The following is a 115,343-nucleotide window of genomic DNA, read 5'->3' as shown; positions in this document are numbered from 1 at the left end:
ACTTCGTGGACTGTGATGGGATGGGGCGCTTTTTCGACTAACACAAGAGCTTCATCAGGAGAGACCATTCCTTCTTTCAGCACACGCAAATAAAAACCGGTATATCCCGTTTGCTGCACTTCCTTTACAAGCTTCATGTTTCCATGCTTAAGAGAGAGCTTCACACATGGCTGTCTTGGCTGGCTGACCTCAACTAGCGCATCCCCAAGCTGAAATACATCTCCAATACGAACTTCTGTCTCTACAAGCTGATGCACGGTCACGTTTTCACCGAAGGCTGCCTCCTGTAACGGCACCCCTAAAAATTGCTCAAAATAAGTATAGTGATCATATGGAAAGACGCAAACGGCTTTATCATCACCTCCGTGATGGACCAAATCACCTTGTCCATCTCCATCAAAATTGAGCTTACTCAAATAAACAGGCTCGTGAATACGCTTTTTGTTGATGGCTGTTTTGATTTCTTTTCCATTCACATAGGTGGTGATAGGTTGTCCTACTTGAATTCCTTCGATGTCGTACCTTGTCTGCCCCACTCTCGCCATCTCCTTTGATTGTCTGATTGCTTTTATTTTACATGGTTTGACAGTCAAATCATAGTCGGTACGTGAAGGAACGAGACAGGTTATGGTACGATGAGAAAAAAGGAGAGATGACATTGGTTCATTATCACGCTATTGTAAAAGGACGAGTTCAAGGAGTCGGTTTTCGTTATTTTGTTCAAGGAGAAGCCGTCAATCGAGGGATAAAAGGCTGGGTACGCAACACAGATGAGGGTCACGTGGAGTTAAAAGTAGAAGGAGAGCAGCAGGAGGTGTTTGACTTTTTAGAGACCGTCCGTAAAGGTAGTCCTTTTTCAAAAGTCACACATTTGGACATGGAGCCGCTCACCAAGTTCGCCCATTATCAAGACTTTCGGATTAAAGGATAGTTGATGTGTATCCTTTATTTCACAACAGTAAATGGGTTTGCAACATAATAACCAATCAAGGTTGTACGTGAAGCATCTTTGTAGAGACTCACATGAACATCATAGTTGACTGATCCACTGTTAGGAAGTAATAAACGAGTAGGTGCTGCGAAAGCGTTTTGTCCAGAGATAGACCCTTCGTGTGTAAAGACTGGTGTCACTGGGAAAGTAAGTTTTCGAATAGCAGCTGTATAATAAAGTGTTTCATTTGTTATTGCTGTCATGTTGACGTTGACCTGAGGATGAAGCGAAGTATAAGTTGAACGATCGGTTGTCACCTTTAAATCGATGTCATTCTGAACCATTGCTCCAGTCGTTGCTTTAGCTCTTTCATCACCTAGTGGTAGAAATCCGTTGAAACTGAATACAGCCAAAAATATGAGCAACGTCATTTTTTTCATCTCTATTCCCCCTTTTTGATTTCACCGCCATTAAACCATCATTTTCCAAATCAAACAACATTCCAAAGACTCATTTCATACAAAAAAACCTAGCTTTTCGCTAGGCTCTTTCCGTCCCGTGGTAGGGTTTTTCCTGATAAAAATAATTCGGTTTCACGATCGTATTGTCATAGTGACGATGGAAGATATGCGTAGCAGCTGGTGATACTGGCGGAATCAGCCATGTCCAATCACCAGTCAGCTTACGATCAGCTTTTTCTTCCTGTTTTTCAAACTGCTTGAACTGATGGGCTGCTGTATGATGATCCACAATGGTCACCCCTGCTTCCCTGTAAGAATGGAGAACCGCGACATTCAATTCGACAATGGCTTTGTCTTTCCAAAGTGACGAATTTTTTGTTGTATCGAGCCCTAAAATAGAAGCGACTTTTTTCAACATATTGTAGCGGTTTTCGTCAGCTAGATTACGTGCGCCAATTTCTGTTCCCATATACCATCCATTAAACGGTGCCGCATTGTAATGAATGCCGCCAATTTCTAATTTCATATCAGCAATAATCGGAACAGCATACCATTTCAGTCCTAAATCACCGAACCCATCATATTCAGGATGAGTGATCTCTACCTCTTGAACGATTTCTTTCGGAAGATCATACAAAACCGGCGGCTGATCTTTTAGCTGAAACATAAGTGGCAGAAGGTCAAAATGCGTGCCTTCGCCTTTCCAGCCATGCGCTTCACACAACTTGGTTAATTCAAGTGATGCCTCGTCCCCAATGATGCCATATTCCGACTCATATCCCGCATAACGAACGAGCTGATGATTATAAATAACGACTTCCTTCCGTCCCTTGTTCTCTGGTGGGAAGATGGTAATGGACGGTTTGATTTTACCCCCATTTGTCGCATACTCAATATGATGAAAGAGTGCCTCTTTCACCTCATCTTCTGTTGTCACGTGCCGGCAGTCATGCACATGCAGTGTTGACCAAAACAAGCGCCCAATGCACCGGTTGCTGTTGCGCCATGCCATTTTTGCCCCGTGAGCTAATTCTTCCTGCGTATGAGTATACATGCCGTCAGACTCAATTTCTTGTTTTATTTCATGCAGACGTGCTGCTTTTTCTTCATTTGACTTGCCTAATTCTTCATAGCATACAGAAATAAAAGCTTCTGCTTCATTCCACAACGCTTCTTGGTTACTCAAACATACTCGCCTCACTTTAATACGAATATATCCATTGTAGCGGTTTCTATTGATAAATTCACTTGTTTCAAACCATTTTTTATCATATCGTGCGACGATTGTCCTTAGACAATGGATGAATCAATGACTTCAAGGGTCTTTTGGAGCCAGCGAACATACCCTTTTTCCCTTTCAATTGCTCTTGTCAGCACTAAATAATGCCCGAATTGTGTTGAATGCAGTGATTGGGCAGATGGATCTTCTTCTGTTAAAACGTTCAGTTTCTGTTCAAGCACCTCTACTTTCTTTGTTCGCTCCAGCAGCTGATGTGAGAAGAGACCGGCCGCTTCTTTTTGATCCATAGACGAGATAAAGAACGTTTTTAACATAAATTCATCTTTTGTTGTGTCTGGAATCGGGCCTTTTTCCCTTAACCATTCATGCAGTTCTCTTTTTCCTGCATCAGTGATTTGATAAACCTTCTTCTCTAGCTTCTTTCCTTGTATGTGAATATCAAATTCAATAAAACCCTCTTCTGTTAGCCGCTTTAATTCAGGGTATATTTGACTATGCTTCGCACTCCAAAACTGTCCAAGGGAATCTTCAAAGTGTTTCTTCATATCGTATCCCGTCAGCTCACGCTGATCTAGTAAGCCAAGAATGGCATATTTCAGTACTCTCATGACATGCCTCCAACGCATATTCTTTGACAATAGTATACCATACACCCTAAAATAAACATGTAAATCATGACATGTTTGAAACAACATCATTTTAATTGAAAGAAGGAATAAACATGGATCAATTCGTTGGACTTCATATGATTTATACGTATGAAAATGGCTGGGAATATGAGATTTACATTAAAAACGATCACACCATTGATTACCGCATTCATAGCGGAATGGTTGGAGGCCGCTGGGTTCGTGATCAAGAAGTGAATATTGTGAAGCTGACAAAAGGGGTATACAAAGTTTCCTGGACGGAACCGACTGGGACAGACGTGTCTTTAAACTTTATGCCTGAGGAGAAACGCATGCATGGGGTCATTTTCTTCCCAAAATGGGTGCATGAACGTCCAGATATCACCGTTTGCTATCAAAATGACTATATCGACCTCATGAAAGAATCCCGTGAAAAATATGAAACCTATCCGAAATATGTCGTACCAGAATTCGCAGACATTACGTACATCCACCATGCTGGGGTAAACGATGAAACGATTATCGCAGAAGCACCGTATGAAGGCATGACCGATGAGATCAGAGCTGGACGAAAATAGAAAAAGCGGCACGCACTGTGCCGCTTCTAGATGGTTGACAAAGGACTAAAATGAACTTGATTTTAGTCCTTTTTATTTCATACCTAACGTCTTTTGAGATAACAAGAATCGGTAAACTGGTAGTTCATCGCCTACTTTTGATGCAATAAAACCCGATGACATATAACTGTCTTTTGATTCTGGTTCAAGGGCAAGTGACAACAAATTGGTCTCTGGCTGTGCAGTCACATATACCTTTGTTCCTTTTGGCAGCTGACGTTTCTTTTCAACGAGTCTCGTTTCAACCTGAATATCTGTTTTGCTTGTTTCCACTCGTTTTGTTACCTGATAGGCTTGTACAGGTACTTTCATGCCAACAGGAAGTGTCACACTTTTTAACCCTAAAGTTCTGAGCTTTCTATCTACTCCTTCATGTCCTGGGAGAATAAGATAAGCTGTCGGCCGTTCTCTTGTTAAGACAGGAACCGCATCACTTGCACTATGAAAACGTACCGGGACATTGGTGGTTTGTCCTTTCTCAATATCCACCATTTCAAGTGAATCGTTCACAGGCGCCTTGAAAGCATCTTGAATGACCACTTGATCATCATCGTTTGATTGAAGACCTTTTTTCACAAGTTTCAGCCGCTCCGTCACCATTTGCTGCTTCACCTGCTTAGCATGCTTCACCGTTGTCTCAATGATTTTTTCATGAGTGGTGACTTGTGCTGCCACGCGCCGGGTAAAGTCCTCTCTGCCAATTCCAATCCCCCTACTTTCTACAAGAAATGAAATAGCTGGTGAAAGCGCTAGGGCATTTCGGCCAATTCGTGCATCAGTTCCGCCTTCATAAAGATCGATTTTTCCGTCCTTCCCTCTTGTGTTTGTATAATATAAATCGTTGGAAAATCCCTTATTCGTCAATGTTTCACGCACTCCGTTGACGTACAATTCATTTGACGTGAAACGAATGCTTTCAGGAATGTTCAAATTCTTACCGGATAATATCAGCAAATCGTGATACTTGAGAGCACCTGATGCACCGATGTCTTCAAACTGCTTTTGACCGACATCATATTCATGGGCATCGATGACGACCTCGGGCGCATAGCGATTAAATTCTTGATGAAGGGCTGTCAGCTCTGGAGATTCTAATGTCATGTGGTCACGGTTGCCATCCATTCCGTTTGCAAGCCTGCGGTCAAATGCATAAGAACCATCTGGATTGATTCTTGGAACAATGATGACGTTGACATGGCTCAGGATACGCTCTCCTTCATCACCTGCTAGTCGTTTGGCGATGACAAGGGCAGATTCACCGGAGGCTGGTTCATTTCCGTGTATTTGTGCTTGAAGCCAGATCGTTGGCTTTTTTGACAGTGGAGAGATGTGACGATCCTTTGTAAAATAGAGGGCTGGAATAGACCTTCCTTCAATGGATGTTCCAATCTGTTTCTGCGTGGCGTAAGGACTTTTACTGACAATGTCACGTAAAAAATCTTGAAGCTCTTCTTGTGTGGTAAATGCTTCTCCTTTTTTCTGAAAGGCAGGGGTATCAAACGTTTCGTCAGGCTCAGGATACAGTTTTTGAACCGAGGCTGGCTGCTCATAGCTTTTTCCATAATAAGTGGTCTCTGCATTCGCTGAAGCTGGGGTCACCATCGACAAACTTCCTGCCATGAGGCATACAGCAGCAAAAAGAATGGTACTTTTCTGTTTGGACATGCTATCCTCTCCCTTCGTTGATTTGCATTATAAAGAAAAAAACAGCAAAAGTGTCAGCATTTTTCAAAAATATATCTTTTGGAGGAATCATGCATGTCTTTATATAGGGCAAATGAATGGATGTTGCCCTGCAATAGGACCTAAAAAAGAGTGCCTGCATGAGCAGCAGACACTCTTCTCATTACCAGATCGAAATGGCCCCAATGAGAACCGCCATCACTGTCATGGCGACGACTGCAAGAACCGCCCATTTCATGCCAAATTTCTGATGCTGATCTAGTGATACCCCAACGAGTCCCACAAGTAAATGAGTCGATGGAACAAGTGGGCTTAACATATGAATCGGCTGACCAATGATAGATGCTCTCGCAATCTCAATTTTATCGACACCGTATGCTGCCGCTGTTTCTGATAGGATCGGCAGTACCCCATAAAAGTATGCATCATTCGGCATAAAGAAAGTGAAGATCCCGCTTGTTAGCGCGACAATGACTGGAATAAACCCGCCAAGCTGCTCTGGAATAGCCGAAACAATCGAAATCGCCATTTCATCAACCATTTTCGTCCCAGTTAAGATGCCTGTAAAAACACCTGCCGCAAAAATCATCGAAGCAATCGCTAAGACGTTGGTTGAGTGAGCCGCAATCCGCTCACGCTGCTGTTCAAGGTTCGGATAGTTCACGATAATGGCAACACAGAAGGCAAGAACAAACAGAACCGTTAAGCTTACTTTTCCAGACACAAGCAAGAGAACCAAAAGCAAAGTCAGTGTCAGGTTAAACCACCAAAGTTTCGGTCGCTTAATATCATCTTGCAGTGCCGCTGCCATTTCATTTGCATGAATCGGCTGTTCGAGCTCAATAACACCAAGACGTTTTCTTTCAGACTTCCCAAGAAAGTATGCCACCACAATCATGCTCAAAACCCCTGCACCAATGACTGGAATCATCGGGCCAAATAAAAGTGATGGATCAACGCCAAGTGCACTTGCCGCTCTAGGTGTTGCCCCTCCCCATGGAATCGTATTCATAATCCCCATGCCGACTCCGGCGATACCCGCTAAAATAATCGGACGAATGCCAAGCAGTGTAAATAACGGAAGCATGGCTGTTGTTGTAATCATGTACGTTGTGGTTCCATCACCGTCAAGTGCGACAAGCATCGTCAGGACGGCTGTTCCGACAACAATTTTTAATGGATCGCCTTTGACGATCTTTAAAATTTTCGCCACCATTGGATCGAATAAACCTGCATCAATCATAATCCCGAAGTACAAAATGGCAAACATGATCATGACCGCCGTTGGTGCAACTTGCTGTACACCTTTGACAATCATGTCTGAAATTTCTGTAAAATGAAAACCTGCAATAAGAGCAAATGCAATCGGTGTTAATACCAATGCCGTTAAAACAGACATACGTTTCGTCATAATTAAAACCATAAATACAATCATCATAAGAAATCCTAAGATCGCTAACATTTCGTTCACCCCTTATGTTGTATACGCTTTCATTAAATGTTGGTATCCCATTTCCAACCCTTTCTGTCATGATATCTGACGCCTGAATTGAAGTAAATATTATGAATTTTAATTCTTTTTTGGTCGATAAATGCTTTTTGTTCATTTTGTGCAATTGTTGTTGTTTGTTGGTTCCATGAAAAAAAGCGGTCTCATTTGACCGCTTGCTCTCCTTGTATAAATTGCTCATAACGCCTTAATTGATCTTCCATAAAGACCTTTGCTTCTTTACTATTCATATAACGGCCTGTCCAGCCTTTTTGTTTTAACTGCTTTTTCCATGACTTCGTTTGCGTCATTTTTTGAAGAAGCTGATCCCATGCTCGAATGTCGTGCTGATTCATTTGCTTTGGTCCCATCACACCACGCCAATGAGAGAAGATGAGCGGAATCCCTTGTTCTTTCCAAGTGGGCACGTCTTTGAATCCTTCTAAACGCTGATTCGTTGTGGTTGCAACGAGCTTCAACCTTTTCTTTTCATAATCATGGCGAACTTCTGTAATGGTTGTAGTCGCCGCATCTACCTCATGGTCAATGAGTGCTTGAAATAAATCATCTGCACTGTCAAATTTTAAAAACTGAATGCGGTACGGATCTATCCCTGCCATTTCGGCAGCCCGTGCGAATGAGATTTGATCATCATTTCCAAAGTCCGGGGCAAACCCAATTTTTAAGGAATCCGGTTTCTTTTTTAGTGCGTGTAATAGCTCCTTTCCATTTGAGAAAGGAGAATCAACTGGCACTGCGACTACCTGCCACTCTTCCGCAAGAATAGCGAGCGGGGTAACATCATTCATGGTCACGTTACTGCTGCCCAGCAAATTACGGCTTAATAATAAGCTTGAATTTAAACTGATATAATTGGCATCTCGCTCCATCATATAGGTCCATCCTTTATCAACCGTTCCGCCTCTTTGATAAAGAATATGCACAGGCTCTTCCACTAGCTTTTCTTGTTCTAGTACGGTTTTCATCACTTGAGCCGTTTGGTCAAATCCGCCATCAGGTACACCTGATACCACAATATATAATGGGCTGTGCTCCAGGAAAGAATCTTTTGCTGTTTTTTCATTAAAGGTGAGCGTTGTACAAAGACAGACCAAAATGAGTAAGAGTATTCCTTTTTTCATTTTTATGACTCCGTTTGTTTTTTGGCGGGATAATATTTTCGTTCTGGTCTACCAATGATTCCATACGCCAGCTCTGCCCGGCATTCTCCCGTTGTCACAAGATACTCTACGTATCGTCTTGCTGTTGTACGTGATGCGCCCATTTTTTCTCCGAGTTCTTCCGCTGTAATTCCGTTCATCTCTGCTGCCATGAATGTTTTCACTTTGTCCAAAGTCAGTGAATTAATGCCTGTTGGCAAGTCTCGCTCATCCTTTTGCTGCGATTCTTCCTGTATTTGACCAAAAAACAGATCAATCATCGTTTGATTGACTTCCTCTTTTGAATTGATTAACTCTCTTTTCTCTTTATATTCGGTTAACACCTGCGTGAATTTTTGGGCGGTCACTGGTTTGATTAAATAATGAACCACTCCATAATGCAGGGCGTCTCTTAACAGCATCGTTTCCGTTGCAGCCGTGATAATGATCACATCCACTTCAGGATGGCGCTCTCTTAACAGCGGCAAAAGGTTCGTGCCGAGCTCATCAGGCATGTAGACATCAAGTAAAATGAGATCCACTTGTTCTTTTTGAAGTGCCTCCCACAGATCCTTTGCACTCTTTGCCTTGCCGGCAACTTGAAAGCCTTGTACCTTTTGTATATAAGATTCATGAATCGCAGCGATTCGAAAATCGTCCTCCGCAATGAGTACCTTGATCACAACCTATTCCCCCTTTGTGCCTTTCGGTATGTAAACAGTGAAGATGGCACCGCCTTTTTTTTGGTTCGCAACTTCAATCCAGCCCCCAAGTTCATCTAGCACTTCTTTGACATTGGCAAGTCCATAACCTCGCCCTTCTCCCTTTGATGAATGTCCTCTTGTGAAAAGTTGTGAAATGGCTCCTTCATCTACACCGTCCCCTGAATCAGATACCTCTATGATAATATCAAATCCAATATCTGTGATGAACAAGCTGACTTCTCTTGTCTCCTTATTCAATACAGCCTCAAACGCATTATCTACGAGATTGCCAATGATGGTAATAAAGTGAGATAAACTCAAATGGGCTGGGAGCGGCTCCAATGAACTATTTTCATCAATGTGAAAATGGACCTTTTTCTCAGATGCCTTTCCTAACTTCCCAAGTAAAATGGCTTGTATCTTCGGAGAGCGAATTTGCTTCATGAGTAAATCATGCTGGCGATTTTGAAGTGTATACTCTTCTTTAATTAACTCAATGGCTTCATCCACTTGTTTCAACTCAAGCAAGCCTAAAATAGCGTACAGCTTATTCGAAAATTCGTGTGTTTGTGCTCTAAGGTCTTCTGAATATTGACTGACCTCTGTCAATGTATCCAGCAGCTTTGTCAGCTCGGTTTTCTCCCTGAAGCTCACAATTCCTCCAAATACTCGATTGTCCTGCACCACTTTTTTGACATTTAGCACGAAGGTTTTATCATTGACGACTGATTCTATGTTAGGTTCAATCGTCTCTACCTTTAGATAGGAAAGAAGATTGGCATTTGGCAACACTTGATCAATATGAAGAGGCAGCGTTGAAGAGACGCGTAGCATCTGTTCAGCTGACGTATTCATCATCGTAATGGCACCTTTACGGTCAAATGCAATGATTCCCTCTTTAATCGCATGCAGCATCGCTTCTCTTTCTCGATATAATGAAGCAATTTCATGCGGTTCAAGCCCTAATATATCTTTTCGAATACTCCTTGTTAAAAAAATGGCTCCAAATACCCCAGGCAAGAGCACAAGAAGGGCAATATAACTTAATTTGAATAGTTGATGGGCTGTCGCTTGGTCGATATCTCTTTTTAAGAATTCGACACTGACTGTCCCAATAATTTCTTCATGACTGCCTGTTTCTTTCATAATCGGGGCACTGCCTCTGACAACGGTTTCACCATCAGAATCACCCGTCGATATGGAGGTGCCTCCAAAAAGCAGTGTACTTCTTCCTTCCGACACACTGATGGTTTTCCCTACATCCTCATGGTTCGTATGAAAAAGAACCTTTCCTTTTTGATTGGTGATGAAAATGGCATGTGCTCTTACTTGCTCCTTCATTTGTTCAAGCACAGCCTGTTCTTCATTTTGCGAATCTCCCGTGGCCACCGATGTTTTAATAGGCGGCATATAAGATATCGTTCTAGCAGTTTGCACCGCCAGCTGTTCAGCTTGGCTCTGCCTTTCTGATGTCTGCAAAAAACCAAAACAAATGGTCAATAAGGCAATAACAACAAGTAAAAGACCAATAATTAACCCCAAAATTTTTGTTTGTAAAGTGACTTTCCTTTTGCCCATCCTCACCGCCACAACCCCTAATTCAGTAGATTCACCCGAATAGACTCTAAGAAAATCATATCATTTTTTCTCATGAAGTTAAGAGAAAATTCACACAGACAAAAAAGGATGACTCAGTATTGAGTCATCCCTGTGTGCCTATTACGTGATGGATAAACCAGCACTTGCATAGCCTGCTACAGTATTCACTAAGGAAAGACCAGTAGCTGTTGCAGAGAATACGACAAGCAATCTTGTTTGCGGTGTGACTGGTACACTTAAACCAGTAGCGATACCGTTTGAAATAGCCCCTATCGTTAAAATACCGGTTAACGCCGGTGCCAATGTAACGCTCGCTACTTGAGTGAAGCTGTTATCTGGTGTTGGTGAAGCAAACAGACTAGCCGTCACAGTAATATTTGTGCCAACTATAGAAAGGGCTGCTGTCGTACTAAAATAGCCCGCAAATGACGTAATGGTTCCTGCTCTCGGAACGGAGAACGCCATGTTTAACAATGTTCCTGCGGCTCCGGTTAAATCAATGATTCCACCTACGATACTGACACCAGTGGCTGAGTTACCGAATCCTACCAAGCTAGATGTCCCGACCAAACCGCCAGCGATGGTTGTTAAAGCGACAGGTAAACCTGATGCAAATGGGATAATCGCACTCGATCCTGTTGCTCCTGTGGCTCCCGTTGCACCGGTTGCGCCCGTGGCTCCGGTTCCTGTAGCCCCTGTTGCACCCGTATCTCCTGTGACTCCTGTGGCGCCTGTGACTCCGGTTGCTCCTGTTGGACCTGTATCTCCGGTGGCTCCGGTTGGTCCCGTGGCGCCTGTCACACCTGCGGCTGCCAATAACGTATAATCTGGAGACGTATCTGGTGTGCCGGTTGGTGGTGCTGTATTTACGACATAAGTTCCTCCTTCATATGTCACCACTTGACCTACTGTATAGGTTGGAGCTGTTGCTGGGTCAAATGCCAAAATACCAGCTAACCCTACTCCGGTTGCTCCGGTATCTCCCGTTGCACCCGTGGCTCCGGTTACTCCGGTCGCTCCCGTATCTCCCGTTGCACCCGTGGCTCCGGTTACTCCGGTCGCTCCCGTATCTCCCGTTGCACCTGTAGCTCCGGTTACTCCAGTCGCTCCCGTTACACCTGTGGCTCCGGTTACTCCGGTCGCTCCCGTTACACCTGTGGCTCCGGTTACTCCGGTCGCTCCCGTATCTCCCGTTACACCTGTGGCTCCGGTTACTCCGGTCGCTCCCGTATCTCCCGTATCTCCCGTTACACCTGTGGCTCCGGTTACTCCAGTCGCTCCCGTATCTCCCGTTGCACCTGTGGCTCCGGTTACTCCAGTCGCTCCCGTATCTCCCGTTGCACCCGTGGCTCCGGTTACTCCGGTCGCTCCCGTATCTCCCGTTACACCTGTGGCTCCGGTTACTCCGGTCGCTCCTGTATCTCCCGTGGCGCCTGTCACACCTGCGGCTGCCAATAACGTATAATCTGGAGACGTATCTGGTGTGCCAGTTGGTGGCGCTGTATTTACGATATAAGTTCCACCTTCATATGTCACCACTTGACCTACTGGATAGGTTGGAGCTGTTGCTGGGTCAAATGCCAAAATACCAGCTAACCCTACTCCGGTTGCCCCGGTATCTCCCGTTACACCTGTGGCTCCGGTTACTCCAGTCGCTCCCGTATCTCCCGTTACTCCTGTGGCTCCGGTTACTCCGGTCGCTCCCGTATCTCCCGTTGCACCGGTCGCTCCGATTGCTCCTGTCGCTCCTGTATCTCCCGTTGCACCCGTGGCTCCTGTTCCTGTTGCCCCTGTGGCACCCGTATCTCCTGTGGCTCCGGTCGCTCCAGTAGCACCTGTATCTCCAGTAGCGCCGGTCGCTCCTGTTCCTGTTGCCCCTGTGGCACCCGTATCTCCTGTGGCTCCGGTCGCTCCGGTTGCGCCTGTATCTCCAGTAGCGCCAGTCGCTCCTGTTCCTGTTGCTCCTGTGGCACCCGTATCTCCTGTGGCTCCGGTCGCTCCAGTTGCGCCTGTATCTCCTGTTGCTCCTGTTCCTGTTGCTCCGGTTGCACCCGTATCTCCTGTCGCACCCGCAGCGGCTAGAAGCGTATAATCTGGTGATGTATCCGGTGTACCCGTTGGTGATGCTGTGTTTGCAAGATACGTTCCACCTTCATATGTCACTACTTGACCCAATGGATATCCTGGTGCCGCTGCCGCATCAAAAGGAACGACTCCAGTTAGACCTACACCAGTGGCTCCTGTTGCACCCGTCGGACCTGGATCTCCGGTGACACCTGTTGGTCCTGTACCTGTTGCGCCCGCAGCTGCTAAAAGCGTATAATCCGGCGATGTATCAGGCGTACCTGTTGGTGGTGCTGAATTTACCACATACGTACTGCCATCATATGTCACCACTTGACCTACTGGATACGCCGGGGCTACCGCTGGATCAAATGCTACAATCCCTGTTAACCCAACGCCTGTTGGGCCTTGTGGACCTGCCGGGCCGGCTGGACCCGCTGGGCCTACTGGACCCACTGGACCCGCCGGACCTGCTGGGCCTCTCCTTCCTCTTCCCCCTGGCGGTCCTTGAATGACACACACACAAGGATCTTTTCCACAGCATGGATTTTTTACTGGTTTCCTTGGTTTGTCTGATTTACCTTTCTTACAACTATCACATTCCCAGCCATCATCCTTATACGCATCATACCAGCTTCCTTTTTGGTAGTGGTCTGTCGAATGAGTTGGGTATATCTTTCCGCATTGTCTACATTTTCTCATAGAATCACCCCCATCCATCGTATTCATCATGATCGATAAAGGTGTATGTACAATTTTATTTTTATCAAAAAATTTGAAAGGTCTTGCACTCTGCGTGCAAGGACCTCTCTCCATCGTTAAAATGTCATCGTCATTTTTAAATCTTTTCCTACCATACTATATTCAATATCCGCTGGACGGATCGCCTTTTTTAGTTTTTTCACACCTTCTCCTTCAAAAAAAGTAGGTGCATCTTTCCCTCCGATTAATAAAGGTGCCATATAGATAACAGCTTCGTTCACAAGTGATGCTTTTAAAAATGACGCACTCACACTGCCCCCTGCCTCTACAAGCACTGACATCACAGAGCGCTTCTTCAACAGGTGTAACACATCCTGAAGATCTGTCCGGTGTTCTCCGCTTGTGACAAATACTTGATGACCTTTTTGTATCAACTGTTGATACTTTTGATGATCATAATCTTGTGATGTACAAATTATGGTTTCTGCCCTATGATCTGTTAAGCATTTGGCATGAAGCGGTATCCTTAATGTTGAATCTAAAATGACACGAATGGGCTGATGGTTGAATGAATCCTTTACAATTAAGCCGGCATCATCTTGAATAATCGTTTCCACTCCTGTCAGCACCGCATCTACTTCTTGACGTAAGCGCTGCACTTCTGTTCTCGCTTCTATTCCAGTGATCCATTTGCTTTCTTGCTCAGCCGTGGCAATTTTCCCATCTATCGAAATAGCTGATTTTAAGATGACATAAGGAAGGTTTGTTTGCATCAAATGAAAAAAAGGAGCATTTAAACGATCTGCTTCGTGTTTACATATACCTTGCTCCACTTCAATTCCAGCCTTTTTCAAAAAGGCAATTCCTTTTCCTGCAACAACCGGATTCGGATCTTGAGTGGCAATCAACACTTTCTTCACACCACTGCTAATGATCGCTTCGGTGCAAGGGCCTGTTTTTCCGTGATGTGTACAAGGTTCGAGTGTCACATACATGTCAGCTCCCTTCGCCTTTTCTCCTGCCATTTGTAGAGCATGAATTTCAGCATGAGGCTCGCCAGCCTTCATGTGCGCACCAATCCCAACAATCTCACCGCTCTGAACAATCACTGCACCAACAAGCGGATTGGGTGAGGTTTGTCCTTTCATCGCCTTCGCGTTGGCAATCGCCAGCTTCATATAAAAAACATCGTCTTTCATCTCGGGCTCCTTTCTTCTCTCAAGGGAAAGAACTCCTTCAGAAAATGAAGGAGTTCTATTCTCATGTGCTATACTTTCTCAAGCCGTTTCTTTTCAGATCGATCATAGTAAGGCAAGGAATAAAACAGTTTATATGATGCTCGTTGTTTACAAAAACAGCATTTGCGACATTCATATTTATTAATGAGGAGCACATGCGGACAATTGAGTACAGTCAGACCTTTTTTCATATGTTCCTTGCAAACACTTATCATGAGAATCCCCCGCTTACATTCTTTTTCTTAATGAGAGATTACTTCTTTCGGAAATTGTTCAAATAAGCGCAGTACTTCCGTATGTGTGCCATCTTCTCGAATATGATAAATACCACCGTCATATGAGCTTGCATACACATCATTTCCTAGTTGTCTAATGGCACTAATACCATTCTTAGCAATTCGAATCGGACCTGTATTGACATCTAGCTCTGGATTCCATACCACAATATATCCCCAATAGTCTCCGCTCACAATATAGCCAGAGTCTGTCACAGTGATGGATTTAATGGAATATTGATGCTCGTTGTGCTGATTTAAAATTCTGCCTGTATGCAAATCAAACAATCGGACGTTTTTATCACGGCTGACAATGGCAATACGATCTCTTTTGCTATCAATAAATACATCATTTAACAGCTCTGTCGCCCCGATATATTCTGCTGTTAAGGACAAACTCTTTTTATCGAGAAGACAGATGGTTCCTTCAACTGCCGCTGTGATGATATGATCTCCTTCTACCTTTAATGCTTTGACCGCGCAATCATGTGCTTTAGAACGGCCGATTTCCTTTAAGTGTTCTGTCGAAATGACATGCACATAACCGCCATAAGTGCCGATATAAAATTGACGATCCTCCTCATGGAAATACACACTATTGACAGGACCTGTGTTGAGATCAAAAGAGACCATTTGCTGCAATGACTCGTGTACAATATGCACCTGACTCGCATGATCGCCCCATGCATAATAGCTTCCATCCCGTGCAACAGCCACTCCATTTGTGAGAACACCTGTTGACTTTGCGATTTCGATTCCATTCTTTCTGAATTTTCCGTCATCTGATGCAGTGATAATATCACCCGCTTCAGTCAACGCAATATCATTAATAGAAGGTGTCGCCAATTCCTGCTCATCAGAGATCACTTTTCCTTCTTGAATTGACCATTCACAATACGTTTTCCCAAAGCTGGCTCCTAAAATGGCTTGCTCGTCTTCTGTCCAAACAAGCGAGCGCTCCCATTGATATTTATGAGGCAGCAACGTATCAATTAATTCACCGGTTTCATAATTCCACAGCTTAATTAAATGGTCATAACCCGCTGTAAGCAAGTAGTTACCGCTCGGCGAAAAATTCACACGCTTCACACCTTGTAAATGAGCTTTAATGATTTTTTTCTCCTGTAATGTAGCGGCATCATAAATGATAACTGTGCCATCATCTCTGCCAAGGGCGAATACTTCTTTTTGATTGCTGCCGCTGATGGTATCCAGCTCATAATCAAACGGGCCAATTTCACCTACAATTTCTCCTGTTTCATAGAGCCATACTAGGACATAGCCATCGTCACCAGTTGTATAAGCTTTATCCTCATGAATCCATACAGCTAATACATCCTTGCTATGTCCATGAAATTCTCTTAAAATGGCTCCCGTTTCAATATCCCAAACTAAGCATCTTCTGTCTCTGGACACCGATACAAGAAGCGTATCCTGCTTTGCAAATGCGACAGCTTCCACGTCATCCGCATGACCATATAGCGTACGAATTCTTGTATGTGTGCCAGTATCATATAATTGAATGGTATAGTCTGACGATGCACTCGCTAAATACGTTCCATTTTCCGAAAGGGATAAAGAGTTGATGATATGCTCGTGACTGCCAATGAATGTTCCTTCTCCCGTGGCACGGTCCCATTTATAAATACAGCGATCATAGCCACCTGTGTAGACAATTTGGTCATGCTGAGTTGATAAAACGGATGTAATCGGTCCTCTATGCATGGTTTTACACTCCCACCTTTATATGTTGTTTTTGACGAGTAACTACACGAAAACCAGTAAATCGAAAAACAGGGTCTGGGTGTTTCCCGTGTCTTCTTGCGACTCTGCATAAATCTCCGCCTCTTGCGAAGGAGCCGCCTTTTAAAATGTAGTAATTACTGCCTAGTGTCTCGGTTAAATCATCTACAACCTCAATTCCACCTTCATATATGTGATACTTGGTGTTGACCCATTCTTCGACATTGCCACCCATATCATATAGTCCAAATAGAGATCTTCCTTTTTCGTAATGACGGACAGGTGTCGTTTTTTCAATATTTGATTCGTGCGTATTACAGTAAGAGGGATCAAACTCATCTCCCCAAGGATATTGATGTCTCGTATTGCCCCGGGCAGCATATTCCCATTCTTCCTCAGTAGGGATCGATACCTCATATCCAAGCTTCCCGCTCAGCCACTGACAAAATGAGAAAGCTTCCTCGATGTCCATGCCCCAAGCTGGATGGTCTTTTCCCCCGCCAAGCTCTAGGTTCGTCAAGCTCTCTGGATAAGGCTTTCCTGTCTCGTCGCAATAGCTTTGATACCATTCATTGGTGACGACCGTATCTGAGATGAAAAATTCGCTCATATACGGCTGATAAGATGGAAATTCTTTGTACAGCCATTTTTGAAATTTTTTCTCACGGCCATAGGCTGGATTCAGAAGTTTGTCCTTCCAAAATTCTGATGCCTTTTTCATATCTTCTTCATTACTTCCAATCGTCGCATAGCCGCTTGGGATTTGAATCCAATTGATATCAGGTTTCACGCTTTTCTCCCGCCTTCTTTAAATAAACTCATCTACTGATTAATTAATTTCTTCTCATCGACCATATGCCCTGATGCTGCTTTTGCCTTTAAATACGCCTCATTATAGAGAGAGGCTTCTACCGTATGATCAAACCGTAAAACCGGAAGACCGTAAGCAGCAATGGAATCGACTTTATCTGGATTATTGGTTAAAAGATGCAATGGTTTCCCTTTGTTTAAATAGTGCAAGACAGCCGCTGCTTCCTCGTAATGCCGATCATCATCTCCGCATCCGATCAACCTGTTCGCCTCAAATGTATCCAGTTTCATTTCCTGTAATTTATACGTGAAGGCTTTGGCCATTAGCCCAATAGAGCGCCCTTCTTGATTGGCCATATACACAAGCATGCCTTTTCCGTAATCGGTGATTTTTTTTAGCGATGATGCAAGCTGTGGACCGCAATCACATTTCAGTGACCCAAACACATCCCCTGTTTGGCAGACACTATGAATTCGCACAAGCGGCGGCACTTCATTTTCAAAGTCGCCAAAAAGGAGACAAGAGGAAAATGTTTGCTGCTCGGTACTCATTTGTACAATAGACTCAACCGTTGGCGTTGTATCAGCTTCTACAGACGCAAAGGCATACCATGTAAACTGCACTTCTTCATGTTCAATAGAGATCGGCAGGTTCACTGGCCCCACGAGCAAATAGTGTTTTTCTTGAAATGTAAAATGATGAATCATTGATTGTAGTTCAGCTACAAACTTGTTCATTTGTCTCCCCCTATTCATCACTGCACCCCATTGAACTCTCTCAGCGCAGTGATGGCGTGATGAATATGTGTATGCACTCCCTTTGCACCCTGAGCACCGGTTCCAGCTAGAATCATGGCTCAGGAGAAATTTCCTGACATACTGGCTGAATAGATGTGCGATGCCAATCATCCATCAGTACCTTTCATAAAGACTCTTTTTAGACTGTCACTTGTCCAGTACAAAGGAGCAGAAATCGAGCTTCATACGCTGTATTCTCTGTAAGAGAGCAACACCATTGGATGATTCTTGAATGGAAACTGACATGCTCTTTCTCTAAGAGAATATCTCTGCTAGCTTCGAGCTGCTTTCTCCTTTACTAGAAGCTCTGGTCCTTCAAATGCACGTCATCCGGTAGTGCCCTTTGATTGGATGAATAGTCCGTACTTCAGTTCAGCTACATTGATTGAAGCATGACACCCGCCTAGGTATGCACCAAGAACCATCACATCAAACATCGCGTTTATCCTCCTTTGCACTAGATTTTGACAGCAATGACATGATGCTGGCTGATCCCAGCCTTCGCTTGTAATGGTGTAATCGAAACGAGCTCAAGTCCTGATGTACAAATCTTTTCTCCAAGCTGAGTATCTGAGAATGAAAAATGGAAGCGTCCATCTTCTCCGATTAAGCCTGTTTTCCACTCTTCTCCCCATACAACAAGGGAAAACACACCACCTTCATGAAGCAGCGAGGAAATCTGCTTTAAGTATCGTTCGTGGTCATCAGGGTGCTGATGGTGAAAGCAGCCATGATCTAAAATCAGATCAAACGTCAGCTCGCGCCCTTGATCCATTGACCAGGACATAAAATCTTGATGATAAAAATGGACAGGAACCTCTTTTCTCTTCTTTAATCCTTCCCATTCCTCATGCTCATAAAGATCGATGCCGGTATATGCCGACAGTCCTTGTAAATGTTCAAGAGCCCTGCCGTTCCCGCAGCCGATATCCAGCACAGAAGCAAGTGCATCCTTTTCCCTGGAACGCCATGCCTTCAGAGACATCACAGCAGCGTCTGTTAATGATGGATCAGTAGACCACATATCTGTTCTTTGCTCATAGTGTTCTTGAAAAGCCATGCGCATTTTCTCTAAATACAACCCGCTGTCTTCATGATACAAAGCCTTTTTCATCACGTGACCTCCTTCAATTCACAATCACCTTTCCTAATAAAGGTGGTTTTCAAGCAAAAAGCCTTATGATAAAATGAAAGATGGATTTTTTAGGAAATCTATTTTCTGAAAAAGGAGAGAAGCATCCCACATGTCACTCTTCTTTTTCAGCACTCATCTTCACATACAACCACAGCCATTCAACTGTTACAGCGCCTCAGTTTGTTATACATTTTCTTCATATGGATTCACCTCCTTAACAGCGCTAAGAAAGCGCTTTCTTTATGATGATCCTCTGAATACCTTGAACAATATCATTGAGAAATAGGCATAGTAGAAAGACGAATCTACCATTCTAAGCTATCTTTCATCTATTCTTTTTTGTCTAATAGATATTTCTTCAGTATCGCTCTGCCTCAGAAGCGCTCTCCCTTAGGTCTTAATGCATCATCATTTACCGAATTGATCCTGAAATCCACCCATCAAAAATTTAACAACTAATTCCATAATAACTTGATTAAGCCAAATATATTGTTTTTAGATTATTTTGTCAACAAATTATTTCCTAAACATTAGAATGATTTTCTAATTGAAAATACAGGTATATTTCGTGGTTTTTTGACCTTAAAACACTTATTTCTACACAAAAATACAACTTAAACCAATAGAACTAAGAAATTTATCTACTAAATTACACAAGATTTTTATTTCATTTTGAAATAAAAATAAAGATATCATAATTATTTCCCGAATGGTTTTTTGTGATATTTTCACTACTTTTTTCATTTTTTTGACGGTATCCTTTGCTATTTCTATATTTTCAATTAGACATTTTACTGTTTATCCCAATTTTTCAACCTGTCTTATTATAGTGAAAAAGACAGATGGTAGATTTTAATTATCGCAGTATGAAAAAAAGCCCCTTACAAAAGTAAGAGGCTTTCAGCGTGTAGACAAACCCTCGCATTCTTTGTCAGTCCTGCGTGCTGGTGCTCACGAATATCAAATTCGCTCCGCGCCAGTACTCGTCCTTCCTAGACTGCAAAGGTTTTCTATCACGCTGAAAAGAAGACAAAGGACTAAAATCAAGTTCATTTTAGCCCTTTGTCAAAAATCTGAAAAAAGCCCCTTACAAAAGTAAGAGGCTTTTTACGATGGCGTTTATGCCCAATTTTTCACTTTTTCATGGTCAGTCACAAAGAGAAGAACTTTTCCTTCGTCTAAATGTTCTTCAAATGTCTCAGCTTCTTCTTTTGAGAAACCAATTTCGTGAATCTTATTGCGGAGTTCATCTCCCTTTTTGCTAAAGATGTTTCCAACCGCATGCTTGAGTCCAACTTCTTTTGGACCTATCGTATTGGCATCTGCGTTGCTTGCAATACGCTCAGTTCGATCATCGTCATGGGACAGAACATAAATGTCCTCTCTTGCAACACCGAGTTGTTTTAATTGCTCCACATCTCTTTGAAGTGTTTCATCATTTGAATACTCTCTTACAACAGGTTTCATTTATTATTCCTCCTTTAACGTCTTACGAATCTTTTACCCGTCACTTTTGTCATTAAACCTTCCTCCAGCACATCCATTTTTACTCTGTGAACTTAGTGCGTCTATGGACTTATTTTTGACAAAAAGACTGTGAATATGACTAAATTTTCTGAAAAATTGTATTCATTCCTTGTCATTTGTTGTACAATTCTTATACTGGAGGCTAGAAATGGGGTGGAGCTGATGTATTATTTTTCAGCTGAGCAGCAGTTTAATGCATGGGTTGTCAGTGATTTGGTGAAACAGCTTTTTCAAAAATGGAATCCTGAAGAATCAAAAGCAAAGCCGCTTACTTTGTTTGCTGAACAGCACTTTCACATCTGCATCGATTATCTCTTTTCTATTATTATTAACATTGGAGATATCGAGTCAATCGAACAAGATCCACAAGACCTGTTGTCCTCATATTTAAATATCCTTTTTCCTTTTGTGACGCACGATATGATGAAAGCCTCCATGCAAAATGCAAATGAATATTTGTTAAAAGAACGTGATGCGGATGAGTATCAACTGTTTGGTTGTCTCCCGCCGCTCCTTTCTGTCTCTCTTCAAAAAAAGTAGTCCCCTTCTTTTAGATGGTGGCTACTTTTTTGTATGTGCTTGGAAAAGACCGTATGTTTTGAACGAAAAGAAGCATCATGTTAATGTAAATCTAGGTTGCAAGTGAAAGGGAGGATTTGACATGAGTCAACAAAAACAAATTCAATTAGCAAAACGTCCAAAAGGGTTACCTACTAAAGATGTTTTTCATTTTGAAACAGTTGATATACCAACGCCGCAAGATGGCGAAGTCTTGATTCAAACGAAATATGTGTCTGTAGATCCTTACATGAGAGGACGAATGCAAGATACAAAATCCTATACACCTCCGTTTAAACTCAATGAAGTGATCCAGGGTGGTGTGGTCGGAGAAGTCATCGAGTCCAAATCTCCTCAATTTGAGAAAGGTGATTTTGTACTTGGATTCCTTGGCTGGCAAGAATATTCTACTGCCAAAGCAGAGTCTCTGACAAAAATTGATCCATCCATTGCGCCGTTATCTTATTACTTAGGGATTTTGGGCATGCCAGGACAAACCGCCTATTTTGGACTTCTTGCGATTGGTCAGCCAAAAGAAGGCGAAACGGTTGTCATTTCTGGAGCCGCAGGTGCCGTTGGTTCTGTTGTCGGACAGATTGCTAAAATCAAAGGTGCCCACGTCGTTGGAATTGCCGGATCTGATGATAAACTGGCTTATTTAAAAGAACTGGGCTTTGATGAAACCATTAATTATAAAACAACAAATGATTTAGATGACGCCATTGCAAAAGCCTGTCCAAACGGTGTCGATGTGTATTTTGACAATGTGGGCGGCGACATCTCTGATGCTGTAATGAATCATTTGAACCGTTTTGCACGTATTCCAGTCTGCGGCGCCATTTCTTCTTATAACATTAGTGCAAGCGAAGACATTGGCCCTCGTGTGCAAACAAAACTCATAAAAACAAGTGCATTGATGCAGGGCTTCATTGTTGCCAACTACTCTGATCGTTTTGAAGAGGCGGCAAAAGATCTCGCACAATGGGTAAAAGAAGACAAACTCACATATAAAGAAACAATCATTGAAGGCTTTGACAACATTCCAGATGCATTCCTTGGACTATTCAAAGGGGAAAATGTCGGAAAACAACTTGTCAAAATTTCATAACAAAAAAGGACCCTGCCAATTTATGGAGGGTCCTTTTATTATGCCTGCTTGGGCGCAAGGTGCAGCTGGCCTTGCTTATACACAATTTCTTCAAGCGAAAGATTCAGCTTTTTCGCCATTTTTTTCAGCATTGATTGCTCTTGAGGTGTGACAAGACTGATGACTGCGCCTTCTTTTCCTGCGCGTCCGGTTCTGCCTGAACGGTGGATGTAGCCCTCTTCATTTGGCATATCTGCATGAATCACATATGGCAGATCATCAATATCGATTCCTCTTGCTGCAATATCTGTTGCAAGGAGGAGCGGGAATTCACGCTGTTCAAACGCCTTTAAGATGACAGCACGCTCTGCTTTTTTCGCTTCACTGTGAAGCACACCAAGGTCGACATGGTGATACGCTAATTTTTCTGCATAAATGCTCAAATTCGTAATATCTCGCACAAACACAAGCGCCTGCATGTCCTCAAGCCGTGATAGCTTTTGCAGCAGTTTCACTTTGTCACGCTGATCACATAACAGATAATAGTGACCCACTTTCTGCGCTTCTTCCTCGCTTCTAGCAATTTTCAATACTTCTGGTTCAGATGTCATTTCTTTGATCAGCTGAACGGTTTCTTCTTTCAATGTTGCAGAAAAACAAAGGATTTGTCTTTCTTTTAATGTGGACTTAATGATCCCTTGGATCGTTTTCATATGCTCTGGCACAAGAAGCTGATCTGCTTCGTCTAATACAATCGTTTTGACTTCGTGCATTTTCAGTTTCTTGATTTTGATTAACTCTTGTACGCGACCCGGTGTCGCCACCACGATATTCGGGTGTTTTTTTAGCTTTTCCTGCTGCTTCTTGATATTTGCCCCGCCTATTAAGGAAATAGCTTTGATGTCTGAACCTTGTTTGAACTCTTGCACGACATCAAAAATTTGCATCACAAGCTCTCTTGAAGGTGCCAAGATTAAGACTTGCGGGTGTTTGATACTCACATCAATTTTATTTAAAAGCGGCAGAACATACGCAAGGGTCTTCCCTGTTCCAGTCGGTGATTCTGCGATCACATCGCGTTTTTCCGTAATCCACTCTGCTGTTTGTTCTTGTATCGCTGTTGGCTTCTCAAAGCCAGCCGCTTCAAAGTTCTTTTGAATAAATGGCTTTGCTTCTTTCAAAAATGCCCAATTTTCCGTCATGTTGATCTCCTTTATCCTCATTCAATCTATCCTTTAGTATCTCAAAATCAGCTTTGAAACGCAATTTTTCTTTTGATGCTTTTATCGAGCCGGACAGTTCGATATAATCATGAGAGGCACTAGCCGTTTTGAATCTATTTGAGGTGTAAAAAATGATATTATCTGTTAAAGATTTAAGTCATGGCTTTGGCGACAGAGCCATTTTCCACGAAGTCTCCTTCCGGTTATTAAAAGGCGAGCATGTCGGCTTGATCGGCGCCAACGGTGAAGGAAAGTCAACGTTTATGAATATTATTACTGGCAAGCTTGAGCCAGATGCAGGAAAGGTCGAATGGGCAAAAAATGTCCGTGTCGGCTACCTCGATCAGCATACCGTGCTTGAAAAAGGAAGAACCATTCGTGAAGTCCTTCAAGATGCATTCCATTATTTATTCTCGATGGAAGCCTCAATGAATGACATTTACGAAAAAATGGGTGAAGCAGATCCTGATGAGCTAGAAAAGCTTTTAGAAGAAGTAGGCGTCATTCAGGATGCCCTGACGAACAATGATTTTTATATCATTGATTCCAAGGTAGAGGAAATTGCAAGAGGTCTTGGGTTGACAGATCTCGGGCTCGATCGTGATGTGACAGAGCTGAGCGGCGGACAGCGTACAAAAGTACTGCTTGCGAAATTGCTGTTAGAGAAGCCTGAAATTCTTCTTCTTGACGAGCCGACCAACTATTTAGATGAACAGCATATTGAGTGGCTGAAGCGCTATTTGCAGGAATATGAAAATGCGTTTATCCTCATTTCACATGATATTCCGTTCCTAAACAGTGTCATTAACTTGATTTATCATGTCGAAAATCAAGAACTCACGCGCTACGTTGGTGATTATGATCAATTTAAACAAGTGTACGAAGTGAAAAAGCAGCAACTAGAGGCAGCGTATAAAAGGCAGCAGCAAGAAGTGGCTGAATTAAAGGATTTTGTCGCGAGAAATAAAGCACGTGTCAGTACTCGAAATATGGCGATGTCTCGTCAAAAGAAACTCGATAAGATGGACATGATTGAATTAGCAGCGGAAAAACCAAAACCAGAATTCCACTTTAAACCTGCACGTACATCAGGGAAATTGATTTTTGAAACGAAGGATTTAGTCATTGGGTATGACGAACCACTTTCTCGTCCATTGAATTTAAAAATGGAACGCGGGCAGAAAATTGCGTTATACGGTGCCAACGGTATCGGAAAAACGACACTGCTCCGAAGCCTGCTTGGAGAAATTTCCCCCATTTCTGGTGAGGTGGAACGCGGAGAATTCCTGCATATTGGCTACTTTGAGCAAGAAGTAAAAGAGCAAAACAGCAACACTTGTATCGAAGAGGTGTGGAGCACCTTCCCATCGTACACACAATATGAAGTCAGAGCTGCCCTTGCCAAATGCGGTTTAACGACAAAACATATTGAAAGCCGTGTGTCTGTTTTAAGTGGTGGTGAAAAAGCGAAGGTCCGCCTTTGCAAGCTCATTAACGAAGAAACCAATTTGCTTGTTCTCGATGAGCCGACAAACCACTTGGATGTCGATGCAAAAGAAGAATTAAAGCGCGCGTTAAAAGAATATAAAGGCAGCGTCCTATTGATTTCCCACGAACCTGAATTTTATCAAGATGTGGCCACTGAAACTTGGAATTGCGAATCCTGGACAACAAAAGTATTATAACGACAAAAAAGCCTTATATCTTCAAAAGATATAAGGCTTTTTCTAATTAATGACCTGCTTGGATATTCACCAAATGCTTACGTCCAAGGAGCAGGATGATCATGCCTAAGAGAACCACAGCCGCCCCTACATAATAAGGTGTGCTTGCTGTGTAAGTTTCAGCGAGTACTCCTGCAATCCAAGGCGCAATCGCACCACCAATAAATCGTACAGCACTGTATGAGGATGATGCAATTGAACGCTCAACAGGAGCTGATCCCATCACAGCCGTCGTCAGCACCGTATTGATCATGCCGAGAATTCCCCCAGCAATGACAATACCGCAAATGACCACGACCACATGTGATGTCCATATTCCAATGCCGAATAAAATCACAGCAAACGAAGCGAAGAGAACAACAAGAGCTGTTAATGTACCCAATTTGCGATGAATGACCGGCGCTGAGAAGACAGATGTCACAGCCAAAAATAATCCCCATCCAAAAAAGACATAGCCAAGACCATGCTCATCAAGATGAAGCACAAATGGCGAATAAGCTAGAAGAACAAAGAATCCAAAGTTATATAAGAAAGCAGCAGATGCCATCGTTAAAAGCCCCTTATATTTCAAGGCTCCAACAGCTTCAAATAACTTCACCTTTTTCTGCGGCTTTTGCATCGGTGGAAGCATAAACGTAATGGCTAAAAGAGCAACGAGCATTAACACTGCCACACCAAAGAATGGCCCGCGCCAAGAGATCGTCCCAAGCTCTCCGCCAAGCAGCGGTCCAACCGAAATCCCAAGACCTAGTGCAGCCTCGTATAAAATAATGGCCTTCGCACTTCCTCCAACAGACACGCCGACAATGACAGAGAGAGCCGTTGAAATGAATAAGGCATTCCCAATGCCCCATCCGCCTCTAAAGCCGATTAATTCATTAATCGTTGAAGAGGTACCCCCTAAAGCAGAAAAGACAATAATAAAAATAAGTCCGATTAATAACGTCCATTTCGCACCAATCCGACTAGAAATAAAACCGGTAAAAAACATCACAAAGCCAGTCACAAGTAAGTAGCTCGTAAACAAAAGAGAGACCTGACTTGGAGATGCATCTAATTGTGATGCAATGGCTGGCAAAATCGGGTCTACAAGCCCTATGCCCATAAATGAAATCACACAAGCAAAGGCCACCGCCCAGACGGCCTTTGGCTGTCTAAGCAGACTTGTACGCTGTTTCAATACTTCTTCTTCCTTCATTCCATCAGAACCTTTCCTACAGTTGTTTAACAAAATAAAATAAACACGCTGAGGTGTTTATTTTTGTAATTGCTCAATCGCATGAGCCGCTCTATCTTTCATCGTTTCAAGATCCTTTTTAAAGGCTTGAATCGTTTCAAGCTTTTTTGTAATCAATTGATGCTGCACAGTTAGCTGCGCCTCAATATCTAACAGTTTTTCTAATCGTTCCTTCGGATCAAGTGACAGCAAGTAGCCTTCTTTATTCAGCTCAAGCTGTTTTCCGATTTCCATAAACGATTGAAGCTCTTGTAAAGAAAAGCCAAGTACTTCTTTGGCCTGCATTACTTTCTCCAGTTCTTCCATGTCATCCTCTGAGTAAAGTCTGACACCGCCCTCTGTCCGCTTTGGTGCTGATAATAAACCAATCTCTTCATAGAAACGAATGGTCCGTTTCGTCAGACCGCTTCTTTTCGCCACTTGATCAATTTTCATCCATTCCATCACCAGTGCCTCCTGCTCATCAATTCATGTTTTATTATACACCTTTATGACCTTAACGTAAACGTTAATGTTTGATCACTTGATTTCTATTGTGGTTTGATGCAGAATAAATAGTAATCATTACGTTTTAAAGGAGGTACCCTATGCGTTCATTTCCATCCAAAAAAGAACGACACGCACAATTCGGTTCTGTCCCGCCAAGCGCTAGAACAAAACCTTGTCAAAAAGAGGACATGATAGACATCCAACAAACCGAACAGGACTTTTATTTTGATCTTGAACAGGTCGGAATTTGCCGTGTGTCGTACCCTGTACATATTTTGTCTAAAACGACTCCACAGCACCAAACCGCTTCCGCTGATTTTACGCTGAGTACATATTTGCCAGCTCATCAAAAAGGCATTCATATGAGCCGTCTCACCGAGCAGCTTCACTCATTTTATGAGAGCGGAAAGCCGGTGGATGTGGATTCCTTAAAAGAATTGACGGCACAGCTTGCCAAGCAAATGAATCAGCCATCTGCCTCGATTCAAGTTTCCTTTCCGTGGTACATGGAAAAAAAGAGTCCCATCAGCGGAAAGTCCGGTTTGATGCATGCAGACGTGCAATATGACATCCACTTTCATGAAGAAAACGGATGGATTTGTCATATTGGCTGCACTGCTCAAGTGACAACGTTATGTCCTTGTTCAAAAGAAATCAGTGAATACGGCGCACATAACCAGCGTGGCACTGTATCGATTCAGGTAGAGCTGTTTGAACAAGGTCAACTCCCTGATGACATGAAAGCAGATCTACTGCAGATCATCGAGTCTAATGCGAGTGCGCCCCTTTACCCTGTACTCAAAAGACCAGATGAAAAACAAGTGACCGAAGAGGCCTATGAAAATCCACGTTTTGTAGAGGATGTTGCGAGGTTAATTGCAGCAGAGCTATATGAACAAAACTGGATTAAAGGCTTTCAAATTGAGTGCCGAAATGAAGAATCCATTCACCAGCACGATGCTTATGCCAAATGTTCTTATCAAAAAAAACTGTAGAATGTCTCTACAGTTTTTTTAACAGCCTTTATTTTTCATTACTTTCTAATTCCTCAATCATCATCGACAGTTCTGTCCAGCGATCCATCGCTTGTTCTAATTCTTCAGCGACGGCTTTTTGCTTGTCCATCAGCTCTTGAATTTTCCCAAAATCACTGCCAGCCTCAGCAATGCTGGCTTCGAGCTGCTGGTGTTTGTCCTCTAGTGCTTGTATCCGATCTTCAATCCCATCCCATTCAAGCTGGTCCTTATAGGATAGTTTTTTCCTCTTTTTCGGTGCAGCTTCTACTTGTTTTTCAGCAGGTTTTGTCTCTGTTCGCTTCTGTTCTTTTTCTTGCTCCATGTAATCGCTGTAAGCACCTTGGAAGTGTGAAATACGTCCATTCCCTTCAAACACAAGCAGACGATGGACGACTCGGTCTAAGAAATAACGATCATGCGACACGGTGATGACTACGCCTGGGAACTGCTCCAAATAATCCTCTAAAATGCTGAGCGTCTCTGTATCAAGATCATTCGTCGGCTCATCTAAAAAGAGAACATTCGGCTCTTCCATCAATACCTTCAATAAATACAATCTGCGGCGCTCTCCCCCTGACAGCTTGCGGATAAACGTGCGCTGCATGGATCTAGGGAATAAAAATCTCTCCAGCATCTGCTCTGCTGTCACAATGACGCCATCTGCCGTTTTGACAATTTCAGCTGTTTCTTTGATGTAATCAATGATATTCAGCTCTTCATTCATTTCGTTATGGTCCTGCGTGTAATAGCCAATGCGGACTGTTTGTCCAATGGTCAATTGTCCATTCGTCGGTTCGATTTTACCCGCCAGGCAATTGAGTAAAGTCGTTTTGCCCACTCCATTCGGTCCGATAAATCCGATACGATCACCTGGCACGACTAAATCGCTGAACTGGTCCACAAGGGTTTGTCCAGCAAATGTGATGCTGATCTCTTCTGCCTCAATCACTTGTTTTCCAAGCCGGTGAGAACCGATCGCAAAATCAAGCTCTCCCTTTGCATCAGGTCCCTTTTGATCCTTCAGCTCTTCCACTCTGCCGATACGTGCTTTTTGCTTTGTTGTTCGAGCCTTTGCCCCTCTTCTGAGCCATGCAAGCTCACGTCTAAGCAAATTTTGACGTTTCGTTTCTTTTACTTGAGCTTCTGCTTCTCGTTCTGCTCTTTTTTCTAAAAAGACTTCATAATTTCCTTTATATGTGTAAAGCTGCCCCTGATTTAATTCATAAATCCGATTGGCGACACGGTTTAAGAAATAACGATCATGGGTTACAAGAATGACAGCCCCGCTGTATTGACTCAAATATCCCTCAAGCCATTCAATGGTTGCGTTGTCTAGATGGTTTGTCGGCTCATCTAAAATCAGCAAACCCGCAGGCTGGATTAAGTTTTTGGCGATCGCCACACGCTTTTTCTGTCCGCCTGATAACGCATGAACAGATCGGCTCACATCTTTGACGCCAAGCTTTGTCAAAATCGTTTTCGCCGAAAGGTTCGCATCCCATGCGTCGTCCTGATCCATTTTATTTTGCATACGCATAAGCGCTTCTTGTTTTGCCTCGTTTTGTGGATCATGCTCTAAATCAGCCAGCGCCTGTTCATAGGCTTTCATCGTTTGAATCATTGGTGCTGTTCCTGAAAAAATATAGTCGAGAATCGTTTCATCTCCGCTCATTTCAGGATCTTGCTCAAGAAATTCGATATCAAGTGTCCCTGCCTTTGTAATGTCGCCTTCCTCAAATGATTCAAGTCCTGCAATGACCTTTAAAAGCGTTGACTTCCCTGTTCCATTAGGTCCAATTAACCCGATGCGTTCCTTTGGTTCTATATGAAAAGAGATATGATCAAACAGCGTTTTTTCGCCATAGGTTTTATATAATCCTTCTACATTCAATAAACTCATTTTATCAGCCCTTACATAGATTCTTCCTTTATTTTAAATCAGCCAGTAGCAGAAAACTAGTTTTAAAAAAACCCGCTGCTGAAAAGAATGTTTCCTTTTGATGCTCGATACACTATGAAGAGGTGATCTAAAGATGATAACCATTAGTTTATGTATGATTGTGAAAAATGAAGAAGAGGTTTTGGCTGACTGCCTGTCTTCTGTTCAAGACATTGTAGATGAGATGATCATTGTTGATACAGGATCAACGGATCAAACAAAGGACATTGCTCACTCCTTTTCAGCAAAGGTACTCGACTTTGAATGGATCCAGCATTTTGCAAAAGCACGCAATTTCGCTTTTTCCCATGCGACAAAAGAGTATATCTTATGGCTGGATGCCGACGATGTCCTGCTTGAAGAGGATCAGCAAAAACTGCTTCAGCTCAAACAGACGCTTGATCCCGCAGTAGATGCCGTCTCGATGTTTTACCACGTTGGATTTAGTGAGGACGGTCAGGTGAATTTTAAATATAGAAGAAATCGGCTCGTCAAGCGTGCCTTGAACTTTCAGTGGTATGGGGCCGTTCATGAATTCCTTCAAGTGTATGGCAACATTTTTCCCGCTGATATCGCCGTCACCCATAAAAAGCGTAAGAAAACAACCGCCGGAGAGCCTGGACGCAATCTGCGCATTTATGAAAACATGCTTGCAAAAGGCGAAGAGATGACACCTCGTGATCTCTTTTACTTCGCCAATGAATTACGAGATAACAAGCAGCATGTGAAGGCGATTCGCTTTTATCACAAATTTTTAGCCACAAAACAATGCTGGATTGAGGATGAAATTCGCACATGCCAAAATTTAGCTGACTGCTATTATGCAGTCGGTTTTGAGGAAGCCGCCTTATCCTCCTTATTGCGATCCTTCTTATATGATCAGCCCCGTCCAGAATTTTGCTGCCGGATTGGGGATCATTTCAAAGCACAAAATAAACACAAAGCAGCGATCTATTGGTATGAGCAGGCACTGAAGGCACCTGAAATCGAAACAGCCTTTACACTGACACAATATAAAACATGGTATCCTCACCTTCAGCTTTGCTATTGTTATTATCAGCTCGGTGATTTGGCTCAAGCCAAAACCCATCATCTTGCATCCTCAGCCCATTACCCAACCCATCCGAGTGTGCTGTACAATGAAAAGATATTTGCTGAAGAAACGTAAATCTCCTGTTATCACATCCGCCTGTCAATGACGGCGGATGTCTTTTGATACACATTAGACTTTTGTGACATTTAACACTTTAGTGATTTAAAGCGTTTTTCAACCAATTGACTAAATTGTCATTTACGCATATACTAACATTCGTCTTACGAAAAGATTTATCCATTAGGAGGTCAACATGAGTTCTTTATTTAGAAAAAAGTCTCTCGATCAGCTCATGCTTGAAAGTCAAACGAAGCGGCTGAGCCGTTCTTTGAATACATTTGATTTAATCTTGCTTGGCATTGGCTGTGTGGTCGGGACTGGAATTTTTGTGATAACGGGGGTTGCGGCTGCGAAAGATGCGGGACCTGCGATTATTATATCTTTTATTTTGGCTGCGATCGCATGCGCACTTGCTGCTTTTTGCTATGCTGAATTTTCCTCGTCCATTCCAGTGTCAGGAAGTGTCTATACGTATTCTTACGCAACACTTGGAGAATTCCTCGCCTTTTTAATGGGCTGGGATTTAATGCTTGAATATGTTGTTGCGCTCTCTGCTGTGGCAAGCGGATGGTCATCCTATTTTCAATCACTGCTCAGTGGATTTGGTCTGCACATACCGAAGGCTTTATCGGCTGCACCCGGAGCCGCTGATGGGGCCATCTTCAACCTGCCAGGCGCACTCATTATTTTACTCATTACCTTTATTGTCTCAAGAGGCGTAAAAGAGAGCACGAAGCTGAATAACATCATTGTGCTCATCAAAATTGCCATTGTCCTCCTCTTTATCATTTCAGGCTTTGCTTACGTTAAACCTGAAAATTGGACACCTTTTATGCCGATGGGCTTCCATGGCGTGATCGCAGGAGCGGCCACTGTCTTTTTTGCTTACCTTGGATTTGATGCAATCGCTAATGCATCTGAAGAAGTCAAAAACCCGCAAAAAGCGATGCCGATCGGAATCATTGGTGCGCTCGGCGTTTGTACGATTTTATACATCGGGGTTTCATTTGTCTTAACAGGCATGGTTCACTATACGAAGCTGAATGTCAGTGATCCTGTCGCTTTTGCGCTTCAAGTGGTTGGCCTGAATAGTGTGGCAGGTATTATATCAGCAGGTGCCATTATCGGGATTACAACAGTGTTAATTGCCTTGGTCTATGCACAAGTTCGCTTAACCTTTGCGATGAGCCGAGATGGGCTCATGCCGAAAATCTTTTCAAACGTTCATCCAAAATCGAAGACACCGGTTGCCAACACTTGGCTGACAGGCGCTGTTGCGGCATGTATCGTAGGCTTTGTGAATTTATCAACGCTTGCGAATTTAGTGAGCATCGGTACGCTTGCGGCCTTTACGGTTATCTCGATCGCTGTGATCATACTCCGGAAAAAACATCCGAATATGAAAACAGCGTTTAAAGTACCCTTTGTTCCTGTCCTTCCCATCATTAGTGCGGTCATTTGTATGATCTTGGCTGCCACACTGAAATGGGAGACATGGCGAGCCTTCCTCATCTGGGTAGCCATTGGTGTCGTTGTGTATTTTACCTACGCAAGACGCAAAAGCCATCTGAATCAAACACAATAGAAAAGAGACACGGGGAATCCCGGTCTCTTTTTTGTTTAAATCACACTGTTTTTCACTGAATTCGAGTCCACCATATCAGGATCTAATACGCTTGAAATCGGAATGACAAGCGGTGAACAATCTCCATTGTCCTCACCAAAACCTTGGTTCAATTTCATCGAGAGAAAATAATCGATCTGCTGATAAGGTCCTAGCGTCAGTGATGCCCCCCGATCCATTGCATTGATTTTAAAAGCACCGACATTGACGACTGAGGGTGAGAATAACATCACACATCACTTCCTTGGAATAGGTTTAGCTGCTGGCGAAAAAGAGGCAGGTGAGTCCACTTGATCTCGATCATCTACATGGCTCTTTGTTCCGACAAAACCGCTGGCATCTCCAAAATTCTGTCCGTACCCCTGATTTTTTTTATCTGAGTTTTGCCACTCTGCTAACAAATTTTGTCCGACATTCACCGCCGACGCATTTTCAAAGGAATTAATTTTTAACATGAAAATATTAATATTGATATACGGAGTTGGTTGAACCACAGATAAACCTCCTTTTTATAGGTATATGCGAGCACCCATCAAGTATGTTAACAGGAGGTCTTCACATGGACTTCGAAAAAATGAAGCAGTGGATGGACATTGCCCAGCAAATGCATGGAGATGATTTTTGGAAAATGATATTCGATGATGAGCAAAGATCTCCCTTTATGGCAAATGGTCCGTCTCCATTTACATTCTCGCAGCAAGATCAGCGAGGAACAGATGCATCGTTTCCACCAGTCGACATTGTGGAAACCCCTACTGAATTTCAGTACTTAATTTATCTGCCTGGCTACCGGAAGGAAGATGTTCAGGTGCTGTCATATGGTGAATATTTAGTTGTAAAAGGACAGCGTTTTTCCTTTTTTAACGAACAGGATTTTCGCCAAAAACAAGGAAAGTATGGTCCGTTTGAAAGAAAAATTCGGCTCCCAGATATGATTCTTGGTCAAATGAATGCGGCCTTTAAAGACGGCGTGCTATACATTCGCCTGCAAAAAGATGAAGGTAAAGCAACTGCGATTATCATAGATGACGAATATTGATACTGACTGCGTCTATTAGATCACGATCATCAATCGTTTCAATCGGCAAGATCGTGATCACGCCATCGGCATTTTGTTCACCAAAACCATTGTTTCTTTTGATCGTCGAGCAGTGATTTCGTACGATCGTCGAACCGAATGTCATCGAGGACCCTGTACCAATCGTATTCGTCTTCATATGGGTAATCTGAATGCGTGTAGGCAGCATGCCCTTCTCCCCTTTCATGTATCTCTATAAGTATATACCGGGCAGCTTTTCCATAGACTAGAGCAAGGCGAAAGAAAAGGTTGTGGTCCACTTGAAACATTTCATTCAATCACTCTTAAAAAAAACCGAAGCCAGTCCATCCCCCTCTGTCGTCGAGCTGGAAAAAAGACTCACCGCTCTTGAGCAGAAAATGTCTGCACCTGCTCCGCCTGTCTCGGAGGATACGCACATTCACATTGAATCACTGCATGTGGACAAAATTGACTACCATTTAGAGTTTGGTGAGCTTTCCATTGATCAGCTTAAAGGCAGACTCAACATTGGGGCCACCTATTACACGCCAAAGGACCCGCACCTCAAAAAGGCAGCTTCAGTACCGAAGCCAAAAGAAACAAAAACACCAAAAGTCTCCATTCGATCAAAGTCTTCATCTCAGCACGACCGGAAGCCAGAAATAAACCGCAAGCACAATCGCTACAATACTGATCACATTTAGCCAAAAGCCAGCCTTGACCATATCAGATATTTTCAGCACGTCTGCACTAAAGACAGCCGCATTTGGCGGTGTGGAGATTGGCAGCATAAATGCACATGAGGAAGCTAACGCAGCCGCAGCCATTAGGCCATACGGCTCCATGCCAATTGCAAGTCCAAGCCCTACTGTAATTGGAATGATCATGTTCGCAACTGCTGTATTAGACATAATTTCGGTCATAAATAAAATTGAAGCCGTTAAAATAATTAGCAGCATGAGGTAAGACAGCCCATTTAAATGCTGTAAATTTTCCCCGATCCATCCTGTTAGATTCGTTTCCGCAAATCCTGTAGCGAGCGAAAGCCCGCCTCCAAACAAAAGCAAAAGCCCCCATGGCAACTGCTTCATATCCTGCCATTCTAGTATTCTCTCTCCATTTGTCGCTGGAATGAGAAATAACAGCATCGCCCCAAAGATTGCGATCGACGTATCCGAGACAGGAAGCCCGCCAAACAAAAAGATTTTAAAGATCCATAAAAAAGCCGTCATAAGAAAAATAGCAAAAACCCATTTTTCTTCTTGTTTCATTTTGCCTAAATCCTCTAAACCCTTCCGTATAAACGCTGCTCCCATTTCCCCTGTGTGCTCTACCTTGAATTGTATCTTGGTCAAATACAGAAATAAGAGAATAAGCAGGACAGCCGCTACCGGAAAACCAAACAAAAACCATTCAAAAAACATAATTTCTCGATCCAACAGCTTTTTTGACATCGCCGCAAAAACAGCATTTGGCACAGACCCAACGAGTGTCGCCAGTCCGCCAATTGAGGCTGAATAAGCGACCGATAATAGGATGCTTTTACTGAATCGGTCAAGAGATGCACCAGACAAAATATCGTTCGCCTTCACCTCTTTAATCACAGCCAGTGCCACCGGCAGCATCATCAGTGCTGTGGCTGCATTTGAAATCCACATAGATAGAAAAGCCGTTGCCATCATAACCCCTAATACAATGCGGTCACTTCTTGTGCCAATGATGTTTAAAATATGTAAGGCCATTCTTCTATGTAAATTCCATTTTTCAATGGCAATGGCAATCATAAATCCGCCCATGTACATAAAAACAATCGGGTCTCCATACGCTCTTGATGTTTGCTCCATCGATAGCCCGCCAAGTGTAGGCAAAAGGATGATGGGCAATAAAGAGGTCGCCGGTATAGGCAAAGCTTCTGTGACCCACCATGTCGCAGTCCAAGCCGTAACGCCCAGTACCACTCTTGCTGCATAGGTCAATTCACTTTCTGGAATGAGCAAAAAAATAAGCAAAAAGAAGATCGGTCCAAGAACAAATCCAGTTAGATTCACTTTTTTATAAACGATCACAATTCCCCCTTCATGAAAACGCTTTTAAAATTTTTCTAATTTTTCACATTCGATGATCACATAAAAAATCCTTTAAATCATAAGAAAAAATGAAGAGATTCTTCAGCAGCAACTGTGTCTTGCTTCATATTTCCACTTCATGTCTTAGTCTATTTTCATAGGAGAAACTATACAAATCCTACACAGTAACTGTAAACTATAGAGGATCTAATCAAAAATTGAGGTGTTTTCATTGTATACAGATCAACGAAAATCATTTTGGAAACAGAAAAAAGTCATCATTCCCCTTCTTAGCATCATCGTGATTGCTGCTGCTCTCTTTTTCTTAAAAGATTCGCTTTTCTCAAAAGAAAAAGAGGCGCTGAAAGCCGCTGAATCCTTTACGAAACATCTGGAGAAAAAAGAATTCACGAAACTGGCAGATGAGGTCACAAGTGGCTCTCTGAAAGCCAGTGACTTTTCTAAAAAACAACTTGCCGAAAAATACGATAAGATCTTTAGCGGCATTGGTGCAAGTGATCTAAACGTCTCAAACGTCAACGTAGAAAAACAGGACAAAGGAAATGGGTATCAATTCACCTATGAAGTCACGATGAAAACGTCACTTGGAAAGCTGAACAAACTCTCTTACAAGGGCGTTCTCTCCGAAGAGGATAACGAGTGGAAAGTAGACTGGAAACCAAATCTCATCTTCCCGCAAATGGAAACGGGTGACACCATCAAAGTGACAACGGATCCTGCGGTACGCGGAAATATTGTAGATCGAAAAGGGCGCACGTTAGCCGAAACAACTGGTGGACACGCACTTGGCATCATCCCTGGAAAGCTCGGGACAGGTACGGAAAAAGAAAGCAACATCAAAAAAATCAGCAGCGCTTTTGATATAGATGAAGAGCTGATTCAAAATCAGCTGAAACAAGCATGGGTCACAGACGACACATTTGTTCCGCTAAAGTCTATGTTAGAGCAAACGCCGATTCCAAAGGACATAAATGGCGTCACCTATCAAACGAAGGAAATGCGCTACTATCCATATAACGAAGCCGCTGCTCATTTGACAGGCTATGTCGGAAAAGCAAATGCGGATGATATCAAAAGAAATCCAGCTTTAAAGGCGGATCAAATCATCGGCAAAACCGGCCTTGAATTCACATTTGACAAGAACTTAAGAGGACAAGATGGCGGAAGCATCCTCATTATCCATGATGAAACAGGTATTGAAGAAACATTACAAAAAACAGACCGAAAAGACGGAAAAACAGTCAAGCTGACCATTGATGCATCTTTACAGAAAAAAGCCTATCAACAGCTGAAAGGTGAAAAAGGGGCTGTCACCATTATGAACCCATCATCAGGTGATTTATTAGCGCTTGTTAGCACCCCTTCTTACGATGTCAATTTAATGACCAACGGGATCACGCCTAAACAATATCAAGCATACAGTGAAAATCCTGATCTCCCATTCCAAGCTCGATATGCGAGCAGATATGCACCAGGATCTACATTCAAAACCATTACAGCAGCGATTGGACTGGAAACAGGTGTCACAAAGCCTAATAAAGTACGCACCATTCATGGACTGAAATGGCAGAAGGATCAATCTTGGGGAAATTATCGCATTACACGGGTTCATGACAAAGAACAAGTCAATATGGTCGATGCCCTCGTGTACTCAGATAATATTTATTTTGGACAGGAAGCCCTTGAAATCGGCAAAGATACTTACGAGAAAAAAGTGAAAACATTTGGATTTGGTGATGATTTAAACATGCCGTTTACAATGAAACCGGCACAAGTGTCTAACGACGGAATCAAATCAGACATCTTACTTGCCGACTCAGCATATGGCCAAGGAGAATTACTCATGTCACCAATTGAACAAGTACATGCCTATTCTCCATTTGCAACAGGAGGAAAGCTTGTGTACCCTCGAGTCATTCAGGATGAAAAAACAGCATCACCAAAACAGATCATCAAAGAAGATACAGCAAATACGGTGAAGGACGCACTCACTCAAGTCGTCACCAATTCAAACGGAACCGCTCACTCGTTGCAAATAAAAGGGGCTGATATAGCCGCTAAAACGGGAACAGCGGAACTAAAGAGCAAACAAGGTGCGACAGACGGTACTGAAAATGGATTTTTACTTGCGTTTAATCCTAAAAAAGAAGATTACGTCCTCGTCGGCATGATTGAAGGTGTGAAAAACCGTGGAGGCAGTGGACTTGTCATTCAAAAAATGAAGCCTGTCATCGCTTCTTTCTATAAATAACCCTTTAGAGACACACGCTCCATCAAGCGCATGTGTCTCTTTTTTTCTAAATCATGACAATTTGCTATTGTTTTATAGTTCACCTTATGAATAAAATGAGGAGAATGAAAAAAGAAACAAGTTGAATGAAAGGAGGAAGTCTCATTGGCTATTGCTGCTCAAACAAAGGATAAACCTCAAAAAGCGGTCACCGGTTCAACGGTTTATCCTATTTTATTGATTATTGGTATTTGCCATATGCTCAACGACACATTGCAAGCCGTGATTCCTGCCATGTTCCCTATTTTAGAACGCTCAATGGGGCTGACCTTTACTCAATTAGGGCTAATCGCCTTTACATTAAATATGGTCTCCTCTGTCATGCAGCCTGCGATCGGGTGGTACACAGATAAACGGCCGATGCCCTATGCACTGCCTATCGCATTATTTTCAAGTGCTGTCGGCATTTTCGGCCTTGCGTTTGCGCCATCATTTGCGACCATCCTGCTGTGCGTCGTCTTTATTGGACTTGGCTCTGCGATTTTCCATCCAGAGGGCTCACGGGTTGCCAACATGGCAGCTGGTCCTAGACGGGGTCTTGCTCAATCCATCTATCAAGTCGGTGGAAATACAGGTCAAGCCTTTGCTCCGCTAATCGCTGCATTCATGCTCGTCCCTCTCGGTCAGCCAGGTGTGGCTTGGTTTACGATTGTTGGAATGATTGCTGTCGGTTTCCTTCTTTATATTTCAAGATGGTACGCAGGAAGACTTCAAACCATTCGAGCACAAGCGAAAAAAGCGCCTGCAAAAGCAGCAAGATCTGAACTTCACCGCAAATCAGCGCTCACAGCACTTGGCATTATCGTCTTTCTTATTTTCGCACGTTCTTGGTATGGAAATGCGATCTCGAATTTCTATGCGTTTTATGCGATTGAACAATATGGTTTGACGATTAAAGAATCACAAACTTATATTTTCTTATTTCTTATATTGGGTGCGATTGGGACATTTTTAGGCGGGCCGCTTGCAGACCGCTTCGGCAAGAAAACCGTGATTTTAATTTCCTTATTGGCATCCTTTCCGCTTGCCCTACTTCTCCCATTTGCCGGACCAGTTGTTGCTTATGTTTTACTTGGACTTATTGGGATCATTCTGACTTCAAGCTTCTCTGTCACCGTGGTCTATGCCCAAGAACTATTTCCCGGGAAAATTGGCACAATGTCTGGTTTAACTGTTGGACTTGCGTTTGGTATGGGAGCGATTGGATCCGTTGCCCTCGGCTCATTAATTGATGCAGTCGGTTTAACGCCTACCATGATCGGTGTCGCCTTTTTACCGATATTAGGCATCCTAGCCTTTTTACTGCCAAGCGATCAGACCATAGCGAAATGGAATGAATCATAAAAGGTAAAAACCGCTCAATAAATGAGCGGTTTTTTCATAACTTATAAAAATGCGTGTCAGGAACATGCTTCTTTGCAATAAACCCCTGCTGAAAGTCTGGAAAGACCTTTTGCACCTGTTTAATTTTCAGATGAATCAAATCCGCATACGGAATATACAAATGATCCACAAGAGTGTGTTCTGTCATATAGTAATACCAATTCAGATTAAAGTTCTTTTCATCAATGATCGTAAAGGCAGAAAAATGATAGAACAGCAGTGGACATTCGTCGAGATACATATCTCCTTTCACAACGGAAAGCTTATAGTTTTCAATATTCCAAATCGCTGCATTGGCACCTTTAGATGCCACCACATGGACACCCTCAAAATCATCGACCCATCTTTCAACATACCGCTGATCACCATATGTCTTTTTTTCCGTATCCATTTCTACTGTACAGTGCGCAATGCAGTTCTCTTTCCACTGCGTCACAGCCCGTTTGGCCACATCTGTGTTTCGACAGCCTACAAAGCCAGTATTAAAACGGCCGGATAATTCATAAAAGTGATAGAATCGCTTGGAATTCATATGATCTGTCAAAAATACATGAGCGAGTGGATTTTCTGCAAATATCGCCTCTGGATCATGATAAAAATACAAATCCGTATCCAAATGAGCGAGATAATCTGCATCAGAGGACTCAAGAATTTTGAGTAGAAACGCAGGCTTAAGCGTCCAGCAATACTCGTGGAACGTACGATCCGCCTTTGCTTTTCGCAGCGAATCATCTTCCACATCTTCAAGCTGTTCATATTGGACATGTGGATGAGGAAACTGACTTAACACCTTGTAAGCCAAAGGATCAGCACATAAGACAGAAAGTTTGTATGATTGAGCCGTCTGCTCAAGTGAATGAATCAGCGCCAGCAGCTTAAATACATGGGTATTGGACACAATGGTTGTGAAATGATAGGATGCCATCTACAACACATCCACTTGGAACAAGTCAACATGCAGCAGCTCTTTTGTGAGCCCTTGAATGGCTTCTACCAGCACCGTGCATCCATGTTCCTGCTTGGCAAGCTGGGCCGCCTCTGACAGCTTTTTCAAAGGGAAATGCTTTGCCGTCAGCACGTCCTTTTGATCACGTTTAATGCCCACATTCCGCTCTGTGATCATATGAAGTAGCTCCAAAAAATAAGCAAGCAGATCATCATATGCTGCATTCTTACGCAGCTGGCGAATGTCTTTCACGATATCATTTGTCACGGTATGAGAAAATGGTCCAGAGAAAGCCAGATGAACATCAATCGAATCAATATTGTTGTACTTCTCGCACATATACAAAATGTTATATTTGATGTCATCGAATGACGTTAAATTACTTGGATGTTCCTGATGCACACTTAAAATATCCTCACGCAGCTCAAATGAGAGGCCAAGCTGATGCAGACGAATGCCTAAATCATAATCCTCAAACCCGTATCGAACGATTTTTTCATCAAACATCCCTAGTTCCATAACATGCTTTCGCTTGACGGAAGAGTTATTTGTGATAAAAAATCGCCACGGCAATTGATAAGAACTTAAATCATAGTCGTACGTGTTTAAAATGTCTTTCAGAATATCAATAAATTCGGACTGCAAGTCGAAGCTTCTCTCTAGAAATGCGCCGTTTTTTATTTCCTCCATCGACACAAGAGACGTTTTGTCTTTCATTTTCCGCTGATACAGCCCTTGTTTTTTTAATCGATTCACATGATCTTTATCAAAACCTTTGTAAAAATAACGATAGATTCGCTTCCAGCAAACACCGCAAATCACACGGTCCTCATGATCAGCATGTGCCTCTGCGTGCTTTTGAATAAATTGGGGCTCTGCCAACATATCGCTGTCATGGAATATTAAGAGGTCTCCCTCTGCCTCACGAATGGCATGATTGCGCCCCTTGGCAATTCCTTGATTGACAGGAATACGCACCTTTTTGAATGGAAAGTTCACCTCAATGTTTTCGAGCATTTCCATCGTGCCGTCCGTTGACCCATTATCAGCAACAATGACCTCAAATGGAATATCGGTTTCCTGAAGCGTTAAGGAAAAGAGGCTCCCTTCTAAACGCTCTTTCGCATTATAACTCGGAATAATGACGCTGACTTTCGGCTTTTCATTCATGCGCCATCCTCCTCCAGTTTGGCATAGCCGTTAAACATCGGATTGACTTGTTCTACCGATTCAATCACATGACGCAGCACTTCCCGATAGGCTTCTTGGAAAAATGGCAAGTCATCTCTTCCTTTTTCATGGATTTGCTGCATATCATCTTTGCTTAAGATCCGAAAACCACTGAAATGATAGCAAATGAGTGGGCTTCCATCCTCAAGCAAAATACGTCCATTCTCTTCCTGATAAGAATGCTGGCCATAATTCCAGTGACCAATATTCACACCCTTTGTTTGAATATCTTCTACTTTTTCAAACAGCATCGGCATATGATCCAAATACCCTTGATCGCCAAATTTTCCTTCTCCAGGCGCATTTTTGCATTCCTTTAGACATTCTTCTTGCCACCAGCTCAGGCACTTTCGGCCGGCTTCATCTCCTTTAAAATGGAGGAAGCCTGAATTGTAGCGCCCTAAAAGTTTTTGAAGCATCTTCACTTCCTCTGGATCAAAGCTTGGAATGACAATATCCCCTCTTGATAGAAGCACAGACGCATCAGGCTGGTTTTGAAAAATCACTTGCGGACTCTCATAAAAGAACAAATCCGCATCAAGATACGTCACTTCCTCCGCCTGGTCCTGCTTAAATAGCCACTCAATCCAAATCGGTTTTAATGTCCAGCAATATTCCGAATCATTTCGTTCCTTTTTGATCTCTAGAAGCTCCGGCGTTTCAAGCTCACGCACATGAACAAGATCGACATGCGGGAAATTCATTTGATGAAGCAAATCAAATGCAGCATCATCCATACATAACGTCTTGATGACAGCATCATCTTCTACTTGCTTCAACGATAAGAAAAACGCAATGGCTTGATAAAGTCTTCCACTTGATAGAACCGTACAATATATGCTGTTCATCTGTATACACCTCTATTTTTGAAAGAATTCGCGATACCATTCAATTGTCTTTTCTAACCCTTCATCAATGGAGTAATCAGGCTTCCAATCAAGCAGCTTTCTCGCCTTTTCTGCTGATAAATATTGATGCTTAATCTCATGCGTTCCTTGATTCAAAATACACGGCTTTAGTTCACTGCCCATCGCCTTTAAGATTTTATCAACGAGCTCAAGCACGGTCAGCTGAATTTCATTACTAAAGTTAAATGCTTCTCCTGCAAGCCCTTTTTCCTCCATTTTTTCAGCTAGGAGTAAATAAGCCTTGACCGCATCTTCAATATAGAAATAATCACGGATAAAGGTTCCGTCACTTCTAATTTCTGGCGCCTTTCCCTCTAACACAAGCTGGATGGTTTGCGGAATGATTCGGTTAAAATTCAAATCCCCGCCTCCATATAAATTACCGCAGCGCGTAATACAAACCGGAAGACCATATGTGTTGTAGTACGTGTGAGAAATTAAATCTGCACAGCTTTTTGACACATCATATGGATGCTTGCCGTTAAGCGGCATGTCTTCATCATAAGGAAGCTGCTCTTGATCCCCGTATGCTTTATCACTCGATGCCACAATCACTCGTTTGATAAGCGGCTGCCTTCTGCATGCCTCCAGCACATTCCATGTTCCTAAAATATTGGCTTCAAATGTAGAGACCGGGTGACGATTTGCGACCCCAACAATCGCTTGGGCGGCCAAATGAAAGACCGTATCAATCTCATATTCTCCTAACGCACGTTCTATCGTTTGCATGTCCTCAAGTGCGCCTTGGACGACATTCATCTTTTCAAATTGACCGCCTTGATATAAGTTCGATCTTGGCACCTGATCACGTACAAGCCCTGTTACGTTTGCTCCTTGATCTATCAATTCCTTGACGAGGTAACTCCCTAACAATCCCGTACACCCGGTCACAAATACGTTTTTCCCATTCCAAAATCCGCTCATGCTGTCACCAAACCTTCCATGGTTGTTTTCCTTCAGTCCACATGCCGTTGATTTCTTTCAAGTTTTTATACGTATCAATTGCTGTCCAAAATCCGTGGTGCTCATAGACTGCAAGCTCGCCATCCTTCGCCAAGTTCTGAAGAGGCTCTGCTTCAAAGACGCACTGATCATCATCTGTTAAATAATCAAAAACCTTTGGAGACAACACAAAAAATCCTCCATTGATCATCCCGATACTGTCTGTCTTCTCAGAGAAGGATTGTGCCATCCCGTTATACACCTTCAGCGTGCCGTACTGTGATGTCTTTTCAATTCCTGTGACAGTGGCAGCTGCTCCAAGCTCTTGATGGCGCTTGAGCAAATGAAACATATTGATATTGGCAAGTCCGTCACCGTACGTCATCATAAATGTCTCATCACCAATATAATCCTGTACCTGCTTTAACCGCCCGCCTGTCATCGTATTCTCACCCGTATCTAAAAAGGTGATTTTCCAATTCTCCGAATTCCCTAAAAGCTTCATTTCCCCTGTCGACATATCCAGCTGCATGCTGTGATGCCGCCAGTCGTAGTTGAGAAAATACTCTTTGATTTTCTCTCCTTTATATCCAAGCAATAAGATAAACTCGTCTACACCGTAATACTGATAGATTTTCATAATATGCCATAGAATAGGCCGATCTCCGATCATAGCAAGTGGTTTAGGAAGCGCTTGTGTGACCTCACTCATTCTCGTTCCCTTTCCTCCGCAGAGAATGACTGCTTTCATCTTCTCCCCTCATCTCTCTATGAAAATTTTTGATTGAAAACCCTATCTTCATGCGGAAAATCAGTACATGTACCCTTATACTTTGTCCGACATCAGGTTTTGAATCTACTCTATTCATATGTTGGAATAAGAGAGGGTGCCACCTAGCATTTAACTATTTTTACAAACAAAAAAGAGCGAGATTTGCATTCTCGCTCTTTCAAAGTTTAAATTGTATATTTTCAGGGTAGATGGTATGATAAACATGTGCATATACAGCACAAACAGCCTCTTTCAATAAAGAGACTACTAGATTGAATGAACTCAAGTGGCAGCTTGCTTCATTCTTAATATGAATCACGGAGGTGAATTCCCATGGCACAAAATGTACTTTGTGAAGTGAACTCTTGCCGTTTTTGGGCTGACAACAGCTGTACAGCCTCTACCATTAAAATTGGTAAAAGCACAATGACTGACGTGACTCGCAATGCTGAAACAGATTGCGAAACATTTGAAACAAAATAATACATGATTTTCTGAGATGAAGGAACTGGCAGGTTCCTTCTTTTCTTTTATCATTCTATCAAGAATGATAATTATTATCAAGCGTTTTTCACGAAACATTTCTCGGGAAATAATGACACGATATTTCTCCATTCGTTGACGATTTTCACTCCTTTTTCTATACTCAACATATCCGAAGAAGAAAAAGTGGTGACCAATCAGTGGATTTTACGATACGTTTCCTATCATTCTATGTGGTTGAAGTAGAAGGCAAAGAGGAACAAGCAAATAAACGGTTTAAACATTACCAAACATTAGACCAAGAAGAATTTGAACAAAGTGAGCTGAAAGACTTTCTAGACGGTGAGCTTAAAAAAATCGTCAAACGAAAAGTGGACAGACACCCTAAGTCTGAGCAAGTACCGACTAAAATTGGCCGATTTATTGTCGAACCGGGCCATGAACTCGATTCAAATCCAAACTACAATTTATTTCATCAGACGAGATTTGCAGATACAAAAGAAGTATTTAACGAATGCAGTGAACAATTTGTTCGCACCTATTTAGATACAAGTGCTGTCAGAGGCGGCGTGTTTTTGGTTGCATCTGCGGTTCCTAAAAAGTATTTCGATGACTCTTTTGTCTTTATCATGAAATGCGATTTTGAACAGAAAGTCGCTTCTATCGCTGATACATCTACCTTGATCAAAAAAGTAGAAATGGCGATTACAACAAAAAACATGAAATCGATTCAATACCCGTTTATGCCAGAAGAGGGCATGACAGAGGAAGCCGAAGTGAAAATTCACCAATCCTCACACGCTCGTTATTTTGAAGACTTTCTAAAATTCGTCGAATACGGGGAATCGATGCCTGAAATCATGAAATCACAGGTCATGAATATGGTGCAGGAACATGTATTTGAAACATTTCAGGATGAAAGTGAAGAATTAAAACAATTTGAAGAGGACCTTGAAATATGGGAAGCAAGTGAAAAACGGGAGATTCGGGAAACACTCGATACAGAACAGGTGACGCTAGCCGCTTCACACATTGTTGAACAAACCCCTGATATCACGATGAAGATGCGTCTAGGCGAAACAGAAATTAAAGGACTTTTAGCCGACTTCGGCCACTCGATTCATATCGCAAAGGTCAACAATCGATATGTCGTGCTCGTTGAAGCAGATCAAATTGTATTTGAAAAAGGAAGCACACCTGTTGAATTCCATAAACCCAATGGCTTGAAAGAGGTCGTCAGCCAACTCACGCAAAAAGCCTATGATTCAGACTTAGAATAAGAGAATATGACTGCCTCCTGCGATTAGCTGCATGAGGCAGTTTTTTATATAACGCTTTATTTTCTACACTGCACTAGAAGAAACATGTTGCCCGCTTCTTATCCACATGCTGACGAGCATTAAGCTTATGATAAGCATCAGCCAAAAGACGCTGTTTGTTCCGAAAAACTGGATCAACGTATACCCACACAAAGGTCCTAAAGCAGCCCCCATATCTTGAACAAAAGAATAGCTGGCGAGAAAGCGGTTCTTATCTGTTTGAGCAGAAGCTTTTTGAAAGGCAAGTGTATCGGTGAACGTTGTGACAATTGTTGCCATTAGTTGAATCAAAAGCAGCATCAATAGGAACCAGCCGCTTACCTTCAGCATGATCCCAAGAAAACTGAGCCCTCCAAAAGAAAGAAACATCCAGCATAACATTCGTTCCTTCATCACAAGACGATCAAACCATTTGCCCGTTCTCGGTGCGAGAAATGGTTCCCATCCCCACCTGAGTGCTTGAATAACACCGCTTAAAGCCGAAGCTCCGATGACAAAGCCAAACAGAGTCAATTCATCTTGGTCAATCTTTGCTTCAATGACATGACTCAGCGTGGATGCGAATAAACCTTGGATGATCAGTGCGATCAGCATCCCTGTTATCAGTACTTTTACCACATCTCGTGTCAACCACTTCTGTTTGATGCCATGATACACCTGCGTGCCTTCTCTCTTTTCAATTTCATCCAACGATACATAAAAAATGCAGCCCATCAATGTGAGTAAACCAAAGACAAGCGTCATGGATTGAAAACCGATCAAGCTGGCAAGGATTCCCCCAAATAACATGCCAAATAAACTGCCAAGTCGGTAAAGCCCATTATGAAGACCCGTCAAATGTCCTTGTGAGCCTTCGTCCATTTCAGCCAAGACCCTCATCCCACTCATACGGAGTAACGTCCAAGCGAGACCCCATGCACAGCGGCAAATCAATAGCAGCCAAAATCCACTCATACCATATAATATCGTGGTCACTGACGCGATCATAATTGCGATCAGTACACCGGTCTTCATTGGGATATATCGATAAAGCCACCATACGACAGGTGCTAGCGGGATACGAATGAATCGGTTGATAGACAGCAGTAACCCCACCTCCCAAATGGATGATAAACCAATCTCTTTCCAATAGACCGGGAGAACAATATAGAGCATTGAATCCCCAATAAGAGCAAATGCTGTGATGAGCGCAATTGACACAACTTGCTTTTGACGACGATCCATTTTTTCTTCCCCCTTCGCTACCTTTACGATAAGGGATACCTTATAATAAATCTAATGAATGTTTTTGATTGAATCATCAAAATAATTGATAGGCGGTGCAAAGATGAATTTACATGCCCTCCGTATTTTTGCAAAGGTAGCCGAAACAAAAAGTGTCACACAAACGGCAGACGTGCTGTCTTTGACGCAGCCGGCTGTGACGGCACAATTACGAAGCATTGAACGAGAGATCGGTTTTCGTCTTTTCAAACGAAACGGCCGGGGAATTACCCTGACGGAGATGGGAAAAATCCTGTATCCATATGCCCGGCAAGTATTCGAGGCGGAAAAAGAAGTAGAATATCAGATCACCCTTCTGCAAAACGGAAAAAAAGGAAGACTCAGAATTGCTTCTACCTATGTACCACTTAACTTTTTGCTGCCTGATTGGCTTGCCTCTTTTAAAACATCATCGCCACAGACAGACATTGAATTAAAAAGCGGAAACTCCGCTCAAGTGATCGAAAGCCTGCTTCAATATCAATCAGATGTGGCGATCGCCGTAATAGAGGACCTGCACCACGAAGATCTTCACACCTCTCACTTAACTGATTTAAGTTATGACTTTATCGTGCCTGTGGATCACCCGTTAAATGGACAAACCGTCCCCCTAGAACGACTGAGCCATGAACCTTTTTTAATGCGAGAAGAAGGCAGTTCAACGAGAGACAAGCTTTTTTCCCTTTTTACCGCTAAAGGAATTAAAAAACCGACCGTTGATTTACAATTCAGTGGTGTCCACGAAGCCATTCAAATGATCAAAGCTGGCTATGGCATCACCCTTGTTCCTCGTGACGCTGTTCAGCGAAGCTTAGAACGCGGAGAGATTGGGCGCGTGTATATCGAAGGAATAGACATTATCAGACCTGTTGTGGTCTGCAAACGGGCGAATGACCTTGAGGAAAATAGGACGGTGAATGCTTTTCTGCAAATGAAAGACATCGGACCCTTTATAGCACCTGACTCCAATTAAAAAAGTGCCTGCTTCAGCAACAGGCACTTTTTCTACTCGGATGGCTGAACAAGATCAAATGGGACCGCTTTTGAGGCTATCACTAATTGTTCTGGTGTGATGAGGATTTCATTTCCCCATTCTCCCGCTCCAACGCCTAATATCTCTTCTTCTAATAGCGATGCTTCGATAATCGTGCGGAACCCTTCAGGCTGCCAACAAAATGGCGGAATCGAGCCAATCCGATAGCCCGTCACTTCAAGCACTGTGTCTGGTGAAGCCATTTTGATATTACGAGAGCCTGCGGCTTTCTTTAGTTTCCCTGATTTGATGTGCTGGTCAGCACCCACCATTACAAGCAGCTGCTCCCCTTCCCCTGTTTCAAAGATCAATGTCTTGATCATTTGTCTTTCTCTAAAACCAAGAGCAGCCGCTACATTCGCTGCGCCCTTCTCTGTGTCGGCAGAAAATGTTTTGATGTCATACGGGATGCCATACTTGTCCAAAAAGTCATGTGCTGGTAATTTTTTCAATGGATTGAACCCCTTTCCTTACGATGTTCTTTCATTTAGCTTATCACAATCCTCTCATCCTTAAGATGTATTTTTCAATGGAAAACCTCTGCACACTTCGCCAACATGCTATACTGAACTTGTTTTTGAAAAGGAGTCGGTTGGATATGGGAAATAAGTTTTGGTTTTATACAGGCAGTAAAAGCCTTCTCATGCTAAGTGATATTCTATTTTTGATGACAGTCACATTGGTTATTTATCAAGATACACAATCTGTCGCCTATGCGGCTGTATTTCCGCTCATAAGAACACTATGTCAGCTATTGGCTGGGCTCCTCTCTCCTGTTTTGACAGAACTCTTTCAAGCCAAGCGTCTATTGAAATGGGTCCCTCTTTTACGTATTGGAATGCTCGTCGTATTCACGACCCAATTTGATTTCTTTCAGCAGCACCTGATCTGGCTGTTTAGTGCATTCGTTTTGATTTCCATCACAGGCGGGTTCATCAGCCCTTTATTACAGGCCATCATGCCGATGCTTGTGCCAGAAAATCAGCTTGTGAAAGCGAACAGTACAGCCTCCGTTTTTTATCAATCTGTTCAAATCGCCGGCTATTCGTTTACTGGAATGCTCGTCCTGTTGATTGGTCCATCTTATTTAATGTGGGCCTCTTGTTTCATGATTGTGTTGTCCTATCTATTGATCATCCCTGTTTTTTCTCTACTCAAGCAAGAAGACACGGTTCAAAAAGAAAATAAGATGAACGGGTTCAAGGATGGCTGGAAGATCATTTGGACAAACAAAACGGTTCGCATCCTGACTTTCATGGATGTTTGTGAAAATATTGCAGGTGCTTTGTGGGTCGGACCGGTTACGCTTGCCTTTGTCACACTTGTTTTAAAGGAAGGTGCGGAATGGTGGGGATATATCAATGCCGCATATTATATAGGTGCCATTATAGGCGGACTCATGGCCGCATGGCTAAGTCAGTTTATTCAAAAACAACTTCTCCTCTTTATGGCAACGGGCTCTTTTATTTATGCAGTGCTGACGATCCTATTTTCGCTAAACAGCCTGCCATGGCTTGCATTGCTGCTTTGTATTTTAATGGGGCCTGCCTATCAAATTCGAGATGTCTCGCAGCAAACCATTCTCCAAACAGAAACCCCAGTCCATGAGTTATCAAAGGTGTATTCGGCTCAATACGTTCTCTCTTCTATGTCTGTCAGTTTATCTATTTTCTTTGTTGGATTAATTGCGGATACATTCGGAGCGAGATTTGTGTATTTGTTAGGCGGACTGTTTGTACTCATCTGCTCAAGCATTGCCATCACCGCTTTCATGATGCAGAAAAAAAGAGCAGCTGTTTGAGGCAGCGGCTCTTTTACTTTTCTTTTAACATCGCAAACATGTCACGCGCCATTGCCTCTAGGATATACACAACGGGTGTCTGTGTGGTGATGTTGGCTCTATGGACTCGTTCGTCTGTGACGTAATAAGCAATATTTAAGTCAGAAATACGAGAAATTGTACAGTGCTGATTGTTTGTAATACTAATGATCGTGCTGCCTTCTCTTTTTAGTTTGGAAATATGATCAATCGTAATGCGGTTCTCTCCTGATACCGACAGCACAATGGTGACACTATTGTCTAAATACTGCATATTCATCGGGAAAAACGGATCATTGATGTAGAATGAAAATTTCTCAAGACTTGAAAAGTACCTTGCCCCATACTGCGCCAAAATACCAGAACTGCCCGTCCCAATAAACAGCACATTCTTTGCACCCGCAATCAGCTTTGCTGCCTCTTTGATCTTCCCCTCAAAATCTCCTTTAAGTGTCCGTTCGATAAATTCATACAAGAAATGCTGCGTGCTTTTCAAAGAAGGTGTTTGTTCTGCTTCTAAATACATTTTGAGCTTCACCTTAAATTCTGAAAAGCCTTCACAATTCACTTTTCGACAAAAGCGAAGGACAGATGAGGTCGATATATGTGCGGCATCTGCCAAATCACGAATTCTCATATAGACGACTTTTTCACTGTTTTCCATAATGTATCGGTATAAAGCGCTTTCTAGTTCATTAAAGCTGGAAATGACCTCACTTGAAAACATCTGACTTCCCCTTTCTCCAACAACATGGCACAACACGTTTCTTTTATGTAACAAATCTCTAAATAGGGCACCCTTGCCTAAAGACGCTGAAATCGTTTACGCACAAGGTACTCTCACGATAAGCTATAGATGTACAAACAAATGATAAAAGATTGATTCACTCTATTATAACATTGTGCGTTACATTATTCGGAGGTGCAGAACATGGCAAAAGGATTAAAGGTTGTCACAATCGGCGGAGGATCAAGCTATACACCGGAGCTAGTCGAAGGATTCATTAAACGGTACGATGAATTTCCAATTAGCGAACTTTGGCTCGTCGATATCGAAGCAGGTAAAGAAAAGCTTGAAATCGTCGGAAATCTTGCAAAACGCATGGTGAAAAAAGCGGGACTTCCAATCGAGGTTCATTTAACTTTAGATCGCCGGAAAGCACTGGTAGACGCTGATTTCGTCACAACACAATTCCGCGTCGGATTACTGGAAGCACGTATGAAGGATGAACGCATTCCTTTAAAATATGATGTCATTGGTCAAGAAACAAACGGTCCAGGCGGTCTATTCAAAGGCCTGCGCACCATCCCTGTCATTCTTGATATTGTGAAAGATATTGAAGAATTATGCCCAGATGCTTGGCTTGTGAATTTCACCAATCCTGCTGGTATGGTCACAGAAGCCGTACTTCGCTATTCAAACCATCGCAAAGTCGTCGGCTTATGTAACGTACCAATCGGTATTCGCATGGGCATCGCCAAAGGACTTGATGTCGACGCAAGCAGAGTCGAAGTCAGCTTTGCTGGATTAAACCATATGGTCTTTGGACTGAACGTGTTCTTAGATGGCAAAAGCATCATGGATCAAGTAATCGAAGACATGGCAGATCCAAACTCCACCATGTCCATGAACAACATTCAAGCGATTCCGTGGGATGCAGATTTCTTAAAAGGGCTTGGTGTGATTCCTTGTCCGTACCACCGCTACTATTACAAAACAAGTGATATGTTGGCTGAAGAGAAAAAAGCAGCAGCGAATGAGGGAACTCGTGCAGAAGTCGTCCGTGCACTAGAAAATGACCTGTTCGAGCTTTACAAAGATCCTGATCTTGATATTAAGCCGCCACAGCTTGAAAAACGAGGCGGTGCTTACTACAGTGATGCAGCATGTAACTTGATCGCATCCATTTATAACGACAAACATGACATTCAGCCTGTAAACACGATCAACAATGGCGCCATCAGTGACATTCCAAATGATTCTGCCGTTGAACTGAACTGTGTCATCACAAAAGACGGCCCAAAACCAATTGCTGTTGGTGAAATGCCGGTAGCTGTCAAAGGACTTATTTCTCAAATTAAATCCTTTGAACGTGTAGCCGCTGAAGCAGCCGTGACAGGCGACTACAACACAGCACTTGTCGCCATGACCATCAATCCGCTCGTCCCATCAGATGCCATTGCCAAAAGCATCCTAGATGAAATGCTAGAAGCACACAAAGACTACTTACCACAGTTTTTCAATAAAGTCGAAGCATAAAAAGAAGCCGCACTTGTCAAAAGTGCGGTTTTCTTATTTCCCGGCAAACAACTGATCCATCTGAGCACGATCATAGTCTAAGAGCCAGTGCTGTAAACCTTCATAAACTGGACGCAGATGTTCTGGATCTGCCGCAATAAGATCACAGCCTCGATCATCATATAAGTGGAAAATCATCTGTTTTGAGAGATTGATGAGATAAATGTCATAACCAAGCTTTCCTTTCAAGATTTGATTCGGTTTGTAGAAATCCTCTTGGCATATGGCTTGTAATAGCGGGCGCAACCGAATATCTTGCAACTGACACTTGATTGTAAATCTCTCTATTTTCATTGTTTCTTCTTGTTTTGGTTGTATATAGGTCAAACGCTCGTGACGCAATCGGTGACGCACTTGTCGGTCGGCATATTTCTGATAAACTAGGAGCTTTTGCTTCGTTAATTCATGTTCATGCTGCGTATAGACATCCGTGACAAGTAGAATATCGTCTTCTGGATCAAAAGCATATCTGACAATTTTCAAAGCCCGATCGCCTGCTTTTTCTAATACAACCGATTCTTCTCCTAATGACCAATCTGCCACTTCAAAGCGAAGACCAAAAGGCCACCCATAAAAAAGAGGCGGCGTGAGGACAAGATCAGGAAAATGACTTTTTAAAAAACGATTGGTTTGATCGCTCATGTCATGTCCTTCCAGTGGTTTTATTTCTTATTTTACCGTTGAAACTGATGGAAATTCAATTGGAAATAAACTGTCATTTCTTATATGATAGAAAGAGATGGAGGTGTGACCAATTGAAAAAATGGTTTTTACAGGTGTTCCTCACCGCATTGATCACGATGTGGATACAGACTGGACTTGATCAGGCGAACATCATTCATATCAACAATGTATGGGTCGATGTCAGTAGCTGGATCCTAATCTTCTTTGTCATCTACGCACTTTTTGAATGGACTGCTCACGTCTTAGCAAAACGGAAAATCGTTCATCGCTGAACATCTCTTTTTACAGAGATGTTTTTTGTTGAAACTCTTCCTGCACAAGTTCATGAATCACGCCCATTCCTGCCTGACTTCCGGCTGCTGCTGCAAGAACAAGCTGAGCAGGTCCGCCTAAATTATCACCACATGCAAAAATACCGCTGACGGTTGTACGCCCAAGAATATCTGTTTCAATGCCCCCATTTTTCGTCATTTGACAGCCTAGTTTTTCAGCAAAAGGGGTTGACTGCTTGAAATCACTTGCGACAAATCCGCCTTCTCTTTTCACAGTTTCCCCATTCGCAAGGTGAAGAGAGTGAAGCTGCCCATTGTCATGATGGATCGCTACAATTGGTACATCAATGACTTGAATAGAATGCGCTGATAGCAGTGCTTTCTCCTCTTCAGCTAACACTTGCTGTCCATTTGTAAACACAATCAAATCCTTTGTCCAATTGGAAAGAAGTTTCGCCATATGCAAAGCGCGCTGGTTCTCAGCAATCAGAGCCAGCGGCTTGTCCTTTAGCTCCCAGCCATCACAGAAAGGACAGCTAAACAACGTCTTTCCATACACTTCATGAATCCCGTTGATCTTTGGTAATATGTCCTGAAGTCCTGTGGCCAAAATGATTTTTTTCGCTTCGAATCTTTCTCCCTCTTGTGTCAGTAACGCGAAGTTGTCCTCATGATTTTGTATCTCCACAATTCTGCTTCGTTTGATTTGAATATCAGGGTAGTTTTGAAGATCCGCTTCTCCTGCTTGTCTGATCTCAAACGGTGTCATTCCATCGTTTGTAATAAATCCATGTGATTCCTGAGTCACTCGATTTCTTGGCATCTCATCATCGAATACCATGACCTGTTTTCTGCCCCGCCCCACAACAAGAGCTGCATTTAATCCGGCTGGCCCGCCTCCAATAATGGCACAATCTAATAACATGTCAATCTCTCCTTTTTATCCAAGACTTTAAAGACTCTTAATATCTATAATTTACTCAAAAAAATCACATCTTGAAAAATGGATTTTTTTCTGTCTGCTCTATTTGGCTTGCAATATCAACTAACCGCTTTTGACTTAACGTCTCCTGCATTTTCATTTCAACATCCTGCATGACTTGTTCAATCAAACAGCCATCGTGAGGCATGAAAGAATCATGTTCTAAAGAACAACGAAATAAATGGGTTTGTCCTTCTACCGCCTGAATGACGTCTAAAAACGAAATGTCCTCCTTCTTTTTCAGAATGGTGTAACCACCTTTTGCGCCAGGTGTTGATTCAATCAACCCCGCCTTCACAAGCTTTGTTAAAATTTTAGATAAATAAGTAGGTGAAAGATCTTGCATCTTGGCGAGAGGCTCAACGCCTATTGCTTTCCCCTTTGGTGCAAGGGTTAAAAAAACCATCGTATGCAGGGCATAGTTGGTCGCTTTAGAATATTTCATCAAAACATTCCTTTCTATCTATTGTAGACCTTTTATATCTGTAATTGATCATAAAAGATTCAAGAAGAAAAAGCAAGTATTGTGGATCTGCTTCTTTTTTCATTCCACATTTCGCATTTCCTTCCGATAATAGAAGTAAGCACGAATAAAAGCTTGATGAAGACTAGAAGGAGTGAAAAAAATGTCAGATCAACAGCACAATGCAGCACACGAAGAAGAAGAGGAATTTAACGTATACGACATGCTTCCACCCGCAGGAACAATCATTGGCGAAGCAACAGAAGAAGAAATGGAGGCTGCGGCAGCATTAGAAGTGAGACATTACGCCTTTATGCGTCTGCAAGACTCGTACATTCAATTTGATGGATCTTCTTATAAAGAATTGCTTAAAGACTTTCAAGAACTAGAATTTGATTCTGCAAAGTTTTGGAGAGCCATCGCACGACGCCTGCAAGTCCCATACGAATGGCCAATCCGAATCGACCATGCAAACGGTCCTATTTATATTGGTGAAACAGAAGATAGCCGTGATGTTGAGGAGAGTGCAGAGTAAGGACATGGTGACCCCCTTTTGGTGAGGGGGTCTTTTTAATAATTTAAAAGATTTCTATTTCAGATATTTTTCATATGAAATAGATATTCTTATTGCTCTTCTAAATCAAATTCCAACCATAATGATATATTAAAAGCGATTTCATGCATTTCTTCTATTTTTGATTGATTCAATTGCTCCGCAAAACGACGTGCCCTTTGAAAAATATCGTCATTCTGCTTAACCACCACATCATTCAGTGTAAGGATTGTGCTGATCGCCCAGCCAGCAGTTACTAACATATTTTCGTCTTGAATGGAATTCATAAAAGTTTCTACTTCTGAAAAAAACCACTTGATATCATCAATTTGGTCTAAATGAAAAAATACAATTTTATGAAGTGCCTCAGGGTCTCGAGTCTTCAATATGTCTTTCACTTCTTCTTTTGATAATGGCGGATTCTGCTTTTCATATTCAGCCTGCCACTCTTCATCTGACATCCCATCTTCTTCGCTATCCTCTGCGGTATAATGCCCCGCAATCAATTCATCAAACGAATCCGCTAATTTAAAATCCGTCTCATATTCTAGATCAAAGTAATGAACCGGTGGATGTTCCTTTGTATCTCTATAATCCAAAGCGATCCACGTATGACCATCGCCACAAATCAGTACAAGCCCCTCAGGCAATTCCCATTCTTCTATTAAATAATCACTGTCCATGATACCTTCGCCTTTGGCAATTCCTCTTAAATGATCAAATGACACATGATCCTCTGCCCATCCATTCGGCTGGTCTGTTGGAAAAGCATTATGCAAGGTATAACCGCCATTTTGTTCAAGAATCAGTTTCTTATATGTATTAGGCAAGGTGACGCCTAGTTTCTTTTCTGCTTTTGCAATGCCTTTTTCATTGATTTTCTTAAATGTCTCTTCACTTTCTCTGTCTGTATCCCAAAATGGCTTCAAATAAAATACCTCCAATTGTTATTTCTATCTCATTTTACCATTTGAGAGAACTAGTTTAATAGTCCTGTTCATAAAAAAAGAGAAGGGTTACCCCTCCTCTTGTTGATCATGATTGTTCTTGATTTCTCGCTTCAAATTCATCTAGCATTTCACGCACTTCATCTGTTGATGATGTGTTCATTAATTGGTTTCTTAGGAAGCTCGCTCCTCTGAATCCTTTTACATAAATCTTAAAGAAACGATGCAGTGCCTTGAATGGACGCAAGCCTAATGAGGAATATTGATCATGAAGATCAAGATGCAACCTTAAAAGACCTAGCAGCTCATCACTCGTATGCTCCTTCGGCTCTTTTTCAAAAGCAAATGGGTTATGGAAAATCCCGCGTCCAATCATCACTCCGTCCACTCCATACTGTTCAGCAAGCTTTAAGCCAGTTTGACGGTCAGGAATATCACCATTGATCGTCAAAAGCGTATCAGGTGCTACTTCATCACGAAGTTTTTTAATTTCAGGAATGAGCTCCCAATGTGCATCCACCTGGCTCATTTCCTTTCTAGTACGAAGATGAATCGATAAATTCACAATGTCTTGCTCCAAAATGTGTCTGAGCCAACCACGCCATTCATCGACCTCTGTAAACCCTAGTCTTGTTTTCACACTAACAGGTAATCCCCCTGCTTTAGCCGCTTGAATCAGCTCTGCCGCAACGTCTGGGCGAAGAATCAACCCACTGCCCTTCCCGTTTTGTGTGACATTTGGGACAGGACAGCCCATATTAATATCAAGCCCCTGAAACCCTAATTTCGCCATTCCAATACTCATTTGTCTAAAGTTCTCAGGCTTGTCTCCCCAAATATGAGCAACAATCGGTTGCTCATCCTCTGTAAATGTTAAGCGGCCTTTCACACTTTGAATGCCATCAGGGTGGCAGTAGCTCTCACTGTTTGTAAACTCTGTAAAAAACACATCCGGTCTCGCAGCCTCACTCACAACATGACGAAACACAACATCTGTCACTTCTTCCATTGGTGCTAATATAAAAAATGGTCGTGGTAAATCACGCCAAAAATTTTTACTCATCTTTCATCCAATTCCTCTCATGACATAGCGCCTAAAGGGCTTGTCCTTCTGTAAATTCTTTCAGCAATTTTTATCATTATATACTTTAATATGAACTAGGCAAAATTGCAAAAAAGGACATTTCAAAACCAAATAAGGGGTAAAGATTAATTTTCGACCTATAATTACCGCTTTGTATTCAAGTGAAAGGCAGCCAAAATAAAAATATCCCGATATCGGTGTTATATCACGAAATCGGGATGCTTCAATACATTATGACTGTTGAATCACAAGACTAGCAACGCATTCAACATGACTCGTATGCGGAAACATATCCACAGGCTGCACTTCCTCCGTCACATACCCACCATCTTCAAGAATACGCAAATCACGAGCAAGCGTCCCTGGATTACAGGACACATACACAACACGGTTCGGTTTCATCTTTAAAATCGTATCAAGCAGTGCTTCGTCACAGCCTTTTCTTGGTGGATCAACGACAAGAGTGTCTGCTTTAATGCCTTCTTTGTACCAGTTTGGGATAACGGTTTCTGCTTCGCCGACTGCGAATTCAACGTTGTTGATTCCGTTTAAGGCAGCGTTGCGTTTTGCATCTTCAATCGCTTCTGGCACAATTTCCACGCCATATACTCTGCCTGCTTTTTGTGCGAGAAATAAGGAAATTGTACCGATTCCGCAATACGCATCGATCACGGTTTCTTCTCCTTGCAGCTCGGCATATTCAAGGGCTTTATCATAAAGAACCTTTGTTTGAGCTGGATTCACTTGATAAAACGAGCGGGCTGAAATGGCAAATTTGATGTCGCCAATCGTGTCATAAATGTATTCTTCTCCCCATAAAACGGTCGTTTCGTCTCCGAAAATGACATTTGTCTTCTTTGAATTCACGTTTTGCACAATTGACCGAACGTGTGGGAAGCGTGCTATAATTTGCTCAATCACCTGTTGCTTTTGTGGAAAATCAGCCGTTCTTGTGACAAACACAACCATCATTTCACCTGTTGCAATGCCGTAGCGAACCATGACATGACGCAACCAGCCTTTATGACGTTCTTCGTTATATGCTTTTATGCCAAACGCATTGCAGATGTCTTTTACTGCCTGTACCACTTCGTCATTTTCTGATTGCTGGATCAAACATTTTTCCATATCAATGATTTCATGGGTACGCTGCTGATAAAATCCTGCAACAAGTCCGCCTTCACGTTCGCCAACTGGTACTTGTGCTTTGTTTCGGTAATTCCAAGGGTCTTCCATGCCGAGTACAGGATGAACTTTTACACGGCTCATATCAAGCTTACCGATCCGCTCTAAAACGTCCTTTACTTGTTTCTGTTTAAAAAGCAGCTGACCTTCATAGCTCATGTGCTGAATTTGACAGCCTCCGCACTGCTTATAGATAGGACATGGCGCATCTTGCCTGTGCTGACTTTCCTTTGTCAGCTCCATGAGTCGTCCAAAAGCAAATCCTTTTTTGACACGTGTGACTTTGATTTTCCCTTGTTCGTCAGGAAGGGCATTCGGTACAAACACAGGGAAACCCTCAATTTTCGCTACACCTGCACCTTCGTGCGTTAAATCTTCGAAGGTTACATTGTAGTATTCATTTTTTTGAACAGGCGGTTTCATTTTCACCAATTTTATCACCTCATTTGCAAAGAAAAACTTGGTCGCCATAAGGAACCAAGTTCAGTCTTCACCCTATTTTTTCAGCTGTTGCTTTTGGCACAATAAATTCAATATGGCGATACAGGTTTTCAAATTCACCTGGCAGCATGCCGCCGTATTCACCATCTAAATTCAATTGCATTTTATCTTTTACATCTACCTTCACGCGATTCGCTTTTGCGTAGATGACATTGTTATCATGAATATGCTCGCCTCTGAGTGCAAGGCTGACCACTCGAATGGCTTCTGCTAGATTGACCTTCTTTAGAATGATCAGGTCAAACATCCCATCATCTAAAATAGAATCTGGTGCCAGCTTTTCAAAGCCGCCTACTGAGTTTGTTAGTGAAACAAGAAACAGCATGATTTCTCCATGAAACAATTTGCCGTCATATTCAATTTCGACTTCTGTCGGGCGAATGGAAGGAAGCATCTCCATACCTTTCAAATAATACGCAAGTTGTCCTAGCATGGTTTTCAGCTTACTAGGCACTTCATAGGTCAGCTCTGTTAATCGGCCGCCTCCCGCAATATTAATGAAATACTGTCCATTCACTTTACCAATATCAAGCGGCTTTGCTACACCATCAATGATGGCATCTGTCGCTTTTAAAATATCTTCTCTTGGAATGCCAAGTGCTCTTGCGAAGTCATTGGTCGTTCCAACTGGAATGATTCCTAATTTTGGTCTTTTTTCAAGCGGCGCTAATCCGTTGACGACTTCATTAATCGTGCCGTCTCCACCAGCTGCTACAATTAAATCAAAGTCTCTCTGTGCGGCTTTTTCGGCTGCTTGTGTTGCATCTCCTGCACATGTCGTCGCATGACAAGATGTTTCATAGCCAGCCTGTTCAAATTTTTGCAAAACCTGCGGTAAATTCTTCTTAAAGAGTTCACGTCCAGATGTCGGATTGTATATAATTCGAGCACGTTTCATTCATCATCATCCTATTATCATTATGCAATCTATTTTCACCACTAACAACCTTTAATTATACTATGAGATTTGAAAATGGCAACAGAACAACCCCCTAATATTTGAAATCTCACGGTACGTTTCCCTCAGCAGATCAGCATTCTGATAAGATAAAAGAAAACGATGAAAAGGATGGTATGCCATGAAAAAGCCTGTCTATTTCAACCATGACGGCGGTGTTGATGATCTCGTGTCCTTATTTCTACTTCTTCAAATGGAACACCTGAAAGTGATCGGGATGTCTGTGATTCCTGCTGATTGTTATTTAGAGCCTGCGCTGAGCGCCTCTCAGAAAATTATTGATCGATTTAGCCCATATGAGATTGAAGTAGCCGCTTCCAATTCTAGAGGTGTGAATCCATTTCCAAAGGAATGGCGTATGCATGCCTTTTATGTAGATGCCCTGCCGATTTTAAACGAAAAAGGTGCTGTTGATACAAAAGTATCTAAGCTTCCTGCACATCTTCACCTGATTGAAACGGTGAAAAAGTCAACAGAACCTGTTACGCTGCTCTTTACAGGACCGCTCACAGACCTTGCACGCGCCTTAGAAGAAGATCCTTCCATCTCAAATAAAATTGAGAAACTGGTGTGGATGGGCGGCACATTCCTTGAAAAAGGCAATGTCGAAGAACCCGAGCATGATGGAACAGCAGAATGGAATGCTTTTTGGGACCCTTATGCTGTGAGCACCGTATTTCAAGAGCGTTTTCCAATTGAAATGGTCGCACTTGAAAGTACAAATCAGGTTCCGCTCACACTCGATGTTCGTCAACGATGGGCTTCCCTTCGCTCTCACATCGGGATTGACTTTATCGGACAATGTTATGCCTTTTGTCCGCCTCTCATTCATCACGAAACGAACTCGACTTACTACTTATGGGATGTGCTGACAACGATCACTCTTGCATCCACCTCATTTACCCGTTCAAAAGAAATGAATGCAATTGTTTATACCGAAACACCAAGACAAGGACGTACCGAAGAACATCCAGATGGAAAATCGATTCAAGTCATTGACCACGTTGATCGGGATGCCTTTTTCGAGGCCTTTGAAGAGCTTATGAGAAAAGCGGTTTGTCAGATTTCATCATAAAAAAGCCCCGCTCATTAGCGGGGCTTCCTCTTACTCTTCTTCAGCGTACTTTTTCTTACGTCTAAACTTGCTTAAGATTTCATACACGATTGGCACGATGACCAATGTGAGAAGTGTAGAACTTGTTAAACCGCCAATAACGGTGACGCCAAGTCCTTTTGATACGATCTGACTTCCGCCTTCAAAACCTAATGCGAGTGGCAGCAATGCACCAATTGTCGCAAGTGCCGTCATTAAGATTGGGCGTAATCTTGTTGTACCTGCTTCAAGTAAGGCTTCTCTTGTTGAAAGACCTTCTTTTTCTTTATGAATCACTCGGTCAATCAAGACAATGGCATTTGTTACAACGATTCCGATTAGCATCAGCAATCCAATCATGGCATTTAAGCTGATGGTTTCTTTCGCTACAAACAATCCAACGAGTGCCCCAATAACCGTAAATGGAAGTGAGAACAGAATCGCAAATGGTGCAAGACCTCCGCCAAATGTAATGACGAGAACGAGGTATACAATCGCAATCGCTGCAAGCATTGCGAGTCCTAGCTGTGTAAAGGATTCCTCAATATCCGCACTTACACCGCCTGTATCAATCGTAACGCCAGATTTTAAATCAAGCTTGTCAACTTTCTTCTGGACATCTTGTGTCACACTTGATACGTCGTCTGTTGTCATGTCACCAGATACTTCAGCGTAAATCTTCCCATCACGCTTTGTCACAGTGTTTGCTGTTGTGCCATCTTTCACTTTCACCACATCGCCAATTCGGACTTGTTGTCCTGTTGGTGTTGTGATCTTTTTATTCTCTAGATCTTTTTTACTCTTGTATTCATCTTTTTCCGTTTGAAGCTTCACATCTAGTTCTTTGCCGTCCTCTGTTACTTTCGTCAACGTTGTTTCATTACTTTGAGGAGCGATCGCCTGTGCGATTTGTGAAGCGGTTAAGCCTAGTTTCGCCAGTTTTTCTTGATCTGCATTAAACGTATATTCGTCATATTTCTCAGATAAGCTTGTGCTGACGTTTTTCAAGTTCTTTTCATCTTTTAAAATGTTCTCGACATCTTTGACTGTGCCTTCAATATCACTTGCTTTGTCACCGTACACATAGTACGTCACTGTATTGCTTGCGCCAGCAGATGAGAAGTCTTGTGATTTCCATTCCCCTTTAGACGTTTTGTCTTGAAGGGCTTTAACCATACGATCTTTTTCTTTATCAAAGTTCGGTGTGTCCTCGTCGTATTGTACGAAGAATAATGCACCGTTAGAGTTTCCGCCAACACTTGCTGTCATTGCATTTGAAGAGCCTAATGAATATTGAACCGTATTGACATGATCACGTTTCATTAAGTAATCTTCTGCCTTTTTCGTTTCAGCAATGGCTTGTTCTCTTGTTTGTCCAGGCTCTGGCGTGTATGTCACCATTGCCGTTTTTTCTGCTTCCTGTGGTAAGAAGCTGACACCGACAAGTGGTGCGAGGAATAAGCTTCCGACCAGCATCAGAATCGCAATTCCTGACGTGATCCATTTATGGTTCAATGTCCAATTGAGTACACGTCTATAACCACCAGCAAGTTTGCTTGGTTTGTGTTCTTTTACCTTTTTCGCTTTGCCGTACAGGTTCTTTTTAAATAGGCTGTGAGCCATCATTGGAACGATTGTAATGGCGACAAGTAGTGAAGCCATTAGAGCAAACACAATGGTTAATGCAAATGGGATGAATAGTTCACCAATCATTCCACCCACTAGCGCTAATGGCAAGAATACCGCAATTGTGACAATCGTCGAAGACATAATCGGAATAAACATTTCTTTTGTGGCTTCTCTAACGAGTGCTTTGCCTTTTAACGGTTCATCTTTTAACGCCATTCGTCGATAGATGTTTTCTATGACAACAATCGAGTCATCGACAACACGCCCAATGGCGACTGTCATGGCACCAAGTGTCATGATATTTAATGTGATATCTAGCTGATTTAATAATAAAACAGCAATCAACAGGGATAACGGAATGGAGATGACCGAAATTAATGTTGATTTGATATCTCGAAGGAACAACATGATGATAATGATCGCAAAGATTGCTCCGATGATCGCCTTGTTCAGCATTGTGCTGACAGATTCTTTAATCGGCTCTGCTTGATCATATGTCGTGCTGACTTTGATTCCTTTATTGTCTTTTTTGAATGTATTAAGTTCTTTTGTGACTGCTTCTGCTACACTCACTGTGTTGGCATCAGAGCCTTTGACAATTTGCAAACCGATACTGTCTTTTCCGTTCGTTCTAGAAATTGATTCTGCATCTTTCACGACTTTAATATCTGCTATCTCAGAAAGTTTGATCGTCGGCAGTTCTACAGATTGACCGCTTGCTGCACCAGTTTGTTGCTGAGCTGCTGCTGCTTGCTGCTGACTTGCATTTCCAGCCTGTTGATCAGCACCTTGAGCTCCTGCATTTCCTGAGCCGCTAGCAGATGCACCAGCTCCTGCGCTTGCACTTGGTGTGACAGGAATTCGCATGTTTTTCAAATCTTTAACACTGAAAATATTGCCATCCACTACGACTGATTTTTGCTTGTTGCCAAATGTGTATAACCCTAAAGGTACATTGACATCAGAGCCTTTGATCATGTTTTGGACAGTTTCTTCATCTAAACCATATTCCTTCAATTTCTTTTGTTTAAAAGAAAATTCTACTTCTTTGATTTGTTGTCCAGAAGCTTCGACAGACGAGACACCCTCTAAGCTTTGAAGAGAAGGAATAAGATCATTTTCCACTTTTTGTGTCAGGTCTTGTAATGATTCTTTATCACCGGAGACACTTAGAGCTAAGATTGGAATCGCATTGATGCTAAAACGTGTGATTTTTGGTTTTTCTGCATTTTCTGGAAAATTGATATTGCTAATGGCATCTTCAATTTCCTTCTTTGCTTCATCCATATCTTTATTGTAATCGTACTCGATTTGAATCGATGAGGCATTTTCAAAAGAATTAGAAGTGACCACATTCACCCCATTGAGATTTTGTATCGACTTCTCAATTGGGTCTGTCACCTTATCTGATACTTCGTCCGGCGTTGCGCCAGGATACGTTGTAGAAACCGTAATGACTGGAGTGTTGATATTCGGGATTGATTCTTGTTTCATATTCAATCCGGCATATAGACCAGCAACTGTTACGATAATCGTCATGAGCCATACAGCGAACTTGTTCTTTAATACAAAATTGATGATCGAATTCATTATGTCCTCCATTTTCCTTTATGTATTGACTGACTGGTCATTCTATATCATAATAAACGGTGATATACAATGCCGTCAACCATTTCACTTGCGTTTGACGTAACATTCTAAAGCTGAAGGGGCCTTATTTCATGAACGAAAAAAAAGAAAAAATCATTAAAGCAAGCATTCAGTTGTTTGCGAAAAAAGGTTTTTCTTCTACGACCATTCAGGAAATTGCAGATGAATGCGGAATTTCTAAAGGTGCATTTTATTTGCATTTCAAATCAAAAGAACAGCTTTTCAACAGAGCGTTTGAATATTATATCGACACGTCTATGCAAAGTATTGAAAAGATTCGAAAAGAAAATCAACATCTTGCGCCTAGAGATATCTTTCAGAAACAAATCGCTGAACAGTTCCAGCACTTTGCTGAGAACAAGGATTTTATCATTTTGATCCTCAGCGAGAACATTATTCCGGAAAATCAGCAAATTAAAAAGTATTCCAAAACGGTTAAAAAGCAGATGAATGATGAAATCCAAATTTCTATTTTGACCACGTATGGACAGGAGATCGAACCATATATAACTGACCTGTCAGTCATGATTCAAGGAATCATCCAATCTTATGTGCAAGTACTGCTTTTGCAAGATCAGATGCAATTATCATGTGATGAGCTCTCATCCTTTATTCTCGACCGATTTGATGATTTGGTGCATGGGCTTCTCCGTTCTCATGCGAAGCCGATTCTAAAGCAAAACATTTGGGATGATGAAGCGCCAAATGCCGCTACTCTTCAAGAAGAGCTTCGATTGTTAAAATCTGAGCATCTGCTTTCGGATGATACCCTTGTATCCATTGAAGTTATTGAAGAAGAATTGGCCAAAGATGAGCCGCGCAAGCCGGTCATTCAAGGGATGCTGACAAATTTAGAAACGTGTGAGGACTCCGCTGTCCAAAGAGCTGTGGAACAATTGAAGCTATTCCTCCAATGACAATACGTGGCGATGTTCACTTTAGTTCACCTTTATCCCCTTCGAATATGTGCTAAAGCTTATGCTTCATTATAAAAAAAGAACCAATGAATTGATATACGGCGGTGGTCTGAATCTGTGATAAGACCCTGTCATTATCCATCAACAAAAAAACCGCCTCTTCCATGAGGCGGTTTTTGCGATTTATCGTTTTTTGATTTCTTCGAGAAGAATCTTGTTGACCATCGGTGGGTTTGCTTGTCCCTTCGATGCTTTCATGATTTGTCCGACTAAGAAACCAATTGCGCGGTCTTTTCCATTTTTGAAGTCTTCAATGGATTGCGGATTGTTATCAAGAGCTTCTGTGACAAGTTTGAGCAGTGCACCTTCGTCAGAAATTTGGACAAGTCCTTTTTCTTTGACGATTGTTTCTGCGTCGCCCCCATTTTCGATAAGTTCTTTGAATACCTTTTTGGCAATCTTAGAAGAAATCGTTCCTTTTTCGATAAGCTTGATCATGCCAGCCAGTCCTTGAGGCGTTAGCTTCGTATCTTCCAGCTCTTTTTGAGCCGAGTTCAAGTAGGCAGATACTTCACCCATGAGCCAGTTTGATGCTTGCTTCGCTTCAGCACCTTCTGAAATGGTCGCTTCAAAGAAATCAGACATTTCTTTTGTCAGCGTCAGTACCATTGCGTCATATGCAGGAAGTCCTAGTTCATCAATGTAGCGTTTGCGGCGCTCGTCTGGAAGCTCTGGAATGGATGCTCTTACACGTTCTTTCCACTCGTCATCAATATACAGCTCCACCAAATCTGGTTCTGGGAAGTAACGGTAATCATCAGAACCTTCTTTGACACGCATGAGGATCGTCTTTTTAGACGCCTCGTCATAGCGGCGAGTTTCTTGTTCGATCAAGCCGCCAGAAAGCAATACTTGCTCTTGACGTTTTTCTTCAAACTCAAGACCTTTTTGGACGAAAGCAAATGAGTTTAAGTTCTTCAGCTCTGTTTTTGTTCCAAACTCTTCACGACCGATTGGACGAAGAGAAATGTTGGCATCACAACGTAGTGAGCCTTCTTCCATCTTACAGTCAGAAACGCCTGTATATTGAATAATGGATTTTAATTTTTCTAAGTAAGCATACGCTTCTTCTGGCGTACGAATGTCAGGCTCAGATACGATTTCAACAAGTGGTGTACCTTGACGGTTGAAATCGACGAGTGAATAACCGTCGCCTGTGTGCGTCAGTTTTCCTGCATCCTCTTCCAAATGAAGACGTGTAATACCAATTCGTTTTGTCTTGCCGTCTACTTCAATTTCAATCCAGCCGTTTTCACCGATCGGTTTATCAAATTGAGAAATTTGATACGCCTTTGGGTTATCAGGATAGAAATAGTTTTTACGGTCAAATTTTGTATCAGTTGCAATCTCACAGTTCAGTGCCATTGCTGCTTTCATCGCAAAGTTCACCGCTTCTTTGTTCAGCACAGGCAGTACGCCAGGATAACCAAGATCGATGACACTTGTTTGCGTATTGGCAGCCGCACCAAAAGGCGTCGGTGAGCTTGAGAAAATTTTTGATTGTGTTTTGAGCTCTACGTGGACTTCAAGTCCAATTACCGTTTCAAAGTTCATTCTGATTCACCCCTTACAGTTCAGGTTTTGCTTTATGATGATCTGTTGCTTGTTCGAAAGCGTGAGCCACGCGGTAAACGGTTCCTTCATCAAAGTGTTTACCGATGATTTGCAGTCCTAACGGAAGACCATTTGCAAATCCACAAGGCACACTGATTCCTGGAACGCCTGCAAGGTTAACAGGGATCGTTAAAATATCGTTTGCATACATTGTGAGTGGATCGCTTGTCTTTTCACCAATGTTAAATGCCGGAGTTGGTGTTGTTGGTCCTACAATGACATCATACTTTTCGAAAACATCTTCAAAGTCTTTTTTGATCAGTGTACGGACTTTTTGTGCCTTTTTATAGTATGCATCGTAATATCCTGAGCTTAGAGCGAATGTGCCAAGCATGATGCGGCGTTTCACTTCGTCTCCAAAGCCTTCAGAACGGGTATTTTTATATAAATCAATCAGGTTGTCTGCATTGTCTGTACGGTAGCCATAGCGAATACCGTCAAAACGAGCAAGGTTTGCAGATGCTTCTGAAGATGAAAGCAAGTAGTAAGTCGCAAGCGCATATTTAGAATGCGGAAGAGATACTTCTTCCCATGTGGCACCAAGTCCTTCTAATACTTTCAACGCTTTAAGAACAGACTCTTTTGCTTCTTCGCCAACACCTTCACCAAGATATTCTTTTGGCACAGCGATTTTCAAGCCTTTGATGTCGCCAGTTAATGAAGAAAGAAAATCTGGGACATCGACATTTGCACTCGTTGCGTCCATTTGATCAACACCAGAAATCGCTTGAAGAACATATGCATTGTCCTCAACATTACGCGTAATCGGCCCAATTTGATCTAATGAAGAAGCAAATGCGATTAAACCGTATCTAGATACACGGCCATATGTTGGTTTAAGACCAACAACACCACAGAATGATGCCGGCTGGCGAATGGAGCCGCCTGTATCTGATCCAAGAGAGAATGGTACTTCTCCAGCTGCAACAGATGCTGCTGAGCCACCACTTGACCCACCTGGAACGGTGTTTAAATTCCACGGGTTTTTCGTTGCTTTGAAGCCTGAGTTCTCCGTAGAAGATCCCATCGCAAATTCGTCCATGTTTAATTTACCGATTGTGACAGCTTCCGCTTCTCTTAAGCGGTTCACAACGGTTGCATCGTAAATAGGATCAAAGTTTTGCAAGATTTTACTTGATGCCGTTGTACGTAAATCTTTCGTCACGATGTTATCTTTGACACCGATCGGCATACCGAACAATAGACCAAGCTCGTCCTTTTCACCAACGGCCTCGTCCAATTCCTTTGCGTACGCACGTGCTTTCTCTTCGTCCAGCGCTAGGAATGCTTGTACTTTCCCGTCTACTTCATGGATTCGTTTATAAGACTCGTCCACTAAATCAGAAACAGACAGTTCCTTTTTATGTAAAAGCTCTTTTAATTCAGAAATTTTGTGGTCAAACAGTGACATGCCTCAGGCCTCCTTTAGTCCAAAATTGATGGCACACGAATATAGCCGTCTTTATGATCAGGCGCGTTTTTGATGACTGCCTCAATGGAAAGACCTTTATTCGGAACATCTTCTCTCATGACGTTTTTCATTTTTAATACGTGTGTTGTTGGTTCAACGTTTTCCGTATCTACCTCGTTTAACTGCTCTGCAAATGAAATGATGCTATCAAGCTGTTCTGTAAACATCTCAGCTTCTTCTTCTGTAATCGCAAGCCGTGCCAAATGCGCAACATGCTTTACTTCTTCTATTGAAATTCTTGACATGCAGGTTCACCTCCAAAATGATACGTGTTCGTGGTCATGATCATAAGTCATATACACTTTATCATATCAAATTTTACTGTTCTAAAGCAACTTTACGAGGACGCCTAGAAAGGCTTTGTCCACTAATATGTCATTGTGGTGTAGCCAGTGTCTAAAATATTCATCAAGGTGACTTTTTATTTTTCAGAAAATTTTTACTTTAGTTTATTTTTGTAAACGCATACATATAGAAGCTTATCACCGATCCGTGCATTTTTTCTTAAAGATAAAGATGTTTAAGAAGGTTGATCACTTGGGAATACTCTGATAGGTTAAGTAACCATAGCAGTGAGCAGGGCAGTGAAATGTCATTTCTGTCTAGCACTTCTGTATATTTTGATTGAGGTGATGTCAAATTAATACGAAAAAGGTGAGAAAACAAAATGAGTATTGAAGTTACGATTTCCTTATCTATCTATTTTATCGGGATGCTTGCCATTGGTTGGTATGCGTTTAGGAAAACACATGATTTAAATGATTATATGCTTGGTGGACGAGGTCTTGGTCCATTCGTTACAGCTCTATCAGCAGGTGCTGCGGATATGAGTGGTTGGATGCTGATGGGTGTACCAGGTGAAATGTATAAAACAGGTTTATCGACAACCTGGCTTGCAATTGGTTTAATTGTCGGTGCTTATTTGAACTATTTAATTCTTGCACCTCGTTTACGTTCTTATACAGAAATTGCTGATGATGCCATTACGATTCCTGATTTCTTTGACAAACGATTCAAAGGATCATCTGCTTTATTAAAAGCAGTTTCAGCCGTCATCATTTTAATCTTCTTTACGTTGTATACATCATCTGGGATGGTATCAGGCGGACGTTTATTTGAGTCAGCATTCGGTGCTCACTACATGTTTGGTCTGATATTGACATCAAGTATCGTGATTTTGTATACACTGTTCGGTGGATTTCTAGCAGTGAGCTTAACGGACTTTGTCCAAGGAGCTATTATGTTTTTAGCATTAGTGCTCGTGCCGATCGTTGCCTTTACTCAATTAGGTGGACCTGTTGCCACATTCAATGATATTCAACAGATTGACCCTAAATTGCTTGATATTTTTAGAGGAACGAGCGTCATTGGCATTATTTCCTTCCTCGCTTGGGGATTAGGTTACTTTGGACAGCCTCATATTATCGTACGTTTTATGGCGATTACGTCCGTAAAAGATTTAAAACCAGCACGCCGAATCGGAATGAGCTGGATGATTATCTCTGTCATTGGTTCACTATCTGTTGGTTTAGTTGGTGTCGCATACGTACATGAAACGGGTATGAACCTTGCTGATCCTGAAACGATCTTTATCGTCTTTTCTAAAGTATTGTTCCATCCTTACATTACTGGATTCTTACTTTCTGCCATTTTAGCAGCCATTATGAGTTCAATTTCTTCTCAGCTGCTTGTGACAGCAAGTGCCATGACAGAGGATTTATACAGAACGTTTTTTAGAAAGAAAGCCTCAGATAAAGAGCTTGTGATGATTGGTCGTATGTCTGTACTCGTTGTTGCGATTATTGCTCTTTGTCTATCTCTAAACCCAAGCGACACCATTCTTGACCTCGTCGGTTATGCTTGGGCAGGATTTGGTTCTTCATTCGGTCCAGTCATCTTGCTTTGCCTATACTGGAAACGAATGAATCATCACGGTGCACTTGTCGGAATGATTGTGGGTGCCGTTGTGGTTCTTACATGGATCACGACAGGTCTCAACCATTCAACAGGTATCTATGAAATGATTCCTGGCTTTACGTTAAGTGGCTTAGCCGCAATTGTTGTGAGCTTAATGACAAGTAAACCGACAAAAGCATCAAAGCAGCTATTTAACAAAATGGAAGACCATCTCGAAGAAGAAACAAAATAACCAAACATGAGGAGTCATCTGCATTATGCGGATGACTCTCTTTATTTTTAAATAAAATGCTTTTCTTTCTCCCGTTTCTGAATAAAATAGAAGTTGTGCAGCCATATGGGCTGTGAGAAGATCATATACATGATGTGAAACGTACATGAAGTGAAAGGAGCGATACGCATGTTTTGGACAATTGAATGGGATACGGTCTTGAAATTAGCCGTTGCCACCTTAATCGGTTTGATCATCGGTCTTGAACGCGAACTTAAGAAAAAGCCGCTTGGGCTAAAAACGTGTATTGTCATTGCTGTCAGCTCCTGCGTATTAACCATCATCAGCATTGATGCAGCCTACAATTTCCCTCGAGTCTCTAAGCTTCAAATGGACCCACTCAGGTTACCGGCGCAAATTATATCTGGTGTTGGTTTTATTGGAGCAGGTGTGATTCTTCGCAAAAGCAATGACGTCATCTCAGGTCTTACGACATCTGCGATGATTTGGGGAGCAGCAGGACTTGGGGTTGCAACAGGTGCAGGTTTTTATAAAGAAGCCTTCCTCAGTCTTTTCTTTATTCTTGTCAGTGTGGAATTTTTACCTTGGCTCTTCCAGCGGATTGGACCCATTCGCTTACAGGAAAAAGAAATCCGCATCAGAATGTCACTTTCTGACCGAAACCGCATGACAGAGATTTTAAAAGAAATGAAAGCACTCAATATTCGGATTCATTCTGTACGTATTGATGATTTAAAGGAAAAAGACTATCCGATCATGGAAGTACGTGTTCGCGTACATAAAGACCGCTATACAACCGATGTGTACTTTGATATTAAAGATTTAGAAGGCGTTGTTGGTGTGAAGTGTGATACGGTGTAGGATAAAAAGCCCCTTGCTATGTCAAACAGCAAGGGGCTTTTGATTTATGTTGTTAGCTGATGAAAGTCAAAAGGCGTAATTGGGGTTTTGTCCTCAATCTCCTTTCGAAAACGCGCCAGCATGGCACTTTCGTCAGCGCTTAGTGTTCGGAGATCAAATGCTTGATGTAAAAGCCCATAAATAAGCATATGACGCAGCATAAGGAAATCTGGTATTGTCGCCAGCCATGCGTCATCAAGCTCATTCTCCTGTCGATAGCCTTTGAGAAAATGGCTCATAAATTCACCCGTAAATTCAGCTTTATCCTCATACGGAATCACCGGATACCAAAGAACGTTGTATAGCAAAATGCTCATATCGTTGATAAACCAGTGATACCCACAATCATCAAAATCAAATGCAATGATTTCTCCCTGATGATAATGGAAGTTCCCGTGATGTAAATCCGCATGCACCAGTCCATAGACATCCTTGGATATTCGGAGCTGGTGAAGCTTTTGCATCAGTTCATCTTTTCTCTGCAACACAACCGTTTGATCAGAAGGAATATACGTTTCAAGCTTTAATTGCTCCTCCTCATACCACTCTTGACGCTTATAGCGAGGATCTTTCACTTGATATTGTTTAGTCGTTTGATGCATACGCCCTGTATAGGCTCCTAACGCTTGAAACAACTGTCCATTCCAATATGCTTCGGTCACTTTTCTGCCAGGCGCCTTTTCGTACACTCTCAGCAAAAAAGCGCCTCCTGCTTGATCGGGAATCGCTTCAACATCTTTTCCTCTTGTGGATAAAACCGGTTTAGCTACTGAGATTCCATGTCGAGATAAATACCGAATCCAGTCCATTTCTCCTAAAATATATGTGCGAGAGCGGCGTATGGTATGGGTAATTTTCAATATATAACTCGACCCTTTTTCATCCGTATATTCATACACATAATTTTCTGCATCGGCTAGAAATGTGACCTGTTCTGGCTGAAAATGATAGAGTAGAGCCGCTTTCTTTAAGACCATTTGTTCATCGTATCGTGCTTTTACTTCTTTATGCATGCTGATTCTCCTTTTATCGTCTTTTTACTTATACATGACGGTAATCAGCATTTATACGAGCATCAACATACCTGCCTTTCCTTTTGATTTCCTCACATACTTTGACAAAAGTTGAAAGATTCCTCTAATTAGAAATAAAAAACCGCCAAAAGGCGGTTTTCAGATTGTTGACAAAGGGCTAAAATGAACTTTATTTTAGCCCTTTGTCTTCTTTTCAGCGTGATGAAAACCTTTGCAGCCCTAGGAAGGACGAGTACTGGCGCGGAGCGAATCTCACATTCGTGAGCACCAGCACGCAGGACTGACAAAGAATGTGAGGTTTGTCTACACGCTAAAAACCGCCAAAAGGCGGTTTTTATTTAGTCATATATATGGACCGTTGGTTCTTTATCTTCAGCATTTTTTGTGATGAGGGCTTCTTGCTGATCAGAAGAGGTGATGTTGATTTCTATATTGGTGCTCTTATAGTAATCCATGACTTCACCTGTTAAGTATTGCGTGAATGCCACGACTTCTGTTTTTCCGTAGAATTGCATTGGAATTTCTACTTTCATTTTTTGCAAGTTCCCGTTTTTATAGAAACCTTTGCCTACCACACCTGTGTAATTCGGGAAGTAGTCTTCTACCTTTGTCTTGAAGCGGTCAAATCGCTCTGAATCATCTTTGTAGCTGCTCTTAGCATTATCTGAAGGGAAGAAGACATTCTCTTCTTTAATCGTATCCCAACTGCCAATATCAGCTGATCCTGCTTTTACATCAGTTTTAGCGATAAAGTTTCCTGGAACAATAGATGATTTTGGTGCTTGTTTATAAAGAGCAATCATGATTGGGACTTTTTGCAGTCCGTCCATTTGACGAAGTCGTTTAATGACTTGTTCCGCAATTTTTTCGCCCTCTGCTAAAAGTTTCTTTGAATTTTTCGATGAATCGATGGTCACCTCTTGCTGAGGATCCCCGATATTTTCGCGATAATAATAGACAGAGTTAAGCGCAAGACCGATAACAACCCCGCCAAGCTGTAAGCTATTTTTATCTTTTCTGATTAAGTAATTATGTTCTAGCATGGAAGCTAAGTAGATTGGACTATTTTCATTTTTTGACTTTGTTGAACCTGAGTTTGGAAGAGCAGGGTTTAAGCCTAAGTTCTTAAAGTCTTTGTCTTCTTTTTCAGCTTTTTTCAGATCACTGCCTGTTTTTTTGCGGGCAAGCCAGCTGAGAACAGTATCTTCATCTAAATGCTGTCCTTCTTGGAATAGATAATCGTTTGTATTGAATGATTCTGTTGCCAGGCGCATGAGTCCTGTTTCAAATTCATCAATGTCTAAGCGTGTATTGAGACGCTCTGCAGTTAGTCCTCTTGCCGCTCCTTGTTTAAACGGCAGCACCATTTTGTAATAGGAATCAGAGATGTTGTACATTGGGATGATCGCTGTTTCTTTCGTTTCATCCGTTTTTTGTGTGACCTCTTCCTCATCCTTTCCCCCAAAAGGTGCACACGCTGACAATACCAGTGTGAGCATTGTCAGCAGCAATAGCAACTTTTTCAATAGAAAACACTCCTCTTATTTCTTTAGCTCCTCGAGCATTTTGGCTTCGTCCCAGATTTCAATATTGAGTTCTTCTGCCTTTGTCAGCTTACTTCCAGCTGCTTCGCCGGCAATGACTAAGTCTGTTTTTTTACTTACACTACCTGCTAACTTGCCGCCTAATGCTTCGATCGCTGCCTTTGCATCATTACGAGACATTTCTTCTAATTTCCCCGTCAGCACAATCGTTTTTCCTGCAAAGTAGGAATCACTTTCTTCTACTTTCACGGGTTTTGGCCCTGTGTAGGTCATATTGACCCCAAGTTCTTTTAGTTCATTTAGCAGATCTAGAATTTCTTCTTTCTCAAAGTACGTGACAACTGCATCGGCCATTTTTTCACCAATTTCATCTACTTCAAGTAATTGTTCTTTCGTTGCTTGTTTTAATTGATCGATATCCTCAAAGTGCATGGCCAATGTCTTCGCTGCTTTAGAACCAATAAATCGAATACCAAGTCCAAACAATAACCGTTCAAGAGAGTTTTCTTTCGATTGCTCGATCGAACGCAGTAAGTTATCGACTGATTTCTCGCCCATTCGTTCTAGCTGAATCAACTCTTCTTTTGTTAAACGGTAAAGGTCTGATACACGAGAGACAAGCTGTTCTTTGAAAAGTTGTGTAATGACTCGCTCGCCTAGCCCATCAATATTCATCGCATTACGAGACACAAAGTGAATGAGTCCTTCACGTATTTGAGCGGGGCATTGTGGATTGATGCACCGAAGCGCCACTTCTCCTTCAATTCTGACCAGCTCACTTTGACACTCTGGACATTCAGTCGGCATGTGAAACGGCTTTTCTTCTCCTGTTCGCTGATCAACAAGAACCCCTGCAACCTCTGGGATAATATCGCCCGCTTTTTTGACAATCACTTGATCAAAAAGGCGGATATCCTTCTCTTTGATCAAATCTTCATTATGAAGAGAAGCACGTTGCACTGTCGTTCCTGCGACTTTTACAGGCTCAAGAATCGCTGTTGGGGTGATGACGCCAGTACGCCCCACACTTAGTTCAATATCAATCAGCTTCGTCACGACTTCTTCGGCCGGAAATTTGTACGCAACAGCCCAGCGTGGACTTTTTGCTGTGAAGCCTAGTTCTTCTTGCTGAGCCAATGAATTGACTTTAATGACAATGCCATCGATTTCGTATGAGAAATCAGCACGCTTTGTTTTCAGTGTTTCAATGAGGTCGATCACTTCTTCAATGGTTTGGCACATCCGTCTTTCTTTGTTCGTTTTAAAGCCAAGCTCATCGAGAAGATCAAGTCCTGCGCTTTGCGTTTCAACACCAATTTCATCAAGCTCTGCTATACTGTAGACGAAGATATCAAGGTTTCGTTTCGCTGCAATTTTCGTATCGAGCTGACGAAGTGAACCAGCAGCCGCATTACGCGGGTTCGCAAACGGCTCTTCTTCGTTTTGTAATCTTTTTTCGTTAAGGGCTTCAAAAGAAGGTTTTGGCATAAATGCCTCGCCTCTCACTTCAATCGACAGAGGCCGATTGATTTTGAGCGGGATGGAACGAATGGTTTTGAGGTTCTCGGTAATATCCTCACCTGTTGTCCCATCACCCCGCGTAGCACCCCGGACAAACACGCCATTTTCATAACGGAGAGAAACAGCGAGTCCGTCAATTTTCAGCTCGACATTGTAAGCGACGTCGTCACCGACTGCTTGACGAACCCGGCGGTCAAAATCAAGAAGGTCCTGTTCATGAAACGCATTGCCGAGACTGAGCATCGGTGTACCGTGACGTACTTTTTGGAAGGCGTCTAAAACAGCACCTCCTACTCTTTGCGAGGGTGAATCGGCTGCTTTTAAATCAGGGTATTCTTCCTCCAGAGAGATCAGCTCACGCATCCGCGCATCATATTCAGCGTCAGGAACACTTGGACGATCCAGTGTGTGATATTCGTAGTTGTATTGATTCAAAATCTGGTGTAGTTCCTCGATCCGGCGTTTCGCTGCTTCTTTATCCATCTGCTTCTTCCTTTCACTTCATCCGTTTTGTCAGTCCTATCAGTTTATTGCTTTTCGATTGGCGCAAAGGCGGCAAGGAGACGCTTAATGCCTGTAGGGCTTGGGAAGGCAATATCAAGCTCTGTGCTGTCTCCACTCCCTTTCACACTCACAACCGTGCCAACACCCCATTTTTTATGAGCGGCTTTATCACCGACAGCCCAGCCAATGCTGCCGCCGCCTGTGTTTTGAATGGTTTGCGTTTGTGGACGTGAGACAGGCCCTCGTCTTTGCGGTCTTTCTCTCGTTTGGCCAAACGGTGTTTTCGTTTCTTTTTTCTCATTTAGGTTGTCCAATAAATCAGCTGGTATTTCTCTGATAAATCGTGATTCCAGATTCATATTCGTCCGGCCGAATAACGTTCTCATCTTCGCACTTGATAAATAAAGCTCTTCTTCGGCCCGTGTGATCCCTACGTAAGCGAGACGGCGCTCTTCTTCCATCTCGGCATCTTCCATTAATGAACGACTGTGCGGGAAGACACCTTCCTCCATGCCCATTAAGAACACAACGGGGAATTCCAGCCCTTTTGCTGCGTGGAGCGTCATTAAAATAACGGCATCCTGATCTTCTTCTTCCGTCTCATCCAGCTTATCAATGTCTGCGACGAGGGCGAGGTCTGTCAGGAAGGTGACAAGTGATTTATCTTCATTTTGTTCTTCAAAGTTTTTAGTGACCGATAGAAACTCGTCAATATTTTCTAAACGGCTTTGTGCTTCAATCGTTTTTTCGATCTTCAGTGCTTCACGATAGCCTGTTTTCTCTAGGATCTCTTCCGTTAATTCTGTGACAGATAAATAATCCTGCATATTTGTCATTTGATCAATGAGCTGTTTGAACTCATCAAGTGCATTGGCTGCTCTTGCACTGAGTCCAATGAAATCCACCTGACCAAGTGCTTCAAACATAGAGAGATCATTCATTTCTGCGTATGCGGCAATTTTATCAACAGAGGTCGCCCCAATTCCACGCTTTGGTACGTTGACAATGCGCGCAAAACTAATATCGTCATCTGGATTTGCCACAAGGCGTAAGTATGCCAAAATGTCCTTGATCTCTTTTCTGTCATAGAACTTCGTACCGCCGACGATATTGTATTGAATGTTCGCCTTCATTAACGTTTCCTCTATGACACGTGACTGAGCGTTCGTTCGATAAAGGATCGCAAAATCAGATAATTTACGCTTGCCGCTCTGATGAAGCTGACGAATCTTTCCAGCGACAAATTGACCTTCACCGAATTCATTATCTGCGCGGTAATAGGCAATCTTCGCTCCTTCGTCATTTTCTGTCCACAGGTTTTTTGGCTTGCGGTTTGAATTGTTTTGAATCACCGTGTTTGCGGCATTCAGAATACGTTTAGTCGATCTGTAATTTTGCTCAAGCAAAATCACTTCACTGGACGGATAATCTTTTTCAAAGGAAAGAATGTTTGTAATATCCGCTCCACGCCAGCGATAGATAGACTGATCCGAGTCACCGACCACACATATATTTTGAAAACGCTGCGCGAGCAGTTTCACAAGCATGTACTGTGCTCTGTTCGTATCCTGATACTCATCGACATGAATGTATTGGAATTTTCGCTGATAGTGTTCTAATACTTCAGGAATCCGCTCAAACAGACGAATCGTCATCATAATAAGATCATCAAAATCGAGTGATTGGTTTTTGAGTAATCGTTTTTGATAATCTGTGTAGACGTCGCTGACCACTTGATCATAAAAGTCACCGGCTGTTTTTGCGTATTCCTCTGCGTCAATGAGTTCGTTTTTTGCACTGCTGATTGAACCTAAAATGCTACGTGGATCAAACTTTTTAGGATCAATATTTCGTTCTTTTAAAATGTTTTTAATGACTGAAAGCTGATCAGATGTGTCTAATATAGAAAAGTTGCGATTCACACCAATACGGTCAATATCGCGTCGTAAAATGCGTACACACATGCTGTGGAACGTAGAGATCCAAATGTCATCCGCACCAGGCCCTAAAATGGCTTGTACACGCTCACGCATTTCTCTTGCTGCTTTATTTGTAAAGGTAATCGCTAAAATATTCCACGGTGCCACATGCTTTTCTGCCATTAAATACGCAATTCGATGCGTGAGCACTCGTGTTTTTCCACTACCTGCTCCTGCCATCAGTAGCAGCGGCCCGTCTGTTGCTTTGACCGCTTCTTTCTGCGCGTCATTCAGCCCTTCTAATAGATGATTCGATATTTCATTCATTTCATTCACCGCCAATTCGAACTTATGTTCTATTTTAACCCGTTTCGTCTTGTTTGACTATGATGACTTTTTCACTGCGTTGACTGTCTTTAACGCTTCTTTAAAATTGTCATAAATGACGTTTCCCACTACGACAACGTCTGCGTGCTGTGCAAAGTCTTTCGCCTGCTCTTCGCTTTCAATACCGCCGCCATAAAATAGAACCGTTTCATGTAGCACTGCTTTGGTTTCTTTCACAAGCTCTATATCTCCAAGCATTCCGCTGTATTCTAAATAAAAGATGGGCAGTTTCATCAAGTGCTCTGCTACTCTCGCATATGCCCTTACGTCATCTATATCCAGTGACGTATTGGCCTCTGTCAGCTTAGCCGCTTTACACTCTTCGTTTAAGATGACATATCCTTCCGGCACAATCTCTTCCATTGACATCAAATCACCGTATTCCTTCATCGCATCCTTATGCAGACCAACAATCCAATCAGGATGAGCGCTGTTTAACACAGTGGGGATAAAATACAGGTCAAAGCCAGGCACAATCATCTCATGTGTCGAGATTTCAAGGACACATGGCACAAGAAAGCGGCGCACCTTTGACATCAGTTGCAGCACGTTGTCTTCTGTCACGTTGTCACTGCCGCCAATTAAAATGGCATCCGTACCAGATTCACAAATCGCTTCAAGTTGTTCATCGGAAATCTCTTTATTTGGATCGAGTTTAAAGACATGCTTCCACTCGGTAACATCATACATGAAAAACGTTCCTCCATTCGTTTCATTCCATTTAAATATTATAACAAAATCAGACACCGCAAAAAATGGGTAACCTCCTTCAGCTAAAAGTTTCATTCTTTTGAAAATAGTCGATTTTCACTTTAGGCGAGGTGAATGGAGACTATATGAAAAGCTCCACTTCAATAGGAGCTGAGTGAGATCAATAGATGGATACTGAACTGAAATGAGAGCTACTTCATCTCATCACATGATATTATACATGAAAGGAACATTTGACTATCGACCAAGCAGGTGAATGATTTGAAAAGAACCATCACATATGATCAAACGATCGACATCGGATACATCTATCTCATCCCGCCTCGAATCGGGACAATTAAAGAAACCATTGAATTAGACGTGAATGAATGTGTGAACGTAGACATCGACAAAGAGGGCCGAGTAGCTGGGCTGGAGTTATTTGCAGAAGAAGCCAAGGTGTTGAAACACACACCCGTTTATGAGGACGAGCTTTCGTTACGTTTTACGGATCAGGAAGTTCTCTCAACCTATCATTTATTGGGCATTGAATTTCTTTTCTCGACGCCTGATCACGAAGGGTTGATCGGTTTTACGATTGTCGATCCTCTTCGATATCACATCAAAAAAAAGACAAGAAAAAACCGTTTTGAATGGTCAAAACGGTTTTTTAAAGCTATTGTCTCACTTCATTAAAATAATGAACAGATGTCATGGCCCCTTCATCGACCATCTTGTTGTCTTGAATATCTAACGGATCAGGGTGTCCAGCTTTTTCAGGAACCTTTTCATTTGATCGGAACATGCTTGCCCATTTTTTGAGATGCTGTTTATTTTTCACTGCTAATAACACTGCACCACCAACCCCTAATCCTGCAAGTACATACGCATTCGGACGCTTATTCATGTATGTTCCCTCCCCTTATGATCTTATTTGTAAGTTACCCCGCCTTTTCATTTCTAAACGTCACAATCTGTTGAAGTGGTTTCTCTTTCAATGAAAAGTGGAATAACAACAGTAATGATAGAGAAAAGAGGGGATTTTCGTGACAACAACTTTCATCGTCATTGGCGCATTATTAGTGATTTTTTTCATCATACCAATCATTTTATTCATCTGGATTTGGATGCGAGATGAAAAACAGGAAGAGCATTCTGTCCTACGAAATTATCCGGTCATTGGAAAGCTACGGTTTATTTTTGAAAAAATAGGACCTGAGCTTCGTCAATATCTGTTTCTAAATGATCGAGAGGAGCTTCCTTTCTCAAGAAGAGAATACGAGCAAGCTGTCATGTCTGGGAAGTACAAAAGCCGGACAATGGGCTTTGGATCAAAACGTGATTTTGACAAGCCTGGTTACTATATTCGCAACGTCCTATTTCCAAAGCAGCGAGATGAGTTACGCATCGATCAATCTGAAAAAATCCAAACAAAAGTGTATCAGATCGATCAAGATAATTTACTTAGAAGAAGTGAACACACGAAAGAAGTCGAAGCAAAACCTTATTATCTCCATGAAGAAGATGTACAAATCATTGGTGAACATACGTGCCAAAAACCCTTCCACGTCAAAGGATTAATCGGTCAATCAGCCATGAGCTACGGCTCATTAGGCGACCGGGCGATTACGGCTCTATCCTCCGGCTTAAAAATGGCTGGCGGCACATGGATGAACACAGGTGAAGGCGGGCTTTCGCCTTACCATCTCAAAGGGGGCGCCGATATCATTTGCCAGATTGGGCCTGGTTTATTTGGGGTTCGAACAGAGGATGGCGCATTTTCGTTCGAAGAGTTTAAGAAAAAAAGTAAACATGATGAAGTAAAAGCCTTTGAACTCAAGCTAGCACAAGGAGCGAAAACACGCGGGGGACACATTGACGGTGAAAAAGTCACAGAAGAAATTGCCCAAATCCGTAAACTGCCGCCGCACCAATCCATTGACAGTCCGAACCGATTCGAGATGTTTCACTCCATTCCTGACATGTTTGATTTTATTGAACAACTGCGAAACATCGGCGGAAAACCAGTTGGAATCAAGCTAGTTGTTGGGCATAAAGAAGATATCGAGGAGCTTGCTCTCTATATGAAAAAAAGCGGAAAACATCCTGATTTCATTACAGTGGATGGCGGAGAAGGCGGCACAGGTGCTTCCTTTCATGAACTGGCTGATTCCGCAGGCCTGCCCATTTTCACCGCACTGCCGATGGTCCATCAAATTTTGAAGAAATATGGGGTTCGAGATCAGGTCAAGCTGTTTGCGTCTGGTAAACTTCTCTCCCCTGATAAAATCGCAATTGCCCTTTCCATGGGAGCAGATTTTGTGAATATCGCTCGAGGATTGATGTTCTCGGTTGGCTGTATTCGGGCGCAAGTATGCCACACGAATAAATGCCCTGTTGGGGTTGCCACCACAGATCCAAAGCTGCAAAAAGGTTTATCGATTGAAGAAAAGAAATACCGAGTCTGCAATTATATCCTGTCCCTTAGAGAAGGTTTGTTTAATTTATGCGCAGCAGCTGGAATTGAATCACCTATTCATTTTAACGAAAAACATATTATTTTTAGACAAGAAAACGGTCAGACAAGTGAAGTCCCTATGTTCTCAGGCACAGAGCAGTCTGTCTAGCTTAAAAAGGTGCGTTTCCGCACCTTTTTTCGTTGACATTCTTGCTCAATCACGTATAAAGAACTTAATAGATCTTTGATAAGGAGAAAGAGTATGCGTGAAAAAAAGGTCCGCGGTATGAAACGAAAGACTCAACAGATCATAAAAGAAATGAACGCACATACGCAGTCGTTTCCGGCGAATGTTACTGACTACTGGCACCTGCCTTTACCAGCGGCTTATGATTTTATGACGTCCAACAGAACACCGAAAAAGATCAAACGTCTATGCATTCAAACTCTATTGAATAGAGCTGAGCATCTCATTGATTTGAAACCAAACGACGGAGACATATATCGTGTCGTGGTCGCAGTCGATCTGCCTGGATTATGGCATTCACAAATCATTGTGTTTAAAGGGGATTCTTATGTGAAAGATTTCTTCAACAGACAAGGTGAGCATCAGACATCGCTTCCCCTTTCCGATCAGAGAAATATTCAAAAAGAATGTGATTTATCTGTTGCGCAAAATATGCGAAACATCGGTTTTAAGGAAGTGATCACTGATGACGATGAAGTGTCCTATGAAGGTGAACGATGGTTTATGGGAGAACTTGATGATATCAAAAAGAGCCATTTCAAATGAAATGGCTTTTTTTGTTCAACTTCAAAACGACAAATCATAAAGAATATTTGCAGTGAAAGCTGCTTTATTTTGTTTCGTCCGTTGCTTGTTGCTCTGCTACGCGGTCAAGTGCCATCGTATAAGCATCATTTCCGTAGTTCAAGCAGCGTTTGACACGTGAGATAGTGGCTGTACTTGCACCTGTTTCCGTTTCAATTTTGTGATACGTATTTCCCTCGCGAAGCATACGCGCTACTTCAAGACGCTGTGATAAAGATTGGATTTCATTGATGGTGCACAAATCATCAAAAAATCGATAACATTCTTCCAGGTCTTTAAGGGACAAGATGGAGTTGAATAGCTGATCTAAGCTTTTTCCCCTTAATTTATCAATTTGCATCTTTATACATCTTCTCCTTTACTATTGGCACACCGCTCCGCACTGACTTTTCCGAGAAAGCGGTATCTTTCCTGACTCATTTTTTTCAACCTCAGCAATGAGCTTTGAACGAATCATGACAGGTTTGGTTCTACGCTGAAAATGCCATCAGGTTCTTTCGTAAGCCGAAGCTTCTTTATCGTAAACAAATTCGACAAGTTTTGTCATATTCCTTGTGCGACAATCTGACAAACTTGTTTGCCTCCGATATCTAGAACACTTCTGCTCTGTTAGGTCTTTCCCTAAAAAACAGTATGTGTAGAAAGCTTGGCGAGACGACAAACCTGCGCCCCGCCTTGCTTGATTATTCAAAATATGTTGGTCGGCCAGCGTAACCGACAGATTCATTTTACAATTGGGCACTTCATTCGTCATGTCAAAGCCCTATGCTTTGTCACCATATCTAGCAGCGAAGAGATCCATTGCTCACTTCTGCCCTATAACAGCGGTCAGAAATCTAGCAAATATGATACAGCTCCACTCTGTTATATTTTAACGCATTATAGACGGAAAGAGTACAGTTTTTTTCATGACATCAAATATTCCTCTTGGTGTCACCCGAATATACGGCAAGTGTGTGCTTTGGAAAAAGACAAGTGTATCAATCGGGCAGTCAAATGGATACCCGCGCTCAATGAGTAGCTCGCGTAACGTTTGCTCCTGCTGAAGAACCGTTTCAAACGATTCAGCTGATGCACAGCCTGATAATTGCAGCGGGATTTCATGCAAAATCTTTCCGTTTTCTGTGAGCACAATTCCCCCGCCAATTTCTTTCATTCGCTTATGAGCAAGCATCATATCATCTTTATTTTTCCCAATCACTAAAATGTCACCAGTGGTTGAAAATGAGCTGACAAACCCTTGCACCTTGTTTGCAAATCCTTTTAACATTGTGTTCACGCGCCACTCGCCTTTTCGATCAATCAGACTGAAGAAGCTTTGATCATGGTCACAGGACAGCTGATTGACAGAGTTATCAATCTCCACTGTATAAGGCTCCATAATGACAGCATTTCGCATTTTGACACCGAGCGGCATTGAGAATTGCAAGTCACTCATCGTCAGGTCATAGCTTAAATCTAATGGTTCGAGCCCGCCATTTTCCCATTTTGTCTCTTGGAATTGATGCTGGTTCTCCCCCTCTAATTTAAGGATCACCCCTTTAGAAATCACCGTTTCTGGATTTGGATTCATCGGATCATCTAAAATATTCAAAGAAGCCAATCGGCCAGGACCGACCACGCCTAATAAGTCATCAATTTGATAGTATTTCGCAATGTTAAAGGTTGCCATATTGTACGCATCAATAGTAGGCACGCCTTCTTCAAGGGCAATGGAAATGAGACGATTGATCATGCCTTCTTCATAAAAATGAGGTGCTGATCCATCTGTTGTATAGAAAAAGTGATCGTAGTGCCTAAAGTCACGCTCATGCAACTCTCTTAAAATGTTCACTAAATCTGGGCGGATGGAAGAATGACGCAAGGACACATGATAGCCAAGAGACAAGCGTTTGAGCACATCGTCTGCATTCATTGCTTCATGATCACTGTCCGCTCCAAACAGCTTCATTTTTGTTAGCGTTTTCTCAGAAGCCCCAGGGAAATGTCCTTCAATTCGTTTTCTCTGCTTCTTCGTTTCTTGCATGCAATATAAAATGAGATCATCACCGTCCATTAATCTTGGCCAGCTCGTTAATTCGCCGCCTTGAAGGACGTCGGGATGATCAATCCATTCTTTCCGATAGTTAATAGGAAGCATCTCATCTTCATACCTGACCTCGGTTTGAAGATCGTATCTAGACCACCAGAAGTACTGAAATGGCTGCTTTTTTAATTCGCATAGAGTGGAAAGCGCTTTCTTTTCATTGCTTTGCAAAAGAAGAAATAAGTTATCGCTGACCATCGTTGTTGTGCCAAATTGAGACACATATTCTGCAAGTGATTGGGGATTATAAATATGGAACGGATGCGCGTGAGGTTCAATATACCCCGGCACAATGTATTTACCTTCACAATCAATCACACGTTTAGCTGATTTATTTTGAGGAAGCTCTGCTCCGACATAAACAATTCGATCATCATGTATCCAAATATTTGCCTTCACCCATTGCTTCAAAAACGGGTTTAGCACGAGTCCATTCGTTAAAAGGAGTGTTGGAACTATTTTTGAGTCGACTACATCGATTTGTGTGCGGATGTCATTGTTTCTCCAATTAAAAGTACGTTCGGACATTCACATACTCTCCTTCATTTGTATTAGCCCTATCGTAACATAACGAACCACGTTACGCATTAATGAAACGTTACAATTTCTTGAAATCACACTTAAAATAATTTAAAAAAGGAGAATCACTTGCAATGAAACCTAATCTTGGCTTAATGGAAGCGCTCATGAGAATTGCCTGCGGAATGACGATATGTACTGTAGCTGGATCCTTATATGCTCGAAAACCATGGAGTAAAATGCTGCTTTTTGGCATCATGCTCGGCGGATTAAAATTGGGCTCTGGTATTCTTCGTTTTTGTCCAGTGACCTATATGTGTGAACAGCAGAATACACATAAAGAGAAGGCTGAGTAGACAGCCTTCTTTTTTTGTGTGTGAATCACTCCGCTGCTTCGCACCATTTGACCAACGTACCAGCAATGATTTCTGCTGCTTCAATGACATGTTTGATCTCAATGGATTCATTCGGGAAATGGGCAAGCTCTGTCGTTCCAGGTCCAAACACAATGATTGGGATATCCGCTGCTTGTGACAGTAATCCGCCGTCTGTCCCCCAAGGGGCGGCTTCTACCTTTGGCGGGTGCTGCATGACCTCTTCATATTGTTCCTTCAATAGACCTAAAAGCGGGTGATCAGAGTCGATTGACCCTGGAAGCCACCTAGCACCAAACCACTCCACCTCCACTGGATGTTCTTGAAACCAATCATCCTTTTCAGCGAGTCCAGTCATCCAATTTTCTAATTCCTTCTCTGCCTGCTCAACTGTCTCACCTGGCATCACACCAAGCCTGCCTTCCATTGTGACAAGATCTGCGACAGAGGACGGCCAATCACCGCCTTGAATTTTCCCAATGTTGATTGGAATTGGAATCGGAATATGCTGAAACAGCGGCTCCGTCACTCGCTGATTTCTTTCTTTTTCTAGTGCCGCTATATGAGAAAGGACCACCGTGCTCTTTTCAATAGCAGAAACACCGTGATACCTTGTTCCGCCATGAGCTGCCCTTCCTTTAATATGCAGCCTGAACCACTTTGATCCTTGCTGAATCGGAAAAATGTTCATATGACTTGGCTCTGGAATGATGGCAGCATCCGCTGTGTACCCTTTCATTATTGCTGCAAGTGTGCCTGCTCCGCCGCTTTCCTCTTCGACGACACTATGAAACACCACATCTCCTTTCAGGGGAATCTGAAGCGCATGCAGTGCCTCAAGCGCAAAGAGTAAAGAAACGTTTCCACCTTTCATATCTGTTGCCCCGCGTCCATAAAGTCTCCCGTTTATGATATGCCCGCTGTAAGGCGGATATGTCCATTGATTCTTATCTCCTGCCGGAACCACATCTACGTGCCCGTTTAATAAAATTGATTTGCCGCCACCTTTTCCTTTCAATCGCCCAGCAACATTGGGACTCCCTTGAAAAGATCGGCGCGGGGAATAAAAATAAGGATGCTCTAGTAATTCATCGCCGCCAATTTCCCAAACGTCTACATCAAAGCCAATGGCGGACAGTTTATTGGCCACGATCTGCTGAACCTCTTCTTCATTTCCTTGGGTGCTGTCACATTGCACCATTTGCTGAAGAAGCGTAATGGCTTCATCCTGATGCTCTTTCATCCAGTTTCTGATACGTGTCATTGGCTGCAAGTCGTTCATCCTTTCTACACAACAGATTTGACATCAGGCGCTAAAATTAATGGCGCTTCAGTCGCCCTTATGACATCTTCCGGCTGAAATGGCGGCATGACTTCACGTAAAATGAGCAGCTGAGACTTGACCTCAATGACCGCCATATCCGTAATAATCAAATCGACACACGCTTTAGCGGTTAATGGCAATGAACAAGCCGTTTTCACTTTAGATCGACCGTGTTTATCCAGATGGCTCATCACCACTACCACTTTTTTCGCTTTTTGCGCCAGCTCAATCGCTCCGCCCATACCCGGTACTCTTTTCCCCGGTACAATCCAATTGGCAAGATCCCCTTGGCTGCTTACTTCAAGTGCACCCAAAATCGTCATATCCAGCATGCCTTTTCGGATGATGCCAAAAGCAGTCGTACTGTCCATGTACGAGCCGCCCTTTGTCAACGTAATGGGAAAACCACCGGCATTGCACAAATTCGGATCTTCTTCCCCTTGCAGAGGCGAGGCTCCTGCCCCCATAATGCCGTTTTCTGCATGCAGCCACACCTCATAATGTGATGGAATGTAATCTGCTGCTAGGGTCGGAATGCCGATCCCAAGATTCACAATCATGCCATCTTCAATTTCTTGTGCTGCTCTTTTGGCAATGCGGTGTCTTAAATCGATGTCTCCCATGCCCATGTCCAGTTCACTCCTTTTGATTGCACGATTTGATTCACAAATACGCCTGGCGTCACGATTTCTTCTGGATTGAGCTGCCCCGCTGCCACAATTTCTTCTGCCTCCGCTATGGTCCAGTCTCCTGCCATCGCCACAATCGGGTTTGTATTCCGTGCGCTTTTATCAAAAATCAGGTTTCCCACTTCATCTGCTTTGTAGGCATTGACGATGGCAATATCCGCTGTGAGCGCAGGCTCTAACATATAATTCTTCCCATTCAGCTCAACCAATTGTTTCTCATCGAGATTCAGGCTATCCATCCCAACATCTGTCACAATGCCCGCCAGCCCCATTCCGCCTGCTCTGATTTTTTCTGCAAGAATGCCCTGCGGGTAAAAATGAACGTCTAATGTACCAGCCTGCATTTTCTGTCCGGCAATGGGATTTGAGCCGATATGAGAGGCGATGATTTTTTTCACTCTTCCTTCTGTGATGAGCCTGCCCACACCAATTTGCGGGAAACCTGCATCATTTCCGATCAATGTCAGATCTTGAATATTTGCTTCCAAAATGGCATCAATCAACGATGGTGGTGAACCCACGCCGCCAAATCCGCCAAACATGATGGTCATGCCATCTTTTAATCGCGTCATCACTTCATCCAAACCCACAGTTTTGTTCATGTTCGTTCCTCCTTACATAGCAGATGGGAAAAACCCTCGATTGATCACTTCTTGTTCGACTTGTGTGATGGTCTGCCCGAATAAATCAATGAGTTCATCCATTTCCTGCTGTGTGATGGAAAGCGGCGGTGCGATCATAACCGCTGCGCCTCCAACCCCATCCTCTCCAGCGCTTGCTGGATACACCAGCAGTCCATTTTGTTTTGCCGTTTCAACGACGAGATTGGTTATCTGAGCATGTGCAGGAAATGGCGTTTTGGATAAAAGATCTGCGACAAATTCAATGCCAATAAGCAATCCCTTCCCTCTTACATCCCCTATGATGGAATGGGCTACTTGCAGATCTTTTAAAGCATTCATCATGTATCGCCCGGAAAGTTCAGCCCGTTCGGGAAGCTGATGCTTTTTCATATATCGAATGACCGCTAATGAAACGGCTGCTGAAAGCGGATTGGCACTATATGTGTGCCCTGCCATGACAGAGCCGGAACCGCTGATAATCGGTGCCATTACACGATCCGTTGAGACAACTGCTGCGATTGGAGAATAACCTGCGCTCATGCCCTTTCCGAGAACCATGATATCTGGTACCGTGCCCCAATGTTCCATCGCAAACATTTTTCCAGTTCGTCCAAAGCCCGTCATGACTTCATCTGCGATCATTAAAATGTCGTTTTCTTCACAGACACGCTTCATCGCTTCGAAATATCCGTCTGGCGGCAGGAGCGCCGCTCCCGCTGCGCCAACAATCGGTTCAGCAATCAACGCGGCGATCCTCTCTTTTCCTATACGCTGGATGACGGTCTTAAATTCCTGAACATACCACTCGACCTGCTTGCTGTCTTCCTTTGGCAGCCATGACCGGTAGCTATAGGGCGGTGACAGCACTGGGTGTTTTTCAAGCAGTGGTTCAAAGCGCTCCCTCCTTGCAATATGACCTGACATTGACAGCGCCCCTAATGTAATGCCATGGTAACTCATCCATCTTGAGATGATATGATTTTTTTCCGTCTTCCCCTGCTCCTGCCAATGCTGAATCGCCATTTTCATAGCAGTTTCCGTTGCCTCTGAACCGCTCCCTACAAAAAAAGACCAGTTCAGATCACCTGGGCAAAGTGTACTCAATTCATACGCTAGTTCTTCCGCTGGTTCATTCGTAAATTGTGATCTGTACGTAAAGCTCACCTTTTTCGCTTGCTCCGTCATCGCATCAATAATGTCTTGTATGCCATGTCCAATACTTGCCGTGACTGCCCCTGATGAGCCATCTATATATTTTTTTCCGTCCCGATCATATAAATAAATCCCCTCTCCTCTCACAGCCACAGGATATTGCTGATTTAACATCGGTTTGATTAAGTAATCCCGGGTCTCCACTTTGTCATTCCTCCCTCTCTTGTCAGCAGCTGCACTTTTCTTTTTACATGAATCGCAAGAAAATTTTGTATACTTGGTATAAGATTAGCTTAATCAAGAGGGCAGTCATCCTCCATTCGCCATATGCCCGAATTTCACATGTGTTTTTTATACATGGTGTATAAGAGTGTTCAAAAGGAGGTCATGAGTCTATGGCGATTCTCGTCAAAGATGCACTCTCGCTCGATATGATGAAAGAAACCAAACTGCTTGCTGGAGAAAATGGACTGGATCGTCTTATCCAGTGGGTGACCATTGTGGAAATTATTGAAGACACATCTAGACTTTCCGAAGGAGAATTACTTGTTACAACTGGATTTGGGCTGACAGAAAATAAAGAAAGACGCATCCGGCTTGAAAAATTGATTCAATCTCATCGTCTTTCAGCCATTGCCATTTATAAAGGCGTGTACTTAACGGAAATTCCCGCATCACTCATTGAAGCCGCCGAAAATAGCGGTATTCCGCTCATCGAGATTCCGCCCCATGTCAATTTTTCAGACATCACAAAAGCCGTTCTAGAACAAATCGTCAGCAGTCAGCTCCATCAGCTCAAATATTCTTCCGCGATTCATCAAAGACTGACCCATTTAAATGTGAGCAATAAAAATGTCACGCAAATTACAGATGAACTGGCACATCTCACAGCGGCAAATATCGTCGTACTGGATGTGTTTTTGCACCAAACAGCAGCTCATCTCGAAACAGACGAAGTGACCTATTCTCCTGCTTTTGGCTTTCTAACAGATGACGAACCGATTGAAACCTCTTCTCTACTCAAGCAGGCAGAGGAAAAAGGCCGGCTCGTCTATGACACATATGGTGCGTTTGTTCTAGCTGCATGCCCTGTGATTGCAATGGGGGATATTTTTGGGTTCATTGTGGCGTTAAAGAAAAAAGAGACGTGGCACCATCTCGATGCCATCGCCATTGAGCATGCCGGTGCGGTGTATGCGATTGAATGGTTGAAACAAAAAGCCATTCAAGATACAGAAAACCAAATGCAGGGGCATTTATTGGATGATATGCTGCAACAGCAATACACAGAAGAAAGTTATGTCATCGAACAAGCAAGAAAGCTGCAATATGATATGAGCGAAGAACAAGTCGTCATCTACTTTCAATTTCAGCATCAGCACACACAGCTCGATCATCAAATGGTGCAGCGCCTATCCCAATTGCTCACATCCATTTTTGAACGCAGACAAATTCCTTTTTTATTAAAAGCAAGGCTTGATTCCATTTTCGTTCTGACACCCGCAGGAAAAAACACGTATCAAGAAACAAATTGGTATCGCGCATCAGAAGAATGCCGCAGTACTTGGTCTTATTTTTTCCCCGTCCATCCCATTGTGATTGGCATTGGAAGAGCCTACGACCAGATCAGTCTCTTTGCTAAAAGTGCAAAAGAAGCCCAGTATGCAGCAAGGCTTCTTCCTCTTTTGAAAACAGATGACAGCATCATTCATTATCAGAAGCTCGGCCTATATGGGATGCTGCTTGAAATGAACGAAGCCGGAATGAATTTGCATGACTTTTATGTGGAGCTGTTAAGCCCGTTGCTTTATACAAAAAAACAAGGAGCTGACCTGATTCATACACTCGAAGTGTATTTGGCACACAATGAAAATATTCAAAAGTCAGCGGGGGAATTGTTTATTCACCGGCATACGTTAAGCTACCGGTTGAAACAAATTGAAACGAGAACAGGCTGCAGCCTCAAATCCACTGATGATCGGATGAAGCTGCAGCTGAGTATCATGGCGTACCGCCTATCTGGTCTGCTTGATCAGATGAGAACCATTTCATGATTCATTTGGCGTTTTGACCCATAGATTCATATCTTCAATTTTGTCAAAAATATAGCAGTTGTTTTGAAAGCGTCCGGTGTATGTATACCCGAGCTGATAAAATACTTGATTCATTCCATAGGACAGTGCACGGGCAAGAGAATAAAAGACATAAATGTGCATGGATTGAAGCTCTTGTTCGAGGGCTAGAATCAAATGATGCATGAATCCTAGTTTTCTGTATGTGGGAAGGGTTGCACAATCTGTTAATTCTGCATGACCATACGGCACATTGATTTCAGCGGATGCGGCACTTACAAGTTGACCGTCATGTTCAACGGCATAAAAAACCGTCCCTTCCTCCATTACCTTTCGGATGTAATCTGGCTCGTTCATTGGCGTGGGGTACGTTTCAAAGACCGTATCATAGAGCGCTGCCAGCTTGTGCACATCCTCTGGACCGGCTTTCCTCATCACATACTCATCCTGCCACACGCCTTGGTCTGTTTTGATCGGCTTTTCTTGAATAGACGCAACGATTTCATCTTCCTTCAACCAAAATGGGCTGTTCATTCGATCTTCGGTCAGAAAGAGCGACATGCCGTACGCATCACTTCCGAGGAAATAATGAGAAAACACACCTTCAAGCCGAAAGCCTTTTGCTAAAAAAAGAGGCATATGCTCACGCCTTACTTTTACAATAACCTTAGACGCCTTGCAGTCCCCCGCTTCCTGAAGCACGGACTGAATCACATCCTGCACCCTGCCGCTATAGTCATCCAAACGAATTCGCTCATTGAATGGATCCATACAGATCAAAGCAGAAAAACGCTCGTTTGCAAGTTTCTTCAATTGCACCATACACTCATTCCCCTCTTAGCTAATGAAAAACTTCCAAATTAAAAATGAAGAAATAGCAACGCCAGAAAAAATGGATAGGATCATATAACTAATGGCAAAGCCTTTTTTCAATTTATTCTGCTTAATGGCAGTCACCATGATGTTATTTATAGTTATGAGATATAAAACAAGCATGACGTTTGCAAAGATGATAAATGCTTTGATTTCCATGTTGCCTCCCTAAATCTATTCGTGATCCCATACTACTTCTTCATCATCTGCCCGCATCCCTCCTATGAACAGAAGAAGAAAAAAACACCTTTCCATCTCGTCAGATAGAAAGGTGTTTTGATTAAACGTTTTTCCCCGCAGCCTTCAGCGCACGGGCGCCAATGTCACGGCGATAAAATAAACCTGGCTGAATGATTTCTTCAACCGCTTCATACACTCTTGATCTTGCCGCTTCAAATGTGTCGTCAAATGCGGTCACATTTGCTACACGGCCGCCATTTGTGACGAATTGATCGTTTTCCTTTTTTGTTCCTGCGTGGAAGGTGACGACATCAGAGACCGTTGTTTGCAAAGCACCGATTGGTGTGCCTTTTGCGTAGTCTTCCGGGTATCCTTCTGATGCAAAAACGACACTGACAGCAGCTGTGTCTTTCCACTGCAAGTCCACATCTTTTCCGTCCAGAATATCGAGGAATACTTGGACTAGATCTGATTCAAGACGAGGGAGCACTACTTGCGTTTCAGGGTCGCCAAAGCGTGCATTGAACTCAATGACCTTAGAGCCTTCTGGTGTTAGCATTAAGCCTGCATATAAAATGCCTGTAAACGAACGCTCTTCCTGCACCATCGCGCGAGCTGCTGGTTTGACGACATCTTCCACCGCTTTTTGTACGACTTCATCTGAAATTTGTGGAACCGGTGAATAAGCGCCCATCCCGCCGGTGTTTGGTCCTTTGTCATCTTCAAATGCCCGTTTATGATCCTGTGCGATCACCATCGGATACACCTTTTCTCCATTGACAAAGGCCATCAGAGAAAACTCTTCACCTGTTAAAAATTCTTCAATGACAACCGATGCACTCGCATCGCCAAACTTTTCATCCTCTAAAAAGTCATGCAGGCAGTTGATCGCCTCTTCAAGTGTCATTGCCACAGTCACACCTTTTCCTGCGGCAAGTCCATCTGCTTTAATGACAATTGGAGCACCCTTTTCTTCCACATATGCCTTCGCTTCTTCAAACGATGTAAAAGTGGCATAAGCGGCTGTCGGGATATCATAATTTTTCATTAAGTCTTTTGCAAATTCTTTTGAGCCTTCAATGACTGCGGCTTTTGCATTCGGTCCAAATACCTTGAGACCTGCTTGTTCAAATGCATCGACGACACCTGCAATTAAAGGAACCTCTGGACCGACAATTGTTAAGCCGATGTTATTGTCTTTTGCAAAACGAATTAACGCCTCATGATCACCTTCGTCGATCGGTACAAGCTTTGCTGCGTCTGTCATTCCATCATTGCCGGGTGCGACAAATACTTGGCTGACAAGTTCGCTTTGATTCACTTTCCATGCGATGGTATGCTCTCTTCCGCCTCTGCCGATAATTAATACGTTCACACTGTCATCCCCTTAATGTTTGAAATGTCTAACGCCAGTGAAGACCATGGCGATGCCGTATTCATCTGCTTTTTGGATCGATTCTTCATCACGAATGGAACCACCTGGCTGGATGATCGCTGTGACGCCTGCCTTTGCAGCAGCTTCCACTGTATCGCCCATTGGGAAAAATGCATCAGAACCTAGTGCACTGCCTTTTGCCTTTTCACCTGCTTGCTCAATCGCAATGTTAGCCGAGCCAACACGGTTCATTTGACCAGCACCAATACCTGCTGTCATTTGATCCTTCGCTAGAACGATGGCATTTGATTTCACATGCTTGACGACTTTCCAAGCGAGCTTTAAGTCTTTCCATTCGTCTTCAGTCGGCTCTCTTTTCGTTGGGATAGAGATCGTTGCTTCCTCTAAGCCGTATGTGTCGATATCCTGAACGAGCAATCCACCATGAACACTTGTGAGCTGCTTTTCTTTTTTCCCAAGATCTGCTTCTACATCTAATGTTAGTAGACGAAGGTTCTTTTTCGCTGTTAGCACATCAAGTGCTTCTTGGCTAAACGATGGTGCGATGACGATTTCTAAGAAAATCGTATGGAGCACCTCAGCCGTTTGCTTGTCTACTTCACGATTAAGCGCCACAATGCCGCCGAAAATAGATGTTTCATCTGCTTTAAATGCACGATCAAATGCTTCTGCAATCGTTCCTCCTGTCCCAACACCACATGGGTTCATATGCTTTACAGCCACAGCCGCTGGCTCCGTAAATTCACGTACAATTTGAAGTGCTGCATCTGCATCTTTGATGTTGTTGTAGGAAAGTTCTTTTCCATGTAATTGCGTTGCAGTAGCTAAAGAGCCTTTGCTTGGAAGCGCATTTTCATAGAACGTCGCCGCTTGGTGCGGGTTTTCTCCATAACGAAGAGATTGTTTTTTCTCAAATGTAACTGTGAACTGTTCTGGCTCTGTTTCGCCAACAAAGTTCGTTAAATAATCCGCAATCAGGGCATCGTAAGCAGCTGTATGACGGAATACTTTTGCTGCAAGCTCACGTTTTTTCTCTAGTGAGACGCCGCCTTCTTTGATTTGTTGAACGACAGAATCATAATCACGCGGGTCTACAATCACAGTGACGTCCTGATGGTTTTTAGAAGCAGCACGAAGCATACCCGGTCCGCCAATATCAATGTTTTCAATCGCTTCTTCATACGTGACATCGTCTTTGGAAATGGTCTCTTTGAATGGATATAGATTCACAACGACAAGATCAATCGGCTGAATGCCGTGCTTTTCAATCTGTGCCATATGCTCCTCGTTTTCTCTCACTGCTAATAGTCCACCGTGAATGTTCGGATGAAGTGTTTTGAGTCGTCCGTCCATGATTTCTGGGAAGCCAGTCACTTCAGAAATACCAATGACATCAATGCCGTTCTCTTGAAGAAGTTTGTGTGTACCACCAGTTGAAATCACTTCAACGCCAAGTTCTGTTAGTTCTTTCACAAAAGGTACAAGATTTGTTTTATCGGAAACACTGATTAATGCGCGTTTGATCGTCATGCCTTTGTCACCTCATTAAGATAATTCTAAAAGTGATTTGATCACTTTTGGATATAGTGTATGTTCTAATTCATGCATTCTTTTTTCAATGGATTCAAGGTCTTCCCCTTGTTCAATATGAATGGCTGCTTGGTCAATAATCGGGCCGGTATCCATGCCTTCGTCGACATAATGTACCGTGATGCCTGCCACTTTGACTCCTGCTTGATAGGCTTGTCCAATCGCATCGAGTCCAGGAAATGCTGGCAGTAAAGAAGGGTGGATATTCACGATTTTCCCTCTAAATGCATCAAGCAATGTCGGACCGATCAGTCGCATATACCCAGCGAGGAAAATCCATTCCACTTCATGCAGCCTCAGCTGTTCAATGATGGTTTGCTCAAAAGCGGCTTTACTCGGGAAAGCCTTCGGCGTAAAAGAAAAGGACGGAATGCCCTCTTTCTCTGCCCGCTCCAGCACCTTCGCACCCGGTTTATCACAGATCACAATGGCGGCTTTTGCCGGCCACTGTTCTTCTTTTAACGTATCAATAATGGCTTGAAAATTTGTCCCGCTTCCAGAGGCGAAGATCGCAAACTTTTTCATGAGAGGCTTCCACCACCGAAAGTGACGCCTTCTCCTTTTTGAACTCGTCCGATAAGGAAGGCTTTCTCTCCGTCTTGTTCAAGTCCGCTGATCACATCCACAAGATCATCCTCTTTGACGGCTAGGACAAAGCCGATACCCATATTAAATACATTGAACATCTCTTCTGCTTTCAATTGCCCTTTTTCTTGGATAAAGGAGAAAATAGGCGGAACTGGCCATGAGCCGTTATCAATCTCCACACCAAGTCCTTCAGGCAACATACGTGGTAAATTCTCAATAAAGCCGCCGCCTGTCACATGTGCCATACCGTCAACCTTGCCAGCTTTCACTTGTTTAAGAACAGGCTTGACATAAATCTTCGTCGGTTCAAGCAGCTCTTCTCCAAGTGGTCTTGTAAAAGGTTCATACGTTTGGTGAAGATCTAGACCCGCATCTTCAAGCAATACTTTTCGTACAAGAGAATAGCCATTGCTATGAATTCCGCTAGAGCTGAGTCCAATCAGCAAATGCCCTTCCTTGATGTTCTCTCCTGTGACGATTTCATCTTTTTCAACGACACCTACAGAAAATCCAGCAATATCATATTCTTCTTCTGTGTAAAGACCCGGCATTTCTGCTGTCTCTCCGCCGACAAGCGCTGAGCCAGACTGCTCGCATCCGTCAGCTACACCTTTGACGATGGATTCAATTTTCAAAGGATCTGCTTTTCCAACTGCTAAGTAATCTAAGAAAAAGAGCGGCTCTGCCCCTTGTGCAAGTACATCGTTCACACACATAGCAACAGCATCTACACCGATCGTATCGTGTTGATCCATTAAAAAAGCGAGCTTTAATTTCGTACCAACACCATCTGTTCCTGAGACAAGTACGGGCTTTTTATATGGCAGTTCAGATAAATCAAACATCCCGCCAAATCCACCTAGAGCGCCCATGACACCTGCTCTTTTTGTACGTTCTACGTGTGTTTTCATTCGTTTAACGGCTTCGTATCCTGCTTCGATGTCGACACCGGCGTTTTTATATGCTTCTGACATCCCATTCACTCCTTTTATCTGCTTGTCTTCCATGTATTTTCGGCAGAATGAAAGAGCAGCATATCAAATCACGTTGACTGCTGCTCCATTATTCGATTATTTCGTCAGGACTGTTTCCTTCACATGAGGAAGGACAGTATCTTCATAAATTTCGGTCGGGTATTTTCCAGTAAAGCATGCTAAACACTGACCGCGCTGCGGATCATCATACTTTCTGCCAATCCCGTCCATTAAACCGTCTACAGATAAAAATGCAATGGTGTCTGCACCGATTTCCTGTCTAATTTCTTCCACTGAATGAGATGACGCAATCAGCTCTTCGTGTGTAGACGTATCAATTCCATAAAAACATGGATGAGCGATTGGCGGTGAACTAATGCGTACATGCACTTCCGTCGCACCTGCTTCTCTTAGCATCGTCACAATCCGGCGACTTGTTGTTCCACGTACGATGGAATCATCCACCATGACGACACGTTTGCCTTCGACCACCCCACGCACAGCAGACAGCTTCATGCGCACGCCCTGCTCACGCAATGCTTGAGACGGCTGAATAAATGTCCGGCCGACATAACGGTTTTTAATTAAACCTAGCTCATATGGAATACCAGTTGCTTCGGCATAGCCAATCGCTGCAGAAATACTGGAGTCTGGCACACCTGTCACGACATCTGCTTCGACATGTGCTTCTTCTGCAAGCTTCTTGCCAAGATTCTTTCTCGCACTATGCACGTTGATGCCATTGATATTGCTGTCCGGTCTTGAGAAATAAATGTATTCCATGCTGCACATGCTGCGGTTAATGTTCATCGAGAAGCGCTCAGATTTTAAGCCTTCATCATTAATGATCAGCATTTCGCCAGGCTCCACATCACGTAAATAGGTAGCACCGACGACATCAAAGGCACATGTTTCAGAAGCGACAACATAAGCATCCCCAAGCATACCAAGTGAAAGTGGGCGTAATCCGTTCGGATCAAGCGCTACGATCATTTCTGTTTCCGTCATAATTAAGAAAGCATAAGCTCCTTTTAACATGGACAGAGCATTTTTGATTTGATCCTTCAAATCCATATATCCGCTACGCTTAATTAAGTGAGCGAGCACTTCGGTATCAGAAGACGTTTGAAAAATACTTCCTTGGTTCTCTAGCTGCTGCTTTAATTGCGTTGCATTGACCAAGTTTCCATTATGAGCAAGGGCAAGACTGCCATTGTTTTGCGAGCGGAAGAAGAGGGGCTGCACATTCTCAAAGCCGCCTCCGCCTGCTGTCGCATACCGAACGTGCCCGATCGCACCTTTTCCCTTTAAATCCTTAAGCTCACCATTTTGGAACACTTCCGTAATCAGTCCAAGGCCTTTGTGTGACGTCAGGTTTTCACCGTCTGTTGCAATAATTCCCGCACCTTCTTGTCCTCGGTGCTGAAGGCTATGCAATCCGTAATAGGTGATTTGCGGCGCTTCTTCGTGTCCCCAAACCCCAAAGACGCCACATTCTTCGTTTAAGCCTCTGATTTCAGCAAGCATGGGATCGCTCCTTTCCATGCGCGTTCAAGCTCGTTGACTGCCGCATGAATCCATTGTTGTCCTTCTTGATTTTTGACAGTGAATACACCATCATTTGTGACCGTTCCGACTTCTTTTGCATCTTGCACAGCCGCAGCAAACGCTTCGCGGTTTTCTGGTTTCACTGTGACGACAAAACGTGACTGTGATTCACTGAATAGTGATGCAGCGCTGTTTAGATCGATCTGGATATCAGCGCCAAGACCATCTGTTCCAAATGTACTTTCAGCTAGTGCTACACCAAGACCGCCTTCAGACACATCATGTGCTGACTGAACAAGTCCGTTTTGAATCGCTGCTAATAGGGCTTCTTGACGCGCCAGTTCTACATCCAAATCAATTTCTGGTGCTTTTCCGTAGATACGACCTTCTGTCATTTTTTGAAGCTCACTGCCTGCAAATTCTTCCTTCGTTTCACCAATGACGAAAATCACATCACCTGCCTGTTGGAACGATTGAGTCGTAATATGAGCTGTATCTTCAATCAAACCAACCATACCAATGACTGGCGTTGGGTAAATGGCTGTTCCATTTGATTCGTTATATAAAGAGACGTTACCGCCGATGACCGGTGTGCTTAATGTACGGCAAGCCTCGCTAATGCCGTCAGCAGACTTTTCAATCTGCCAGAAGATTTCTGGTTTCTCCGGGTTACCGAAGTTCAAGTTATCTGTTACTGCAAGCGGACGAGCGCCTGAGCAGACAATGTTACGTGCGGCTTCTGCAACGGCAATCTTACCGCCAACCTCTGGATCAAGGTAGAGATAACGTGCGTTACAATCTGTTGTCATCGCAAGAGCTTTTTTCGTCCCACGGATTCTGAGCACGCCCGCATCAGAGCCAGGTGCAACGACTGTGTTTGTACGAACCATATAGTCGTATTGATCGTAAACCCATTCTTTACTCGCAATCGTTGGCTGCTTTAACAGCTGTTTCAATGTATCTGCTGCATCTGTGATCGCTGGAGCTTCCACTTTTGTTTCTAAAAACTCGCGATAGTATGCAGGCTCACTTGACGGCTTGTGATAAACCGGTGCTTCTTCTGCAAGTGCATCAACTGGAAGCTCACACACTACTTCTCCTTGATGGAGTAAACGAAGCATTTTATCGTCTGTCACATGACCGACTGAGACTGCTTCAAGATCATATTTTTCAAAAATATCAATGATTTCTTGCTCACGGCCTTTTTCAATGACCAACAGCATTCTCTCTTGGGATTCAGACAGCATCATTTCATACGCTGACATGCCTGTTTCACGCTGAGGGATCAGGTCTAGGTTCATTTCGATACCTGAACCGGCTTTACTTGCCATCTCTGCACTTGAGCTAGTTAAGCCAGCCGCTCCCATATCTTGAATGCCCACAAGCGCATCATTTTTGATGACTTCAAGACATGCTTCAAGCAAAAGCTTTTCCATGAACGGATCGCCGACTTGAACCGCTGAACGTTTTTCTTCTGATTCATCAGAAAATTCTTCAGACGCAAATGTTGCACCGTGAATCCCGTCACGTCCCGTTTTAGCACCAACGTACATGACTGTATTGCCAACACCTTTTGCCTGCCCTTTCTTGATGTCTTCATGGTTGATTAACCCTACACACATCGCGTTAACGAGCGGATTGCCTTCATAACTTTGATCAAAATGAACTTCTCCACCGACTGTTGGAATCCCGATACAGTTTCCATAGCCTGCAATCCCTGCCACTACTTCTTCAAACAAGTACTTCACGCGCGGTGAAGTCAGTTCACCAAAACGAAGAGAGTTTAATACCGCAATTGGACGAGCACCCATGGAGAATACATCACGGATGATTCCGCCGACACCTGTTGCCGCTCCTTGATACGGTTCAATTGCAGATGGATGGTTATGTGATTCGATTTTAAATACAACCGCTTGGTTGTCTCCAATATCAACGATTCCAGCGCCTTCCCCAGGACCTTGAAGAACATGCTCTCCTTTTGTCGGGAATTTGCTTAAAACAGGCTTTGAGTTTTTATAACTGCAATGCTCTGACCACATGACAGAAAAGATACCCGTTTCTGTGTAGTTTGGCAGCCTGCCAATAATGGATTCGATTAAAGCGAATTCTTCATCACTCAATCCCATTTGCTGATACAATTTCTCTTCTTTAATTTGCTTGTGACTTGGTTCAAGCAGTAGTGACATGAGTGTCCCTCCAATTTTTCACGATAGATTGAAACAATTTAAGTCCGTCTGCGCTGCCTAGTAATGAGTCAACCGCGCGCTCAGGGTGCGGCATCATGCCGAGTACATTGCCCTGTTCATTCGTTACACCTGCAATTCGATTGACACTGCCGTTAATATCGTCACCGTAAGTGAAAGCGATTTGGCCTCGTTCAATCAGCTTCGCTAACGTGTCTTCGTCACAGTAGAAGTTACCTTCACCGTGTGCTACAGGAATCGTAATCGATTCACCTTTTTGATAACCGCTTGTAAATTGCGTTTCGTTGTTCTCTACAATGAGTTCAACTGGACGACAGATAAATTTTAGATCTTTATTCCGTCTCATTGCACCTGGCAAAATGCCAAGCTCCTGAAGAATTTGGAACCCGTTACAAACACCAAGAACAGGTTTTCCTTCCGCAGCTGCTTTTTTCACAGCCGGCATGATGTTAGAAAAACGAGCAATCGCACCGCATCTTAAGTAATCCCCATAAGAGAAACCGCCTGGTACGAGTACACCGTCAAAACCATCAAGACTCGTTTCGTCGTGCCATACATATTCAACTTGTTCACCTAACTCATCTTGAATCGCATGGTACATATCGATATCACAGTTAGAGCCAGGCAAGACGATCACTGCAAACTTCACTGTGCGACAACCTCCTCCACCTCATAGCGGTAATCTTCAATCACCGTATTGGCAAGCAATTTTTCACACATTTCTTTGACCACTGTATCTAAGTCACGTTCTGATTTCTCAATGACTAGCTCCATATATTTCCCGATACGGACATCCTTTACTTCCTGATAAGACATACTGTGCAAAGCGTGCTGCACGGCACTTCCTTGTGGATCAAGAACGCTCTCTTTTAAGCTGACAAAAATTTTCACTTTATACATGTTTATGGCCTCCAAGTCTTTTGAAAATTTCTTCGTATGCATTTGTTAAGCCGCCCAGGTTTCGTCTGAACACGTCTTTATCAAGCTTTTCGTTTGTGTCTTTGTCCCAAAGCCTGCACGTATCAGGTGAAATCTCATCAGCTAGCAAAATACGATTCTCGTGATCTATTCCGAATTCAAGCTTGAAATCAATTAAATTCACATGGCAATCTGAGAAGATTTGCTTCAATTCTTCATTCACTTGTCTTGTGATTTGTTTCATTTCCTCGACCTGCTCAGGTGTCGCTGCATGTAAAATGCGAATATGATCTTCTGTAATGAGCGGATCACCAAGTGCATCATCTTTGTAGTAAAACTCGATCAAAGGTGTGTCCAGTTTCGTTCCCTCTGGAATCCCAAGACGCTTTGACATACTGCCTGCCACCACGTTTCGCACAACGACTTCAAGCGGTACAATGTCTACCTTTTGAATGAGCTGTTCTGTTTCAGATAGGCGTTTCACAAAGTGATTGTTGATCCCTTTCTCATGTAGCATTTGAAAAATCAAGCTAGAAATTTCGTTATTCAGTCTGCCTTTGCCTTCAATTTCCGCTTTCTTTTCACCGTTAAATGCTGTAGCTGAGTCTTTATATTCGACATATAAAATATGCTCGTCATCGGTCTGATAGATTCTTTTCGCTTTGCCTTCGTAGAGAAGTTCTTGTTTCACAGTCATTCAGATTGGCCTCCTAATTTGAATGTTGGCAATTTTCAGGATTAGGCGCCTGACTAGCAGGCGGCCCATTTCTTACGCAAGACCTAGACGTTCGAAAATCATATCGACATTTTTCAAGTGATAGTTGTAATCGAAGCAGTCAGCGATTTGTTCAGGTGTTAAGCGTGAAGTGATTTTCTCTTCTGCTTCTACTAATGAACGGAATGGTACTTGTTTTTCCCAAGCTTCCATCGCCTTTGGCTGAACCGTGTCATATGCTTCTTCACGTGCCATGCCTGTATCAATAAGTGCAAGAAGAACACGCTGAGAGTAGATCAAGCCAAGTGTGCGGTCCATGTTGCGTTTCATATTTTCAGGGAACACCGTCAAATTCTTCACAATGTTAGAGAAACGGTTCAGCATATAGTTCAGTGCAATCGTTGCATCTGGTAAAATGATGCGTTCAGCAGATGAATGAGAAATATCACGCTCATGCCAAAGCGGTACATTTTCATAAGCAGTCAGCATATAACCACGGATGACACGGGCAATTCCCGTCATATTTTCAGAACCGATCGGGTTTCGTTTATGAGGCATCGCTGATGATCCTTTTTGTCCTTTTGCAAAGAACTCTTCTACTTCACGTGTTTCACTCTTTTGAAGACCACGAATTTCAACAGCAAATTTCTCAATGCTTGTTGCCACTAAAGCAAGGGTTGCCATGTAATCTGCATGACGGTCACGCTGCAAGGTTTGGGTTGAAATTGGTGCAGCTTTGATGCCAAGTTTCTCACATACATATTGCTCAACAAACGGGTCGATGTTCGCATATGTGCCAACAGCACCAGAGATTTTGCCGTATTCGATGCCGGCTTTTGCTTGTTTAAAACGTTCTAAGTTACGCTTCATTTCCTCGTACCAAAGAGCAAGCTTCAAGCCAAATGTTGTCGGTTCAGCGTGTACACCATGCGTACGGCCCATCATGACGGTATATTTGTGCTCTTTTGCTTTTTCTTTTAGTATGTCAACAAATCTCTCAATGTCCTTGAGCAGAATATCGTTCGCCTGTTTTAATAGATATGAAAGCGCCGTATCCACTACGTCTGTAGATGTTAACCCGTAATGAACCCACTTTCTTTCTTCTCCTAGAGATTCAGATACAGCACGCGTAAAGGCAACCACGTCGTGGCGCGTGTCTTGTTCAATCTCCAAAATACGTCCAATATCAAAGCTTGCATTCTTGCGCATTGTCACAACGTCTTCTTTTGGAATAACACCAAGTTCTGCCCAAGCTTCACAAGCGAGAATTTCTACTTCAAGCCATGCATTAAATTTGTTTTCCTCTGTCCAGATTGCTGACATTTCTGGTCGTGCGTAACGTTCGATCATTTCCCGTTTCCTCCATCTCTTTCAGTCCATATCTTTGTGATGTTTGCCATCCATTCATCATCAAGCTGTTTCATAAATGTCATATGCCCCATTTTGCGGCCGGCTTTCACTTCATGTTTGCCATATAGATAAAGCTTCGCTTCCTTTAAAAGCTCAGGATGTTCTTTTGGGATGTCCACTTCATCGCCCAGCAAATTCACCATCATACCCTCTGATAAAAGAGCTGTTCCGCCAAGCGGCAAACCGCATATGGCGCGAATGTGCTGTTCAAACTGACTCGTCTCACATAAATCCAATGTGTAATGTCCAGAGTTATGCGGGCGCGGTGCCAGTTCATTGACGAGCAGCTTCCCTTCATTTGTCAGGAACAGTTCAACAGCAAGCGTACCGACCAGCCCTAGCTTTTCAGCAAGCGTTGTTGCCAGCTCTTTTGCTTTCTCCTGAATGCTGCCATCTACCCGTGCAGGCACGATGCTTTGGAATAAAATATTGTGCTTATGAATGTTCTCAGCGACTGGGAATGTCGCAATTTCCCCATGAACAGAACGCGTCACAATCACGGACAGTTCCATTTGGAAAGGAACCCAGCTTTCTAAAATGCACGTTCCATGCGTAAGAAGTGCAGCCGCTTCATGAAGCTGATCCTTCTCTTTGATGACGTACTGTCCTTTACCGTCGTAACCGCCTCTGCATGTTTTCAGCACAGCTGGCAAACCAAGCGCATTTACTGCATCTTTCAGCTCCTTCTCATCATGAACGATGCGATAAGGGGCGACTTCACAGCCTGCATCTACAATCCCTTTTTTCTCCGTTTCACGGTTTTGGGTTAAAAGAAGGAGTTCGCTTCCTTGCGGTAAATACGCCTCTTCCTTCAGCTGATTGAGTGCATCATAATCAATATTTTCAAATTCATATGTGACCACATCGCTGATGTCCGCCAGCTGCCTGATCGCTTCAAGGTCACTGTATGCGGCTGTGATTTCTGTATCAGCAACCTGTCCACAAGGAGAAAGTGTGACAGGGTCAAGGACTGCTGCCCGGTAGCCCATTTGCTTTGCACTGACGGCCATGTATCTGCCAAGCTGTCCGCCGCCGATGATACCAATGGTTGCGTTTGGAAAAATGGTCTGCTTAGCCAAGCTGATCACTGCTTTCTAATACAGTTTGTTTTGTTTGCTCTCTTCTTTCTTCAAGGCGTGCTGCAACGGCTTCATCGAATGCTGAAATCATTTGTGCAGCTAGAAGCCCTGCATTTGTTGCACCGGCTTTGCCGATTGCCACTGTGGCAACAGGTACACCGCCTGGCATTTGAACGATGGATAATAAGGAATCCAGCCCGTTTAATGCTTTTGATTGTACGGGCACACCAATGACCGGCAGTGTCGTTTTTGCTGCGACCATCCCCGGTAAATGTGCTGCGCCTCCAGCACCGGCAATAATGACCTTGAGTCCTTTACCTCTTGCTTCAGTCGCATATTCAAACATCAAATCAGGTGTCCGATGTGCGGATACAACCTGTTTTTCATACGGAATGTTTAATTCCTCTAAGATATCGCACGCATGTTTCATTGTTTCCCAATCAGATGTACTTCCCATGATGACACCTACAAGCGGCTTCATTTTGTCCCCACCTTTAAGCTATTATTCGATTTTGTACCGTTTGACACGCTTCCCAAACCTAAGTAGCTTGTCAAACGCCGAACAAAAAGGCCCGGTTTGTATTGCATTGTTAGGAAGCAACACAAACCGGGCCATGGTAAGCGCTGTTCGCTTTTAAAACGCCATGTCAGTTTTGTTCACTATCCTGCATAGTCCAGTCATTTACGGTAACTGGGTAGAAACTTATGGGCCATATTCCCAAGATTATATGAGGCTCGTGTTTTGATTTCATGTTTATCTTAACAACGGATGTTCATGATGTCAACGGATTTATCGAACAATCTATGAAGTCGTCGTTTTAATGTTCGGATTTAGAGTATTTTTCCCTCAAATACGATTTTTTTCCCAATCGGAATGATCTGAATCGACCCATTTTCCTTCTTTTCCTGAAAGATGGGCTCCTCCATTCGTCGGACAGGTGAGTAGCCTTCCTCTGCCATCTGGGACAACACTTGTTCAATCGTCATGTTGTCTTCCACGTAGAATTTCTTTTTCTTTGGTTTTGCGGTCATTCTTTAATTCTCCTTTTCTTCACAGCCTTCACCCAGAAGCCGCCATGAATCGTTTTGGGCTCATACGAAATGATAAACGCCTTTGAATCAAGCGTTTTAATCGTTTCATATAATTGCAGTTCATATTTTCTCGGTGTTAAAATTTGCATCGCTGACCGGTCTCCTTCAAGACCTCCTACTACCCAGTTGGTGACGCCATATCCTTTTTCTCTCAATTGTTTTGGGAGATCTAGATCGATTTCTTTTGTAATCACGTTCACAGTAATGTAGCCAAGTGCCAGCTTCTCTTCAATTTTCATCCCGACAATGATTCCAATTCCATAACCTAGCGCATACGCAATGACATTTTGTACTTGATCTAAGTTATCTAATACGATACTCAAACCAATGACATAAATCAGCATCTCGACAGTACCAGCAAAAGCGGCTGCATATCTTCTGCCTTTCATTGTTAAAATTAAACGCATAGTGGAAAAAGAGACATAAACAATGTTAATCACTAAAATAATCAAAACCATGGTGAACGCATTGGATAAAAGTTGTTGAAGCACGATTCGAACCCCCTGCACTAAAAATCAAATAAAGCACCCCATATTCTACTAGAGAACAAACCTTGATACAATCAAATTTGCGCGAGAAAAACACATATATCTTTCGACAACAAGGGGTGGTCTTTGTTACCAAGAGTTTACCCGTTTTTTCCTCTTCTCAACATGAAAAACCTCCTTTTTCAAAAGGAGGCTTTAAATGGTTGATAAAGGGCTAAAATATACTTTATTTTAACCCTTTGTCTTTTTTCAGCGTGATAGAAGGCCTTTGAATTTTAAAAAGACCGAGTACACGCTGAAACGTGTTTTATCCAAACCGAACTGGAACAAGTGATGGGATCAAATACTCTCCGACAATGCCCCATAAAAGGGCAATGATGACGAGCTCAATCAACAAAAAGACCCAGCCGGCATACATCAAGTCTCCCCGCACAGCTTCTTGCTCTGATTGAATGGAGCGGAAGAGCACAATGGCAATCAGCTGAAGACCGAAAAACATCATGACGGATAAAATCACCGTTACATATGGAATATTCAGCATGGCAAATACAAGCCAAAGGATAGATAAAACCAAAACCGGCACAAGCACGGCACCGAACTTCATGATCACTTCTTTCAGCGATATGTTCCCTTTCAGCATGTACTTACCGAGCACCCAAACCGTCAGCATCATCAATGTCAACAGAATGAGTGTAAAGACCGCTACCTTCAAAAAGGCGTCACCAAAAGAATAATGAATACCAAAACCTAATAAACGGGTCTTTGACGCCTTTAATTGAACATAGTTGCCTAAAGCAAAAAACACGCTGAATAACACAATTGAAATCCAGGCGTACTTCATGCGTAAAGTGTCCGCTTGATGGATCGCACGACTCGGTGATTTTAACATTGCGAGCCCATACGAGCCGTAGCGCTTAAACGCACCTCCAACACCTCTTGCGATGCGCTGAATGGCTGAACCCTCTTCATCAGCTGGCTTAGCCGTTCTTCCTCGTTTTGCAGCACTGCGGCTGAGGCGGGACTGCCTTGTTTCTTGATCTATTGATGGCTCTTCGTTTTCGTTTTTCGTTTCAGATGTGACCTGCTCTTGATCTTTCTCTAACATCCCATATCAACTCCTATCTCAGACAATCCGCACAGGCTCAAGTGACCTGTCCGAATGACTCCTATTAAAGTAGCGGAGTCTCTCTATTCAGTCAAGATTCCTTGACGTTCATACGAATAGACGGATAAAAGAATGAAGAGGTTTTAAATGGAGAGAAAATAAGACAAAACAAAAAAGCTGATGAGTGGATCAGCTTTTCATCATCTTTCATCACTTTTCATGAACGATAGCGCCCCTGCTTTGCTTTCTGAATCCGAAGATTCTCCTGGTGTGCGGGGAAACGAGTCTTTTCTGTCGTATCGACTTGTGTAATTTGTCCATTATGAATGGTGATCACCACCGACCCGTATTCAATCCCTTTTAAGGCAGATAAAATAAAATTCAGCTTTTGTTCATCCATCGCTCATCCCCCATCCCACTAATTTTGCTTGCGCTCTTTTAAATAGAGAACCTCATTTTCCAGCTCATGAATCGTATAGTGCATGAGCGCTTCATGTTTTTCTTCATGCCCCCATAAAAGGAGCTGCTCAATCAATACCTGCTTTTTCCGCTCAATCACCTGCCTAAGCCAGCGTGACAAGTCATCCCCTCCCGTTATGATGAATGCAAGAAAAAAGGCACTCTGAACCCTTCTATAGAAAAAAGGAAATCAAAGCGCCTTTGGTGATCCAATCAGCGAATTATGTCTTTTTATCATAAACACATAATTCCTATAAGTCAACTATGTTTTTAAAATTTACCTACAAAAAACAGCAGCCTCCATGAGCTGCTGTTTCAGACAAACCATTAATGATTTAAGAAAGCGAAATATAGAATAAAAATGACAAACAGTCCGTACATAATTGGATGCACTTCTTTTGCTTTTCCTTTAAAGATCATGGTGATCGGGTAGAAAATGAAACCAATCGCAATCCCTGTCGCAATACTATATGTCAGTGGCATCATAATCATGGTTAAGAAGGCCGGTACCGCAATTTCAAAACGATCCCATGCGATCTTTGCAAGAGGTGCTACCATCAGTGCACCGACAATGATTAAAGCAGGTGCTGTTACATTCGGTGTCACGACAGATAAAAGCGGCGAGAAGAACATCGCAAGTAAGAAGAAAATACCTGTCACGACAGCTGCAAAACCAGAACGGGCACCCGCAGCAACACCTGAACTAGATTCAACATAAGACGTCGTCGTTGATGTTCCAAGAACAGAACCGACGACGATAGAAGAAGAATCCGCCAGAAGCGCTTTTCCTGCACGCGGCAGCTCATTATTTTTCATTAAACCAGCCTGCGTTGCCACAGCCACAAGTGTACCAGCTGTATCAAAGAATCCAACGAATAGGAACGTTAAAATAACCACAAGCATTTGAATGGAGAAGATGTCTGGCAAGTGAATCAAGGCTTGACCAAAAGTTGGAGACAAGCTTGGAATGCTATCTACAATTTGAGATGGAACTGGCACAAGACCAAGGATCATCCCAGCAATAGCTGTCACAAGCATCCCAATGAAGACACCTGCATTCACACGAAGAACCATTAAAATGACAGTCACAATGATCCCAAATACCGTTAACAGGACAGGACCACTATGAATATTCCCAATCGATACAAGCGTATTATCGTTATTGGCAATAATGCCAGAGCCTTGAAGACCTACGAATGTAATGAACAAACCAATCCCTGCACCAACTGCCAGCTTCAGCTCAGCCGGAATGGCATTAATGATTTTTTCACGAAAACCTGTTAAAGAAAGAGCAACGAAAATCAATCCTGAAACAAACACACCGGAAAGTGCTGCCTGCCATGAAATCCCCATACCAAGAACCACTGAGAAAGCGAAGAACGCATTCAGTCCCATACCTGGTGCAATCGCAATCGGGTACCTGGCGATCAATCCCATCAGGAAACAACCTGCCGCAGAAGCTAACGCCGTAGCTGTAAAGACAGCCCCCTGATCAATTCGTAATTTATCTGGAAAATCCGGTACTGCTACTAAAGCAAGTGTGATCGGATTGACAAACAAGATGTAAGCCATCGACAAAAATGTCGTTAAACCGCCGATGATCTCTCTGCGATAATTCGTACCTAACTCATCAAACTGAAAAAACTGTTTCAAAGCCAACTGACTCCCTTCATGTCCTTTTGCTTTAGTCTGTCCCATTCACAAGTCAAATAAAAAACGCCCCAACAGTTTTTGGGACGCTTGACTACAATGTGAATTCAGACCGTGACATCAAACAAGAACAATGCATGATTTATATCAAACGAGTGTGAATTGACGTAGTCAAGCCATTTACGGTAGCTTGGTAGAAACTTGCGGGCCATATCCCCGCCATTATACGACTTCTATCTATTTGATTTCTGTGTCTATTGTACCAACTTCATTTTTAAAACACAATACAAAAAGCGAACATTTTTCAAAGAAATGTCCGCTTCATTCGTCTTATTACACGAATTTGGAAAATCACATCTAGTTCTTTATACACCCATCACTGAATTCAGGCAAAAACCGTTTCTGCTACATCGAAAAATGCCTTCACAGCAGGAGACGCTTGCGTGAGCGATGGACAGGCAAGCGCCACCTCACGATGATGCGATACATTCAGATGACTGATCTGCACAAGTTGCTGCGTTTTTAGGAATAACTCAGGACCTATCGTCACACCAAGTCCTTCCCCAACCATGCGGGCAATGGTCGTACAATCATGCACTTCAAATAAAATAGACGGCTTGATTTGTGCCTCCGAAAAAATATCCTCTACATGGGATTGATACATGCCAGTTGGCATAATAAATGGTTCATCTGCTAATTCTTCCATGTCTACAATTGGCTGCTGCTTAAAACGATGATTTTCGTGATAGGCGACCACCATTTTATCTTTCATAAGTGGCAATAGATCAAACGCTTCATCCGCTTTACCTTTTACAACAAACCCAACATCAATAATGCCAGAATCGAGCCACTCCAATATTTCTTCATATGTCCCCTCATAGAATTTAAATTCAATCTTTGGATGCTTTTTCTGATAGCTCACAAGTAGCTTTGGCAATAAACAAGCGGATGCACTGGCAAAAGTTCCAATCCGAATCAAGCCAGATTCAATATTTTTGGTGAGCGCAATTTCCTGCTGAATTTTCTCTACTCGATTTAGCACTTCTCTTATATGCGGAAGAAGGGTTTCACCGGTATCTGTCAGCGTGATGCCCTTTTTTCGGTCACGCACGAATAAAGACACGCCCCACTCCGTTTCTAAACTTGCCACCGCATGACTCACGGCAGACTGTGTCATATTTAATGCTTCAGCTGCAGCGGTAAAACTGCCTAGCTCAACCACTTTAGCCATCGTCTCGAATCGAACAAAGCTCATGAGTATTCACTCATCCCTTTCATGAAAAACATCAATTTTACTTATGTTAGCACGGAATTTAAAATGAATACAACGTTTCAACATAAAGGAAGAGTTCAAAATGAAAAGTACATCTTATCCATTGCTCATATTTCTTTTAGCCGTCGGTTCTTTCGTCACAGGCACTTCAGAATTCGTCGTATCAGGCATACTGGACATCATTTCTGACGATCTGCGCATCTCCATCCCGGTTGCGGGACAGCTCATCACCATCTATTCTCTTTTTTATGCCGTGGGTGCCCTCTTTTTAGTCATGGCCACATCGAAATTGAATCGAAAAAAGGTTCTTTTATCGGCAATTTCCATGTTTATAGCGGGGAATGTGCTCGCCTTTTTTAGCCATCACTTTATGCTGCTCATGCTCTCACGGGTCATCATGGCCATGAGTGGCGGCTTATATATTGTACTCGCAACAAATTATGCAGCGCAGCTCGCCCCGCCAGAAAAAAAGGGGAGTGCGATGGCAACAGTAATCACTGGATTTACAGTTTCACTAGTACTCGGTGTACCGATTGGAACATTTTTAGCAGGATATGTAGATTGGCATGCCATTTTTCTCATCATTGCAATAGGGACCGCTTGTCTCTTGTTTCTTCTGTATCGATTATTACCGCCTATGGAGGGACATTCCCATGTGCCATTCAAACAGCAAATGCAAATTCTTCAAGACCGTAGGGTGTTAAGCGGCTTAGCCACGACAGCCTTTTGGATTTTAGGTTACACGATGGTATTTGCTTACATTTCGCCATTATTGCGGCAAACATCCGGATTTACACTTGAACTGACAAGCATTGCCTTGCTTGTCTTAGGCATCTCCGCTTTTATTGGCTCGCGCTTTGGTGGATACGCTGTCGATCAATGGGGACCAAACCGAACCATTACAATCAGCATCACGGTTCAGATGCTCATGCTCTTTGCATTATCCTTTACACAATTTTCAGTAGTTGGCGTCTTCATCACGCTCGCCATTTGGGGCACCGCCACATGGACAACAACACCAGCGAAGCAATTTTATCTCATCTCCCTAAAACCCGAAACATCGGAAACCGTGCTGAGCTTTAATACAGCGATTATGAATATCGGCATGATGCTCGGCTCGTCAATGGGTGGTCTGATTATTCAATATACAAATGTAACGAATTTAAGTTGGATTGGCGGGCTAGCCAGTTTTGTTGCGTTGATGTTGATTCGGTACTCGTTCAATCGCAATCGACTGGCACATCAACAGATAAAAAGCGAACATGTGTAATCATGTTCGCTCATTTATTTATCGATTAGCTTTTGATGTTTCTTTTTTGACTGGAATGGTTACGGGTATATCTTCCTGTGGTGCCAATCGGTTCAGATCTGACAAATCAAGGTAAAGCCCATAATCCTTAAAAGAAAATGTGTCTAACTTCTTCACATCTAACTTAAAGGTGGATTGCATAGAGGCTGTCTTGAAATTGGTCACCTTCGCATCGTTTCTCTCCAAGTAATATCCGTTTTCATCAAGTACTTCAGGGTCTGACCACGATTTAAGCTTTTTAACATCACCTAATCCTATCCACTCACCTACATTCTCCATAAAATCCTTATCTAATTCTTTCTGATCTACTCCAGTAAATTGATAATAAACTGTCACAGAATGCCCCTTTTGCTCTATTTTATTGATTTTGATCCCTATTCCATGATGCTTTGTTTTGAACTGAACAGGTAGCTTTGTCTGAAGAGGAATGATTTTGCTTTCTTCTTGTTCGTCTGTCACACCCGTGTAAAATGTTAATTCAGTTGCCTCTGGATCAATCGACTGATCTAAAATGGTCAAATGATTTTTTCTAGTTTTGTCAGAAGTCAGTTGTTTTTCTCCTAAAACTGTTCCAATTTCGAGCTGATAATCATTTCCTAGATTATCCTTCATTCTATCTATACTAACTATATCGTCTTTAGCAAAACCATTGTAATCAATGGTATATTGAATAACAGAGCTTTTCACTCCATTTTCTACCTTTACATTTCTTAAGTGATAACGTCCATTTAAAATAGACACGTCTTTTTGTCCAGCTAATAAAGTGGTTTTTTGCTTGACCACTGGTACCTTGAAGCGCCAATTCCCTACAATATCTCCAATTTTCGAAATGACAAGTGGCACTTGTTGACCTCGTTTGATCGTTTGACCATTTGTATAGACTGTCACCTGCCCTACATAACGGCCGTCTTTTATTTTTTTCAATTCATGATTGTAGGAGCTCGATTGGGAAGCTTGATTTACTGGATCTAAGTCGACTATGAAAGGGACAACATCTTTTTTTGTATTCAAACGATTCACAGTAAACGTATAAACAAGCCGCCCGGCATCATAGTACACACTGTTCACTTTCACAGTAACCCCTCTTGATTCAGCTCCCTCATTGACATGCTTCACCAACTCACTCTGAAAAAGAGACATTCCTACTTTATCATGAAACATCATATATAACTGTCCAACCAATGGCACTCGAGCCATCGCTGTATTAAGAGAAGGAAAAAGGAAGCCAGATGAAAAATAAAGAACGATTAGTACGATGGCAGAATATATTGGCGTTCTCCAATTCCATGTGAACCAACGTCTTTTCTTTTCCGCTTTCACATCTCCTATTGCTTGGCGAATCACAGAGGTCAATTCAACTTTTGGTACTTCAATCTCTTCATAAAGCTTTTTCATTTCTTTTCGTTCCATCGACACTCTCCTCCTTCTCCAATGTTTGCTTTAATAACTTTCTTGCTCGATACAAATGAGTTTTAACCGTTCCTTCGGGCACACCCATCTGTTCAGAAATCATTGAAATCGAATAATCTTGAAAATAAAATAGCTGAATCACGAGCTGATATTGCTCATCTAACACATCTAGTGCATTTTTTAAATCGAGCTTGTCTTCCAAAAAATCATGACGCTCAACGCTCTCATGATGCTGTTCAAACGGAACAACATCTTGCTGCTTTTTCTTCATCGCAAAAATCGTATGAATCAAGATTCTAGTCAGCCAGGTAGAAAAATAAGCCGGTTCTTTTAAGCCAGATAAATGCTTAAACGCTTTAATGACCGTCTCTTGAACAGCATCTAACGAATCCTCTTTATTTCTTGTATAGAGAAAAGCCGTTTTATATAAACGCTCCTGATACATTAGCATTAATGTCTCAAATGCCGGAACATTCCCTTTTTGTGCTTTTTTAATTAGACGCACTTGCTTCATCTCATTCACACCTCCTACACCTGTTAGAGCACACTTTCTCACAAACGGTTTCAACAAACGGAAATTTCTTTTACTTAGCATATGTCGGACAAAAATAGAGAAAGTGAAGAATAGGCCGCAAAGATCGTATTGAACTTTTGATATAATGGAAGAAATATCTACAAAAAGGAGGATATTGATTGTTTCTATTTGAAGAACCTGCTTGTGCTAGCTGCCAAAAGAAGATAGAAGGTAACGAAGAAGTGTACGTTAAGCTGGTCTATCCAAAGAGACGAGGAATGACAGAAGTAAAGGCTTGGCTAAGAAATGAAGGGGTTTTTTATTGTAAGGCATGTACAGAACAAAAGACATCGCATGGAGGTTAAACAAATGAGCAAAATCAACTTTCCACAATCATTTCCAACGATACATACCGAAAGACTGATCTTAAAACAAGCAACGATCACAGATACTGAGGATATGCACATCTATTTATCCAATGAAACTGTCTGCCGCTACATGGGCATTGATGCACATGAAACCATCGAAGACACAAAAGGAGAAATCAAGTGGTATGACAATATCTTCAAAGAACAAACAGGCATCCGCTGGGGCATTTCTTTAAAAAACAACCCCACCATCATCGGCAGCTGCGGATTTCTCAATCTAGAAAAACAGCACCGCCGTACGGAAATTGGCTATGAATTACACCATGATCATTGGAGAAAAGGCATCATGAATGAAGCGATTACTGCGGTGTTGCGGTATGGATTTCAGGAGATGAACTTGAATCGGATTGAAGCGATCATTGATCCAGCAAACACGTCCTCTGTTCAATTATTGGAGAAGATACATTTTGTACAAGAGGGTTTATTAAGAGAGTATGAATTAGGTCAGAAGGGATTCGATGATGTGTATATGTATTCAATTTTGAAGAGAGATTACGAAAAATCCTATTAAACAGAGGAGAAACAAATGAAAACGGATATTCATTTCATCCAAAAGCCGCAATCAGAGTATGTTTCTTTTCACATTTATGAACTCAATCCAGCGATTGAAAAACTTGTCCAGCAAGTGGAGC

At 42.7% G+C, this 115,343-nt stretch carries 109 protein-coding genes and 2 riboswitches (1 of these 111 cut by a window edge); of the genes, 31 read left to right on the top strand and 78 right to left on the bottom strand.

Annotation, left to right across the window (positions count from 1 at the left end):
- Window positions 1-536, bottom strand: partial view of an MOSC domain-containing protein gene (locus V7L95_RS10705; protein WP_046342941.1) — the 5' portion only. It extends 115 nt beyond the left edge of the window; 536 of the gene's 651 nt are visible here — the first part of the coding sequence; it begins with the start codon at window positions 534-536; the stop codon falls past the left edge of the window.
- Window positions 537-658: 122 nt separating this feature from the next.
- Here V7L95_RS10705 and V7L95_RS10700 point away from each other — a divergent pair, with 122 nt between their 5' ends.
- Window positions 659-931 (top strand): acylphosphatase, encoded by a 273-nt coding sequence (locus V7L95_RS10700; RefSeq protein ID WP_035391366.1) that lies wholly within the window; start codon window positions 659-661, stop codon window positions 929-931.
- Between the two features lie 14 nt (window positions 932-945).
- Here V7L95_RS10700 and V7L95_RS10695 read toward each other — a convergent pair whose 3' ends face one another.
- The 3 genes from V7L95_RS10695 to V7L95_RS10685 form a co-directional block, all read right to left on the bottom strand.
- Entirely contained in the window at window positions 946-1,371 is a 426-nt protein-coding gene (locus tag V7L95_RS10695; protein WP_025206917.1) for a hypothetical protein, read from the bottom strand.
- Between the two features lie 100 nt (window positions 1,372-1,471).
- Window positions 1,472-2,578: a nitric oxide synthase oxygenase gene (locus V7L95_RS10690; protein WP_007496564.1), complete on the bottom strand. Its 1,107-nt coding sequence runs from the start codon at window positions 2,576-2,578 to the stop codon at window positions 1,472-1,474.
- Window positions 2,579-2,682: 104 nt separating this feature from the next.
- Entirely contained in the window at window positions 2,683-3,240 is a 558-nt protein-coding gene (locus V7L95_RS10685) for a PadR family transcriptional regulator (RefSeq protein WP_008341776.1), read from the bottom strand.
- A gap of 113 nt (window positions 3,241-3,353) precedes the next feature.
- Here V7L95_RS10685 and V7L95_RS10680 point away from each other — a divergent pair, with 113 nt between their 5' ends.
- Window positions 3,354-3,839 carry a phenolic acid decarboxylase gene (locus V7L95_RS10680; protein WP_008341777.1) on the top strand — a complete coding sequence of 162 codons (486 nt, stop codon included), beginning with the start codon at window positions 3,354-3,356 and terminating at the stop codon, window positions 3,837-3,839.
- A 72-nt stretch (window positions 3,840-3,911) separates the two neighbouring features.
- Here the strand turns inward: V7L95_RS10680 and V7L95_RS10675 are convergent, their stop codons facing one another.
- The 12 genes from V7L95_RS10675 to V7L95_RS10620 form a co-directional block, all read right to left on the bottom strand.
- On the bottom strand, window positions 3,912-5,543 hold the full coding sequence (locus tag V7L95_RS10675; RefSeq protein WP_340966262.1) for a M14 family metallocarboxypeptidase: 1,632 nt from the start codon (window positions 5,541-5,543) through the stop codon (window positions 3,912-3,914).
- Between the two features lie 181 nt (window positions 5,544-5,724).
- Window positions 5,725-7,023, bottom strand: coding sequence for a citrate:proton symporter (locus V7L95_RS10670; protein ID WP_008341779.1), 1,299 nt, complete (start codon window positions 7,021-7,023; stop codon window positions 5,725-5,727).
- Window positions 7,024-7,214: 191 nt separating this feature from the next.
- Entirely contained in the window at window positions 7,215-8,192 is a 978-nt protein-coding gene (locus V7L95_RS10665) for a tripartite tricarboxylate transporter substrate-binding protein (protein ID WP_017358771.1), read from the bottom strand.
- 2 nt (window positions 8,193-8,194) lie between these two features.
- The gene (locus V7L95_RS10660) at window positions 8,195-8,893 is read right to left on the bottom strand and encodes a response regulator (RefSeq protein ID WP_025206910.1); all 699 of its coding nucleotides are present in this window, start codon (window positions 8,891-8,893) and stop codon (window positions 8,195-8,197) included.
- A 3-nt stretch (window positions 8,894-8,896) separates the two neighbouring features.
- Window positions 8,897-10,492: a sensor histidine kinase gene (locus V7L95_RS10655; RefSeq protein ID WP_340966259.1), complete on the bottom strand. Its 1,596-nt coding sequence runs from the start codon at window positions 10,490-10,492 to the stop codon at window positions 8,897-8,899.
- 141 nt (window positions 10,493-10,633) lie between these two features.
- Complete coding sequence (locus tag V7L95_RS10650; protein ID WP_340966257.1) at window positions 10,634-13,279, bottom strand: exosporium glycoprotein BclB-related protein; 2,646 nt, start codon at window positions 13,277-13,279, stop codon at window positions 10,634-10,636.
- A gap of 116 nt (window positions 13,280-13,395) precedes the next feature.
- The gene (gene ribD / locus V7L95_RS10645; protein WP_340966254.1) at window positions 13,396-14,478 is read right to left on the bottom strand and encodes a bifunctional diaminohydroxyphosphoribosylaminopyrimidine deaminase/5-amino-6-(5-phosphoribosylamino)uracil reductase RibD; all 1,083 of its coding nucleotides are present in this window, start codon (window positions 14,476-14,478) and stop codon (window positions 13,396-13,398) included.
- Window positions 14,479-14,759: 281 nt separating this feature from the next.
- The gene (locus V7L95_RS10640) at window positions 14,760-16,517 is read right to left on the bottom strand and encodes a WD40 repeat domain-containing protein (RefSeq protein ID WP_046527041.1); all 1,758 of its coding nucleotides are present in this window, start codon (window positions 16,515-16,517) and stop codon (window positions 14,760-14,762) included.
- Between the two features lie 4 nt (window positions 16,518-16,521).
- On the bottom strand, window positions 16,522-17,325 hold the full coding sequence (locus tag V7L95_RS10635) for an SUMF1/EgtB/PvdO family nonheme iron enzyme (RefSeq protein ID WP_060832157.1): 804 nt from the start codon (window positions 17,323-17,325) through the stop codon (window positions 16,522-16,524).
- A gap of 32 nt (window positions 17,326-17,357) precedes the next feature.
- Window positions 17,358-18,083 (bottom strand): GTP cyclohydrolase II, encoded by a 726-nt coding sequence (locus tag V7L95_RS10630; RefSeq protein ID WP_017360404.1) that lies wholly within the window; start codon window positions 18,081-18,083, stop codon window positions 17,358-17,360.
- 517 nt (window positions 18,084-18,600) lie between these two features.
- A complete protein-coding gene (locus V7L95_RS10625; RefSeq protein WP_052321095.1) occupies window positions 18,601-19,257 on the bottom strand; it encodes a methyltransferase domain-containing protein in 657 nt (218 codons plus the stop codon).
- A gap of 1,140 nt (window positions 19,258-20,397) precedes the next feature.
- Entirely contained in the window at window positions 20,398-20,745 is a 348-nt protein-coding gene (locus V7L95_RS10620; RefSeq protein ID WP_007496775.1) for a general stress protein, read from the bottom strand.
- Window positions 20,746-20,967: 222 nt separating this feature from the next.
- On the opposite strand from V7L95_RS10620, the gene V7L95_RS10615 reads away from it, so the two are divergent.
- Both V7L95_RS10615 and V7L95_RS10610 read left to right on the top strand, forming a co-directional pair.
- Window positions 20,968-21,345 carry a YfmB family protein gene (locus V7L95_RS10615; protein WP_017366799.1) on the top strand — a complete coding sequence of 126 codons (378 nt, stop codon included), beginning with the start codon at window positions 20,968-20,970 and terminating at the stop codon, window positions 21,343-21,345.
- A 121-nt stretch (window positions 21,346-21,466) separates the two neighbouring features.
- Window positions 21,467-22,471, top strand: a complete 1,005-nt coding sequence (locus V7L95_RS10610) for an NADP-dependent oxidoreductase (RefSeq protein ID WP_046342922.1) — start codon at window positions 21,467-21,469, stop codon at window positions 22,469-22,471.
- Between the two features lie 38 nt (window positions 22,472-22,509).
- On the opposite strand, the gene V7L95_RS10605 is transcribed toward V7L95_RS10610, so the two are convergent.
- Window positions 22,510-23,652, bottom strand: a complete 1,143-nt coding sequence (locus tag V7L95_RS10605; protein ID WP_046342921.1) for a DEAD/DEAH box helicase — start codon at window positions 23,650-23,652, stop codon at window positions 22,510-22,512.
- A gap of 152 nt (window positions 23,653-23,804) precedes the next feature.
- Here V7L95_RS10605 and V7L95_RS10600 point away from each other — a divergent pair, with 152 nt between their 5' ends.
- The gene (locus tag V7L95_RS10600; RefSeq protein WP_007496783.1) at window positions 23,805-25,358 is read left to right on the top strand and encodes an ABC-F family ATP-binding cassette domain-containing protein; all 1,554 of its coding nucleotides are present in this window, start codon (window positions 23,805-23,807) and stop codon (window positions 25,356-25,358) included.
- Window positions 25,359-25,404: 46 nt separating this feature from the next.
- On the opposite strand, the gene V7L95_RS10595 is transcribed toward V7L95_RS10600, so the two are convergent.
- Both V7L95_RS10595 and V7L95_RS10590 read right to left on the bottom strand, forming a co-directional pair.
- Window positions 25,405-26,595, bottom strand: coding sequence for an MFS transporter (locus V7L95_RS10595; protein ID WP_076822825.1), 1,191 nt, complete (start codon window positions 26,593-26,595; stop codon window positions 25,405-25,407).
- 57 nt (window positions 26,596-26,652) lie between these two features.
- Window positions 26,653-27,078 carry a MerR family transcriptional regulator gene (locus V7L95_RS10590; RefSeq protein ID WP_017360410.1) on the bottom strand — a complete coding sequence of 142 codons (426 nt, stop codon included), beginning with the start codon at window positions 27,076-27,078 and terminating at the stop codon, window positions 26,653-26,655.
- Between the two features lie 143 nt (window positions 27,079-27,221).
- On the opposite strand from V7L95_RS10590, the gene folE2 reads away from it, so the two are divergent.
- On the top strand, window positions 27,222-28,118 hold the full coding sequence (gene folE2, locus V7L95_RS10585; protein WP_108611404.1) for a GTP cyclohydrolase FolE2: 897 nt from the start codon (window positions 27,222-27,224) through the stop codon (window positions 28,116-28,118).
- 28 nt (window positions 28,119-28,146) lie between these two features.
- Here the strand turns inward: folE2 and V7L95_RS10580 are convergent, their stop codons facing one another.
- On the bottom strand, window positions 28,147-30,039 hold the full coding sequence (locus V7L95_RS10580) for an ABC-F family ATP-binding cassette domain-containing protein (protein WP_025206900.1): 1,893 nt from the start codon (window positions 30,037-30,039) through the stop codon (window positions 28,147-28,149).
- Window positions 30,040-30,172: 133 nt separating this feature from the next.
- On the opposite strand from V7L95_RS10580, the gene V7L95_RS10575 reads away from it, so the two are divergent.
- Together V7L95_RS10575 and V7L95_RS10570 are read left to right on the top strand one after the other, a co-directional pair.
- On the top strand, window positions 30,173-31,246 hold the full coding sequence (locus V7L95_RS10575) for a glycosyltransferase family 2 protein (protein WP_340966242.1): 1,074 nt from the start codon (window positions 30,173-30,175) through the stop codon (window positions 31,244-31,246).
- Window positions 31,247-31,424: 178 nt separating this feature from the next.
- Window positions 31,425-32,816, top strand: coding sequence for an amino acid permease (locus V7L95_RS10570; RefSeq protein WP_008344176.1), 1,392 nt, complete (start codon window positions 31,425-31,427; stop codon window positions 32,814-32,816).
- A gap of 35 nt (window positions 32,817-32,851) precedes the next feature.
- On the opposite strand, the gene V7L95_RS10565 is transcribed toward V7L95_RS10570, so the two are convergent.
- A complete protein-coding gene (locus tag V7L95_RS10565) occupies window positions 32,852-33,085 on the bottom strand; it encodes a hypothetical protein (RefSeq protein WP_008344178.1) in 234 nt (77 codons plus the stop codon).
- Window positions 33,086-33,091: 6 nt separating this feature from the next.
- A complete protein-coding gene (locus V7L95_RS10560; protein ID WP_008344180.1) occupies window positions 33,092-33,349 on the bottom strand; it encodes a hypothetical protein in 258 nt (85 codons plus the stop codon).
- A gap of 65 nt (window positions 33,350-33,414) precedes the next feature.
- Here V7L95_RS10560 and V7L95_RS10555 point away from each other — a divergent pair, with 65 nt between their 5' ends.
- On the top strand, window positions 33,415-33,894 hold the full coding sequence (locus V7L95_RS10555; RefSeq protein ID WP_008344182.1) for an Hsp20/alpha crystallin family protein: 480 nt from the start codon (window positions 33,415-33,417) through the stop codon (window positions 33,892-33,894).
- Here the strand turns inward: V7L95_RS10555 and V7L95_RS10550 are convergent.
- Window positions 33,875-34,102 carry a hypothetical protein gene (locus tag V7L95_RS10550; protein WP_017360415.1) on the bottom strand — a complete coding sequence of 76 codons (228 nt, stop codon included), beginning with the start codon at window positions 34,100-34,102 and terminating at the stop codon, window positions 33,875-33,877. The genes V7L95_RS10555 and V7L95_RS10550 overlap by 20 nt on opposite strands.
- A gap of 91 nt (window positions 34,103-34,193) precedes the next feature.
- On the opposite strand from V7L95_RS10550, the gene V7L95_RS10545 reads away from it, so the two are divergent.
- A complete protein-coding gene (locus V7L95_RS10545) occupies window positions 34,194-34,598 on the top strand; it encodes a hypothetical protein (protein WP_035391392.1) in 405 nt (134 codons plus the stop codon).
- Here the strand turns inward: V7L95_RS10545 and V7L95_RS10540 are convergent.
- Complete coding sequence (locus V7L95_RS10540; protein ID WP_052320789.1) at window positions 34,530-35,960, bottom strand: DASS family sodium-coupled anion symporter; 1,431 nt, start codon at window positions 35,958-35,960, stop codon at window positions 34,530-34,532. The two genes, V7L95_RS10545 and V7L95_RS10540, sit on opposite strands and share 69 nt — an antisense overlap.
- Before the next feature lie 232 nt (window positions 35,961-36,192).
- On the opposite strand from V7L95_RS10540, the gene V7L95_RS10535 reads away from it, so the two are divergent.
- Both V7L95_RS10535 and V7L95_RS10530 read left to right on the top strand, forming a co-directional pair.
- Window positions 36,193-38,232: a penicillin-binding transpeptidase domain-containing protein gene (locus V7L95_RS10535; protein WP_171465073.1), complete on the top strand. Its 2,040-nt coding sequence runs from the start codon at window positions 36,193-36,195 to the stop codon at window positions 38,230-38,232.
- Between the two features lie 144 nt (window positions 38,233-38,376).
- Entirely contained in the window at window positions 38,377-39,615 is a 1,239-nt protein-coding gene (locus V7L95_RS10530; RefSeq protein WP_046342907.1) for an MFS transporter, read from the top strand.
- A 34-nt stretch (window positions 39,616-39,649) separates the two neighbouring features.
- Here V7L95_RS10530 and V7L95_RS10525 read toward each other — a convergent pair whose 3' ends face one another.
- The 5 genes from V7L95_RS10525 to rfbF are packed head-to-tail and all read right to left on the bottom strand — an operon-like array spanning window position 39,650 to window position 44,431.
- Window positions 39,650-40,579, bottom strand: a complete 930-nt coding sequence (locus V7L95_RS10525; RefSeq protein WP_017360420.1) for a putative nucleotide-diphospho-sugar transferase — start codon at window positions 40,577-40,579, stop codon at window positions 39,650-39,652.
- Window positions 40,580-41,770, bottom strand: coding sequence for a glycosyltransferase family 2 protein (locus tag V7L95_RS10520; RefSeq protein WP_108611401.1), 1,191 nt, complete (start codon window positions 41,768-41,770; stop codon window positions 40,580-40,582).
- Window positions 41,767-42,678, bottom strand: coding sequence for a putative nucleotide-diphospho-sugar transferase (locus tag V7L95_RS10515; RefSeq protein ID WP_129548153.1), 912 nt, complete (start codon window positions 42,676-42,678; stop codon window positions 41,767-41,769). Before V7L95_RS10515 ends, V7L95_RS10520 begins: the two co-directional genes overlap by 4 nt.
- A 12-nt stretch (window positions 42,679-42,690) precedes the next feature.
- On the bottom strand, window positions 42,691-43,662 hold the full coding sequence (locus V7L95_RS10510) for a GDP-mannose 4,6-dehydratase (RefSeq protein ID WP_057078351.1): 972 nt from the start codon (window positions 43,660-43,662) through the stop codon (window positions 42,691-42,693).
- A 4-nt stretch (window positions 43,663-43,666) separates the two neighbouring features.
- Window positions 43,667-44,431 (bottom strand): glucose-1-phosphate cytidylyltransferase, encoded by a 765-nt coding sequence (gene rfbF, locus V7L95_RS10505; protein ID WP_251186111.1) that lies wholly within the window; start codon window positions 44,429-44,431, stop codon window positions 43,667-43,669.
- A gap of 354 nt (window positions 44,432-44,785) precedes the next feature.
- Between rfbF and V7L95_RS10500 the strand changes: the two genes are divergently transcribed.
- Window positions 44,786-44,935: a DUF1540 domain-containing protein gene (locus V7L95_RS10500; protein WP_008344201.1), complete on the top strand. Its 150-nt coding sequence runs from the start codon at window positions 44,786-44,788 to the stop codon at window positions 44,933-44,935.
- A 200-nt stretch (window positions 44,936-45,135) separates the two neighbouring features.
- Window positions 45,136-46,215 carry a DUF3900 domain-containing protein gene (locus V7L95_RS10495; protein WP_048002036.1) on the top strand — a complete coding sequence of 360 codons (1,080 nt, stop codon included), beginning with the start codon at window positions 45,136-45,138 and terminating at the stop codon, window positions 46,213-46,215.
- Window positions 46,216-46,278: 63 nt separating this feature from the next.
- Here V7L95_RS10495 and V7L95_RS10490 read toward each other — a convergent pair whose 3' ends face one another.
- A complete protein-coding gene (locus tag V7L95_RS10490) occupies window positions 46,279-47,478 on the bottom strand; it encodes an MFS transporter (RefSeq protein ID WP_251186112.1) in 1,200 nt (399 codons plus the stop codon).
- A gap of 103 nt (window positions 47,479-47,581) precedes the next feature.
- On the opposite strand from V7L95_RS10490, the gene V7L95_RS10485 reads away from it, so the two are divergent.
- Window positions 47,582-48,490: a LysR family transcriptional regulator gene (locus tag V7L95_RS10485; RefSeq protein WP_019743938.1), complete on the top strand. Its 909-nt coding sequence runs from the start codon at window positions 47,582-47,584 to the stop codon at window positions 48,488-48,490.
- Between the two features lie 32 nt (window positions 48,491-48,522).
- Here the strand turns inward: V7L95_RS10485 and V7L95_RS10480 are convergent, their stop codons facing one another.
- Entirely contained in the window at window positions 48,523-49,002 is a 480-nt protein-coding gene (locus V7L95_RS10480; protein ID WP_025206890.1) for a YbaK/EbsC family protein, read from the bottom strand.
- Between the two features lie 146 nt (window positions 49,003-49,148).
- On the opposite strand from V7L95_RS10480, the gene V7L95_RS10475 reads away from it, so the two are divergent.
- A complete protein-coding gene (locus V7L95_RS10475) occupies window positions 49,149-50,351 on the top strand; it encodes an MFS transporter (protein WP_046527047.1) in 1,203 nt (400 codons plus the stop codon).
- Between the two features lie 13 nt (window positions 50,352-50,364).
- Here the strand turns inward: V7L95_RS10475 and V7L95_RS10470 are convergent, their stop codons facing one another.
- Window positions 50,365-51,096 carry a MurR/RpiR family transcriptional regulator gene (locus V7L95_RS10470; RefSeq protein WP_019743940.1) on the bottom strand — a complete coding sequence of 244 codons (732 nt, stop codon included), beginning with the start codon at window positions 51,094-51,096 and terminating at the stop codon, window positions 50,365-50,367.
- Window positions 51,097-51,300: 204 nt separating this feature from the next.
- Between V7L95_RS10470 and V7L95_RS10465 the strand changes: the two genes are divergently transcribed.
- Window positions 51,301-52,629 carry a 6-phospho-beta-glucosidase gene (locus tag V7L95_RS10465; protein ID WP_046527048.1) on the top strand — a complete coding sequence of 443 codons (1,329 nt, stop codon included), beginning with the start codon at window positions 51,301-51,303 and terminating at the stop codon, window positions 52,627-52,629.
- Window positions 52,630-52,662: 33 nt separating this feature from the next.
- On the opposite strand, the gene V7L95_RS10460 is transcribed toward V7L95_RS10465, so the two are convergent.
- A complete protein-coding gene (locus V7L95_RS10460) occupies window positions 52,663-53,310 on the bottom strand; it encodes a DUF3885 domain-containing protein (RefSeq protein ID WP_057078355.1) in 648 nt (215 codons plus the stop codon).
- Window positions 53,311-53,423: 113 nt separating this feature from the next.
- Between V7L95_RS10460 and V7L95_RS10455 the strand changes: the two genes are divergently transcribed.
- Window positions 53,424-53,624 (top strand): hypothetical protein, encoded by a 201-nt coding sequence (locus V7L95_RS10455; protein ID WP_052320985.1) that lies wholly within the window; start codon window positions 53,424-53,426, stop codon window positions 53,622-53,624.
- A gap of 10 nt (window positions 53,625-53,634) precedes the next feature.
- On the opposite strand, the gene V7L95_RS10450 is transcribed toward V7L95_RS10455, so the two are convergent.
- On the bottom strand, window positions 53,635-54,549 hold the full coding sequence (locus V7L95_RS10450) for an NAD(P)/FAD-dependent oxidoreductase (protein ID WP_340966201.1): 915 nt from the start codon (window positions 54,547-54,549) through the stop codon (window positions 53,635-53,637).
- A gap of 64 nt (window positions 54,550-54,613) precedes the next feature.
- Complete coding sequence (locus V7L95_RS10445) at window positions 54,614-55,051, bottom strand: Rrf2 family transcriptional regulator (RefSeq protein WP_017366776.1); 438 nt, start codon at window positions 55,049-55,051, stop codon at window positions 54,614-54,616.
- Window positions 55,052-55,232: 181 nt separating this feature from the next.
- Between V7L95_RS10445 and V7L95_RS10440 the strand changes: the two genes are divergently transcribed.
- Window positions 55,233-55,604 (top strand): hypothetical protein, encoded by a 372-nt coding sequence (locus V7L95_RS10440; RefSeq protein WP_007496834.1) that lies wholly within the window; start codon window positions 55,233-55,235, stop codon window positions 55,602-55,604.
- Between the two features lie 89 nt (window positions 55,605-55,693).
- Here V7L95_RS10440 and V7L95_RS10435 read toward each other — a convergent pair whose 3' ends face one another.
- The 4 genes from V7L95_RS10435 to V7L95_RS10420 form a co-directional block, all read right to left on the bottom strand.
- The gene (locus tag V7L95_RS10435; RefSeq protein WP_099496371.1) at window positions 55,694-56,551 is read right to left on the bottom strand and encodes an SMI1/KNR4 family protein; all 858 of its coding nucleotides are present in this window, start codon (window positions 56,549-56,551) and stop codon (window positions 55,694-55,696) included.
- A 106-nt stretch (window positions 56,552-56,657) separates the two neighbouring features.
- Complete coding sequence (locus tag V7L95_RS10430; RefSeq protein ID WP_008344225.1) at window positions 56,658-57,632, bottom strand: tRNA-dihydrouridine synthase; 975 nt, start codon at window positions 57,630-57,632, stop codon at window positions 56,658-56,660.
- A gap of 252 nt (window positions 57,633-57,884) precedes the next feature.
- The gene (gene rlmD / locus V7L95_RS10425; protein ID WP_099497006.1) at window positions 57,885-59,267 is read right to left on the bottom strand and encodes a 23S rRNA (uracil(1939)-C(5))-methyltransferase RlmD; all 1,383 of its coding nucleotides are present in this window, start codon (window positions 59,265-59,267) and stop codon (window positions 57,885-57,887) included.
- A 61-nt stretch (window positions 59,268-59,328) separates the two neighbouring features.
- Window positions 59,329-60,237 (bottom strand): diacylglycerol kinase, encoded by a 909-nt coding sequence (locus V7L95_RS10420; protein ID WP_007496845.1) that lies wholly within the window; start codon window positions 60,235-60,237, stop codon window positions 59,329-59,331.
- Window positions 60,238-60,418: 181 nt separating this feature from the next.
- On the opposite strand from V7L95_RS10420, the gene V7L95_RS10415 reads away from it, so the two are divergent.
- Window positions 60,419-61,372, top strand: a complete 954-nt coding sequence (locus tag V7L95_RS10415) for a nucleoside hydrolase (protein WP_046342880.1) — start codon at window positions 60,419-60,421, stop codon at window positions 61,370-61,372.
- Between the two features lie 30 nt (window positions 61,373-61,402).
- Here the strand turns inward: V7L95_RS10415 and V7L95_RS10410 are convergent, their stop codons facing one another.
- Complete coding sequence (locus V7L95_RS10410; RefSeq protein ID WP_017359797.1) at window positions 61,403-64,609, bottom strand: efflux RND transporter permease subunit; 3,207 nt, start codon at window positions 64,607-64,609, stop codon at window positions 61,403-61,405.
- Between the two features lie 131 nt (window positions 64,610-64,740).
- Here V7L95_RS10410 and V7L95_RS10405 point away from each other — a divergent pair, with 131 nt between their 5' ends.
- Entirely contained in the window at window positions 64,741-65,586 is an 846-nt protein-coding gene (locus V7L95_RS10405; RefSeq protein WP_017359798.1) for a TetR/AcrR family transcriptional regulator, read from the top strand.
- Window positions 65,587-65,769: 183 nt separating this feature from the next.
- Here the strand turns inward: V7L95_RS10405 and gatB are convergent, their stop codons facing one another.
- Genes gatB through gatC form a run of 3 tightly spaced genes read right to left on the bottom strand, consistent with a single transcriptional unit; the run spans window position 65,770 to window position 68,976 of the window.
- The gene (gatB, locus tag V7L95_RS10400) at window positions 65,770-67,200 is read right to left on the bottom strand and encodes an Asp-tRNA(Asn)/Glu-tRNA(Gln) amidotransferase subunit GatB (RefSeq protein ID WP_007496855.1); all 1,431 of its coding nucleotides are present in this window, start codon (window positions 67,198-67,200) and stop codon (window positions 65,770-65,772) included.
- A gap of 13 nt (window positions 67,201-67,213) precedes the next feature.
- Complete coding sequence (gatA, locus tag V7L95_RS10395; protein ID WP_017359799.1) at window positions 67,214-68,671, bottom strand: Asp-tRNA(Asn)/Glu-tRNA(Gln) amidotransferase subunit GatA; 1,458 nt, start codon at window positions 68,669-68,671, stop codon at window positions 67,214-67,216.
- 14 nt (window positions 68,672-68,685) lie between these two features.
- Entirely contained in the window at window positions 68,686-68,976 is a 291-nt protein-coding gene (gene gatC / locus V7L95_RS10390; protein WP_003213898.1) for an Asp-tRNA(Asn)/Glu-tRNA(Gln) amidotransferase subunit GatC, read from the bottom strand.
- 422 nt (window positions 68,977-69,398) lie between these two features.
- Here gatC and putP point away from each other — a divergent pair, with 422 nt between their 5' ends.
- Together putP and V7L95_RS10380 are read left to right on the top strand one after the other, a co-directional pair.
- Window positions 69,399-70,880 (top strand): sodium/proline symporter PutP, encoded by a 1,482-nt coding sequence (gene putP, locus V7L95_RS10385; protein ID WP_017359800.1) that lies wholly within the window; start codon window positions 69,399-69,401, stop codon window positions 70,878-70,880.
- Window positions 70,881-71,042: 162 nt separating this feature from the next.
- On the top strand, window positions 71,043-71,741 hold the full coding sequence (locus V7L95_RS10380) for an MgtC/SapB family protein (protein WP_169476135.1): 699 nt from the start codon (window positions 71,043-71,045) through the stop codon (window positions 71,739-71,741).
- Between the two features lie 44 nt (window positions 71,742-71,785).
- Here the strand turns inward: V7L95_RS10380 and V7L95_RS10375 are convergent, their stop codons facing one another.
- The 5 genes from V7L95_RS10375 to V7L95_RS10355 all read right to left on the bottom strand — a co-directional run bounded on the left by V7L95_RS10375 (window position 71,786) and on the right by V7L95_RS10355 (window position 79,379).
- The gene (locus V7L95_RS10375; RefSeq protein WP_340966186.1) at window positions 71,786-72,793 is read right to left on the bottom strand and encodes a phosphotransferase; all 1,008 of its coding nucleotides are present in this window, start codon (window positions 72,791-72,793) and stop codon (window positions 71,786-71,788) included.
- A 359-nt stretch (window positions 72,794-73,152) separates the two neighbouring features.
- The gene (locus tag V7L95_RS10370) at window positions 73,153-74,313 is read right to left on the bottom strand and encodes a CamS family sex pheromone protein (protein WP_235184544.1); all 1,161 of its coding nucleotides are present in this window, start codon (window positions 74,311-74,313) and stop codon (window positions 73,153-73,155) included.
- A 42-nt stretch (window positions 74,314-74,355) separates the two neighbouring features.
- Window positions 74,356-76,362, bottom strand: coding sequence for an NAD-dependent DNA ligase LigA (ligA, locus tag V7L95_RS10365; protein ID WP_025206875.1), 2,007 nt, complete (start codon window positions 76,360-76,362; stop codon window positions 74,356-74,358).
- A 44-nt stretch (window positions 76,363-76,406) separates the two neighbouring features.
- Window positions 76,407-78,629 (bottom strand): DNA helicase PcrA, encoded by a 2,223-nt coding sequence (gene pcrA / locus V7L95_RS10360; RefSeq protein ID WP_017359804.1) that lies wholly within the window; start codon window positions 78,627-78,629, stop codon window positions 76,407-76,409.
- Window positions 78,630-78,686: 57 nt separating this feature from the next.
- Entirely contained in the window at window positions 78,687-79,379 is a 693-nt protein-coding gene (locus V7L95_RS10355; protein ID WP_076822894.1) for a heptaprenylglyceryl phosphate synthase, read from the bottom strand.
- A 282-nt stretch (window positions 79,380-79,661) separates the two neighbouring features.
- On the opposite strand from V7L95_RS10355, the gene V7L95_RS10350 reads away from it, so the two are divergent.
- Window positions 79,662-80,075 (top strand): DUF2283 domain-containing protein, encoded by a 414-nt coding sequence (locus tag V7L95_RS10350; protein WP_076822789.1) that lies wholly within the window; start codon window positions 79,662-79,664, stop codon window positions 80,073-80,075.
- Here V7L95_RS10350 and V7L95_RS10345 read toward each other — a convergent pair.
- A complete protein-coding gene (locus V7L95_RS10345) occupies window positions 80,056-80,286 on the bottom strand; it encodes a hypothetical protein (protein WP_017359807.1) in 231 nt (76 codons plus the stop codon). The genes V7L95_RS10350 and V7L95_RS10345 overlap by 20 nt on opposite strands.
- Window positions 80,287-80,425: 139 nt before the next feature.
- Between V7L95_RS10345 and V7L95_RS10340 the strand changes: the two genes are divergently transcribed.
- A complete protein-coding gene (locus tag V7L95_RS10340) occupies window positions 80,426-82,006 on the top strand; it encodes an FMN-binding glutamate synthase family protein (RefSeq protein ID WP_017359808.1) in 1,581 nt (526 codons plus the stop codon).
- Between the two features lie 93 nt (window positions 82,007-82,099).
- Entirely contained in the window at window positions 82,100-82,630 is a 531-nt protein-coding gene (locus V7L95_RS10335) for a DUF3916 domain-containing protein (protein ID WP_017359809.1), read from the top strand.
- A 64-nt stretch (window positions 82,631-82,694) separates the two neighbouring features.
- Here V7L95_RS10335 and V7L95_RS10330 read toward each other — a convergent pair whose 3' ends face one another.
- Together V7L95_RS10330 and V7L95_RS10325 are read right to left on the bottom strand one after the other, a co-directional pair.
- Window positions 82,695-83,009 carry a YerC/YecD family TrpR-related protein gene (locus V7L95_RS10330; protein ID WP_007496879.1) on the bottom strand — a complete coding sequence of 105 codons (315 nt, stop codon included), beginning with the start codon at window positions 83,007-83,009 and terminating at the stop codon, window positions 82,695-82,697.
- A 531-nt stretch (window positions 83,010-83,540) separates the two neighbouring features.
- On the bottom strand, window positions 83,541-85,283 hold the full coding sequence (locus V7L95_RS10325; RefSeq protein ID WP_017366759.1) for an adenine deaminase C-terminal domain-containing protein: 1,743 nt from the start codon (window positions 85,281-85,283) through the stop codon (window positions 83,541-83,543).
- Between the two features lie 125 nt (window positions 85,284-85,408).
- On the opposite strand from V7L95_RS10325, the gene V7L95_RS10320 reads away from it, so the two are divergent.
- Window positions 85,409-85,630, top strand: coding sequence for a DUF2892 domain-containing protein (locus V7L95_RS10320; RefSeq protein WP_008344274.1), 222 nt, complete (start codon window positions 85,409-85,411; stop codon window positions 85,628-85,630).
- A 25-nt stretch (window positions 85,631-85,655) separates the two neighbouring features.
- On the opposite strand, the gene V7L95_RS10315 is transcribed toward V7L95_RS10320, so the two are convergent.
- Genes V7L95_RS10315 through V7L95_RS10300 form a run of 4 tightly spaced genes read right to left on the bottom strand, consistent with a single transcriptional unit; the run spans window position 85,656 to window position 89,640 of the window.
- Window positions 85,656-86,921, bottom strand: coding sequence for a peptidase (locus tag V7L95_RS10315; RefSeq protein WP_076822787.1), 1,266 nt, complete (start codon window positions 86,919-86,921; stop codon window positions 85,656-85,658).
- Window positions 86,922-86,935: 14 nt separating this feature from the next.
- Window positions 86,936-87,601, bottom strand: a complete 666-nt coding sequence (locus tag V7L95_RS10310) for a 3-oxoacid CoA-transferase subunit B (RefSeq protein WP_017359811.1) — start codon at window positions 87,599-87,601, stop codon at window positions 86,936-86,938.
- On the bottom strand, window positions 87,577-88,263 hold the full coding sequence (locus tag V7L95_RS10305) for a CoA transferase subunit A (RefSeq protein WP_017359812.1): 687 nt from the start codon (window positions 88,261-88,263) through the stop codon (window positions 87,577-87,579). The genes V7L95_RS10310 and V7L95_RS10305 overlap by 25 nt, the downstream gene beginning before the upstream one ends.
- A 12-nt stretch (window positions 88,264-88,275) precedes the next feature.
- Entirely contained in the window at window positions 88,276-89,640 is a 1,365-nt protein-coding gene (locus V7L95_RS10300; RefSeq protein WP_340966170.1) for an aspartate aminotransferase family protein, read from the bottom strand.
- Between the two features lie 191 nt (window positions 89,641-89,831).
- Between V7L95_RS10300 and V7L95_RS10295 the strand changes: the two genes are divergently transcribed.
- Window positions 89,832-91,490 (top strand): PucR family transcriptional regulator, encoded by a 1,659-nt coding sequence (locus tag V7L95_RS10295; RefSeq protein WP_046526923.1) that lies wholly within the window; start codon window positions 89,832-89,834, stop codon window positions 91,488-91,490.
- Here V7L95_RS10295 and ablB read toward each other — a convergent pair.
- The 21 genes from ablB to V7L95_RS10190 all read right to left on the bottom strand — a co-directional run bounded on the left by ablB (window position 91,485) and on the right by V7L95_RS10190 (window position 111,032).
- Complete coding sequence (gene ablB / locus V7L95_RS10290; protein ID WP_046526924.1) at window positions 91,485-92,330, bottom strand: putative beta-lysine N-acetyltransferase; 846 nt, start codon at window positions 92,328-92,330, stop codon at window positions 91,485-91,487. The two genes, V7L95_RS10295 and ablB, sit on opposite strands and share 6 nt — an antisense overlap.
- Window positions 92,331-92,345: 15 nt before the next feature.
- On the bottom strand, window positions 92,346-92,540 hold the full coding sequence (locus tag V7L95_RS10285) for a hypothetical protein (RefSeq protein ID WP_046526925.1): 195 nt from the start codon (window positions 92,538-92,540) through the stop codon (window positions 92,346-92,348).
- A 121-nt stretch (window positions 92,541-92,661) separates the two neighbouring features.
- Window positions 92,662-93,936 carry a phosphoribosylamine--glycine ligase gene (gene purD / locus V7L95_RS10280; protein WP_046526926.1) on the bottom strand — a complete coding sequence of 425 codons (1,275 nt, stop codon included), beginning with the start codon at window positions 93,934-93,936 and terminating at the stop codon, window positions 92,662-92,664.
- Between the two features lie 12 nt (window positions 93,937-93,948).
- Complete coding sequence (gene purH, locus V7L95_RS10275; protein WP_340966166.1) at window positions 93,949-95,487, bottom strand: bifunctional phosphoribosylaminoimidazolecarboxamide formyltransferase/IMP cyclohydrolase; 1,539 nt, start codon at window positions 95,485-95,487, stop codon at window positions 93,949-93,951.
- A 15-nt stretch (window positions 95,488-95,502) separates the two neighbouring features.
- A complete protein-coding gene (gene purN, locus V7L95_RS10270; RefSeq protein WP_046526927.1) occupies window positions 95,503-96,072 on the bottom strand; it encodes a phosphoribosylglycinamide formyltransferase in 570 nt (189 codons plus the stop codon).
- Window positions 96,069-97,109, bottom strand: a complete 1,041-nt coding sequence (purM, locus tag V7L95_RS10265) for a phosphoribosylformylglycinamidine cyclo-ligase (protein WP_017366751.1) — start codon at window positions 97,107-97,109, stop codon at window positions 96,069-96,071. The genes purN and purM overlap by 4 nt, the downstream gene beginning before the upstream one ends.
- 96 nt (window positions 97,110-97,205) lie before the next feature.
- Window positions 97,206-98,636, bottom strand: coding sequence for an amidophosphoribosyltransferase (gene purF / locus V7L95_RS10260; RefSeq protein ID WP_017359819.1), 1,431 nt, complete (start codon window positions 98,634-98,636; stop codon window positions 97,206-97,208).
- Window positions 98,612-100,843, bottom strand: a complete 2,232-nt coding sequence (gene purL / locus V7L95_RS10255) for a phosphoribosylformylglycinamidine synthase subunit PurL (RefSeq protein WP_008344291.1) — start codon at window positions 100,841-100,843, stop codon at window positions 98,612-98,614. Before purL ends, purF begins: the two co-directional genes overlap by 25 nt.
- Window positions 100,827-101,510 (bottom strand): phosphoribosylformylglycinamidine synthase subunit PurQ, encoded by a 684-nt coding sequence (gene purQ, locus V7L95_RS10250; protein WP_008344292.1) that lies wholly within the window; start codon window positions 101,508-101,510, stop codon window positions 100,827-100,829. The genes purL and purQ overlap by 17 nt, the downstream gene beginning before the upstream one ends.
- Window positions 101,507-101,761: a phosphoribosylformylglycinamidine synthase subunit PurS gene (gene purS / locus V7L95_RS10245; protein ID WP_008344293.1), complete on the bottom strand. Its 255-nt coding sequence runs from the start codon at window positions 101,759-101,761 to the stop codon at window positions 101,507-101,509. Before purS ends, purQ begins: the two co-directional genes overlap by 4 nt.
- Window positions 101,754-102,476: a phosphoribosylaminoimidazolesuccinocarboxamide synthase gene (gene purC / locus V7L95_RS10240; RefSeq protein WP_007496901.1), complete on the bottom strand. Its 723-nt coding sequence runs from the start codon at window positions 102,474-102,476 to the stop codon at window positions 101,754-101,756. The genes purS and purC overlap by 8 nt, the downstream gene beginning before the upstream one ends.
- A gap of 72 nt (window positions 102,477-102,548) precedes the next feature.
- Window positions 102,549-103,844 carry an adenylosuccinate lyase gene (gene purB, locus V7L95_RS10235; protein WP_008355754.1) on the bottom strand — a complete coding sequence of 432 codons (1,296 nt, stop codon included), beginning with the start codon at window positions 103,842-103,844 and terminating at the stop codon, window positions 102,549-102,551.
- A complete protein-coding gene (gene purK / locus V7L95_RS10230) occupies window positions 103,841-104,983 on the bottom strand; it encodes a 5-(carboxyamino)imidazole ribonucleotide synthase (protein ID WP_025206860.1) in 1,143 nt (380 codons plus the stop codon). The genes purB and purK overlap by 4 nt, the downstream gene beginning before the upstream one ends.
- Window positions 104,976-105,464, bottom strand: a complete 489-nt coding sequence (gene purE, locus V7L95_RS10225) for a 5-(carboxyamino)imidazole ribonucleotide mutase (protein WP_017359824.1) — start codon at window positions 105,462-105,464, stop codon at window positions 104,976-104,978. The genes purK and purE overlap by 8 nt, the downstream gene beginning before the upstream one ends.
- Before the next feature lie 169 nt (window positions 105,465-105,633).
- A riboswitch (purine riboswitch) is annotated at window positions 105,634-105,735 on the bottom strand.
- A 79-nt stretch (window positions 105,736-105,814) separates the two neighbouring features.
- Window positions 105,815-106,015 carry an NETI motif-containing protein gene (locus V7L95_RS10220; protein ID WP_017359825.1) on the bottom strand — a complete coding sequence of 67 codons (201 nt, stop codon included), beginning with the start codon at window positions 106,013-106,015 and terminating at the stop codon, window positions 105,815-105,817.
- On the bottom strand, window positions 106,012-106,566 hold the full coding sequence (locus V7L95_RS10215; RefSeq protein ID WP_008344300.1) for a DUF5698 domain-containing protein: 555 nt from the start codon (window positions 106,564-106,566) through the stop codon (window positions 106,012-106,014). Before V7L95_RS10215 ends, V7L95_RS10220 begins: the two co-directional genes overlap by 4 nt.
- A gap of 304 nt (window positions 106,567-106,870) precedes the next feature.
- Window positions 106,871-107,668 (bottom strand): hypothetical protein, encoded by a 798-nt coding sequence (locus V7L95_RS10210; RefSeq protein ID WP_076822777.1) that lies wholly within the window; start codon window positions 107,666-107,668, stop codon window positions 106,871-106,873.
- A 217-nt stretch (window positions 107,669-107,885) separates the two neighbouring features.
- A complete protein-coding gene (locus V7L95_RS10205; protein ID WP_008344304.1) occupies window positions 107,886-108,068 on the bottom strand; it encodes a YezD family protein in 183 nt (60 codons plus the stop codon).
- An 18-nt stretch (window positions 108,069-108,086) separates the two neighbouring features.
- Window positions 108,087-108,248 carry a hypothetical protein gene (locus V7L95_RS10200; protein WP_008344307.1) on the bottom strand — a complete coding sequence of 54 codons (162 nt, stop codon included), beginning with the start codon at window positions 108,246-108,248 and terminating at the stop codon, window positions 108,087-108,089.
- A 206-nt stretch (window positions 108,249-108,454) separates the two neighbouring features.
- On the bottom strand, window positions 108,455-109,780 hold the full coding sequence (locus V7L95_RS10195; protein ID WP_056408255.1) for an NCS2 family permease: 1,326 nt from the start codon (window positions 109,778-109,780) through the stop codon (window positions 108,455-108,457).
- 145 nt (window positions 109,781-109,925) lie between these two features.
- A riboswitch (purine riboswitch) is annotated at window positions 109,926-110,027 on the bottom strand.
- 135 nt (window positions 110,028-110,162) lie between these two features.
- Window positions 110,163-111,032 carry a LysR family transcriptional regulator gene (locus V7L95_RS10190; RefSeq protein WP_076822775.1) on the bottom strand — a complete coding sequence of 290 codons (870 nt, stop codon included), beginning with the start codon at window positions 111,030-111,032 and terminating at the stop codon, window positions 110,163-110,165.
- 100 nt (window positions 111,033-111,132) lie between these two features.
- On the opposite strand from V7L95_RS10190, the gene V7L95_RS10185 reads away from it, so the two are divergent.
- Window positions 111,133-112,320, top strand: coding sequence for an MFS transporter (locus V7L95_RS10185; protein WP_076822773.1), 1,188 nt, complete (start codon window positions 111,133-111,135; stop codon window positions 112,318-112,320).
- A gap of 18 nt (window positions 112,321-112,338) precedes the next feature.
- Here V7L95_RS10185 and V7L95_RS10180 read toward each other — a convergent pair whose 3' ends face one another.
- Window positions 112,339-113,769, bottom strand: coding sequence for a DUF4179 domain-containing protein (locus tag V7L95_RS10180; RefSeq protein WP_138825281.1), 1,431 nt, complete (start codon window positions 113,767-113,769; stop codon window positions 112,339-112,341).
- On the bottom strand, window positions 113,738-114,283 hold the full coding sequence (locus V7L95_RS10175) for a sigma-70 family RNA polymerase sigma factor (RefSeq protein WP_041093219.1): 546 nt from the start codon (window positions 114,281-114,283) through the stop codon (window positions 113,738-113,740). Before V7L95_RS10175 ends, V7L95_RS10180 begins: the two co-directional genes overlap by 32 nt.
- Before the next feature lie 179 nt (window positions 114,284-114,462).
- Here V7L95_RS10175 and V7L95_RS10170 point away from each other — a divergent pair, with 179 nt between their 5' ends.
- Entirely contained in the window at window positions 114,463-114,648 is a 186-nt protein-coding gene (locus V7L95_RS10170; protein WP_047946428.1) for a hypothetical protein, read from the top strand.
- A gap of 4 nt (window positions 114,649-114,652) precedes the next feature.
- Window positions 114,653-115,222 carry a GNAT family protein gene (locus V7L95_RS10165; protein ID WP_076822769.1) on the top strand — a complete coding sequence of 190 codons (570 nt, stop codon included), beginning with the start codon at window positions 114,653-114,655 and terminating at the stop codon, window positions 115,220-115,222.
- Window positions 115,223-115,343 lie beyond the last annotated feature (121 nt).

Origin of the sequence: Bacillus sp. PPSBB_11 (assembly GCF_038023285.1) — a bacterium.
In the GTDB taxonomy this organism is placed as follows: Bacteria; Bacillota; Bacilli; order Bacillales; family Bacillaceae; genus Bacillus; species Bacillus altitudinis.
Note: the sequence above shows the minus strand (reverse complement) of the source record. Positions and strands in the feature narration are given on the sequence as shown.

Coding starts and splice junctions, on each gene's coding strand:
- V7L95_RS10695 (WP_025206917.1), bottom strand. CDS start 1,371: ATGAAAAAAATGACGTTGCTCATATTTTTGGCTGTATTCAGTTTCAAC.
- V7L95_RS10685 (WP_008341776.1), bottom strand. CDS start 3,240: ATGAGAGTACTGAAATATGCCATTCTTGGCTTACTAGATCAGCGTGAG.
- V7L95_RS10680 (WP_008341777.1), top strand. CDS start 3,354: ATGGATCAATTCGTTGGACTTCATATGATTTATACGTATGAAAATGGC.
- V7L95_RS10675 (WP_340966262.1), bottom strand. CDS start 5,543: ATGTCCAAACAGAAAAGTACCATTCTTTTTGCTGCTGTATGCCTCATG.
- V7L95_RS10670 (WP_008341779.1), bottom strand. CDS start 7,023: ATGTTAGCGATCTTAGGATTTCTTATGATGATTGTATTTATGGTTTTA.
- V7L95_RS10665 (WP_017358771.1), bottom strand. CDS start 8,192: ATGAAAAAAGGAATACTCTTACTCATTTTGGTCTGTCTTTGTACAACG.
- V7L95_RS10655 (WP_340966259.1), bottom strand. CDS start 10,492: ATGGGCAAAAGGAAAGTCACTTTACAAACAAAAATTTTGGGGTTAATT.
- V7L95_RS10650 (WP_340966257.1), bottom strand. CDS start 13,279: ATGAGAAAATGTAGACAATGCGGAAAGATATACCCAACTCATTCGACA.
- ribD (WP_340966254.1), bottom strand. CDS start 14,478: ATGAAAGACGATGTTTTTTATATGAAGCTGGCGATTGCCAACGCGAAG.
- V7L95_RS10640 (WP_046527041.1), bottom strand. CDS start 16,517: ATGCATAGAGGACCGATTACATCCGTTTTATCAACTCAGCATGACCAA.
- V7L95_RS10630 (WP_017360404.1), bottom strand. CDS start 18,083: ATGAACAAGTTTGTAGCTGAACTACAATCAATGATTCATCATTTTACA.
- V7L95_RS10625 (WP_052321095.1), bottom strand. CDS start 19,257: ATGAAAAAGGCTTTGTATCATGAAGACAGCGGGTTGTATTTAGAGAAA.
- V7L95_RS10620 (WP_007496775.1), bottom strand. CDS start 20,745: ATGAAACCTGTTGTAAGAGAGTATTCAAATGATGAAACACTTCAAAGA.
- V7L95_RS10615 (WP_017366799.1), top strand. CDS start 20,968: ATGTATTATTTTTCAGCTGAGCAGCAGTTTAATGCATGGGTTGTCAGT.
- V7L95_RS10610 (WP_046342922.1), top strand. CDS start 21,467: ATGAGTCAACAAAAACAAATTCAATTAGCAAAACGTCCAAAAGGGTTA.
- V7L95_RS10605 (WP_046342921.1), bottom strand. CDS start 23,652: ATGACGGAAAATTGGGCATTTTTGAAAGAAGCAAAGCCATTTATTCAA.
- V7L95_RS10600 (WP_007496783.1), top strand. CDS start 23,805: ATGATATTATCTGTTAAAGATTTAAGTCATGGCTTTGGCGACAGAGCC.
- V7L95_RS10595 (WP_076822825.1), bottom strand. CDS start 26,595: ATGAAGGAAGAAGAAGTATTGAAACAGCGTACAAGTCTGCTTAGACAG.
- V7L95_RS10590 (WP_017360410.1), bottom strand. CDS start 27,078: ATGGAATGGATGAAAATTGATCAAGTGGCGAAAAGAAGCGGTCTGACG.
- folE2 (WP_108611404.1), top strand. CDS start 27,222: ATGCGTTCATTTCCATCCAAAAAAGAACGACACGCACAATTCGGTTCT.
- V7L95_RS10580 (WP_025206900.1), bottom strand. CDS start 30,039: ATGAGTTTATTGAATGTAGAAGGATTATATAAAACCTATGGCGAAAAA.
- V7L95_RS10575 (WP_340966242.1), top strand. CDS start 30,173: ATGATAACCATTAGTTTATGTATGATTGTGAAAAATGAAGAAGAGGTT.
- V7L95_RS10570 (WP_008344176.1), top strand. CDS start 31,425: ATGAGTTCTTTATTTAGAAAAAAGTCTCTCGATCAGCTCATGCTTGAA.
- V7L95_RS10565 (WP_008344178.1), bottom strand. CDS start 33,085: ATGTTATTCTCACCCTCAGTCGTCAATGTCGGTGCTTTTAAAATCAAT.
- V7L95_RS10555 (WP_008344182.1), top strand. CDS start 33,415: ATGGACTTCGAAAAAATGAAGCAGTGGATGGACATTGCCCAGCAAATG.
- V7L95_RS10550 (WP_017360415.1), bottom strand. CDS start 34,102: ATGCTGCCTACACGCATTCAGATTACCCATATGAAGACGAATACGATT.
- V7L95_RS10525 (WP_017360420.1), bottom strand. CDS start 40,579: ATGGCATCCTATCATTTCACAACCATTGTGTCCAATACCCATGTATTT.
- V7L95_RS10520 (WP_108611401.1), bottom strand. CDS start 41,770: ATGAATGAAAAGCCGAAAGTCAGCGTCATTATTCCGAGTTATAATGCG.
- V7L95_RS10515 (WP_129548153.1), bottom strand. CDS start 42,678: ATGAACAGCATATATTGTACGGTTCTATCAAGTGGAAGACTTTATCAA.
- V7L95_RS10510 (WP_057078351.1), bottom strand. CDS start 43,662: ATGAGCGGATTTTGGAATGGGAAAAACGTATTTGTGACCGGGTGTACG.
- rfbF (WP_251186111.1), bottom strand. CDS start 44,431: ATGAAAGCAGTCATTCTCTGCGGAGGAAAGGGAACGAGAATGAGTGAG.
- V7L95_RS10500 (WP_008344201.1), top strand. CDS start 44,786: ATGGCACAAAATGTACTTTGTGAAGTGAACTCTTGCCGTTTTTGGGCT.
- V7L95_RS10490 (WP_251186112.1), bottom strand. CDS start 47,478: ATGGATCGTCGTCAAAAGCAAGTTGTGTCAATTGCGCTCATCACAGCA.
- V7L95_RS10485 (WP_019743938.1), top strand. CDS start 47,582: ATGAATTTACATGCCCTCCGTATTTTTGCAAAGGTAGCCGAAACAAAA.
- V7L95_RS10475 (WP_046527047.1), top strand. CDS start 49,149: ATGGGAAATAAGTTTTGGTTTTATACAGGCAGTAAAAGCCTTCTCATG.
- V7L95_RS10470 (WP_019743940.1), bottom strand. CDS start 51,096: ATGTTTTCAAGTGAGGTCATTTCCAGCTTTAATGAACTAGAAAGCGCT.
- V7L95_RS10465 (WP_046527048.1), top strand. CDS start 51,301: ATGGCAAAAGGATTAAAGGTTGTCACAATCGGCGGAGGATCAAGCTAT.
- V7L95_RS10460 (WP_057078355.1), bottom strand. CDS start 53,310: ATGAGCGATCAAACCAATCGTTTTTTAAAAAGTCATTTTCCTGATCTT.
- V7L95_RS10450 (WP_340966201.1), bottom strand. CDS start 54,549: ATGTTATTAGATTGTGCCATTATTGGAGGCGGGCCAGCCGGATTAAAT.
- V7L95_RS10445 (WP_017366776.1), bottom strand. CDS start 55,051: ATGAAATATTCTAAAGCGACCAACTATGCCCTGCATACGATGGTTTTT.
- V7L95_RS10440 (WP_007496834.1), top strand. CDS start 55,233: ATGTCAGATCAACAGCACAATGCAGCACACGAAGAAGAAGAGGAATTT.
- V7L95_RS10430 (WP_008344225.1), bottom strand. CDS start 57,632: ATGAGTAAAAATTTTTGGCGTGATTTACCACGACCATTTTTTATATTA.
- V7L95_RS10420 (WP_007496845.1), bottom strand. CDS start 60,237: ATGAAACGTGCTCGAATTATATACAATCCGACATCTGGACGTGAACTC.
- V7L95_RS10415 (WP_046342880.1), top strand. CDS start 60,419: ATGAAAAAGCCTGTCTATTTCAACCATGACGGCGGTGTTGATGATCTC.
- V7L95_RS10410 (WP_017359797.1), bottom strand. CDS start 64,609: ATGAATTCGATCATCAATTTTGTATTAAAGAACAAGTTCGCTGTATGG.
- V7L95_RS10405 (WP_017359798.1), top strand. CDS start 64,741: ATGAACGAAAAAAAAGAAAAAATCATTAAAGCAAGCATTCAGTTGTTT.
- gatB (WP_007496855.1), bottom strand. CDS start 67,200: ATGAACTTTGAAACGGTAATTGGACTTGAAGTCCACGTAGAGCTCAAA.
- gatA (WP_017359799.1), bottom strand. CDS start 68,671: ATGTCACTGTTTGACCACAAAATTTCTGAATTAAAAGAGCTTTTACAT.
- gatC (WP_003213898.1), bottom strand. CDS start 68,976: ATGTCAAGAATTTCAATAGAAGAAGTAAAGCATGTTGCGCATTTGGCA.
- putP (WP_017359800.1), top strand. CDS start 69,399: ATGAGTATTGAAGTTACGATTTCCTTATCTATCTATTTTATCGGGATG.
- V7L95_RS10375 (WP_340966186.1), bottom strand. CDS start 72,793: ATGCATAAAGAAGTAAAAGCACGATACGATGAACAAATGGTCTTAAAG.
- V7L95_RS10370 (WP_235184544.1), bottom strand. CDS start 74,313: ATGCTCACACTGGTATTGTCAGCGTGTGCACCTTTTGGGGGAAAGGAT.
- ligA (WP_025206875.1), bottom strand. CDS start 76,362: ATGGATAAAGAAGCAGCGAAACGCCGGATCGAGGAACTACACCAGATT.
- pcrA (WP_017359804.1), bottom strand. CDS start 78,629: ATGAATGAAATATCGAATCATCTATTAGAAGGGCTGAATGACGCGCAG.
- V7L95_RS10355 (WP_076822894.1), bottom strand. CDS start 79,379: ATGTATGATGTTACCGAGTGGAAGCATGTCTTTAAACTCGATCCAAAT.
- V7L95_RS10345 (WP_017359807.1), bottom strand. CDS start 80,286: ATGAATAAGCGTCCGAATGCGTATGTACTTGCAGGATTAGGGGTTGGT.
- V7L95_RS10335 (WP_017359809.1), top strand. CDS start 82,100: ATGCGTGAAAAAAAGGTCCGCGGTATGAAACGAAAGACTCAACAGATC.
- V7L95_RS10330 (WP_007496879.1), bottom strand. CDS start 83,009: ATGCAAATTGATAAATTAAGGGGAAAAAGCTTAGATCAGCTATTCAAC.
- V7L95_RS10325 (WP_017366759.1), bottom strand. CDS start 85,283: ATGTCCGAACGTACTTTTAATTGGAGAAACAATGACATCCGCACACAA.
- V7L95_RS10320 (WP_008344274.1), top strand. CDS start 85,409: ATGAAACCTAATCTTGGCTTAATGGAAGCGCTCATGAGAATTGCCTGC.
- V7L95_RS10310 (WP_017359811.1), bottom strand. CDS start 87,601: ATGGGCATGGGAGACATCGATTTAAGACACCGCATTGCCAAAAGAGCA.
- V7L95_RS10305 (WP_017359812.1), bottom strand. CDS start 88,263: ATGAACAAAACTGTGGGTTTGGATGAAGTGATGACGCGATTAAAAGAT.
- V7L95_RS10295 (WP_046526923.1), top strand. CDS start 89,832: ATGGCGATTCTCGTCAAAGATGCACTCTCGCTCGATATGATGAAAGAA.
- ablB (WP_046526924.1), bottom strand. CDS start 92,330: ATGGTGCAATTGAAGAAACTTGCAAACGAGCGTTTTTCTGCTTTGATC.
- V7L95_RS10285 (WP_046526925.1), bottom strand. CDS start 92,540: ATGGAAATCAAAGCATTTATCATCTTTGCAAACGTCATGCTTGTTTTA.
- purH (WP_340966166.1), bottom strand. CDS start 95,487: ATGACGATCAAACGCGCATTAATCAGTGTTTCCGATAAAACAAATCTT.
- purN (WP_046526927.1), bottom strand. CDS start 96,072: ATGAAAAAGTTTGCGATCTTCGCCTCTGGAAGCGGGACAAATTTTCAA.
- purM (WP_017366751.1), bottom strand. CDS start 97,109: ATGTCAGAAGCATATAAAAACGCCGGTGTCGACATCGAAGCAGGATAC.
- purF (WP_017359819.1), bottom strand. CDS start 98,636: ATGCTTGCTGAAATCAGAGGCTTAAACGAAGAATGTGGCGTCTTTGGG.
- purL (WP_008344291.1), bottom strand. CDS start 100,843: ATGTCACTACTGCTTGAACCAAGTCACAAGCAAATTAAAGAAGAGAAA.
- purS (WP_008344293.1), bottom strand. CDS start 101,761: ATGTATAAAGTGAAAATTTTTGTCAGCTTAAAAGAGAGCGTTCTTGAT.
- purC (WP_007496901.1), bottom strand. CDS start 102,476: ATGACTGTGAAACAAGAACTTCTCTACGAAGGCAAAGCGAAAAGAATC.
- purB (WP_008355754.1), bottom strand. CDS start 103,844: ATGATCGAACGTTACGCACGACCAGAAATGTCAGCAATCTGGACAGAG.
- purE (WP_017359824.1), bottom strand. CDS start 105,464: ATGAAGCCGCTTGTAGGTGTCATCATGGGAAGTACATCTGATTGGGAA.
- V7L95_RS10220 (WP_017359825.1), bottom strand. CDS start 106,015: ATGACCGCAAAACCAAAGAAAAAGAAATTCTACGTGGAAGACAACATG.
- V7L95_RS10210 (WP_076822777.1), bottom strand. CDS start 107,668: ATGTTAGAGAAAGATCAAGAGCAGGTCACATCTGAAACGAAAAACGAA.
- V7L95_RS10205 (WP_008344304.1), bottom strand. CDS start 108,068: ATGGATGAACAAAAGCTGAATTTTATTTTATCTGCCTTAAAAGGGATT.
- V7L95_RS10190 (WP_076822775.1), bottom strand. CDS start 111,032: ATGAGCTTTGTTCGATTCGAGACGATGGCTAAAGTGGTTGAGCTAGGC.
- V7L95_RS10185 (WP_076822773.1), top strand. CDS start 111,133: ATGAAAAGTACATCTTATCCATTGCTCATATTTCTTTTAGCCGTCGGT.
- V7L95_RS10180 (WP_138825281.1), bottom strand. CDS start 113,769: ATGGAACGAAAAGAAATGAAAAAGCTTTATGAAGAGATTGAAGTACCA.
- V7L95_RS10175 (WP_041093219.1), bottom strand. CDS start 114,283: ATGAAGCAAGTGCGTCTAATTAAAAAAGCACAAAAAGGGAATGTTCCG.
- V7L95_RS10165 (WP_076822769.1), top strand. CDS start 114,653: ATGAGCAAAATCAACTTTCCACAATCATTTCCAACGATACATACCGAA.